Consider the following 115343-nt stretch of genomic DNA (forward strand, 5'->3'; position numbering starts at 1 on the left):
GGCGTGCCGGGTACGCCGGTCCCACTCCTTGATGCGGGCCACGTCGGCGCGCAGGTCGGCGATGCTGCGCGGGTCGGTGTCCAGCTGCGGGTCGTCGCCCTCGACCAGCGCCTGGCGCAGCGCGGGCACGCCCGCCTGGTCCGAGGACGGCCCGGCGAGGCGGCTGTGGTGCGGTTGCTCGGTGAGGTCGGTGATGTTGATGGACAGCGCCCGCGCGACGGCGGCCACGAACGAGTGGCTGGCCGCGCGCTCACCGCGCTCCACCTTGCGCAGCAGCGAATAGGAGACCGCCGCCCGCACCGACAGCGCCCGCTGCGTCACGCCGTGGATCTTGCGGAGTTCGGCGATGCGGGAACCGATCCGAGTCGGATTGTCGGTTTCGACGTCGTCGCCGGGACCCTCCGGTGCGAGGTCGGTTTCCATGCCGTTTCCGTGCGTCATGCTGTCTTCCCCCTTGTACGCCCCGCTCACGAAACCTGATCGGCCGCGGGAGGGCAATCGGAACTCGGCGGGTGTGGCGATTGTGTGGCACTCCGATATCCGATTTCGGTCCACTGTCAGCCTATGCGATCAGCAGCTGAGAATCGGCGCGCATTCCTCGATTCCCGCCCGGACGGCGCGGGAGAGGACACGACGAAGGGGGGTGTGGCGGCGTCCGCGGTGCGGGCCTACCCGGAGCTGGCGGGTCTCAACGACCTGCGAGCGGCGGGGTGGTCCTTCCGCGCCGTCGCGGACGACGAGGGGGAGATCGGCGGTCTGGTCGGCTGGCGGGACACCGCGACCTGCATGGACGTGCTGTGGATCTTCGGTCAGGACGAGTGCCGCGCGGCGCGGATCATGCCCGCCGCCACCGCGGCGCCGGGGGAGTTGGTGTGGAGCCGGACGGGGGATCTGGCGACCTGCGTGGCGGCCCTGCTGGGCCTGCCCGGGGCCTGACCGGAGCATCCGGTTCCCGAACGTTCGTGGACGACCCGGCCGTGGGGGTGGCCGGGTCGTTCGCTTTCCGCGGTGCGCCCGCGCGGCGCTACCTACTAACGACTTCACTCGTTGGTACTAAGACGTCCGCTCCCCGGTTCCTACTTCGGGGGAATGATCGGCGTCACACCGATCAATTGCACGACTCTTCTCGTGGACGTTCTCGCGGCCCCGGATGAATGGTCGCGCGACGTTATCGGCCAGGCCCGCTGTCGAGGGGTCGGATCGTGTTCTGGTCGAGGAGTTGGGGCAATTGTGGAAATGCGAGATACTGTGCCGGAGCGCTCGTGCCGCGGAGCGTTCCGGTCGGTTCGAATCGAATTCCCGCGATGCTCTCCGGAATGGTGCCGCCGGACCCGCCGGAGCGTTCGGCGGAGGGCCGGTCGCCGTGGATCGATCGTCCCGCCGGTGGCGCGCGATGCGTCGGTCGGTGCAGCGGCGCCGCTGCGCCCGCCGAGGTGTGCCGGGCGTCCGGACCGGACGGCTTCGCGGCAGGTCGCGGGTGGGGCGGGTGGAGTGCCGCGCGGGCTGCCGCCCGGGTGCTCGGCGGCGGCCGAATGCCGTCGGGCCCGAGATGTCCGCCGATGCCGGTATCGTGCGGCGTGTCGCTCCGGAATGCCGGGGTGTCGCGCCGCGAACTCACCACGGGTGACCGGTCGGTGACGGTGCGCTGGACCATTCCGCGCGAGGTTTCGGCCCGGCGGGAATCGGGCGGGGAGGGTGCCTTCCGCCGGGGCGTCCTGATCCGGAGCGGGTGGGCCCGCGCCGTTTCGCCGCAAGGGCGCTCTTGTTTTACCCGGGAGTAGTGAATCGTCGCCGGGAAGACGCGCGGAGAACAGCTGCGGAATTCACGTCGACCGGCCCGCCGAGCGCGTCTCGCCCTTGAGTCCTCCGGGTGATCGGCGTAGGAACACCACGCCGAGCTGTATCGTGCGTCACAGGGCGGCCGAGAGGCTCGCGGGCTGGCCCGCGGCCGGAAGGGGAACGGGTGCAGGTGTGAGTACGAACGGGCACCAGCCTCCGCAGCGACCGGAGGCCGGTCCGGCCTCGAACGGCTCGGGGGAACCGCCGCGCAAGCTCAACCGCGTGGTGATCCGCTTCGCGGGCGACTCCGGCGACGGCATGCAGCTCACCGGCGACCGCTTCACCTCGGAAGCGGCGGCCTTCGGCAACGACCTGGCGACGCTGCCGAACTTCCCGGCCGAGATCCGGGCTCCCGCGGGCACGCTGCCCGGGGTCTCCAGCTTCCAGCTGCACTTCGCCGACTACGACATCCTCACCCCCGGCGACCGGCCCGACGTGCTGGTCGCGATGAACCCGGCGGCGCTGAAGTCGAACCTCGGCGACCTGCCGCCCGGCGGCACCCTCATCGTCAACACCGACGAGTTCACCAAGCGGAACCTCACCAAGGTCGGCTACGCGCAGAACCCGCTCGAATCGGGCGAGCTCGAACCGTACGTGGTCCACCTGGTGCCGATGGCGGAGCTGACCCGCGGCGCGGCCGAACCGGCCGGGGTGGGGCGCAAGGACGCCGAACGCGCCAAGAACATGTTCGCGCTCGGCCTGCTCTCCTGGATGTACCACCGGCCCACCGAGGGCACCGAGCGGTTCCTGCGGGAGAAGTTCGCGAAGAAGCCCGACATCGCCGAGGCGAACGTGCTCGCGTTCCGCGCCGGCTGGAACTACGGCGAGACGACCGAGGCGTTCGCGGTCACCTACGAGGTGGCGCCCGCGACGCTGCCGAAGGGCACCTACCGGCAGATCACCGGGAACGCGGCGCTCGCCTACGGGCTGGTCGCGGCCGGGCAGCGCAGCGGGCTGCCGGTGTTCCTCGGCACCTACCCGATCACCCCGGCCTCGGACGTGCTGCACGAGCTGGCCAAGCACAAGAACTTCGGCATCACCACCTTCCAGGCCGAGGACGAGATCGCCGGGGTCGGTGCCGCCCTCGGCGCCTCCTTCGGCGGTTCGCTGGGAGTGACGACGACCTCCGGGCCGGGCCTGGCGCTGAAATCGGAGACCATTGGGCTCGCGGTCACCCTGGAACTGCCGCTGCTCGTCTGCGACATCCAGCGCGGCGGCCCCTCCACCGGGCTGCCCACCAAGACCGAGCAGGCCGACCTGCTGCAGGCGTTGCACGGCCGCAACGGCGAATCGCCGGTGCCGGTGCTGGCCCCGCGCTCCCCGGCGGACTGCTTCGAGGTGGCGCTGGAAGCCGCCCGGATCGCGCTGGTCTACCGCACCCCGGTGCTGCTGCTGTCCGACGGCGCGGTCGCCAACGGCTCCGAACCGTGGCTGATCCCGGACATCACCGCGCTGCCGGACCTGCGGGTGCGGTTCGCGACCGGACCGAACGCGCCGGACGGCTCCGGCGAGTTCTGGCCGTACGTGCGCGACCCGGAGACCCTGGCCCGCGAGTGGGCGGTGCCGGGCACCCCGGGCACCGAGCACCGCATCGGTGGGCTGGAGAAGGCCGACGGCTCCGGCGCGATCTCCTACGACCCGGACAACCACGACCGGATGGTGCGGCTGCGCCAGGCGAAGGTCGACGGCGTCGAGGTGCCGGAGCTGGCGGTGGACGACCCGTCCGGCGAGGCCAGGGTGCTGGTGCTCGGCTGGGGCTCCTCGTACGGGCCGATCGGCGCCGCCTGCCGCCGCGTCCGCGGACTGGGCATGCCGATCGCGCAGGCGCACCTGCGCTACCTGAACCCGATGCCGGCGAACCTCGGCGAGGTGCTGCACCGCTACGACCGGGTGATCGTGCCGGAGATGAACCTCGGCCAGCTCGCGATGCTGCTGCGCGCCCGCTTCCTGGTGGACGTGCACAGCCACACCAAGGTCGCGGGCCTGCCGTTCCAGGCGGAAGAACTCCAGAACGTGCTCACCGATGTGCTGCGAGGGGTGTCTGCGTGACCACCACGGACCTCGGACTGCCGGAGCTGGGCGGCCTGCACGGCGTGCCCACCAGCGACGAGAAGCAGACCGCGAAGGACTACAAGTCCGACCAGGAGGTGCGGTGGTGCCCCGGCTGCGGGGACTACATCGTGCTCAACGCGGTGCAAAGCTTCCTGCCGACGCTGGGGCTCAAGCGGGAGAACATCGTGTTCATCTCGGGCATCGGCTGCTCCAGCCGGTTCCCGTACTACATGAACACCTACGGGATGCACTCCATCCACGGCCGCGCCCCGGCCATCGCCACCGGGCTCGCCACCCAGCGGCCCGACCTGTCGGTGTGGGTGGTGACCGGGGACGGCGACGCGCTGTCCATCGGCGGCAACCACCTGATCCACGCGCTGCGGCGCAACGTGAACCTGAAGATCCTGCTGTTCAACAACCGGATCTACGGGCTGACGAAGGGCCAGTACTCGCCGACCTCCGAGGTCGGGAAGGTCACCAAGTCCACGCCCGCCGGGTCGCTGGACACGCCGTTCAACCCGGTGTCGCTGGCGCTGGGCGCGGAGGCGAGCTTCGTGGCCCGCACCCTCGACTCGGACCGGGCGCACGTCACCGAGGTGCTGCGGGCCGCCGCCGAGCACCGGGGCAGCGCGCTGGTGGAGATCTACCAGAACTGCCCGATCTTCAACGACGGCGCGTTCGACGTGCTCAAGGACGCGGAGGAGAAGCAGCGGCGGCTCATCCCGCTGCGCCACGGCGAGCCGATCGTGTTCGGCCCGGAGGGCGCGCGGCGGGCGGTGGTGCGCGGGCCGGAGGGCGAGCTGCGGATCGCCGAGCACGACGCGGTGGACGCCGGGGACGTCGTGGTGCACGACGCCGAGCGGGCGGACAGCTCGTTCGCCTACGCGCTGTCCCGGCTGGGCGGGGTGGACCTGGACCCGACGGTGACCGGGGTGTTCCGCGCGGTGTCCCGCCCCACCTACGACGACGCGGCCCGGGCGCAGGTCGCGGCCGCCGCGGAGAACGATCCGCCGGACCTCCAGCGGCTGCTCACCGGCAACGACACCTGGACGATCTGACCGCCCGCCGCGGCTTCGGGCCGGACGAGTTCACCGGGGTCGCTTGCGGGCGACCAGGGCGTCGATCAAGCGGGGCAGGTGTTCCCCGGACAGCCACAGGCTCAGCAGCAGCACCGTCCACGACGCCCCCAGCGCCCAGCCCGCCAGCACGTCGGTCGGCGAGTGCACCCCCAGCACCACCCGGCTGAACCCGGTGATCACGACCGCGAGGACCGCTCCGGCGAACACCGCGCCGCGCGCCCAGCGGGAGCGCAGCAGCCGCAGCCCGAACGCGCCCAACATCAGGTACAAAGCCGCCGCGTGCGCCGAATGCCCGGACGGGAAGCCGAAACCGTCCTCGACGACGAGCGCGTCCACCACCTGCGGCCGCGGCCGCGCGATCATGATCTTGAACAGGTACACGGCCAGGCCCGTCCCGGCCGAGGACGCCGCCAGCAGCACCAGCGGCCCCCACCGCTTCCGGGTGACGCCGATCAGCACCCCGATCGCCAGGCTCACCGGCAGCACCACCAGCACGTCCCCGAGCCAGGTCAGCACCGACAGCGCCCCGACCAGCAGCCCGGACCGCAGCCCCAGCGACACCCGCAGCAGGTGCTCGTCCACCCGAAGCACCGGCCCGCCCTGGTAGACCTGCTCGGCGAGCCCGGCGAAGCACCACACGCCGAACGCGCTCAGCAGCAGCCCCACCGGGATCGGCAGCCACGGGTAGGCGGCGATCAGGTCGCGCACCCCCGCGTGCCGCGCCGGGGGCTCGTCCCGCTCGTCCTGGTCCTCGGTGTCGGGGCGGGAGGCCGCGGCCACTGCTCAACTCCTCGCGTGCTGGTCGGTCCGGTGCGCGACCGGCTGGGGGATTCGCCCGATCCTACCGATCAGCGCGCGGCGGACCGGCGATCAGGCACCGCCGGTGGTGCGCCGGACGACGCGGGCGGCGACCTCGCGCAGCTTCACGTTGTGCCGCTGGCTCTGCTCCCGCAGCAGGTCGAACGCCTCGTCCGCGGTGCAGCCGCGCTGCGCCATCAGGATCCCCTTGGCCTGGTCGATCTCGGCGCGCGAGGTCAGCGCCTGGTGCAGCTGGTCGCTCAGCTGCTGCTTGTCGGCGTGCTTGAGCAGGCACCACAGCCCGGTGGCGGCCAGGTCGGCGATGAGCCTGCCCAGCAGGAAGTCCTCGTCGTAGGAGTGCGGCGCCTTCGCGTAGTAGCTGACCACGCCGAGCGGCCGGTCCCCGACGAACATCGGCGCCGCGCAGCAGGACCCGACGCCCTGCTCGGCGGCCGCCGCCGCGAACTCCGGCCAGCGCGGCTCGTCGGCGGTGTCGGCGACCACGACCGCGGACCGGGAGGCCAGGGCTTCCGGCACCGGACCGGTCCCGGCCGCGTACTGCGACTGCTCCAGCGCGTTGTGCTCGGCGAGGTGCGGCACCAGCGACACCGGGTGCCCGTCGCGCAGCACCGTGACCCCGCACGAACCGGTCGGTTCGTGCGCGCGCACCGCCAGCATCGCGGTCTCCCACACGACCTCGTCGACCGCGTCGGTGGAGAGCACGATCGACGGCAGTTCGCTCAGCGAACCCACCAGCGCGGGCACCCCGCTCGTGACGGGTTCGTTCTCGGCTTCCCGCTGCGCCACGGCATCGCTCCCGCTGCTCGGCACCACCTGGACCCGGACCAGTATCCCCGAGACGTCTCGTGCATCCGCGGTACCGGAACTCACCCGCGCGACCGGTCCGCGCCCGCCCGCGCCGTGCGACGGTCCGCCGAGGACCGCGACGAGGAAGGCGGCCGGCGATGACCCGGACAGAGCGCACAGCCACCCGGCAGCGGGTACCGCACTCGTTCCCGTACGTGCTGATGTACCACTCGGTGTCCGAGTACACCGACGACCCGTACCTGGTGACCGTGGACCCGGCGCGCTTCGAGCGGCAGCTGCGCTGGCTGCGGGCCCGCGGCTGCACCGGGGTGTCCATGCGGGAGCTGCTGGCGGCGCGGCGGGCCGGGCGGGCCCGCGGGCTGGTGGGCCTGACCTTCGACGACGGCTACACCGACTTCGCCGAGGTGGTGCACCCGCTGCTGCGGCGCTTCGGCTGGACGGCGACGGTGTTCGTGATCTCCGGGATGCTCGGCGGGCACAACCGGTGGGACCCGGCGGGCCCGCGGAAACCGCTGATGACCGAGGAGCAGGTCGCGGAGGTCGCCGCCGCCGGGATGGAGATCGGTTCGCACAGCGTGCAGCACCGCAGGCTCACCGAGCTCGAACCGGCGGAGCTCGCCGCGGAGGTCGGCAAGAGCCGCCCGGTGCTGCAGGCCATCTCCGGGCAACCGGTGGACGGCTTCTGCTACCCGTACGGCGCGGTGGACGCGGCCGTCGTCGCCGCCGTCCGCGAAGCGGGCTACGGGTACGGCTGCGCCATCTGGCGCTCCGCGTCGTCCGGGACGCACGCGCTGCCCCGGACCTACGTCGGCGACCGGGACGGGACGCTGCGGCTCGACGCGAAGCGCGTCCGGCACGTGCTCGCCGCCGACTCGGGAATCCTGCGGTTTCGGTAGGGGCGCTACCGCCGTTGGGGGAGCGGTCCGGACCCGCTGAGCTGGGAGTCTGAAGCCCGCAGCGAACCGACCGGCGCGGCGGATCGAGGTGGGGGCCGAGACCGCCGCGCCGGACGCGGCGACACCGGGCACCGGCGGGCGGAGCACGCCCCGGGCCCGGCAGGGGGGACACGCGCAACCGGGGGAGGAAACGTGACCCAGCATCACCTCGCGCTGGCGGTCAACGGGCGGGAACGCCAGCTGTCCGATCGGCTGGTGGCCTACCAGGACCGGTCGGAGGAGGACGCGGTCCGCCGCGTCGCCGGGCTCGACGTCCCGCTGCCGGGCACCCGGCAGGAAGCGGTGGTGATCCTCGGCCTCGGCTACGTCGGGCTGCCCACCGCCTGCGGGCTCGCCGCCCGCCGCTCCCGCGTCGTCGGCGTCGACATCAGCGAGCAGCGGCTGCGGGACATCGCCGACGGGGACGTGGACCTGCCGGAGGGGGAGCGGGCCGTGCTGCACGAGGCGCTCGGCGACGGGACGCTGCGGCTCGCCGAGGACCCGTCCGCGCTGGCCGAGGCCGACACCGTCGTGGTGTGCGTGCCGACCCCGGTGGACGACGAGCGGAGCCCGGACCTGGCGGCGCTGCGGTCCGCCTGCGCGACCGCGGTGGCGCACGCCCGCTTGGGGCAGACGATCATCCTCACCTCCACGACGTTCGTCGGCACCACGCGGGAACTGCTGGTGGAACCGCTGCGGCGGCGCGGGCTGGCCGTCGGCAGCCAGGTGCACGTGGCGTTCAGCCCGGAGCGCATCGACCCCGGCAACCACGACCACTCGCAGCGGCACACCCCGCGCATCGTCGGCGGCGTCACCCCCGAGTGCTCGGCGCGGGCGGCGCGGGTCATCGGCGACCTCACCGACTCGGTGTACCTGGTGAGCTCCCCGGAGGCGGCGGAGCTGACCAAGCTGTACGAGAACATCTTCCGCGCCGTGAACCTGGCGCTGGCCAACGAGATGGCCGACATCTGCAGCGCGCTGGAGCTGGACCCGATCGAGGTGACGATCGCGGCGGGCACCAAGCCGTACGGCTTCCTCGGCAGCTTCCCCGGGCCGGGCGTCGGCGGGCACTGCATCCCCTGCGACCCGCACTACCTGCTGTGGCAGCTGCGGGAGCGGGGCGTGGCCGCGCCGATGATCGACCAGGCGATGCGGTCCATCGACCTGCGCCCGGACCAGGTGGTGCGCCGCGCCGAGCAGCTGCTGGCCGCCGCGGGCACCCCGGCGGCCGGGGCTCGGGTGCTGATCGCGGGCGTGAGCTACAAGGCGGGCGTGCGGGACCTGCGGGAGTCCCCGGCGCTGCCGATCATCGCCGGGCTCACCCGGCTCGGCGCGGACGTGCGCTACCACGACCCGCTCATCGGGGAGGTCGTGCTGCCCGACGGGTCCACGCTGACCGGGGAACCGGAACCGCGCGGCGCGGACTGGGACCTCGTCGTCGTGCACACCGTGCACCCCGGGCTGGACTACTCGTGGGCGGGGGACTGCCCGCAGGTCCTCGACGCGACCTACCAGTTCGACCTGGCCCCGCACCGGCAGGTCGTGTGAGGGATGCGCACCCCGGAACCGGCCGGCCTCGACACCGCCACGCCCGCGGTGGTGTTCAAGCTGGACCCGAACGTGCTGCACCACGGCGGGCTCGGGCTGATCCGCAGCCTGGGCCGCGCCGGGGTGCCGGTGTACGCGGTGCACGAGGACCCGATGGCGCCGGCCGCGCACTCCCGCTACCTGCGCGGCCGCTGGTGGTGGCGGCCGGAGCTCGCCGACCCGGAGCGGATCAACCTGGGGCTGGCGGCGCTGGCGGAGAAGCTCGGCAGGCCCGCGGTGCTGTTCCCCACCGACGACGCCGCCGCGATCCACCTGGCCGAGCACGGCGCGGCGCTGCGGCACTGGTTCCGGTTCCCGGACCCGCCGCCGGAGCTGCCGCGGGAGGTCGCGGGCAAGTTCACCCTGCAGGACGTGTGCCGGGACCTGGGGATCCCGACGCCGCGCGCCGAACTCGTGCGCACCAGGGCGGAGGCCGCCGAGTTCGCCGCCGAGACCGGCTACCCGCTGGTGGCGAAGCTCGCCACGCCGTGGACCTCCGGCGGCCGGGCGAAGGTCCGCAGCACCTCCATCCTGCGCACGCCGCGGGACCTGCGGGAGCTCGGCGACGCGTGGGACGAGCAGGAGACCGAGCAGCAGCGGGCGGGACTGCTGATGCTGCAGGAGTACGTGCCCGGCGGCAGCGGCAACGACTGGTTCTTCCACGCCTACCGCGGGTCCGGCGGCTGCCGGCCTGCGTTCACCGGCGTGAAGCTGCGCTCCTACCCGGCGCACGCGGGCCTGACCACGCTGGGCCGCTGCCTGTCCAACACGGTGCTGCGCGCGCAGGCGACGGAATTGTTGCGGCGCCTGGACTTCCGCGGCATCGCCGACCTGGACTTCCGGTTCGACCGGCGGGACGGCAGCTACCGGCTGCTGGACTTCAACCCCCGGCTGGGCGCGCAGTTCCGGTTGTTCCGGGACTCCGCGGGCATCGACGTGGTGCTGGCGGCCTACCTGGACCTGACCGGGCAGCCGGTGCCGGAGGGCCTGCCGCCGGTGGGCCGCCGGTTCCTGGTGGAGAACTACGACCCGCTCGGCGCGGTCGGCTACTGGCGCCGCGGCGACCTGGGGCTGCGGCAGTGGGTCCGGTCGGTGTGGCGGGCGGACGAGCTCGCGTGGTTCGCCCGCGACGACCTGGCGCCGTTCGCGCTGATGTGCGGGTGGATGGGCCGCCGCGCCCTCACCCGCAGGTTCGCGCCCCGCACCGGCGTGCAGGTGGTGGAGCCGCCGCGGTACCGCGAACGGATCGAGCGGGACGCGGGGGCGGCAATCCGGCAGCGGCGACGGTCGCCGTATGCGGTCGAGGAGGGACACAGATGAACGACACCGTCGACGTCGCCATCGTGGGCGCCGGTCCGTACGGGCTGTCGCTGGCCGCGCACCTGCGGTCGGCCGGGGTCAGCTACCGGCAGTTCGGCATCCCGATGGACCTGTGGCGCAGCAGGATGCCGCGGGGCATGTTCTTGAAATCGCAGGGGTTCGCCTCGAACCTGTCCGACCCGGACCGGTCGCACACGTTGCGGAACTTCTGCCAGGAGACCGGGCACGGCTACGCCGACTACGGCGTGCCGGTATCGCTGGAGAACTTCATCTCCTACGCCGACTGGTTCCGCGAGCAGCGCGGCCTGGAGGTGGAGGAGGTGCTGGTGACCGACGTGGACCGGCAGGCGGGCGAGTTCGAGCTGACCCTCGCCGACGGCGGCACCGCGAAGGCCCGCTCGGTGGTGGTCGCCGCGGGGGTGCAGCACTTCCCGCGCACCCCGGAGGTGTTCTCCGACCTGCCCGCCGAGCTGTGCACGCACAGCTCCGAGCACACCGACCTGTCCGGGTTCGACGGCGCCTCGGTGCTGGTGATCGGCGCGGGCCAGTCCGCGCTGGAATCGGCGGCGCTGCTGCACGAGCACGGCGCCGACGTGCGGCTGATCGCGCGCGCCCGGAACGTGGTGTGGAACGGGCGGCCGCTGCTGCCGGACCGGCCGCTGCTGCGCCGGATGCGGGAGCCGGAGGCGGGACTCGGCTCCGGGCTGTCCACCTGGTTCTACTCCGAGCACCCCGACCTGTTCCGGCACCTGCCGGAGAGCCAGCGGGTGCTGCGGGCGCGCACCGCGCTCGGGCCCGCCGGGGGGTGGTGGCTGCGCAGCCGCGTCGAAGGCGTGCTGCCGGTGCACGTGGGGCACACCGTGGACTGGGCGAAGACGGTGGGCGACCAGGTGCGGCTGGGAGTGCGCACCTTCGCGGGCGGGGGCCGCGAGTTCACCGCCGACCACGTGATCTGCGCGACCGGCTACCCGCCGGACCTGGAGCGGCTCGCGTTCGTGAACTCGAGGCTGCGGTCGCGGCTGCGGACGCTGGACCGCACCCCGCGGGTCGGGGCGGACTTCGAGTCCTCGGTGCCGGGCCTGTTCTTCATCGGGGCCGCGGTGACCCCGAGCCACGGCCCGGTGATGCGCTTCGTCTACGGCGCCGACCACGCGGTGCGGCGCGTCGGTGCCCGGCTGGCCTCGACCTCCGGCGCTCGGCGGGTCCGGGCCGGGGTGGCCGGATGAGCATCGCCGACCTGCGGTCCGGCCCCGGCCCCGTGCCGTGCCGGTGGCGCGCCCCGGTGCGGTCCGGGGCGCGCGGGGTGCCGCGGCTGCTGCCGCTGGTGCTGTGGCCGCTGGTCGACGTGGTCGCGCTGACCGCGGTGGTGCTCGTGCTGGGCGTGCCGGTGCTGCCCGCGGCGCTGTACGTGGTGGCGGTGCTGCTGGCGGTGGGCGTGGACGGCGGGCACCGGGCGCGGATCTGCCTGCGCGTCGGCGACCAGGTGCCGCGGCTGGTGCTGGACGCCGCGGTGCCCGCCGCGCTGCTGCTGCCGTGGACCGGCGCCGGGTGGCTGGTGCCCGCGGGGGCGGGCGGGCTGGTGCTGGCGCGCCTCGCCGGGGTCGCCGGGCTGCGGGCCGCGCACCGGCGCGGGCGGCTGGTGGAGGTGGTGCTGGTCGTGGGTGCCGGGGCCACCGGGGTGCGGATCTCCCGCGCGCTGCTGGAGCACCCGGAGTTCGGGCTGCGGCCGTTGCTGCTCGCCGACGAGCCGGTGCCGGCGGCGGTGCCGGTGCCGGGCCGGCCGCGGCAGCTGGCCGAGCTGGTGGCGCGGTACCGCGCCACCCGGGTGGTCCTGTGCGCCGCGGACACCGAAGCGGACCTGGTGGGCATCGTCCGGGCCGCCCGCCCGCTGCCCGCCGCGGTGCACCTGGTGCCCGCGCTGCCGGAGCTGGGGGTGGCGGTGCCGCAGCGGTTGCTCGACGAGGTCTGGGGGATCCCGCTGGTGCCGCTGCGCCGCTGGAACCACACCGCGGCCGCGGCTCTGATCAAGCGCGCGTTCGACGTGGTGCTGGCCGGGGCGCTGCTGGTGGTGCTGGCACCGCTGCTGCTGGTGCTGGCCGCCGTGGTCCGCCTCGGGGGCGGCGGTGCGGCGCTGTTCCGCCAGCGCCGCGTCACCGGTCCCGGCCGGTCGGCGACCGTGGTGAAGCTGCGCACCGTGCCGCGCGGCACCGCGCAGGGCTGGGCGGTGCGCCCGGCCGACACGACTCCGCTGGGCAGCTGGCTGCGCGGCACCCACTTCGACGAGCTGCCGCAGCTGGGCAACGTGCTGCGCGGCGAGATGTCGGTGGTGGGGCCGCGCCCGGAACGGCCCTGCTACGCCGAGCGCTTCGCCCGCGAGGTCCCGCGCTACCGGGACCGGCACCGGGTGCGCGGCGGCATGACGGGCTGGGCCCAGGTGCACGGCCTGCACGGGGACACCTCGATCCCCGAGCGGGCCGAGTTCGACAACCGCTACATCGAGAACTGGACGCCGTGGCTGGACGTGGTGGTCGTGGCCAGGACGGTCGGCATCGTGCTGGCCACCGCGATGGGGGGAGACCAGGAATGAAGGTTCTGCACGTGATCACCGGTCTGGGGGTCGGCGGTGCCGAGCTGCAGCTCAGATCGATCTTGCAGCACACCCGGCACGACGCCGACGTGCTCGCGCTCTACAACCCGGGCGACGTCGCCGACATGATCACCGGGGACGGGGTCCGGGTCCGCGACCTCGGCATGACCAGCAACACGCAGCTGGGCGCCGTGCTCAAGATGCGGTCGCTGATCCGCGAGGGCGGCTACGACGTGGTGCACACCCACCTGTACCGGGCGTGCGTCTACGGCAAGCTCGCCGCCCGGCTCGCCGGGACCCCGGTGGTCGTCGGCACCGAGCACTCGATCGGCGAGACGCACCTGGAGCGCAGGCGGATGACCGCCGGGGTGCGCGGCCTGTACCTCGGCACCGACGTCTTCGCGCAGCGCACCATCGCGGTGTCGGAGACCGTGGCCGACCGGCTCGCGAACTGGGGGATGCGCGCAGAGAAGATCACCGTGATCCCGAACGGCGTCGACTTCGGCCGGGTGTCGTTCGACCCGGACGCGCGGTCGCGGGTGCGCGCCGAGCACGGCATCGACGACCGGGCGCACGTGATCGGCGTGCTGGGCAGGCTGGACGCGAACAAGCGCTTCGACCTCGTCATCGAGGCGGCCTCCCCGCTGCTGGGCGAGGGCGCGAAGCTGCTCGTCGTCGGCGGCGGCGCCGAGCGGGAACGGCTGGAGCAGCAGGCGGCGGCGCTGGGCGTCGCCGACCACGTGGTCTTCGCCGGGGAACGCCACGACGTGTCCGCGATGCTGTCCGCGTTCGACCTGTTCGTGGCCTCCTCCAAGCAGGAGACCTTCGGGCTGTCGGTGCTGGAGGCGCTGGCCAACGGCATGCCGGTGCTGTACACGACCTGCCCTGCGCTGGAGGGCGTGCACACCGATCGGGCCCGCCAGGTGCCCGGCGACGTCGAGGGAATGCGCTCGGAGATCGCCGCCGAGGTCACCGACCGGCGCCCGCGCGGCGACGTGCCGGTGATCCGCGACCTGTACGGCATCGAGGCCGTCACCGGCCGCATCGACGACCTCTACGAGCGGCTGCGCTCCGGGGGCAGGCGCGTCGCCGGCCGGGAGCTGGCCACCGAGCAGGGCGGAGGGGTCCGATGAGGGCGCTGGTCACCGGAGCCGCCGGGTTCATCGGCTCGCACCTCGTGGAGTGGCTGCTGGCCGAGGGGAACACCGTGGTCGGCGTCGACGACCTCAGCACCGGCAGCGAGGCGAACCTGCCCGCGGACGAGCCGGACTTCCGGTTCGTGCGCGGCACCATCCTCGACGGTTCGCTGATCGACGACCTGGTGTCCGAAGTGGACGTGGTGTTCCACCTGGCCGCCGCGGTGGGCGCGTTCGTCATCCAGGAGCGCACGCTGCGCAGCCTGCTCACCAACGTGCACGGCACCGAGAACGTGCTCGACTCGGCGCACCGGCACGGGGCGCGGGTGCTGGTGGCCTCCACCAGCGAGATCTACGGCAAGAACACCAAACCGGGCCTGGCCGAGACCGACGACCGGCTGATCGGCTCGCCGCTGAAGACCCGCTGGACCTACTCCGAGGCGAAGGCCATCGACGAGAGCCTCACCTGCTGCTACGTCCGGGAACTCGGGCTGGACGCGGTGATCGTGCGGCTGTTCAACACCGTCGGGCCCCGGCAGAGCGGCCGCTACGGCATGGTGATCCCGCGGCTGGTGAGCCAGGCGCTGCACGGCAGGCCGCTCACCGTGTTCGGCACCGGGCACCAGGTCCGCTGCTTCTGCCACGTGCACGACGTGGTGCCCGCCCTGGCGCGGCTGGCGGAGCTGCCCGCCGCCAACGGGACCGCCGTCAACCTCGGCAGCACCGAGCAGGTGTCCATCATGGACCTGGCGAGCCGCGTGCTGGAGCTGACCGGCTCCGACGCGGGCGTGGTGAAGATGTCCTACGAGGACGCCTACGGCGCCGGCTACGAGGACCTGCAGCGGCGGGTGCCGGACTGCGCCAAGGCCCGCGAGCTCATCGGGTTCCAGCCCGCGCGCACCCTCGACGACATCATCCGCGCCGTCATCGACGAGCAGACGCGCGCCGCGCAGGTCGTCTCGGCGTAAGCGGGGCGGCGATGAGCGACGACGGGGTTCGGGAAGGAGAACGAGATGGTGTGGCGACCGCGGACGGCGCCGAGCAGGACGGCCTCGGGGCGAAGCTCACCGCGTGGTGGCGGCGGACCTGGGCCGGATCCGGCCCGGACGAACCGGAACCGACCGGACCGCGGTCCTGGCCGCCGGACCAGGGCCCCAGCCCGCGGGCGCGGCGGGTCCGGCACTTCGGCGGCTCCGTCTGGTTCATCGCGCTCATCGCGATCGCCGCGCTGCTGGTGGTCGTGATGGCGGCGCCGCGCATGATGTCGCCGTCGAAACCGGGCACGCTGGTGGTGGCGTCGCTGCCGTTCTGGAACCTCGGCAACGGCACCACCACCGTCGTCGCCAACCGGGACTCGGTGAACGAGGTCTCGCCGTGGATCTACGGCCTCGGCGACGACGGGCGGATCACCCACCAGTTCCCGCCGGAGCGCACCGCAGAGGTCGCCGAGCAGGTCGGGAAGCTCCGCGAGGCCGGGGTGCCGGTGGTGGCCTCGCTGGCCAACATCACCGACGGGCGCTGGGCGTACGAACCGGTCGCGAAGGTGCTGCACGACCCGCGGCTGCGGGACCGGCACGTGCGGGAGATCGTCGCGCTGGTCGAGCGCGAGGACTACGCGGGCATCGACATCGACTACGAGAACCTGCGCGCCGGGGACCGGGACGCGTTCAGCGCCTTCGTTACCGAACTGGGCGCGGCGCTGCGGGCCGAGCGCAAGACCCTGTCGGTGGCGGTGTTCGCGAAGGCCAGCGACGAGGGCTACGACGAGCGCAACGTCGCCCAGGACTTCGCCGTCATCGGCCGGGCCGCCGACCAGGTGCGGCTGATGGGCTACGACTTCCACTGGGGGACCTCGCCGCCCGGGCCGGTCGCACCGATCGGCTGGGTGCGCGACGTCGTGAAGTACGCCAAGTCGAAGATCCCGCAGGAGCGGATCGTGCTCGGCATCCCGCTCTACGGCTACGACTGGGTCGGCGAGCACGGCACCAACGTCACCTGGCTGCAGGCCTTCCAGCTCGCCACCCAGCACCGCGCCGAGACCAACTACGACCCGGTCAGCCAGACCCCGTGGTTCCGCTACACCGACGAGCGCGGCCGCGAGCACGAGGTGTGGTTCGAGAACTCGGTCAGCTCCAAGGCGAAGTTCGAAGTGGCCCGCGGCTCCGGCATCCGCGGCGTCTACCTGTGGATGTACGGCTACGAGGACACCGCCACCTGGAACCGGCTGGCGGAGAGCCTGCCGGTCGGCGAATGAGGGGGCGGTCATGATCCCGTGGTGGGTGCTGGCGATCGCGGTCTTCGGCGCGAACTTCACGTTGTGGGGCCTGATCGGGCTGTTGCGGGTGCTCGACGGCTGGCGCGGCACCGCGCGGGAGCGGATGGTGCCGCGCCGGACGAAGGTCGCCGACCTGCAGGCGCACCGGGAGAAGAAGGCGCAGCCCGGGCGCCACCGGTTGCGCCGCGCCACCGGCCTGAAGCTCACCGACGTGGCCGTGCTCATCGCCGCCCACAACGAGGAGCTCGTCATCGCGGAGAGCCTGCGGGCCATCACCCGGCTGGTGCCGCTGAAGCAGGTGCACGTGGTCTCCGACGGCTCCACCGACCGCACCGTCGAACTCGCCCGGCGCGCCGGGGTCAACGTGATCAGCACCGACGACAACGTGGGCAAGGCGGGCGCGCTGCAGGTCGGCATCCGCCGGTTCCGGCTGGTTCGCCGGTTCCGCCTGGTGATGCTGCTGGACGCCGACACCCGGGTGGAACCGGGTTACTTCCGCGCCGCCCTGCCGCTGTTCGACGATCCGGACGTGGTGGCGGTCGCGGGCTGCGTGCGCACCGAGTGGCGGGACCGCTCGCTGTCGTTCGCCGGGCGCGTGGTGGCGTTCCACCGGCAGCGGATCTACTCGATGACGCAGTACCTGCTGAAGTTCGGCCAGACCTGGCGGCACGTCAACGCCACCCACATCGTGCCGGGATTCGCCAGCGTCTACCGCACCGACGTGCTGCCGAACATCGAGGTGAACCCGCCGGGGCTGGTCATCGAGGACTTCAACATGACCTTCGAGGTCTACCAGAAGCGCCTCGGCAAGGTCGGGTTCACGCCCTCGGCGGTCGCCGCGACCCAGGACCCGGGCACGCTGCGGGACTACGTGCGCCAGTCGAAGCGGTGGTCGCTGGGGCTGTGGCAGACGGTGCGCAGGCACCCGCCGCGGCTGAACCTGTTCACCGCGATGCTGACGCTGCTGCTGGTGGAGCTGCTCACCAGCGGGATCATGCTGGTGCTGCTGCCGCTGGTGCTGCTGGTGCTGCTGGTGCCGGAACTGGTGGGCGGGGTGCTCACCGTGCCGTGGTTCGCCGGCACCTACGAGGCGGTGTCGGGCTACCTCACGGTTCCCGCGCTGCTGCTGGGGATCGTGCTGCCGGACCTGCTGCTGACGGTCGTGGTGGCGATCATCCAGCGGCAGCCGCGGTTCCTGTTCTACGCGTGGCTGTTCCTGCCGATGCGGGTGCTGGACTCGGCGATCGCGCTCGCCGCGCTGCCGCTGGCGTGGTGGTCGCGCTCCACCGGCCGCTGGAGCAGCCCGCGCCGTCACCGGGTCGAGCCGCCCGGCGAGCAGCCCGGACTCGGCGCCGGTGCGCAGGCCGGCTGAGGTGGCGCGGAAGCCGGCCTGTCTCCCGCAGGTGGATGAGGACTTCCGCGCCGCGGCGCGGGACCGTGAGGTGGTGAACGTGCTGCGGCTGCTGATGGTGGACGACCACCTCATGCTCACCGAGGCGTTGAGCGCCCGGCTCTCCGAGGTGGCGGACGTGTGGGTGGTGGGCCGGTGCGCCACCGACGATCCGCAGCTGCCCGCCCTGGTCGACCGGTTGCGCCCGGACGTCGTCACCGTCGACGTGGACCCGGTGCGCTCCACCGGGGACCTGGTGGAGTCGGTGCGCACCCACCGGCCCGCGGTGCACGTCGTCGTCCTCACCGGTGGTCTCGACCCGCAGCGGGCGGTGGACGCGGCGCGCGCCGGGGCGGCCGGGTGGGTGCCGAAGGAGTGCGGGGTGGACGAGCTGACCACCGTGCTGCGCGGCGTGTGCCGCGGCCACGCCTGGTACCCGCCGGAGCTGCTCGGGGAGGTCCTGCGCGGGCTGCGGGCCGACGTGGTGCGCGCCGCCCGCCGGGACGGTCCGCTGGACGTGCTCAGCGACCGGGAGCTGGACGTGCTGCGCGGCATGGTCGAGGGCAAGCGCGGCAGCCGCATCGCCGCGGAGCTGCGGATCTCCGCCGAGACGGTGCGCACCCACACCCGCAGCATCCTCGCGAAGCTGCGGGTGCACTCCCAGCTGGAGGCCGTGAGCGTGGCCGCCGCGGCGGGGCTGCGCGCTCCCGGGCAACCGGGCGACTCCGGGGAGCCGGACGCTCCCGGGCGATCGAACACCTCCGGATCGCTGGACGTTCCCGGGCAGCTCGGCGCTTCCGGGCCACCGAGCACGTCGGGACGACCGGGCGCCGCCGGAGCGTCCGGCGAACCGCGCGCCCCCGGCGAGATCGGCACGATCGGCCGGCCCTCCCCGCCGGACCGGCGATGAACCGCCCGCCGCGCGTCGCCACCGTGATCACCCGGCTCGAAGGCGGGGCGGGGGCGATGGCGCTGCGCGGCGCGCTCGCGCTGGACCGGCGCGAGTTCGACGTCACCGTCATCACCGGCAGCGGCGGCCGGTTGCTGCGGGACGCCGCGGCGGCGGGCGCCGCCTGCGTCCTCGAACCGTCGCTGCGCGCCCCGATCGCCCCCGCCGACGACCTGCGCGCGCTGCTGCGGCTGACGGCGCTGCTGCGGCGCGGTTCCTTCGACGTGGTGCACACCCACTGCGCCAAGGCCGGCGCGCTCGGCCGGGTCGCCGCGGTCCGGGCCGGGGTGCGGCGGATCGTGCACTCCTACCACGGCTTCCCGTTCCACGAGTTCCAGCGCGCCCCGCGGCGGCGGACCTACCTGGCGGTGGAGCGCGCGCTGGGGCGGGTCACCGACGTGGCGCTGTGCGTCGGGACCGGGGTCGCGGTGGAAGCGGTGCGGCGCGGGCTGGTCGCCCCGGACCGGGTCCGCACCACCGGGGTCGCGGTGCCACCGGTGCCCGTCGACCCGAAGCGGGCGCGCCGCGAGCTGGGGCTGCCCGCCGCGGCGGTCGTCGTCGGCGCCGTCGGCAGGCTCGTCTACCAGAAGGCCCCGGAGGACTGGGTGGCCGCGTTGGCGGCGCTGCGGCGCCCGGACGTGACCGGGGTGTGGATCGGCGACGGGGAGCGGGCCGCGCGGGTGCGGGCGGCCGCGGCGCGGCTCGGGGCGCGCGTGGTGCTGGCCGGGGACCGCACGGACGCGCCGGAGCTGGTGCCCGCGTTCGACGTGTTCGTCCAGCCCAGCCACTACGAGGGGCTGCCGCTGGCGGTGGTGGAGGCGATGAGCGCGGGCGTGCCGGTGGTGGCCACCGCGGTGAACGCGATCGGCGACGTCGTGGTGCCCGGGGTGACGGGCCTGCTGGTGCCCCCGGCCCGCCCGGACCTGCTGGCCTCCGCGGTGTCCCGGCTGCTGGCCGACCCGGAGCTGGCCGCCGGGCTCGCCACCGCCGCGCGGCGGCGGGTGCTCGGCGCGCACACCGCGGCGGCCCTGGCCGCCGACCTCGCCGCCGCCTACCGCGGCGAGCCGGTGACCGCCGCCGCGACCGGGTCGGACCGGTTCGGCGGGCCGGTGGAGCCGCCGCGCCACATCCGTGACCTGCGGTGACGGTCATCCCCTGAAGGTATGAGACTGCAACGAGCGGGCAGTGCTGACGCGAAGTCCGGGTAGCGCGGCCCGACGGCCGCGGCGTCTCGGAGCGGAGGGGAGCGGTGGTGCGAACCGGATCCTTGCCCGCGCCTGCACCGCCCGGAGCGGACCGGTGGCTGCGCGGCTTGCTGCACGACCTGGGGCACGGCCTGGCGGCCGCGTCCTACTTGACCGAGGGCATGCGCTCGGAAGCGGAACTGCCCGCGCAGGCCCGCGACCGGTTGGAGCTGGTGCACCAGGAGCTGGTGCGCCTGCTGGAGCTGGTCTCGGCGGGCGGCGCCCCGGGCGAACCGGTGGCGGTGGAACTGCGCGGGCTGCTCGGCGGGCTCGCCGCGTCCCGCGCGGGAGCCGGTGCGCCGACGCTGCTGGTGCACCCGGGCGCCCCGGTGCACGTGCGCGCCGACCCCGCGGCGGTGTGGCGGATGCTGGCGAACCTGCTGGACAACGCGGCGCGCGCGGCGGGCCCGGGTGGCGTGGTGGAACTGGGGGCCACCCGCCACCCGGGCGGCGCGGTGACGGCGGAGGTCGTCGACGACGGCCCCGGTCTCGGCCGCGCACCCGCCGCGGGCAGCGGGCTCGGCCTGGGCATCGTGACCGCGCTGGCGCAGTCCTGCGGTGCGCGGCTGCACCTGGATCCGGCGCCGCGGCGGGGGACGCGGGCTCGGCTGGTGTTCCCGGCGGCGTGAGGCTCGCACGGGGCGACGATGGGGGAGAGCGATGAGGGACGGTTCGACGCGGGTGCTGCTCGGCGACGACCACGCGATCTTCGTGGACGCGCTGGTCTCGGCGCTGTCCGCACGCGGGTTCCCGGTGGTCGGCACCGCGGGTTCGATCGCGGGCACGGTCGCCGCGGTGCGCAGGCTGGCCCCGGACATCTGCTTGCTGGACCGGTTCTTCGGCGACGGGGACGGGGTGGCGCGGCTCGCGGAGGTGCGAGCCGCCGGGCCGGCCACGAAAGTCGTGGTGCTCACCGCCGACGGGGACGCCCGCGGGGTGCGCGGCGCGCTGGCGGCGGGCGCGGCGGGGTACGTGAACAAGATGTGCGGGCTGTCGAACCTGCTGGACGCGCTCACCGCGGTCGCGGCGGGGGAGACCGTCGTGGCGCTGGCCGCGTCCCGCGTTCCCGCCCAGCAGCAGCGCGGCGATGCGCTCGACGCGCGGCGGCTCGCCTCCTACCTGACCGCCCGCGAACGCGAGTGCCTCGGCATGCTCACCGAGGGGGCGCAGACGGCGACGATGGCGAAGTCGCTGGGGGTGTCCCCGGCAACGGTGCGCACCCACGTGCAGGCGGTGCTCACCAAGCTCGGCGTGCACTCCCGCCTCGAAGCCGCCTCCCTCGCGCTCCGCCACGACCTGATCGCCGCACCGCAGCGCTGCGTCAAGTGAGGCCGGTGGACCGGCCCGTTCGACCGGCGGCGCGGGACGAACGGGCCGGGTCGCGGCGGGTCAGGGCAGGACGGCTTCGATGAGGTGCGGTCCGGGTTCGGCGGTGGCGCGGCGCAGGGCGGTGCGGAGCTCCTCGCCGGTGGTGGCGCGCACGGCGGGGACGCCGAAGCCGGTGGCCAGCGCGACCCAGTCGGCGCCGGGATCGGCGAGGCTGGTCATGCCGGTCGCCGCGGGCCCCGGACGGCGCACCCCGGCGCGGCCGAGCTCGGCCTCCAGGATGCGGTACCGGGAGTTCGCGCAGATCACGGTCGTCACGTCGAGCCCTTCCCTGGCCTGCGTCCACAACCCCTGCAACGTGTAGGCGGCGCTGCCGTCGGCCTGCAAGGTGATGACCGGCCGGTCGGGGGCGGCGAGCGCGGCGCCGGTGGCGACCGGGATGCCCATGCCGATCGCCCCTCCGGTCAGCGCGAGCTCGGTGTGCGCGGGCGCGGCGCCGGCGACCGCCGGGTAGGCCGCGGCGGCGGTGACGCCCTCGTTGACGATGATCGCCCCGTCGGGCTGTTCGAGCGCGATGGCGCTGGCGACGGCCTTCGCGTGCAGCTCGCCCTCCGGCGGGCGCAGCACCGGCTGCTCGCGGGCGGGAGGTTCCGCGTCGGCCCCGGCCGCCTCGGCGAGCGCGGCCAGCGCGCCGACGGCGTCCTCGTCGAGGTCGGCGAGGGTGTGCACCTGGACGTGCTCGGGCACCGGAACGCTCGGCTGACCCTGGTAGCCGAAGAACGACACCGGGACGCCGGTGCCGACGAGCACCAGGTGGGTGTGCTCGGCGAGCGCGGCGAGCGTGTCCTCCGGGAAGTACGGCAGCGAGCGGACGGTGGGCACGCCGGGGCCGCGTTCCAGGCGCGCCGGGTTCCGCTCGGCGAACACCCGCCCGCCGGTGGCGGCGGCGATCCGCGCGCCCAGCCGCAGTCCCTCCGCGCCCAGCGCCTCCCCGCCGAGCAACAGCACCGGGCGGCCCGGCCCGGCGAGCAGCTTCGCGATCCCCGCGACCCGCTGCTCGTCCACAGTGGATCGATCCGGTTCTGCCGGGACCGCGGGGACTTCGCCGCCATCGGTCCACATGTGGTCGGCGGCGGCGATCAGCGTCGCGGGCATCCGCTCGCGCAGCGCGGCCTGCCGGACTTCGAGGAATTCGCCCGCGGCCGCCGCGGTGCTCGTCGTGCGGACCACCCGGCACGACACCGGCCGCGCCAGCGAATCGATGTCGGCGGCGAGCGGCGCGTCCGCGGCCTGGTGCCAGGTGGCGTGCTCGCCGATCACGTTGAGCACCGGCGTGCGGGCGCGCCGCGCGTTGTGCAGGTTCGCGATCCCGTTGGCGAAGCCCGGACCCAGGTGCAGCAGCGTCATCGCCGGTAGCCCGGTGATCCGCGCGTAGCCGTCGGCGGCGCCGGTCACCACGCCCTCCGCGAGGCCGAGCACCGTTCGGATGCCGCCGACCGAGTCGAACGCCTCCACCAGCGGAAGTTCCGTCGTGCCCGGGTTCGCGAAGCACGTCGTTACGCCCGCCTCGCGGGCCGCGGTGAGCAGGCTCTCCGCACCGTTCACACCCGTTCCCCTCTCCACTCGGTTCCCAGGTCATGCTGCAACCGCCCAGCCTCGCGGACAACCACTGACTCTGCCGGGTTCGAACTTCTGTTGCGTGATGCTGGGGTGGCGGCACCTCACCGTTCTCCTCGCTGCGGGATCTTTTTCCCGAGTGGCTCCGCCACGAGGGAAAAAGTGTCCTCGCGAGGAGAACGCTGAGAACCCGCGGGTGGTCCGGTTGCTTGCTGGGTCGCTGCTCATCGGCTTCGCCGCTGACAGGACACCGCCACGACCCGCAGGGCCGGTTCGGAGGCGTGGCGGTGGCCGCACTGCGCAACACGAGTCGAGGGACGACCAGTAAAGTGTTCGCGGGACGTTGACGACGTGGTGGCAGGCGAATGCGGAACGTGAGACTGGGGCGGCGGAGCCTGCTGTCCTTGATGGGTGTGACGGCGGTCGGTGCGACCGCGGCGGCGTGCGGGCGCTCCAACCCGGGCGTGGCCACGGCCGAGGCGCCGCTGCGCAGACCGATGCCGCGGACCCCGGCGGCGACCGGGCCGGTGCTCCGGGTCGACACCGAGCGGTCCTACTACCGGGACGGGGACGTGCAGCTCATGTTCGCGTTCCCGAACGGGCTGGAGGCCACCGAGAACCTGCCGATCGTGCTGTACCTGCACGGCAGGGACGGGATGAGCCCCACCCCGATCCCGTACGAGACGCTGAGCAAGCTCGAAACCGAGTACGCCGGCGGCGCCATCCCGCCGTTCGGCCTGCTGGCGGTGGACGGCGGCTTCAACTCGTACTGGAACGACGGCTCCGCCAACGGCGACCTGCTCAGCATGCTGCTGGAAGAGGTCCCGGCCTGGCTGCGGTCCCGCCACCTCGGCGACCGCGACGGGCTGCCGTTCGCGGTCGCCGGAATATCGACCGGCGGCTTCGGCGCGCTGAACTACGCGGCCGAACGCACCCAGGTGGGCCTGCCCGTGGAGGCCGCGGCGCTGCTGGCACCCGCGCTGCCCGTGACCTGGGAGCTGATGAACGAGAAGGGCGTGTTCGCCACCGAGCAGGAGTGGCACGAGCACGACCCGCTGCGCCACACCGACCGGCTCGGCGACGTCCCGCTCGGCATCTGGGTCGGCGACGTCGACGTGTACCGGGAAGGCGCCGAGCAGCTGGCCGCGGAGCACCCGAACACGCCGGTGATGTCGGTGCTGCCCGGCGGGCACGACGGATCGGTGTTCGACGCGGTCGGCTCGGAGATGCTGCGGTTCCTCGCGACCGGGGTGTCCGCGGAGGGCTGACCGGAGAGCGGGGCCGCGGTGGGGAACCCGCCCACCGGACCCCGCTCACGCCTCCTGGTGGGCGATGAGGTGTTCCAGGAGGAACCGGGTCAACTCCTCCGGTGCCTGTTCCGGGACCCAGTGCGAGACGTCCTCGACCATCTCGAACCGGTAGTCGCCGTCGACGTGGTCGCCGGTGGCCAGCGCCGCCGTGGAGCCGAGCGCGGCGTCCTCGGTGCTCCACACGTACAGCGTCGGCACCTGGATCCGCCCGATGGGCCCGGCGAACTTCGCCGCGCGGTACCAGTTCAGCGCGGCGTCCAGCGCGCCCGGTTCGGTGAAGCGCTGCACGTACTCCTCGACGTGCGGCTCCGGGATCTTGTGCTCGTAGATCCGGCGCAACCGCCGCGCGCCGTCCTCCAGCAGCTGCTTGTCGGAGCCGGAGCGGCGGAACACCTGCATGTACTCGGAGCGCCGCTGCTGGTCCTCGTCCTCGCGCAGCGCGCGGGCGAACGCGTCCAGGTGCGGCACGGACACCGCGGTGAGCGTCGTGATCCGCTCCGGGTGGGCCGCGGCGACCGACCAGGCCACCGCCGCACCCCAGTCGTGCCCGACCACGTCGAACCGGTCCCAGCCGAGCTGGTCGGCGATGGCGAGCACGTCGCCGACCAGCGCCTCCATCCGGTACTCGAAGACCTCCGCCGGGCGCACTCCGGGGGAGTAACCGCGCTGATCGGGCGCCACGGCGTGGCAGCCCGCGCCGCCGAGCACGGCGAGCTGCTCCCGCCACTCGATGGCGGCCTGCGGGAACCCGTGCAGCAGCAGGATGGGGCGGTCGCCTTCGGCGCCGGCGCTGAGCGCGTCGAAGGTGCCCGCGGGGGTGGGGATCTGGATGTAGTCGGCCACGACTGCACTGTAGGACTTCGGCCGTCGCCCCGGTCCGCGCGGTGGCGGGCGGTGCCACCGCGCGGGCGGGCGGCGGACTACTCCTCGATGCGGTAGCCCCAGCTGCCGCGGTGCTCCTGCCCGGGACGCAGCACGATCAATCCGTCACCGGTGACGAAAGCGTTGGGGGCGCACGTCATCGGCTCCACGGTGATGCCGGAGCGCGCGGGCCGGTCGGCCTCCGGCGAGTCGTCGGTGTAGACCTGCAGGTAGCCGTGCGTGCGGTCCACCCACAGCGCCACCTCGCTCCCGTCCGACCGTCCGAACCGGACGGTCGCGGTGCCCTCGGCGTCCCGGGCCAGGTCGGTGAACGCGGTGTCCATCACCGTCGACCCGATCGGCCGCGCCGCGCGGAAGTCGAACTCGCCGCCCGCCACCGGGGAGGTGCCGGTGGGCAGCAGCCGGTCGTCCACCTCGTAGTAGGTGTCCGCGGGCAGCTCCAGCACGAGGTCGTCGAGGGTGCCGGTGCCCGCCGCCAGGTAGGTGTGGTTCGCCGTGGCGAACGGGGCGTCGCCGGAGCCGATGTTACGCGCGGACAGCGTGCTGCGGAACCCGCCGCGCTCCAAGGCGAACTCGATGCGGAACGCCAGCTGGAACGGGTAGCCGTAGTGCGGCGGCAGCACGTGCTCCAGCACCACGCGGTCCCGCCGGTGCTCCACCGGGCTCCACTCGGTGAAGCCCATCAGGCCGTGCAGCGCGCAGTCGCGTTCCGGCTCGTTGATCGGCACCTGCAGCCGCTCGCCGCCGAACTCGTAGCTGCCGCCGTCGATGCGGTTCGCCCACGGCAGCAGCGTCTTGCCCTGCCAGCCCTCGCCGAGCTCGTCGGCGCCGTGGGTCAGCAGCATCTCGGTCCCGTCGACCTGCCAGGACAGCATCGTCGCCGCCACGCCCGCGACCACGGCGGTGTGCCGCCCGGAGCGCAGCTCGTAGAGCCTGCCGTGCATCGACCTCCCGGCACCGGCCGGGGGTTCCGCCGCGGCGCGCCCGGCACCGGGCAGCGCCCCGGCCGCGGCGGTCAGCCCGGCCGCGCCGGCCGCGGCGAGCGCGGCACCGCCCAACGATCGCCTGCTCCACCTGGTGGGGGAACCGTGCTCCTGGGACATCGTCGTCCTCCTCGTCGCGGGAATCCGTTGCTGCGGTGGGAAGAACGCCCCGGCCGGTAGTGGGTCCGGCCGGGGCGTCGCTCACGGGGTGGCCGGGTCGGCCACGCCCCGACCGATCACGGGGTGCCCGCGTCGATCACGGCCCGGTTCGCGGCGCGCACCGCCTCCAGGTCCGGCTTCAGGATCTGCCGGTCGTAGGTGAAGAAGCCGTTCACCTCGTTCTCCACGTCGGTGGTCTGCGTGTAGACCGACGCCGACAGCCCCTTCTCACCGATGATGCGCACCAGGTCGTCGTGCACCTCCTGGTATCGGCGGGTCAGGTCCGCGCGGGTGTCGACGATCTCGTAGGACGAGGGCTCACCGGGCCACAGGTGGCCGTCCTCGACGAGGCCCAGCCCGCCGTACTCGCCGTCCACCGAGGCGCGGTCGCCGGTCACGTCCGGCGCGCCGGGGCCGACGTAGGTGTGGTCGTCGTAGATGTGCCCGGCACCGGTGTCCGGCAGCGAGTCGCAGCAGTTCACGCCGCTGGCCGGGTTCACCAGCCGGGTCGGGTCCTGCGCTTCGACCTGCTCGGCGACGCGGGCGGTGTCGAACTCGCCCCAGCCTTCGTTGAACGGCACCCAGGTGACGATGGACGGCGAGTTGTGCAGCTGGTCGACGATGTCGGCGGCCTCGGCCTCGAAGTTCGCCTTCGCCTCGTCGCCGGGGGTCTGCCCGTTGACCAGCGCGGGGATGTCCTGCCACACCAGCAGGCCCAGCTGGTCGGCGTGGTAGTACCAGCGGGCGGGCTCCACCTTGATGTGCTTGCGCACCATGTTGAAGCCGAGTTCCTTGGTCTGCTCCAGGTCGAAGCGCAGCGCCTCGTCGGTCGGCGCGGTGAAGATGCCGTCCGGCCAGTAGCCCTGGTCCAGCGGGCCGTGCTGGAACAGGATCTTCCCGTTCAGCGCGAGCCGCGGCCTGCCCTGCTCGTCGTCGACGAGCCCGATGGAGCGCATCCCGGCGTAGCTGCCGACCTCGTCGACGGGCTGCCCGTCCTCGCCGAGCAGCCGCACCCGCACGTCGTAGAGGTACGGGTCGTCCGGCGACCACAGGTGCGGGTCCGGCACTTCCAGGCGCACGTCCTGGCCGGCCTCACCGGTGGCGGTGGCGACCTCCGCGCCGCCGTCCCGCTCGCTGAGCACGACTTCGACCCGGCCGCCCCGCGAACCGTCCGCGCGCACGGCGAGGCTGCTCGACGCCAGGTCCGGGGTGATCTCGAGGTCGGTGATGTGCGCGTCGGCGACCGGTTCCATCCACACCGTCTGCCAGATGCCGGAGGCGCCGGTGTAGAAGATGCCGCTGGGGTCGTTGCGCTGCTTGCCGACCGGGAACGGGGAATCCTCGTTGCGGTCCTCGACCGCGACGGTCAGCTGCTGCGGGCCCTCGCCGGTGAGCGCGTCGGTGACGTCGGCGCTGAACTCGGTGAAGCCGCCCTGGTGGGTGGCGACCTCCTGGCCGTTGACGCTGACGGTCGCCTGCTGGTCCACGGCGCCGAAGTGCAGCAGCACCCGCTGCCCGGACCAGTCCGCGGGCACCTCGAACTCGCGTTGGTACAGCAGGTGGTCGTCGTGGCGCTGGATGCCGGACAGGCCGGACTCCGGCGGGTAGGGCACCAGGATCTGCTCGTCGGTCTCGGCGGGCGGGGAGTCGGATCCGGCGAAGTCCCACAGCCCGTTGAGGTTCTGCCAGCGTTCGCGCGTGAGCTGCGGGCGCGGGTAGTCGGGCAGGGCGTTGTCCGGGCCGACCTGGTCGGTCCACGGGGTCGCCAGCGGCGGGTCCTTCGGTTCCCATGCGGCGGGTTCGGCCTGAGCGGGCATGCCGGTCACGGTAGCGAGCATGGCGGCGCCGATCAGAGCGCCGACGCGGAATCGGACTAGTGGTCGGCGGGTCAACGCGCGGCGGTGCACGTGGCCTCCTGGTGGATTCGAGCCGGTGGGGGAGGGGACGGGTCGAATCGGCTCGCGCCGATCGGTGCAGCCCCCAGGCGCCGCGGCTCGCGCTCGCGCCCCCCGGAGACGGTGAAAAAGGACGAAAGCGAAGCCACAACAAGCAACAAGAATGACCACGACCACACGTGAAGTCAACGGCACCACCCGAATGCCCGCGCATCGGACCAACGCCATGGATCTGATCGGGCGTGCCGGTTAAGTTGGTCCGGCGCGCCGGCGATCGTCCGAACGGGACGGTCGGCGGCCGCGCGGCACGTGCACCCGGTGGCCGAGGAGGACGCGGACGTGACCGAGCAGACCGATGCGGGCGCGGTGGCGGCAGGACCCGGTGGCGTCGAGTTCCTCGCTGCCCGGGACCTGCTGCTGAACACGCGCGAGGACTACGCCGCCGCCAGGGACGCGTTCCGCTGGCCGCGCCCCGCCGAGTTCAACTGGGCGCTGGACTGGTTCGACACCATCGCCGGACGCCAGGACCGCACCGCGCTGTGGATCGTCGAATCCGACGGCTCCGAGCGGAAGTTCTCCTTCGGCGAGCTGTCCCGCCGCTCGAACCAGGTCGCGAACTGGCTGCGCGGGCTCGGCGTGGCCCGCGGCGACCGGCTGATCCTCATGCTCGGCAACCAGGTCGAGCTGTGGGAGACCATCCTCGCCGCGATGAAGCTCGGCGCGGTGATCATCCCGGCGACGCCGCTGCTGGGGCCCGCGGACCTGCGCGACCGCGTCGACCGCGGCGCCGCGAAGCACGTGGTGACGACCTCCGCGCACGCGCCGAAGTTCGCCGACGTGCCCGGGGACTACACCCGGATCGCGGTCGGCGGAGCCGACGGCTGGCACGCCTACGCCGACAGCGCGGCGGCCGCGGAGACCTTCGAACCGGACGGACCGACCTCGGCGGCGGACCCGCTGCTGCTGTACTTCACCTCCGGCACCACCGCGAAGCCGAAGCTGGTCGAGCACACCCACGTCTCCTACCCGGTCGGGCACCTGTCCACGATGTACTGGATCGGGCTGGAACCGGGCGACGTGCACCTGAACATCTCCTCGCCGGGCTGGGCGAAGCACGCGTGGAGCAACGTGTTCGCGCCGTGGAACGCCGAAGCGACGGTGTTCATCCACAACTACGAGCGCTTCGACGCGACCGCCCTGCTCGGCGAGATGCAGCGCTGCGGCGTGACCAGCTTCTGCGCCCCGCCGACGGTGTGGCGGATGCTCATCCAGGCCGACCTGACCGCGCTGCGCACCCCGCCGCGGAAGGTGCTGGGCGCGGGCGAGCCGCTGAACCCGGAGGTGATCGAGCAGGTCCGCCGCGCCTGGGGCGTGACCATCCGGGACGGCTTCGGCCAGACCGAGACCAGCGTGCAGGTCGCCAACACGCCCGGCCAGGAGCTCAAGCCCGGCTCGATGGGGCGGGCGCTGCCCGGCTTCGAGGTGGCGCTGATCGATCCCGCGACCGGTGCGGAGGCCGAGGAGGGCGAGATCTGCCTGCGGCTGGACCCGCGGCCGGTGGGCCTGATGACCGGCTACGCCGACGACGCCGAGCGCAACGCCGAGGTGCTGCGCGGCGGCTACTACCACACCGGGGACGTGGGTTCGCGGGACGCGGACGGCTACATCACCTACGTGGGCCGCACCGACGACGTGTTCAAGGCCTCCGACTACCGGATCTCGCCGTTCGAGCTGGAGAGCGTGCTGCTGGAGCACGAGGCGGTCGCCGAGGCCGCGGTGGTGCCGTCCCCGGACCCGATCCGGCTGGCGGTGCCGAAGGCGTACGTGGTGCTCGCCGCGGGCTGGGAGCCGGGGGAGGCCACGGCGCTGGCGATCCTGCGCTTCGCCCGCGAACACCTCGCCCCGTACAAGCGGATTCGCCGCCTGGAGTTCACCGAGCTGCCGAAGACGATCTCCGGCAAGATCCGCCGCGTCGAGCTGCGCACCCGCGAGGAGGAGATCCACGCGGAGCCGTCCCCCGCGGGCGAGTACCGCGAGGAGGACTTCCCGGACCTCAAGTCCTGATCGCGTCGGTTCCCGCGCCGGGCGGTGCCGTTCGGCCGTCCGGCGCAACGACGTTCCCGCGCCGTCCACCCGCGCCCGCAGGCGGGTCCGGGCGGCGCGGGGTGCGTTCGGCGGCCGCCCCGGTGCTCCGGGCTCCGGTTCTTCGTGCTGGCCACCACGTGCCCGGACGGTTCGATGGACGTCTCGCCGCGCGGCGACGCCCCCGGCGGGGTGCTGGTGGTCGAGGAGGGCCGGGCGCTGGTGTTCGCCGACCGCAAGGGCAACCGGCGGCTGGACAGCCTGCGCAACGTCCTGCGGCACCCGCAGGTGGGCATGCTGTTCTTCGTCCCCGGCTCGAACGACACGGTGCGGGTCAACGGCACCGCCACCGTCCTGCGCGGCGGGCCGCACCTCGACGAGCTGGCGGTGGACGGCAAGCGCCCGGACCTGGCGATCCGGGTGCGGATCGACGAGCTGTACCTGCACTGCGCGAAGGCGTTCCTGCGGTCCTCGATGTGGGACCCGGCGAGCTGGCCGGAGCCCGGCACGGTGCCGAGCGCGGGGCGCATCGCGAAGAGCCAGGCGGGCAGCCGGATGCCGGAGTCGGTGTTCAACGCCGCGCTCAAGCTCGACGCCCGCTTCCGGAAGTACTGACCCCTCCGCGCGCACGTCCGGCGGAGGTCGGATGGGCGCGGCGCGGGGAGCGGAATTCGGGTGAGACTTGTCTCCGGCCGGGAGCGGCCGCCATTCGCGGGGATCAATTCAGAATTCGCCGAATTCGTGCCGCTCCAGTTCGGCTCCCGGGAGCGCGGGCGGCCGGTGCGGTCCGCCGGCGCGGGGGCGCTCCGCGGTCCTCGGGGCTGGTCGCGCGTGTGCGCTGCGACGATGGTCCGATCGGTGGAGCGGGGCGGCGGCCGGGCCGGGCAGGCGGACTCAGTGGAAAATCCCGGAAAAACCTCGTCGGGGGCTGGCGCATCGGCCGTGGGCATCGTAACATCCCTAGCTCCCCGGACCGATGTCACCGGCGCAAATAGGGAAATCGGTACCCGCCGCGAGCCCCGTCCCCGAAGTTTTGTGGGTATTCGCGGTTGCGCTATTCGCTGTTGTCGTGGTAAGTGCTGCGTACGCGATCGTACACACATCGGCGCTGCGGTGCACTTATGCGATCGTGACATGCCGCAAAATGGGGAAGAAAAAACGCTGGTGGCAGCGCATATTTTTACCCAGGGTGACGACGCGAATCACGCTTATATCCCATTGCTGTGATCAGTGTCACATCTCTGCACGCTTGCTTCGGCAACTCATTCGAATAGTTTGGTCACTCGACGCACGGATTTCGCGTCGAGCGCCGGTCGGCAATGGAGCGGGCCGAGTGCGACGACTGGCGTAGGTGCGCGGCCTGAATTCATCGGCCGCCCACGCCGGCGCGTAGGTGTCGCCTTTATTCGAGCGGCGACCCCGCACGACCGCGAGTTGATCTCGACGAGGCGGATTCGCGCGGACTGAGTGGTGCATGAGGCGCATGACCAACGCGAGTGGTGGGAGTGAAGCATGGCCAAGAGCGTGGACGACCTGGCTCAGCACGGTGAACGCGGTGGAGCGGCCGAGGACCCGGCCGAACTGGTGGCCCGCGAGGAGCAGGTCTTCGGCGACAACCCGTTGGAAGTGCGCGAATCCGACCATTACACGCACGAGTACGTCGGCGGGTTCGTCGACAAGTGGGACGACCTGATCGACTGGAAGAAGCGCTACGAGAGCGAGGGCCGGTTCTTCATCGACCAGCTCAAGGCGCGTGGTGTCGAGTCCGTGCTGGACGTCGCCACCGGCACCGGGTTCCACTCGGTGCGCCTGCTGGAGGAGGGCTTCGAGACGGTCAGCGCCGACGGCAGCCCCCAGATGCTGGCCAAGGCGTTCAGCAACGGCCTGACCTACGGCGGGCACATCCTGCGCGTCGTGCACGCCGACTGGCGCTGGCTGAACCGCGACGTGCACGGCGAGTACGACGCCATCATCTGCCTGGGCAACTCGTTCACGCACCTGTTCTCCGAGCGCGACCGGCGCAAGGCCCTGGCCGAGTTCTACGCCATGCTCAAGCACGACGGCGTGCTGATCATCGACCAGCGCAACTACGACGCCATCCTGGACGACGGGTTCTCCAGCAAGCACACCTACTACTACGCAGGTGACGACGTCTCCGCGGAGCCCGACCACGTCGACGAGGGCCTCGCCCGGTTCAAGTACACCTTCCCGGACAAGAGCGAGTTCTTCCTCAACATGTACCCGCTGCGGAAGAACTACGTGCGGCGGTTGCTGCGCGAAGTCGGATTCCAGCGGATCGACACGTACGGCGATTTCCAGGAAACCTACGCCGATCAGGACCCGGACTTCTTCATCCACGTCGCGGAGAAGAACTACCGAACCGAGGAAGAATTGTCGGACGTGTATTCCACGGCGGTGCACACCGCCCGGGATTACTACAATTCCGAGGACGCCGACAACTTCTACTACCACGTGTGGGGCGGCAACGACATCCACGTCGGTCTCTACAACACCCCGGACGAGGACATCGACGCCGCCTCCCGGCGCACCGTGGAGCGCATGGCGAGCAAGGTCGAGATCACCCCGGAGACCCGGATCCTCGACATCGGCTCCGGCTACGGCGGTGCCGCTCGCTACCTGGCCAAGACCTACGGCTGCAAGGTGGCGTGCCTGAACCTCAGCGAGGTGGAGAACGCCCGCAACGTCCAGTTCAACGAGGCCGCGGGCCTCAGCGAGCTCATCGAGGTCAAGGACGGCTCCTTCGAGGACATCCCGTTCCAGGACAACGCCTTCGACCTGGTGTGGTCCCAGGACGCGATCCTGCACAGCGGTGACCGCGAGCGCGTGCTGGAGGAGGTGACCCGGGTGCTGAGCAAGGGCGGTTCGTTCGTGTTCACCGACCCGATGGCCGCCGACACGGCGCGCAAGCGGGACCTGGGTCCGATCCTGGATCGGCTGAACCTGGACACTATGGGTTCGCCCGGCTTCTACCGGCGCGAACTGGCCCGCTTGGGCCTCCAGACGATCGACTTCGAGGACCTCAGCTCGTACCTGCCCGTGCACTACCAGCGGGTGCTGGACGTGCTGGAGTCCCGGGAGTCCGAACTGTCCGACCGCATCGGTGAGGAATATCGCACGAAGATGAAGCGGGGCCTGCGGGCCTGGGTGGAGTCCGGCAACGCCGGAAGCCTGGCATGGGGCATCATCCACGCCCGTGCATGATCATCGATCGTGCGTGCGGTCGGCTCCGCTGGGCCGGTCGGCGGGGTGCCAGTGAGTGGACACTCATGACATCCGTGTCACGAGTGCGCAAGGATCGAAGCAGCCAAAGAAGCTGAGAGGTGAGGTTGAGCCGTGAGTGAGATCAACCGCAGGTTGTTCACCAGTGAGTCCGTGACCGAGGGGCACCCGGACAAGATCTGCGACGCGATCAGCGACTCCGTGCTGGACGCGATGCTGGCCCAGGACCCGCGTTCCCGGGTGGCGGTGGAGACCCTGGTCACGACCGGCCAGGTGCACGTGGCCGGTGAGGTCACCACCGACGCCTACGTCGACATCCCGTCCATCGTGCGGGAGAAGATCCTCGAGATCGGTTACGACTCGTCGTCGAAGGGCTTCGACGGCAACTCCTGCGGCGTGAACATCGCCATCGGCGCGCAGTCCCCCGACATCGGCCAGGGCGTGGACACCGCCCACGAGAGCCGCGTCGAGGGCGTCATCGACGAGATCGCCAAGCAGGGCGCCGGCGACCAGGGCCTGATGTTCGGCTACGCCTGCAACGACACCGACGAGCTGGCGCCGCTGCCCATCACGCTGGCGCACCGGCTCTCCCGTCGCCTGACCGAGGTGCGCAAGGACGGCACGCTGCCGTACCTGCGGGCCGACGGCAAGACCCAGGTGACCATCGAGTACGCCGGGGACCAGCCGGTGCGGCTGGACACCGTCGTGCTGTCCACCCAGCACGCCGAGGACATCGACCTCGACAAGACGCTGACCAAGGACATCAACGAGAAGGTCATCGCGCCCGAGCTGGAGCGCGTCGGCCTGGACACCTCCGACCTGCGCCTGCTGATCAACCCGACCGGCCGGTTCGTGGTCGGCGGTCCGATGGGCGACGCGGGCCTGACCGGCCGCAAGATCATCGTCGACACCTACGGCGGCATGGCCCGCCACGGCGGCGGTGCCTTCTCCGGCAAGGACCCGTCGAAGGTGGACCGCTCCGCGGCCTACGCGACCCGCTGGGTGGCGAAGAACGCGGTGGCGGCCGGGCTGGCCGGGCGCATCGAGGTGCAGGTCGCCTACGCGATCGGCAAGGCCGCCCCGGTCGGGCTGTTCGTGGAGACCTTCGGCACCGAGAACGTCGACCCGGTCAAGATCCAGGCCGCGATCAACGAGGTGTTCGACCTGCGTCCCGCGGCGATCATCCGGGACCTGGACCTGCTGCGCCCGATCTACGCGCAGACCGCCGCCTACGGCCACTTCGGCCGCAGCGACGTCGAACTGCCCTGGGAGAACACCGACCGGGCCGCCGCGCTCAAGAGCGCCGCGGGCATCTGATCGACTAGTGCGGACGAACGCACGGGCTGCCACGGGGCGCGGTACTGCCGCGCCCCGCGGCCCGGTGCGCCCCAGGTATCGAGAAGTTCTCAAGGCCGGTGGCCGACGATGTCGCCGGCCGGCCGAGAAGGAGTTGTTGCAGTGCGGATTGCGGTGACCGGGTCGATCGCCACCGACCACCTGATGTCCTTCCCGGGCAGGATCGCCGAGCAGCTGATCGCGGACCAGCTGGAGCAGGTGTCCCTGTCCTTCCTCGTCGACGAGCTGGAGGTGCGTCGCGGCGGGGTCGCGGCGAACATCACCTTCGGTCTCGGCAAGCTCGGAGTCACCTCGCTGCTGGTCGGCGCCGTCGGCCAGGACTTCGAAGAGTACCGCGCGTGGCTGGAGCGCCACGGAGTGGACACCGCGTCGGTGCACGTGTCCGAGACCAAGCACACGTCCCGCTTCCTGTGCACCACCGACCAGGACTTCAACCAGATCGCCTCGTTCTACCCGGGCGCCATGTCGGAGGCCGCGCAGATCGAGCTCAAGTCCGTCGCGGACCGCGCGGGCGGGCTGGACCTCGTGGTGATCTCCGCGAACGATCCGGACGCGATGGTCAAGTACACCGCGGAATGCCGGGAGCGCGGCTACGCGTTCCTCGCCGACCCCGGCCAGCAGCTGGCCCGGATGGACGGCGAGTCGGTCCGCGAACTCGTCCGGGGCGCGAAGTACCTGTTCACCAACGAGTACGAGCACAGCCTGCTGCTGCAGAGCACCGGCTGGAGCCACGACGAGGTGCTCGCCGAGGTCGGCGCGTGGGTGACCTCGCTGGGCGCCAAGGGCCTCAAGGTCGAGTCGGCGGACGCCCCGACCTTCGAGATCCAGCCGCCCAAGGAGAAGCAGAAGGGCGACCCGACCGGGGTCGGCGACGCCCTGCGCGCCGGCTTCCTGGCGGGGCTCTCCGGCGAGCTGAGCGTGGAACGGGCCCTGCAGCTGGGCTGCACGCTGGCGACCGTCTCGCTGGAGACGGACGGGCCGCAGGAGTACGACGTCGAGCGCGAGTCGTTCCTCGCGCGCATCGGTGAGGCGTACGGCGACACCGCCGCCGCCGAGATCGGTTCGAAGCTGCGTTGAGTTCCCCGGGGCGGTGCCGGGGCGGCGGTCCCCGGCACCGCCCCGGCGAGCACACTGGGTTCGGGCGTGGCGCAGGTAGCGTGGGAAGAGGCAGTTGGATGAATGGGGTCAACACGAACGGCGGCAACGGCTCGGGGCGTGATCCGAGCGGATTCTTGACCGCGCTCAACGAGCGCGTGCTCGTCGCGGACGGCGGCATGGGTACCGCGTTGCAGGGCTACGACCTGTCGTTGGACGACTTCGCGAACCTCGAAGGCTGCAACGAGATCTTGAACGAGACCCGGCCGGACGTGGTCTCCGGGGTCTACCGGGGCTTCCTGGAGGCCGGTTCGGACGCGATCGAGTCCAACACCTTCGGCACCAACCTCGCCAACCTCGGCGAGTACGGGATCCCGGAGCGCATCCGCGACCTCGCGGAGAAGGGCGCCCGGCTGGCCCGCGAGGCCGCCGACGAGTACGCCACGAAGGACAAGCCGCGCTTCGTGCTCGGTTCGATGGGGCCGGGCACCAAGCTGCCCACCCTCGGTCACGCGCCGTACGCGGACCTGCGCGACGCGTACGTCGAGAACGTGCTCGGCATGATCGACGGCGGCATCGACGTGGTCCTGGTGGAGACCTCCCAGGACCTGCTGCAGACCAAGGCGGCGATCGTGGCCGCCAAGCGCGCGATGGAGCAGACCGGCCGTTGGCTGCCGATCATCGCGCAGGTGACGGTGGAGCAGACCGGCACCATGCTGGTCGGCTCCGAGATCGGCGCCGCGCTCACCGCGCTGGAGCCGCTGGGCATCGACCTGATCGGCATGAACTGCGCCACCGGCCCCGCCGAGATGAGCGAGCACCTGCGGGTGCTGGCCCAGCACGCGCAGATCCCGATCTCGGTGATGCCGAACGCGGGCCTGCCCGAGCTCGGCCCGAACGGCGCGGTGTACCCGCTGCAACCGGACGAGCTGGCGACGGCGTTGGCCGGCTTCGTCACCGACTTCGGCGCGCGGCTGGTCGGCGGCTGCTGCGGCACCACCGGCGAGCACGTGCGCGCCGTCTCCGAGGCCGTCGCCGAACTGGCCCCGCAGGCGCGCACCCCCGAGGTGATCCCCGCGGTGTCCTCGGTGTACCAGTCGGTGCCGTTCGAGCAGGACGCCAGCATCCTCAACGTCGGCGAGCGCACCAACACCAACGGCTCCAAGAAGTTCCGCGAAGCGATGCTCGACGGCCGCTACGAGGACTGCGTGGAGATCGCGAAGGCCCAGACCCGCGAGGGCGCGCACATGCTCGACCTGTGCGTGGACTACGTGGGCCGCGACGGCGCCGAGGACATGCGGGAGCTCGCCAGCAGGCTCGCGACCGCCTCCACGCTGCCGATCATGGTGGACTCCACCGAGGCCGACGTGATCCAGGCGGGGTTGGAGCACCTCGGCGGGCGCTGCGCGGTGAACTCGGTGAACTACGAAGACGGCGACGGGCCGGACTCGCGGTTCCAGAAGGTGATGGCGATGGTGCGCGAGCACGGCGCCACCGTCGTCGCGCTGTGCATCGACGAGGAGGGCCAGGCCCGCACCGCCGAGTGGAAGCTGCGGATCGCCGAGCGGCTCATCGCCGAGATCACCGGCACCTGGGGCCTGGACGAGTCGGCGATCATCATCGACTGCCTGGTCTTCCCGATCACCACCGGTCAGGAGGAGGTGCGCCGGGACGGCATCGAGACCATCGAGGCCATCCGGGAGCTCAAGCGCCGCCACCCGCGGGTGCAGACCACGCTGGGCCTGTCCAACGTGTCGTTCGGCCTGAACCCGGCCGCGCGGCAGGTGCTGAACTCGGTGTTCCTCAACGAGTGCCGCGAGGCCGGCCTGGACTCGGCGATCCTGAACGCCTCCAAGATCCTGCCGATGAGCAAGATCGACGAGGAGCAGCGCCAGGTCGCCCTGGACCTGGTCTACGACCGCCGCACCGAGGACTACGACCCGCTGCAGAAGCTGATGCAGCTGTTCGAGGGCAAGACCGCGTCCTCGGCAGGCGCCTCCCGCGCGGAGGAGCTGGCGAAGCTGCCGCTGTTCGAGCGGCTGGAGAAGCGCATCGTCGACGGCGAGCGCAACGGCCTGGAGGCGGACCTCGACGCCGCCATGCAGGAGAAGGCGCCGCTGCAGATCGTCAACGAGAACCTGCTCGCGGGGATGAAGGTCGTCGGCGACCTGTTCGGCTCCGGGCAGATGCAGCTGCCGTTCGTGCTGCAGTCCGCGGAGACGATGAAGACCGCGGTGGCCTACCTCGAACCGCACATGGAGAAGGACGACTCCGGCGGCAAGGGCAAGCTGCTGCTGGCCACGGTCAAGGGCGACGTGCACGACATCGGCAAGAACCTCGTCGACATCATCGTGTCCAACAACGGCTACGACGTGGTCAACATCGGCATCAAGCAGCCGGTGAACGCGATCCTGGACGCGGCGGACGAGAACAAGGTCGACGTGATCGGCATGTCCGGCCTGCTGGTGAAGTCCACTGTGATCATGAAGGACAACCTGAAGGAGATGAACGAGCGCGGCATCGCCGAGAAGTACCCGGTGATGCTGGGCGGCGCGGCGCTGACCCGCTCGTTCGTGGAGAACGACCTCGACGAGGTCTACCAGGGCGATGTCCGCTACGCGAAGGACGCCTTCGAGGGCCTCAACCTGATGGACCGGCTGATGGCCATCAAGCGCGGCGACTCCCCGGAGATCAGCGAGGCCGAAGAGGCGAAGAAGGCCGAGCGCAAGGAGCGCCACGAGCGCTCCAAGCGCATCGCCGAGAAGCGCAAGGCCGAGCAGGGCCCGCTGCCCGACCTCTACGACGACACCGTCCGGTCCGATGTGGACGGTGACGCTCCGGTGCCGACCCCGCCGTTCTGGGGATCGCGCGTCGTCAAGGGCGTGCCCACCGCCGACTACCTGGCGCTGCTCGACGAGCGCGCCACGTTCTTCGGCCAGTGGGGGCTGCGCGGCGCCCGCAAGGGCGAAGGGCCGTCGTACGAGGAACTCGTCGAATCCGAGGGCAGGCCGCGGCTGCGCTACTGGATGGACGAGCTGGCCACCGCGGGCATCCTGCAGCACGCCGCGGTCGTCTACGGCTACTTCCCGGTCGTCACCGAGGGGAACTCGGTGATCGTGCTGGACAAGGAGGAGCCGGACGCTCCCGAACGCACCCGGTTCACGTTCCCGCGCCAGCAGCGCGACCGCAGGCTCAGCCTCGCCGACTTCTTCCGCACCAGGGAGAAGGCGCTGGAGACCGGGCAGGTCGACGTGCTGCCGATGCAGCTGGTCACGATGGGCCAGCCCATCGCCGACTACGCCAACGAGCTGTTCGCGAAGAACTCCTACCGGGACTACCTGGAGATCCACGGGATGGGCGTGCAGCTGACCGAGGCGCTCGCCGAGTACTGGCACCGCCGGGTCCGGCGGGAACTGCTGTGGTCCAGCGGCCGCGCGGTGTCCGAAGAGGACCCGTCGGACGTGACCGAGTTCTTCAAGCTCGGTTACCGCGGCGCTCGCTACTCGTTCGGCTACGGTGCCTGCCCCGAGATCGAGGACCGGGCGAAGATCGTCGAACTGCTGGAGAGCGAGCGCATCGGCGTGGAGCTGTCCGAGGAATACCAGCTGCACCCGGAGCAGTCCACCGACGCGATCATCGCCCACCACCCCGAGGCGAAGTACTTCAACACATGAGGCTCCGCGCGCGGACCGCAGGGCCGATCACCGGCGCTCCGCGCGCGTGCCGCGGAAACCCGAGCAGGGAAAGCGCCCTGACAGGGATGAAACCCGAGCAGGGAACTCTAGAAAGGAAATCATGAGCGCGAAGCTGCAGAAGGCCAACGGCATCGAGTTCGCCGTCGCCGACCTGAGCCTGGCCGAGGCCGGCAGGCACCAGATCCGGCTGGCCGAGCACGAGATGCCCGGTCTGATGGCTACTCGCCGGGAGTACGCGGACTCCAAGCCGCTCAAGGGCGCGCGGATCGCGGGTTCGCTGCACATGACGGTGCAGACCGCGGTGCTCATCGAGACCCTGGTCGAGCTCGGCGCCGAGGTGCGCTGGGTGTCCTGCAACATCTTCTCCACCCAGGACGAGGCCGCCGCGGCGGTCGTCGTCGGCAAGAACGGCACCCCGGACAAGCCCGCCGGCGTCCCGGTCTTCGCCTGGAAGGGCGAGACCCTCGCCGACTACTGGTGGTGCACCGACCAGCTGTGGGAGTTCGGCGACGGCAAGGTCGCCAACATGATCCTCGACGACGGCGGCGACGCCACCCTGCTCGTGCACAAGGGCGTCGAGTTCGAAGCCGCCGGTGCGGTCCCGCAGGCCACCGACGACGACCCGGACGAGTTCAAGGTCGTCCTGGAGACGCTGCGCAACAGCCTGGCGAAGAGCAAGGACCGCTTCACCAAGCTCGCCGCCGAGATCAAGGGCGTCACCGAGGAGACCACCACCGGCGTGCACAAGCTCTACGAGCTGGTGAAGACCGGTGAGCTGCTGTTCCCGGCGATCAACGTCAACGACTCGGTCACCAAGTCGAAGTTCGACAACAAGTACGGCTGCCGCCACTCGCTCGTCGACGGCATCAACCGCGCCACCGACACCCTGATCGGCGGCAAGGTCGCCGTGATCGCCGGCTTCGGCGACGTCGGCAAGGGCTCCGCCGAGTCGCTGCGCGGCCAGGGCGCTCGCGTGATCGTCACCGAGATCGACCCGATCTGCGCGCTGCAGGCGGCGATGGAGGGCTACGAGGTCAAGACCCTCGACGAGGTCGTCGAGTTCGCCGACATCTTCATCACCACGACCGGCAACTTCAACATCATCACCGCCGACCACATGGCGAAGATGAAGCACCAGGCCATCGTGGGCAACATCGGCCACTTCGACAACGAGATCGACATGGCCGGCCTGGAGAAGACCCCGGGCATCAAGAAGGTCGAGATCAAGCCGCAGGTGCACGAGTTCACCTTCACCGACGGCCACTCAATCCTGGTGCTGTCCGAGGGCCGGCTGCTGAACCTGGGCAACGCCACCGGGCACCCGAGCTTCGTCATGTCCAACTCGTTCACCAACCAGACCCTGGCGCAGATCGAGCTGTGGACGAAGCCCGGCGAGTACGGCAAGGACGTCTTCGTGCTGCCCAAGCACCTGGACGAGAAGGTCGCCCGCCTGCACCTGGACGCCCTCGGCGTCAAGCTCACCAAGCTGACCAAGGCGCAGGCCGAGTACATCGGCGTCGACGTGGACGGCCCGTACAAGCCGGAGCACTACCGGTACTGATCCGCCACCGCGGACCAGCCCCGCGTGGGCGCCACCGCCCGGACCTCGTCCCGGGCGGTGGCGGCCCCCGCCTGCCACGACAAGACCCGTCGAGGGGTCGGCGCCCTCCCGCTCCCGTCCCTCGAACCCGATTTCCGGTCGCGGTCCGCACGCGCCCGGCCCCCACGCGCGCGGCCGGGCGGGTTCGCGAGGACCCGCGAGGAAGGAAGGCCTGAGGCCGACATGGACACGATCGCACTCGAACTGGCACCGCCCGACCTCGACGGTGGACACGAGAAGGCCGTGGCGGAAGGCCGCAAGGTGGCCGAGAACAGCCGCGCCGCCGGGCTCGCCGACCGCATCGGTCACCTGATGATCCCGGGCATCATCGCCGAGGACGACGACCGCCCGATCGAGATGAAGCCGAAGATGGACGTCATCGACTTCTGGAACGCGGTGCGCCCGGAGATCGGCGACGTGAAGGGGCTGTGCACCCAGGTCACCGCCTTCCTCGACGAGCAGCAGCTCGGCGACCGGCTGGTGGACCTGCGCAAGGCGGGCATGGAGGGCATCGCGTTCGTCGGCGTGCCCCGCACCATGTCCGACGGCGAAGGCGGCGGGGTGCCGCCGACCGACGCGCTCGCCAAGTTCCAGGACGTGGTGCCGAACCGCGGTTCCATCCTCATCCCGACCCGCGAGGGCGAGCACGGCCGGTTCAACTTCAAGTGCGAGCGCGGCGCCAACTACGGCATGACGCAGCTGCTGTACTCGGACGCCATCGTCGGCTTCCTGCGGGAGTTCGCCGCGAAGACGCCGCACCGGCCGGAGATCCTGCTGTCGTTCGGCTTCGTGCCGGGCGTGGAGGCCAAGCGCGGGCTCATCGACTGGCTCATCCAGGACCCCGGCAATCCGGCGGTGGAGGCCGAGCAGCGGTTCGTCGCCTCGATCACCGGCCTGTCCTTCGAGGAGCGCAAGCGCAAGCTGCTCGACCTGTACAAGAGCGTCATCGACGGCGTGGCCGGGCTCGGGTTCCCGCTGAGCCTGCACCTGGAAGCCCCGTACGGGTACTCGAAGCCCGCGTTCGAGGTGTTCGCCGAGATGATCGACTACTGGGCGCCGGCCCAGCGGGCGGCCTGAGGGGCCTTTGCTCGGGTCTTCCTCCGCAGTGGTCGGGTGGCGGAACCTCGGCGGCCCCCTCGCTGCGGGATCTTTTTCCCGAGTGGCTCCGCCACGAGGGAAAAAGCTGTCCTCGCGAGGGGGCCGCTGAGAACCCGCGGGTGGTCCGGCTGCTTGCCGGGTCGCTGCTCAGCGGCTCCGCCGCTGACGGGAAGCAGATGAGAACGGTGGCGCGGGCTTGATGCCTGGCCGTGCGCCACTCTGGGACCGGCGTTCGGCGCCGCGCATCGAACGGACCGCTCGGCCACTCCCTTGGGCCGAGCGGTCCGTTCTCGTCAGCGCAGGCGTTCGGCGATCGCGGCGATGTCGGCGGGGGACACCCGGCAGCAGCCGCCGACGAGCGCGGCACCGTCGGCGACCCACCGGTCCACCAGCGCCGGGTCGAACCGCGAGGTGCCGGTCCACTGCTGGTGCACCGCGTCCCAGCCCTCGCCGCTGTTCGGGTACACCACCACGGGTTTGCCGGTGACCTCCCGCGCCACCGGCACCGCGCGGGTCGCGTCCGCGGGCGAGCAGCAGTTCACCCCGACCGCGAGCACGTCGTCCCGCCCGGCCACGAGCGCGAACGCCTCGTCCAAGGGCTGGCCGGCGCGGGTGCGCTCCCCGGAGATCGTGTACGACAGCCAGGCCGGGACGCCGAGCCCGCTCAACGCGTCCAGCAGCGCGGCCGCCTCGTCGACGTCCGGCACCGTCTCCAGCGCGAACAGGTCCGGCGCGGCCTCGGCGAAGACCTCCATCCGGCTGCGGTGGAACGCCACCAGCTCGCGGTGCCCCAACCCGTAGCGGCCGCGGTACTCGGAGCCGTCCGCGAGCACCGCCCCGTACGGCCCCACCGAGGCGGCCACGAACCGGCCGGTGCGGTGCGCCGCGGTCTTGCCCACCCGGTGCGGCACCGGCGCCAGGTGCGCGGCCTCCTGCGCGAGCTCCACGCTGCGCCGCATCAGCTCCGCCGCCTGCTCGCGGCCGATGCCGTGCGCCGCGAACCCCTCGAAGCTCGCCTGGTACCCGGCGGACTTCGCGACCTCCGCGCCCGCGGCGAAGAAGTCCTCGTGCGTCGCCACGACGTCGTCCGGCGCGTCCACCAGGTAGCGCGCCGACCACAACCCGCCGGACAGGTCCGCGCCCCGCGCCTCCAGCGCCGTCGCCAGCCCGCCGTCCAAGATCCGCGGACCGCCCGCGACCAGCTCGTCCACCCCGACACCCATACGGGCAAGGTAATCCTTCCGGCGCGCGTCCTCCCGCCGCCCACGCCGCGCCTCTCACCAGGTGGGCTGCAACCCCTCCGCCACGTCGGACTGCTCGGCGCGCATCAGCTCGTGCAGGTAGAACGCCCGGTCGGCCAGCTCACCGAGCTGCGCGGTGGTCAGCTCGATCGCCGCCTCCCCCTGCCGCAGCGCCACCGAACGCGGTGTCGCGACGCTCAGCACCACCTCCGCGTTCGCCGGGTCCACCCCTGCCGGAATGCGCCATCCCTCGTTCGCCACGTCATCTCCTCATGATCAACCGATTGCGTGAAGCGCACGCTAGAAGGCTTCCGGATGGAACGGCAACCGGTTACAACTCGGGGTGAGTATCGCGGGTGTATCAGCTGTTTCACGAAGTGTGCCAACGGAACGCGCGGAAGCGGAGGTAGGCCGGTGCGGCGGGGGAGCAAGGTGCGTCAGGTGGGGCTGGGCGCGGATCTGCGCAAGGCCCGCGAGGGGTGCCGGATGTCCACCCGATCGGTGGCCGAACGGATCGGCGTCTCGCACACCTCCATCGCCCGCACCGAACTCGGGACGCGGACACCGGAACCGGAAGAGGTCATCGCCTGTGCGCCGTGTACGGCATCACCGGAAGGCGTCGGGACCAGCTGATCGAGCAGGTGGACGGGACCGACTTCAGCACCGCCTGGCTGGCCACCGGGCCCGCCACCGCGCAGCAGATCACCAGCCTGGTGGCGCTGGAGACGCGGGCTTCGGAGATCACCGATGTCTCCCTCGGCCTGGTGCCGGGACTGCTGCAGACACCTGAGTACGCCCGCGCCGTCATCGGAACCGGGAACGATGCCGAATGGCTGCTATCGACGAGGCTGGCCCGGCAGGCGTTGTTGACCCGGCCGGACGGCCCGTCGGTGCGCTTCCTCGTCGACGAGTTCGCGCTGCGCCGAGTGATCGGCGGGAACACGGCCACCCGCCACCAGCTCGAGCACCTGAACCGGGTGCAGGAGAACCCGCGAGTCCGAATTCAGGTCGTGCCGCGCGATGCAGGGGTCCACGCCGGGTTGGACGGTGCTTTCGTCGTGCTCGAGTTCCCGGCGCGCGAACCCCACGTGTACGTCGAAGCGCGTCGAGTCGGGCTCTTCCTGACTCGCCCCCAGGACGTTGAACCCTTCATCAGCGGAGTGGAAGATATCGATTCGAAAGCGCTGTGCGAGCAGAGCTCTGCGAAGCTCATCCGGCGGATCTGCGAGGAACTGGGCGAAGTCTGATGGCTGAGGTGTGGCGCAAGAGCACCCGTAGCGGCTCCAACGGCAACTGCGTCGAAGTGGCCATCGCCCCCGCCGAGACCCGGGTGCGGGACTCCAAGGAACCCGACGGCGCGTGGCTGCGGATTCCGGCTGCGCGGTGGCGCGGATTCCTGAACTCGGTGGTGCGCGGGCGCTTCGGCGGGTGAACGGCCTGGCGGGATGTCGCCAGGAGGGCCCGGGAGCAGCGGTGGTGGCGCGATCATCGCCGCATGACCACCGCCTCGACCACCGCCCGCATCGCCGTCGCGTTCGCGGCGGCGCTCGCCGTGACCCTCGTGCCCGCCGGGACCGCGCAGGCCGCCACGGCCTACTGCGAAACCCTCACCGACGCCTCGCACCCCGACTGGATGGGCGGGCTGCCCGACGACACCAGCCTCGCCGCGCTGTCCATCCCCGGCACCCACGACACGCTCTCGCTGCACGGCGGCGACATCACCCAGACCCAGGAGGACCACGGCGACAGCGCGGAAACGCTCACCGCGCAGCTCGACGCCGGGGTTCGCGCCATCGACATCCGGGTGCGGAAGGTGGACGACCTGTTCACCATCCACCACGGCACCTTCTACCAGAACGCCAACTTCGCCGACGTGCTCGCCAAGGCCGACGGTTTCCTCGCCGCACACCCCGGCGAGACGATCGTGCTGCGGCTCAAAGCCGAGTGCACCGGCGACATCGGGTCCTGCACCGACGAGAACAGCAGCAAGGACACCGCCGAGATCCTCGACTGGTACCGGGACAACGACCCGAACGGTGGGCGGCTGCTCAACCCCGCCGACGACGGCATGCCCGACCTCGGCTCGGTGCGCGGGAAGATCGTGCTCGGCTCGCTGCAGGAAGCGCAGGGCGGGCTCGTCGACGGGTACGGGCTGTCCCAGTTCACCAACGACAACTGGGGCGACTACGTGCAGGACGAGTACCAGGTGCCGACCATCGGCGACATCGAGACCAAGTGGAACCACGTGCGCGACCACTGGGACAAGACCAACGGCGCCGACTCCGGCGAGATGTTCTGGAACTTCAGCAGCGGGTCCAGCCTCGGCGCCAATCCGAAGACCGTGGCCTGCGGAACCGGCGGCATCCGCGGCGTCAACGACCACGCGCTCGAACACCTCGCGGGCAACGACGTGCCGCGCACCGGGGTCGTGCTGATGGACTTCCCCGGCGGGGAACTCATCGACCAGATCATCGCGCGCAACTCCTGACCCGCGGCGGCACCGTTCGCGCTGCCGGTCGGGTCGTCGGTCCGGCGGTTCGAGCGGCCGATGCTCCAGCAGCAGTTCGTGATCTTCACCTTTCGTGATCGGATTGCTGCTGGTAGCGGTCTGGGGTGGTGCCGGACGTGGCCCGGCTGCCGCGGTCGGGGTGTGGGCGAAGCGTTCGATGTCGCCGTTGGTCCGGGATCGGGGCAGCGGACTCGAACCGGTCCAGTGCACGGCGTCGACCGAACAAGTCCTGCTCGCCGGATTTCCGCGCAGTACCGAGGAATGCGGCACTGCGGCCGTGCGGATCACCAAGTTCACCCATGCCTGCGTACGGCTGGAACACGAGGGCAGGTCCTGGTCATCGATCCGGGGACCTAAAGTGAGCCCGGGGGCGCTCATCGGCGCGGACGCCGTGCTCGTGACCCATGAGCACGCGGACCACATCGACGTCCTCCGCTCGGCGGGGCTCCGCGTTCCGGTCTACGCCCCGGCTGGCGCCGCCATCACCGGTGTGGACTTCGTCGGCGTCTCTTCCGGCGAAGCGTTCACCGCAGCGGGTTTCCCGGTGTCGCGTTCGGCAGCCCGCACGCAGCCGTCCACAACGGACAGTCCGGCTGCGCGAACCTGGGCCATCTGGTCGACGGTTCGCTCTGCCACCCCGGCGATTCGCTGCACGTGCCCGGGCAGCCGGTGGGGACGCTGCTCGTCCCGGCCCACGCGTCCTGGCTGAAACTCGCGGAAGCCATCGAGTTCGTCAACGCGGTGCACCCGCGACGCGCGTTCGCGATCCACGATGCCATGCTCAACGAGCGCGGCCTGCGGAGCATCAACAACTGGCTCGCGCAAGCCACCGACAGCGACTACCGCTATCCGGCGCCCGGCGAGTCCCTGTGAACCGTTGGTGCTCCAGCCGGGTTCGGTGATCTGGTTCGTGTCTTCGCCGGTAGTGCCGAAGTCGTGGATGGCCGAACCCAGCCCGGTGCCGCGAGGCAGGCGTACCCGAGGATGTGCAGTGCGCGCGGAGGTCATCGCGGACCCGTCGGCATCCGAGGTCGCGACCTTCGACAGCCGCTGCGTCCCATCCGGGCCGGCATCGCCGGTCACCTCCGGCAGCGTCCACCCGTTCTTGCCAGCCAGTGGCGCCGGCGAACCTCGCGCGTACGCCGCAGCCCGCCGCCGCGGCCCACCCGGTAAGACCGGCCCGACCGCTGCGGCCAGGTGGTGCGCACCGCCGAGGCGTTCGTGCGGTCGCCCGGTTCGTCCGGTCGAGCGTTTCGTGCGGTCGCCGGTTCGTGCGGTCGAGCGTCGCCCGGTCGCCGGTTCGTGCCGCCAGGTGCTGGGGACCGCCGGTCGGTTCGCCCGGCCGAACCGGACAGCGCCGCCGGGCCGGGCGAACGGTGCAGCGCCCGTCTTCGCTCGGCGCACGGTGTTACTGCAGGTGCCCACTGGAACACGCCGCGGCAGCAACGAAGATGGACCTGTCACCCGTCTCCAGCAGAGAGGGCCGGCATGTCCGAGAAATGGCTTCGCAGCAGCCGCAGCGGCTCGGTCGGCAACTGCGTCGAGGTCGCCCGCTGCGCCGATGTCACCCTCATCCGCGACTCCAAGCAACCGCACGGCGCGCGGCTGCGCGTCTCCCCGGAACGCTGGCGGGGCTTCCTGGACCTCGTCGGCTCCGACCACTGGCACCACCCCTGACCCGCCGGTCGCGGCCCCTGCGCGGCCTCAGGTGAGCACCCCGTTCGTCCGACGGCGATGGTCGAACGCACCTGTCGCCGTCGTGCCGGAACCGGGCTCGTAGGACTCGCCGAGAGCGGGCGGTGGGCCGTTCACCTGCGGTGGGGCCGGGTGGCGGCCGCGGGGGAGACCATGATCGCGTTTTCCGGAACGGTGCTGGGTGGTGTCACCGCACCGGGTTAACGTGGGGGGAAAGTCAGGTGGGAACGGAGGCGTGATGGACACGGAGAGCACGCTCGCGGCGCTGCGGGCACGGGTACCGGAACAGCGGTTGGTGACCGACCCGGACTCCGTCGGCCGGTACGCCCACGACGAAGCCGAGTGGGCCCCGCACGGCACCCCCGCCGCCGTCGTGCGCCCGGAGAGCACCGACGACGTGGTGGCGGCCGTGCAGGTCTGCCACGAACTCGGCGTGCCCGTGGTGCCGCGCGGCGCCGGTACCGGCCTCTCCGGCGGTGCCAATGCCCTCGACGGCTGCGTGCTGATCTCCTTCGAGCGGATGAACCGGATCCTCGAGATCAACCCGCGGGAGCAGCTCGCCGTCACCCAGCCCGGCGTGGTCAACGACGACTTCCGGGCCGCCTGCCGGGAACACGGCGCCTGGTACCCGCCGGACCCGGCCAGCTCACCCTGGTCGACGATCGGCGGCAACGTCGCCACCAACGCCGGTGGGGTGTGCTGCGTGAAGTACGGCGTCACCCGGGACTACGTGCTCGGGCTCGAAGCCGTCGTCGGCAGCGGCGAGGTCGTGCGCCTCGGGCGGCGCACCGCGAAGGGCGTCACCGGCTACGACCTGTGCGGGCTGTTCGTCGGCTCCGAAGGGACCCTCGGCATCATCACCGAGATCACCGTCAAGCTGCTGCCGGGCGTGCGCGCCCCGGAACGCACCGTCGTCGGCTACTTCGACTCGCTCGTCGCCGCCGGCGAAGCCGTCGCCGCCGTCGCGGCCTCGGGCGTGGTGCCCTCCGCGCTGGAACTGCTCGACCGGCACTGCCTGCGCGCCGTGGACGAGTGGAAGAACATGGGCCTCAGCGACGAAGCCGAAGTGCTGCTGCTCGGCCGCTCCGACACCCCGGGCGAGGCGGGTGAGCAGGAGGTCGCCACGCTCGTCGAGTGCTTCGAGAAGGGCGGCGCCACCTTCAGCGCCGCCTCCACCGACCAGCACGAGGCCGACGCCCTGTTCGCCGCGCGCAGGTTGGCGTACCCGGCGCTGGAACGGCTCGGCCCGCTGCTCACCGAGGACGTGTGCGTGCCGCGAGCCCTGGTGCCGGACATGCTCGCGAAGGTCGAGGCGGCTGCGCAGCGGCACGACACCCTCATCGCGAACATCGCGCACGCCGGGGACGGCAACCTGCACCCGCTGATCATCACCCCCGCCGGGGACGAGGCGGCGCGGACGCGTGCGCAACGCGCGTTCGACGACATCGTCGCCGACGCCATCGCCCTCGGCGGCACCGTCAGCGGCGAGCACGGCATCGGCCTGCTCAAGCGGGCGGGCCTGCACGACGAGCTCGGGCCCACCGTGGTCGGCATGCACCACGCGGTGAAGAACGGCCTCGACCCGGCGGGGATCTTCAACCCCGGCAAGGTCTTCGGCACGCCGGAGGGGTGATCTCCTCGTTCGCTCAGCCTCGGTCGATCGATCGGGCCGCGCTCGGCTCTGCTGGGGCTCGGGTGCGGGAGCTCATCTCGGTCGCCCGCGGAGGAGGTCTCGGGCGGCGTCCTCCACGGTCTGCTCGTCCAGCAGCACGTGCCCTGCGGCGGCGCCGAGCGGGATGAAGCTGTCCGCGCTGGTCACGCGGGTGATCGGTCCGGTGAAACCGCCGTCGACCAGCGCGGTCACCACCGGTTCGGAGACGCCGCCGCTGCGGCGGGTCTCGTCGACCACCAGCACCCGGCCGGTCGCCCGGGCCGCGGCGAGCAGGTCGGCGGCGGGCAGCGGGCTCAGCCAGCGCAGGTCCAGCACCCGGACACCCGCGCCCTCGCGGCGCAGGCGCCGCGCCACCCGCAGGCACCTGGGCAGGCCGTTGCCGAAGGTCACCAGGGTCAGCTCGCCGCCGTCGCCGTGGGTGCGGGCCCGGCCGATCGGCACGTGCTCCTCGCTCGGCGCGGGGTACCGGGCGCGCCAGCCGTCGTCGCCCGGCTCGTGCAGATCCCGCTCGTGGTAGAGCGCGATCGGTTCGAGGAACACGCATACGCGCCCGTCCTCGCGCGCCGCGGCCACGCAGGTGCGCAGCATCGCCGCGGCGTCCTCCGGCCGGGACGGGGAGGCCACCACCAGGCCGGGGATGTCCCGCAGCGCCGCCACCGAGTTGTCGTTGTGGAAGTGCCCGCCGAACCCCTTCTGGTAGCCGTAGCCCGCGATCCGCACCACCATCGGGTTGCGGAACCGGCCGTCGGAGAAGAACCCCAGCGTCGCCGCCTCGCCGCGCAGCTGGTCCGCCGCGTTGTGCAGGTAGGCGAGGTACTGGATCTCCGGGATCGGCAGCATCCCGGCCAGCCCGCTGCCGAGGGCGGTGCCGAGGATGCTCTGCTCGTCGAGCAGGGTGTCGAACACGCGCAGCCCGCCGAAGCTCCGGCGCAGGCCGCGCGTCACCCCGTACACCCCGCCCTTGGTCCCCACGTCCTCGCCGAACACGAGCACCCCGGGATCGGTGGCCAACGCGTCCGCCAACCCGCGGTTGATCGACTCGGCGAGGGTGAGCGGTCCTTCCGATTCCGGTGGCGCGGTGCCGAAGTGCGCCGCGCGCCCCGGTTCGACGCGGGTCGCCCGGTCGCGCACCGCCGCGGGATGCGCCGGGGCGATCGCGGCCATCACCTCGGCGCGGTCGGCGAGCTTCGGCCGGGACAACACTTGCTCTGCGGTGCGGGCGACCGCAGCGCGCGCGGCTTCGTAGCGCTCCAGCACCGCGTCGGGGGAGCGGACGCCGCGGTGCACCAGCGCGGTCGCGGTGGCCAGCAGCGGGTCCCGCGCGTGGTCGGCGAGGATCTCGGACCTCGTGCGGTAGCCCGATTCGACGTCGGAACCGGCGTGCCCCATCAGCCGGACCGTGCGCAGGTGCAGCAGCGCGGGCCGCCGGTGCACCCGCACCCAGTCCGCCAGCTCGGCCGCGATCTCCAGGCAGCGCACCGGATCGGCACCGTCCGAAGTGGAGTACCGGAGCGCCGGGTGCCGTGCCGCGGCGATCCAGTCCGGTGGGGTGCGCACGCTGATGCCGATCCCGTTGTCCTCGCACACCAGCAGCAGCGGCACCGGCAGACCCTGGTGCGCGGTGTGCGCCGCGGCGTTGATCGCGCCGAGCGCGGTGGAGTGGTTCGCGGAGGCGTCGCCGAAGCTGGTCACCACCACCGAGTCCGGCGGCCACTCGCAGCGCAGCCCGAGCCGCTCGGCGCGGCCCAGCGCGAACGCCAGCCCGGTGGCCCGCGGCAGGTGCGAGGCGATGGTGGAGGTCTGCGGGACGATGCCGAGCTCGCCGTGTCCGAAGACCTTGTGCCTGCCCGCCGAGATCGGTTCCTCCGCGGAGGCGACGACGCCGAGCAGCACGTCCCGCAGCGCGTCGTGCTCCGGAACCTGCGCGGCCCGGCGCAGGTAGAACGCCCCGGAGCGGTAGTGCAGCAGCGCCGGATCGGTGGGCCGCAGCGCGGCCGCGACCGCGGCGTTCGACTCGTGCCCGCTGGAACCGATGCTGTAGAAGCCGAGCTTGCGGCGGCCCAGCGACCGCGCGGCGAAGTCCAGGTGCCTGCTCCCGGCCTGCGCGTCGAACAGGTCCAGCAGTGCGGCGCCGGAGACGGGACCGTCGGCGGGGCCGGGCTCGTCGCCCGGCGCGAGTTCCGCCACCGCGGTGCGGAAGTGCTCGTCGATCTGCTCGACCTGCTCACCGACGTGGTTCATGATCACTCCGTTCCGCTCGCGCACCGACCACGGGACCCGCGCCCGCTTCCGGTTTGGTGTCGTGCCACCGCAGGTCGACCGGTCCTTCCGGCGGGGCGGCGGGTTCTCGGCCGGGTTCGGCGCCGTCGGGCCACACGGGGAACTCGCCCTCGCCCGCCCAGCGCTCGGCGAGGTCCGCGCCCGCTCGGTGCAGGCAGTCCAGCGCTATCGGCAGCAGCGGGTTGGTGTTCTCCTTGCGGTACAGCACTCGCACCCGCCGCTGCGGTTGCCGCCCGGCGAGCCGGATGATGCGCACCGAGGCCGCGCCGAGCGCGAGACCCGGCAGCAGCGCGACGCCCATGCCGCGGGCCACCAGGTCCCGGATCACCGAGTAGTCGTTGCTGCGGAAGGTGATCCGCGGGACGAACCCGCTCGCGGCGGCCAGCCGCACCAGGGATCGCGCCCCCGAGGTGTCCCGGCGGGTGCAGATCCACGGTTCGTCGGCCAGTTCGTGCAGCGGGATCTCCGCCGCGCCGGTCAGCCGGTGTCCGGCGGGCAGCACCAGCCGCATCGGTTCGGAGACCACTTCGTCCACCCGCAGCTCCGCGGGCCACTGGCGCGGGTCCAGGTCGTACTCGAACACCACCGCGGCGTCGAGCACGCCGTCGAGCACGCTGTCCACCACCTCGTCCGGTTCGCCTTCGTCCAGCTGCAGTTCCGCGTGCGGGCGCCGCTCGAGCACCGAGGCGAGCACGCCGGGCAGGATGCGGGCGTTGGCGGTGGCGAAACCAGCCAGCCGCAGGCTGCCCTCCTCGCCGCTGACCATCGCGCGCACCTCGCGTTCGAGGGATTCCAGCGCCCCCAGCGCGTCCCGGCTGCGTTCGGTGAGCCGGACGGCGAGCGCGGTGCAGCGGGCGCTGCGCGCCGAGCGCTCGAACAGCGGAGCCCCGACGGCGCGTTCGAGCAGCGCCATCTGCTGGGACACCGCCGAGGCGGTGTAGCCCAGTGCCCGGCCCGCCTCCGCGAAGGAGCCGGTGCGCACGCATTCCTGCAGGGTCCGCAGGTGGATCGGGTTGAGCACGCTGATCAGCCACCCGCGCCGATCGGTTCCGCCTCGGCCCGCGCCGACCGGCCGCGCAGTTCCATCGCCGCCCGCACCCGGTCCTGCGCCAGGTCCAGCGCGGCGGTGCGCGGATCGAGGCCGCGGTCCCGCGCGGAGCGCAGCACCAGGGAGGTGTTGTCGCGGCAGCGCTCGGCGACCTCGTCGAGGATCCGGTCCGCGGCGGGGCGGAACGCGGACCGGCGCGCGTCCATCGCGAATCCGGCGGCGATGGCACCCCCGGCGTTGGCGATGAAGTCCGGCACGACGGTGATCCCGCGGTCGGCCAGCACCGCGCGGGCTCCCGGCGTGGTCGGCAGGTTGGCGCCTTCGACCACGAGGTCGGCGCGGACCTCGGCGGCGAGCTCTGCGCCGAGCACGTCCTGCCCGGCCGCGGGCAGCAGCACGTCGCAGTCGACGAGCAGTTCGGCGCCGCGGTCGAGCCGCTTGACCGCCGGGGCGTCGCGCACGCAGGCGTCGCCGTGCTCGGTGCGGCGCGCCAGCCACCACGGCACGTCCAGCCCGTCCGGGTCGTGCACCGCTCCGTCCACTGTGGATAGCGCGACGACCTGCGCACCGAGCTCGTGCAGGCGGCGGACGGCGGCCGCGCCGACCGCGCCGAACCCCTGGACCGACACCCGCGCCCCGGCGATCGGCCGGCCGCGCAGCCGGAGCGCCGCGTCCAACGCGGCCACGACGCCGTGCCCGGTGACGCCGAGCTCGTCGTAGGGCACGCCGCCCAGCACCTCGGGCACCCCGACGGCGGCGCCCCGGTCGCCGAGCTCGTCCTGGATGATCGCGGCGTCCCGCTCGGTCATGCCCATGTCCAGGCCCGCGACGTAGCTGGCGGGGATCTGGTCGGCGAGCTTGCGCGCGAACGCGCGCACCACGCGCTCCTTGTCCGGCGCGGCCGGGTCGGCGACGATGCCCGCCTTCGCACCGCCGTGGAACAGATCGGCGGCGGCCCACTTCCACGTCATCACCCGGGCCAGCCGGGCGATCTCGGTGACCGTCACCGCGGGGCTCATCCGGATGCCGCCCTTGCCGGTGCCCCGGGCGGTGTTGTCCACCACCAGCACGCCGCGCATCCCGGTCCGGGAGTCGGAGACGCAGACGATCTTCTCGGGTCCCCATTCGTCGATCGACTGCAACGGGTCGTTCACGGCTGCCTCCAGCGTGATGTCGTCGTGCTGCGATGGCGGAACCGCGCGGGTTCCGGGGCGTGCTCGGCGGTCCGGTCGGTCGGCCACCGGCGAGGTGAGGTTCGAGCGGTTCCGCGCGCGAGCGGAGGTCGAAGGGCCGCCGACGGGGTGCTCAGACGAGATTGCGTTCCGGGCGGTGCTCGTCGCGGGCGAAGCGGTCCACGCCGAGCCCGCTGACGTCGACCGGTGGTGGCCGGTCCAGCACCAGGTCGCGGACCACTTCGCCCACCGCCGGGCTCTGCAGGAAGCCGTGCCCGGAAAAACCGGTCGCGTACAGGAACCCGCGCACCTCCGCGGCCGAGCCGATCAGCGCGTTGTGGTCGGGGCTCAGTTCGTAGAGCCCGGCCCAGCGGTGCGCCGCGCCCAGCGCGGCCAGCGCCGGTGCCCGCCGTTCAACGGTGTCCGCGAGCAGTTCGAGCCAGCCGTCGTCGAGGTGCGGCTCGGCGCTGTCCACCGGGTCCGGCATGCCCATCAGCAGCCCGAGCCCCTCCTCGTGGAAGTAGAAGCCGGTCCCGAAGTCGATGGTGAACGGCAACCGGTCGGGCAACCCGGGTGCCGGTTCGGTGACCAGGATCTGCCGCCGCAGCGGCCGGACCGGCAGCTCGACCCCGGCCATCGCCCCGACGGCCGCCGACCAGGCGCCGGCCGCGCACACCACCGCGGAGGTGGCGACCGGGCCCGCGTCGGTGCGCACCCCGGTGACCGCACCGCCGGTGACCTCGATGCCGGTCACGGCGCAGTGCCGCTGGATCCGCGCGCCGCAGCGGCGCGCTCCGGCGGCGTAGCCCTGCACCACGCCGTCCGGGGTGCAGTGCCCGTCGGTGGGGGAGAAGGCGCCGGCGAGCACGCCGTCCACGGACACGGGTGGCGAGAGCTCGCCGGCCTCCCGGGCGGTGAGCATCCGGCTGGGGACGCCGCAGGCGTTCTGCAGCCGCACGGACTCCTCGAACGCCGCCACGTCCGCCGGATCGGTGAGCAGGAATAGGTAGCCGTTCCGGCGCAGGTCGATGCAGCCGCCGGGCCGTTCGTCGAAGCGGGCGAACGCGTGCAGGCTGCGCGCACCGAGCTCGATGTTGACCGGGTCGGAGAACTGCGCCCGCACCCCGCCTGCCGCCTTGCCGGTGCTGCCGGAGCCGAGTTCGCCGCGTTCCAGCAGGAGCACGTCCGCTCCCGCCTCGGCGAGGTGGAAGGCGATGGAGGTGCCCATCGCCCCGCCACCGATCACGACGACCTCGGCCCGGCCCGGCGGGGTCACTCGGTGCCGCCCAGTTCGGGCGGCAACCGGTAGCCGCGGTCCGGCTCGACGGTGGCCACGTCCATCTGGGCCTTCTGCAGCTTGCCGGAGAAGTCCCAGTTCAACGACTGCCAGCGGGTGAACTGGTCGAGCACCCAGATGCCCGACTGCCTGCTGCCGTTCCCGGACCGCCCGTTGCCGCCGAACGGCAGGTGCGCCTCCGCGCCGGAGGTCGAGTTGTTCACGCTGACCATGCCTGCCCGGGTGCCCTGGCGGAACCGGAAGGCCGTGGCCGGGTCGGTGGTGTAGACGGCGGCGGAGAGGCCGTATCCGGGCGCGTCGCCTAGCTCGATCGCCTCGTCCAGGCTGTCGAAGGTGCTGACCCCGACGATCGGGCCGAAGGTCTCCTGGGCGAACACGTGGTCCTCGGGGCGCAAGCCGTCCAGCAGCACGGGGTGGTAGAACAGCCCGGCCTCCGGGTCGCCCAGGAACCCGGCGCGCGGCGCGTCACCGCGGATCCGCCCGACGAACTCGGACCCCAGGACCCGGTGGTGGTCGGCGATGGTGTCCAGCACCGCTTCGAAGCCGTCGGCGAACTTCTGGTCGAGCAGCGGCCCGTAGAGCACCTCCTGCGCCGGGTCGCCGATCACCGCGTCGCGCAGCGCGCGGTCGAGTCTGCTCACGAACTCGTCGTGCACGTCCCGGTGCACGATCAGGTTGCCGAGCGAGGTGCAGCGCTGCCCCGCCGTTCCCCAGCCGGAGAACAGCGCGCCCTCCACGGCCAGGTCGAGGTCGGCGTCCGCGGCCACCACCATCGGGTTCTTCCCGCCGAGCTCCAGGCAGGGGCTCTGGGCGTAGCGGCCGCACAGCTCGCCGATGCGCGAGCCGACGGCGCTGGAGCCGGTGAAACCCACCTTGTCGACCAGGCCGTCGCGCAGCGCGGTCTCCAGCCCGGCGTAGGTGGCGTCGCCGTCGGCGTACACCAGGTTCAGCACGCCGCGCGGCACCCCGGCCCGCCAGGCCAGCTCGGCGACGGCGCGCGCGGCCGCGGCGGCGTACTCGGCCGGTTTCCACACCACCGCGTTGCCGCAGAGCAAGGCCGGCACCAGGTACCAGGACGGCACCGCGACCGGGAAGTTCCCCGCGGTGATCACCGCGGCCACACCCACGGGCACCCGGAAGGTGAACAGCTGCTTGTCCGGCATCTCGGAGGGCACCGTCTGCCCGTAGAGCCGCCTGCCCTCGCCGAGGAAGAAGTCGCAGGTGTCGACGATCTCCTGGACCTCGCCGAGCGCTTCGGCGTAGGGCTTGCCGATCTCCCTGGTCACGAGCCGGGCGAGCGACTCCTTGTTCGCCTCGACCAGCCTGCCGAGCTCGGCGACGACCCGGCCGCGCACCGGGGCGGGCACCTGCGCCCACTCGCGCTGCGCGGTGCGGGCGGCCTTCGCGGCGGCGTGCAGCGCGTCCGCTCCGCCGAGCTCGACCCGCGCCACCACGTCGTCCAGCCGCGCGGGGTTGCGGGAGAGGTACTCGCCGGTGCCGGACCCGGTCGCCGCCTCGTGCGCGCCTGTTCCGATCACCGAACTCACCGTCGTCGACACCGTGGTCCACCTCTTCCTCGTGCGTGCTTGCGGGTGCGTGCTCGCGCTCGTGCCGTCGGCGGCCGGGGCCGGTCGGCGGGTCGCTCGTCGGGAACCGGGGGCGTCGGGAACCGGGAAATCGGGTACCGGGGCGTCGGGGCAGGGCGGAGCGGGGAGCCGCCGGAGCGGCGGACTGCCGGCTGCGGTGTGCGACCGGGCGTGGAACTCACGGTAACCGCGCAGGCGTTCGAACATCGAGCATCAGAAGAGTGATTTCCTGACGTTCTGAGCGACAGCGAAGCTATTGCTCAGCAAGATCGTCCGCCGGGCGTCCTGAGGCTCCGCATCCCGAGACTCCGCGTCCCGGGAGCCCGGTGCCCGAACCCCGTTCCCAGCACCCCGCCCCGCGTGCCAGGTTGCGGGGGAACCGCGAACCGGAGGAACCGATGACCGACCTGATGTGGACCGACGCGGACGTGACCGCGGCCCTGGACCTCGACACGGCGATCCGCTCGCAGCGGACCGCGTTCGAAGCGCTCGCCGACGGCCGGGCGCGGCTCGCCCCGAAGGTCTCGGTGCCCAGCGGCACCGGCACCGCGCTGAGCTACCTCGGCACCATCTCGCCGGAGCACGGCGCCGTCGCCAAGCTCGTCTCGGTGCACCCGGGCAACGCCGAGCTGGACCTGCCGGTGATCTCGGGGACCCTGCTGGTGCTCGACGCCCGCACCGGCGGACCGCGCGCGGTCCTGGCGGGCACCGCGCTCACCGAGCTGCGCACCGCGGCGGGCAGCGCGGTCGCCGTCGACGCCCTCGCCCCCGGAGCGGCGGCCGACCTCGCGGTGCTCGGATCCGGCGTGCAGGCCCGCGCGCACGTGCGCGCCATCGCCCGCGTGCGGGAGCTGCGGAGCGTCCGCGTGCACGCCCGGAACCGGCAGCGGCGGGAGGCGCTCGCCGCCGAGCTCGCCGCCGAACTCGGGCTCGACGTGCGTCCCGCGGACACCGCCGAGCAGGCCGTCCGCGGCGCCTCGATCATCGCCACCTGCACGCTGAGCGCCGAGCCGGTCGTCGCGACCGACCTGCTGGAACCCGGTGCCACGGTGGTGTCGGTGGGCTCCTTCGAACGGCACCGCCACGAGGTCGACGCGGAGCTCGTGCGGCGCGCGGGGGCGGTCGTGGTCGACGATGCGGACACCGCCGCCGGCCACGCCGGGCCGATCGTGCGCGCGCTGCGCGACGGCGACCTGGACCGGGACCGGCTGCGCTCGCTCGGCGAGGTGCTGACCGGGCGCGCTCCGGGCCGCACCGCGCCGGAGGACCTGGTGTTCTACAACAGCGTCGGCGTGGGGGTGCAGGACGCCGCCGCGGCGCACGCGGTGCTCGGCACGCTCTAGGAGGGCTCGGATGGGTTTCGCGCGGCGGTTGGCGGACTCGCTTGCCGGGGTGCGCCCGGACTTCCCGGGCCGCCTCGGGTTCGCCGCGTGGGACCTGCGCGAGCGGGTGCCGGTGCTCAGCGGTGCCGACCGCGAGGTGCACCCGGCGAGCACCATCAAGGTGCTCGTCATGATCAGCGCGCTGCGGTCCGTCCACGACGGACTGTTCACCCTGGACGACCAGGTGCCGATTCCCGCGGAACGAGCCGGAGGTTCCGGTGTGCTGCACGAACTGTCCGGAGTGGACCGGCTCGGCCTCGGCGACCTGATCACGCTCATGATCGTGATCAGCGACAACGCCGCGACGAACGCGGTGATCGACGCCGTGGGCTTCCCGGCGATCGCCCGCTGCGCCACCGACCTGGGGTGCACGGCCACCCGGGTGGAGCGGCGGCTGATGGACGTGCGGGCCCCGGGCCGGAACACGACCACCGCCCACGACCAGGCGCGGATCCTGGACCGGCTCGCCACCGCGCGGGCGCTGCCACCGGACCTGACGGCGCACGCGCTGCGCGTGCTCTCCCGCCAGCAGGTGCGCGATCGGCTGCCCGCGCTGCTGCCGGCGGGCGTCCGCTGCTGGAACAAGACCGGCGAGATCGCGCACTCCCGGCACGACGTGGCGCTGATCGGCGACCACCGGCCGCGCGCGGTGGTGGCCGTGCTGGTGGACGAGCTCGCCGACGAGCGGGCCGCGCACCGCCTCGCCTGCGACCGCATCGCGGACCTCGGGCTGCGCGTGTTCCACGCGCTGGGGTGACGTCCTCGGCAGGCCGTCAGCGCCGGTGGACGGGTTCTCCGTCCACGAAGGTCAGATCCACCCGGGCGCGGCCGATCTCCTCCGGTGGCAGGGCGAACGGGTCGCGGTCGAGCACCACGAGGTCGGCCGCCTTGCCCGGCTCCAACGACCCGGTCTCGGCGGCGAACCCGTTCGCCCGCGCCGCGCCCGCGGTGTGCGCGGTCAGCGCCGTCTCCAGCCGCAGCGCCTGCTCCGGCAGGAACGCCGAGGCCCCGCCCGGTTCCCGGCGGTTCACCGCGGCGTGCACCGCGGCGAGCGGATCGGGATCGGAGACCGGCCAGTCGCTGCCCGCGGCGAGCGGGGCGCCCGCTTCGTGCAGCGACCGGAACGGGTACTGGCGCGCGGCGCGCTCGGCACCGAGGCGCGGGATGGTCAGCTCCGTCATCGCCGCGTCGGGGACCGCCCAGGCCGGCTGGACGTTCGCGGTCACGCCGAGCTCCCGGAACCGCGGCACGTCGTTCGGGTGCACCACCTGCACGTGCGCGATCTGGTGGCGCAGCCCCGAACCCGGCGCGTCGGCGACCGCGTCCAGCGCCGCGCGCACCGCCCGGTCACCGACGGCGTGGAAGTGCACCGCGAAGTCCGCGGCGGCGAGCGCGGTGACGACCTCCCGCAGCTCGGCGTCCGGGAGGTGGGCCAGCCCGCGGCCCTGCTCGCCGAGGTAGGGAGCTTCCATGGCGGCGGTGCGGTTCTCGCACACCCCGTCCAGCATGACCTTCACGTGCTCGGCCCGGAACCGCGCGCCGCGCGCCCGACGCCGCCGCTCGACCAGCTCCGGGATCTGCTCCGCGCCGCGGCGGCGGTCCCACCACAGCGCGCCCTGCACCCGGGCGCGCAGCAACCCCGCGCGATCGAGTTCCCGGTAGGTGTCCAAGACGTCCGCGTGCCCCAGGTAGGCGCCGACGATCGCGTCCTGCCACCCGGTGACGCCGTGCGCGTGCAGCACCCGCTGGCCCTCCAGCAGCGCCGCGCGGTGCTCGCCGGGATCCGGGGCGGGCAGCGCGCGGGCCACCAGGTCGGCGGCGCCCTCGTGCAACGTCCCGGTGGGCCGGCCGCGCCCGTCCCGCTCGATCCAGCCGTCCGGGGGATCGGGGGTGTCCGCGCGCACTCCGGCGAGGCGCAGCGCGGCGGTGTTCGCCCAGGCGCTGTGCAGGTCGCGGTTGAGCAGGTACGCGGGCCGGTCCCCGGTCACCGCGTCCAGCTCGCCCGCGGTCGGCGCGCCACCGGGGAACAGCGGCGAGTCCCAGCCGCCGCCGAGCACCCAGCCAGCACCGCCGTGCGCGGCCACCGTCCGCAGGCACTCCGCTGCGCTCGTCGCCGCCGTGAGGTCGCAGCGCAGCCGCCGCAGCCCGCCGAACACCGGGTGCGCGTGCGCGTCCTGGAACCCGGGCAGCAGCAGCCGCCCGGACAACCGCACCACCTCGGTGCGGCTCGTGATCAGCGGCCGCACCGCCGGTTCGCCCAGCGCGAGGACGCGGCCCGCCCGCACGGCGAGCGCGTCGGTGCGCGAACCGCCAGCGTCCGAGGTGACGACCGGGCCGTCCACGAACGCCAGGTCGGCGCCCGTCAGCGATGCTCCTCGCCGGTGATCACCGAGACCGCGAGCTCCCGGTCGTGCTCGTCCACCTCCGGGACCTGGAACCCGGTGCCGCGGATGTGGTCGACCAGCGCCGCGTCCGGCGGGACCCCGTGCTTGCGCAGGTAGTAGCCGACCGCGCCGGGCCAGATCCACCGGCCGTCGGTGTGGAAGGTCAGCGGCACGTCGGCGGGAGCGGCGGGGTCGAGCTGGTCGGTGTCGTAGCTGCGCGCGGCCAGCACCACCGGCGCCCGGTCGAGGTAGTCGACGAGCCCGCGCAGCTCCGCGTCGTCGATCCCGGGCCGGTTTACCTGCGGGCGCCCGTCCTCGTCGACCGAGTCGAAGACCTCCGCGGTGCGCAGCGCGGGCGTGCGGGTGGCGCTGCCGGTCGCGTCCGGGATTCCCGCGCCCCGCGCGAGCCAGGCGGGGATGTTCGCGCCCGCGCGCGGGTAGGTGCGCAGCTCCGCGGCGAACTCCTCGGGCCGCGGCGTGCGGTTCCAGCCCGGCTCGTGGTCGCCGTTGAAGTCGACGCTGTAGCTGCTGGGCCGCTGCAGGCGGTAGAGGGCGCTGATCCAGGTCCCGCGGTCGGCCTCGTGCATGCCGTGGCGGAGGCGGGCGAACAGCCCCGCGACCGCGTCCGGGACCGCGAGCGGGATCAGGGTGCCGTTGGGGGCCAGCAGTTGCGCGGCGAGCTCGGCGTGCCCGCCCACGGCGCGGTACTCGACGGTGACCTCGCTCCACGCGGGGGGCATGGAGCGCAGCAGCACCCGGCCCACCTCCTGGATGAGGTTCTGCTGCGCCGCCTGGTCCAGCGCACCCGGCGGGTCCTGCGGATCCGGTCGGTGGGGCCCCTGCTCGGGGAGTCCCGGTTGGCTCATGCCTGCATCCTCCCAGCCCGTGCGCGGGCGGCGGAGCCGATTCCCCGAACTCGTGCGCGCCCGACGTCCTGCGTTCACCCGCGCGAAGCCGCGGGCGGACAACTGCCGCGCCCAGAGCTTAAGACCCCGGACGAGTGAGTGTCGGCGGCCAGCTGTCCCCTTCCCGGCGATCTCCGATTAGCCTGGTCAGCGGCTTGCCGACACATCACGGGCGGGTTTCGCCGTGAACTTCGGATGACGGCGCGAATGTCGGATACGACGATTGTTGACAATAAATCCAGCTCGGGTTTAGCTTCGATCCATCGCCGGCGAGACGTGGAGGTGACCATGCGGGCCCATGAGCACGGCCTTCCCCGTCCCCTCCGCTGGCTGGCTTCTTCATCGCTCTGGCTGCGACATTGAGGCTGATCACCGCTTGAGGCGGTGATCACGACGCGCAGCGCGTGCGGCCGGCCGAGCCGGGCCCCGCGGGACCAGTCCCTGAGCGGTGCTCGAACTCCCTCGCCGGAACACGCCCCTTCTGTAGGTAACTCTGGTGGGCGCCATCGAGGCGCCCATGCCATGCACTGCACTTGGGAGGAGGTTCGGCCGGTGGCACTCGTCGACTGCGACCCGCTGATGAGGGTGACCTGGACAGATCCGGTGACGGGGAAGAACGGGTTCCTCGTCGTGCACAGCCTGGTGTCAGGCCTGGCGACCGGCGGAACCCGGATGCGCGCCGGATGCACGATGTCGGAGGTGGAGGACCTGGCGCGGGGGATGGCCCGCAAGACCGCCGTGTTCGACCTGCCGGTCGGTGGCGCCAAGGGCGGCATCGACTGCGATCCCAAGGACCCGGAGGCGCACGGCGTGCTGCGCCGCTTCGTCGAGGCCATGCGCCCGTGGATCGACGCGCACTGGGTGACCGCCGAGGACCTGGGCGTGCCGCAGCACCTGATCGACGACGTGTTCGTCGAGGCCGGGCTGCAGCAGTCCTACCACGCGGCGATCCGCAGGGCGCCCGACGTGGAGCACACGCTGCGCCGGGTGCGGGCCGGGCTGAATGCGCCCGTTCCCGGCGGGCTGCTGCTCGGGGACGTGGTCGGCGGCTACGGCGTGGCGCAGTGCTGCCTCGGCGTGGTGCACGCCCGCGCCTGGGACCACGCGAGCACCACCGTCGCGGTGCAGGGCGTGGGGACCATGGGTGGCGGTGCCGCCTGGTACCTGCACGAGGCCGGGCTGAAGGTGGTCGCGGTGGCCGACGCCGCCGGATCGCTCTACCACCCGGACGGACTTGACGTGCCCGCGCTGCTGGAGGCCCGGGACCGGTTCGGCGAGATCGACCGCGACCAGGTGCCCGCGGACGTGCAGCGGCTGCCGCGGGACGCGGTGCTCTCGATCGACGTGGACGTGCTGATCCCGGCCGCGGTGTCCTACGCGATCACCCCGGAGCGGGTGGCCCAGGTCAACGCCAAGGTGATCATCGAGGCGGCCAACACGCCGATCACCGCCGAAGCGGAGCGGCAGCTGGCGGACCGCGGAGTGCCGGTGATCCCGGACTTCGTGGCGAACTCCGGCGCGGTCGCCTGGGCGTGGTGGCTGCTGCTGGGCCGGGTGGACGCCGACCCGGTGCTGTCGTTCAGCGTGCTCCGGGAGGAGATGCTGGCGAAGATCCCGCCGCTGCTGGCGGCCTGGGACGCCGACGGCACCACGCCGCGCACGGCCGCGCTGCGGCTCGCGGATTGGCAGACCGAGCAGAACAAGGTGGCGGAGGCCGAGGGGAGGCTGCTGGTCAGCATTCCGTAGGCTCACCGCATCGGACTGGAACGTGCGCGCCATCCCGGCTCCCGGGGTGGCGCGCACGCCCATTTCGGGGAAATCGTCGGAATGCGGATGGGCGTTACACCGGACTTCGGTCGCCACAACTTCGGGTGACAAGTGTGTGACAACCCGCTGTCGGGGTGCTAGCGTTGACCGCGGTTGCAGTTTTGGTTCCCAGAAGTACTAAAAAGTGCCTGCGAGACAAGTGTGGCGCAGGCGCTTTGTTGTGCCGGAGGCCGTTCGGCCCGGGTGATCATCTCGGCGACTTGGGGTTGACGCAGTGTCGGCCCTGGCCATCTGAAGTAGGAGTAAAGAGAATGGCTACCGGTACCGTTAAGTGGTTCAACGCTGAAAAGGGCTTCGGCTTCATCACCCCCGACGGGGGTGGATCCGATGTGTTCGCCCACTACAGTGCGATTGACGCCTCCGGTTTCCGCACGCTGGACGAGAACCAGCGCGTGGAGTTCGAGATCGCCCAGGGCCCGAAGGGTCCGCAAGCTTCGCAGATTCGCGGCATCGCCTGAGTCAAGCCGATAGCGAGAGGCCCACGCCTGCCAGGCGTGGGCCTCTCGCATGTTCGTCGTGGGCGCCGGCCGCGACGCGGTAGGCTGCCCACCCCGCTGAAGTCGATCTTTGCGAGGTTCCGGGTGTCCCTTCGTGTGTTCGTCGCCGGAGCCACCGGCGTGGTCGGTACGACGCTGCTGCCGAAGCTGCGGGAACGCGGGCACCACGTGACCGCGCTGCTGCGCACCGCCGGCCGCGCGCAGGGCGTGACCGGTGCCGACGAGGTCGTGGTGGCCGACGTGCTGGACCTGCCGCGGCTGCGCCAGGTGCTGCAGCGCGCGGAGCCGGACGTGGTGGTGGCGCAGGTGTCCGGCTTCCGCGGACCGGACTTCGACGACGCGCTGGCCCGCACCTCGCGGCTGTGGGAGCAGGGCACCGGGAACCTGGTCGAGGCGGCGGCCGATGCCGGGGTGCGCCGCGTGGTGGCGCAGAGCATGGTCGCCGCGTACTGCCCGAACGGCCACGACGTGCTGGACGAGGACTCGCCGCTGTGGATCGACGCCCCGGGGCGCTGGGGCGAGGTGGTGCGGGCGGTGGCCGACATGGAGCGCGCGGTCGTGGAGCGCACCGACCTGGAGGGCGTGGTGCTGCGCTACGGCTCCCTGTACGGGCCGGACACCTGGTACGCGCCGGGCGGACTGGTGCACGAGCAGGTCCGGGGCAGCGCGCTGCCGCTGGTCGTGGACGGGGTCGGGCTCACCTCGTTCACCCATGTGGAGGACGCGGCCAGCGCCGTCGTGGAAGTGCTGGAGGCGGGGGAGACCGGCACCTACAACGTGGTGGACAACGAACCCGCGGAATACGCCGAGTGGTTACCGGCGTACGCCCGGATGATCGGGGGCCCGGCGCCGTTGTCGCTGACGTTGGACCAGGCCAGGGCACAGCTGGATTGGCTCACCGTGCACCGGCTGACCGAACAGCGGGGGGCGACGAATTTCCGGCTCCGGGAGACGTTGGGCTGGCGTCCGGGATGGCCCAGTTGGCGTGAGGGATTCGCGACGATGTTCGGCCTCTGGCCGGGCTGAGCGCCGGGGCGAGTTCGCACTGGAAATGGCGAGTTGCTTTCGCGCGTCCGGTGGCGCGGAAAGGGCGGGTCGCTCGTTCCAGGCGGTGCAGGTGATCGTGGTTAAGCTACCGGGTGCCGGAATGGTGCGGGGCAAGTTCTAGGAACTTTCCGAAAAGAACTTGACCTCCGTATCGGGTGCGACTAATGGGTCCGCAACGCGCCGCGCCCCGGAATCCGGCATTCGTCGTGATCGGCGCGCGGCGCGCAGGGATCCCGTCAGTCGCGTTCGTAGTCCTCCTCATCGGGGACCACCAGCTGCTGGTCCGCGAGATCGGCCGGATCGGCCTCCGCGGACGATTCGGCGGGGACGGTGAGGTCCTCGCCCGCGGTGTCCTCGGCGGGACGGTTCTGATCGGCTGCGTCGGCTTCCGGAGTCTCGGAGTTCACGGCGCTCCTTCCGCGGATCGGGCTTCTCGACGCCACCGTATCGGTCCCGGCCGCGTTCAGCCCCCGAGCGGCGGGAAGTCCGGCCGGCGCCGCTCGTGGAAGCTGCGCACCCCCTCGCGCACGTCGGGGCGGCCGAAGGCGGTGACCATCCGGTTGCTCGCGTCGGCCCGGGCCGTCTCCAGTCCGCTGTCCAGGCCGGAGTAGATCTGCTCCTTGATGTCGGCCAGCGACGCGGGGGAGCACTCGGTGGCCAGCACGTGCGCGTACTCCAGCGCCGCCGCCAGCACCTCCGAGGCGGGCAGCACCCGGTCCACCAGTCCCATCCGGTGCGCCTCGGTGCCCGGCAGGGTCCGGGCCGAGAGCATCAGGTCCAGCGCGGCACCCGCGCCGACCAGCTTCGGCAGCAACCAGGAGATGCCGTGCTCGGCGACCAGCCCGCGCCTGCTGAACGCGGTGGTGAACTTGGCGTCCTCAGCCGCGAAGCGCACGTCCGCGAACAGGGCCGCGACCAGGCCGATCCCGGCGACCGGCCCGTTGATCGCGGCGATGATGGGTTTGCGGATCCGGATCGACAGCGAGATCGCCCGCTCGTCGACGTCCGGCTCGGGGGTGTCACCCAGCGCGGAGAGGTCCGTGCCCGCGCAGAACCCGCGCCCGGCACCGGTGACGACCACCGCGCGCACGGACGGGTCGGCGTCGGCTTCCTCCAGCAGGTCGAAGTAGCGCCGCCGCATGCTCGGCGTCCACGCGTTGAGCCGGTCCGGCCGGTTGAAGGTCAGCAGCAGCACCGCATCCCGGTGCTCGACCAGGATCTCGTCGTCCTCCGGCACCTGATCACCTCCGTGGCGAGTGCTTTCGGAAACTACCGAGCCGCACCAGGGGGTTCAACCGGCGATCGAGCGACCCGGACGGGCGAGCAGAGATCACCACCCGTGATCGCCCCGGCGCGGATGAGATGCTCGGTCTCCGCGGTCGCCGACCACGTCGCGCCTGATGAAGTCGTGCAGGACCTGCCGCATCCGCGGGACCGAACGTTCCGGGCGGCCGGTGAGGACTCCGATGCCGAGTCCGTCGATCAGGGCGGTCAAGCGCACCGCGAGCTCCTCGGCGTCACCGCCGGTGAACACGCCCTGCCGCTGGCCCTGCCGGATGGTTCGCGCGATCGTGTCGTGCCACCGGGTGTAGGAATCGCCGTGCAACCCGCGCAGCTCGGGGCGCAGCGCGCTCTCGTTCCACACCTGCAACCAGATCGACCACTCGCGGCGCAGCTCCGGGGAGCCGGGCAGCTGGAGCTCCACCAGGCGCAGCAGCCGCCGGTGCGCGTCGTCGATGCTGTGCAGCTCGGCGACCTGCCGGTCGAAGGCCTGGCGCACCGAGTGCCGCAGCGCCTCGGTCAGCAGGTCGTCGCGACCCGGGAAGTGGTAGTGGATCGCGGCCGCGCTCACCCCGCACGCCTCGGCGATGTCGGCGACCCGCACCGAGTGGTAACCGCGCTCGGCGATGAGCTCCCAGGCCGCGTCGAGGATCTGCTGGTAGCGGTCGCCGCCGGACCGTTCCGGTGGGCGTGCCGCCCGCCGCGGTGCCGCGGCCACCGTCTCCGCGTCGTCCTGGCCGTTGATCAGCCAGTTCACCGTCACCTGGCCGAGCTCGGCGATGCGGGTGAGCTCGACCGGCGTGAACCGCCGGACCCCGCTCAGCGACTTGGACAGCTTGCTGGCGTCCAGCCCGATCCGGTCGGCGAACTCCCGGTGGCTGCCCTGGTGCGCGGCCACCACCTCGCGAACCCTGGCGCGCAAGGCGGCGGGTCCGGCGTCTTCGGGCGGTTCGGAGGTCATCGTCTCGTGCGGTCGTGGGTCGGGGGAGCAGGCGCGGCGCGCGGGCAGGACGCTACCAGCGCCGCGGAAACCCTCGAACTGCGTGCGCGGCGGTTCCGGACGGTGACCGGGGACCGTTCCTTAGCACCTCACGGTCCGCGTGATCGGCCCCCCTCAGCCGAGACGAGCCGTCGGTGCACCGTCAGGATGTGGGAATGACGGGAACTACCGCCTCGACGACGACGCAGCGGTGGCAGGCGCTGGGGGTGTGCCTGCTGGCGGGATTCATGACCCTCCTCGACGTCAGCATCGTCAACGTCGCGCTGCCGTCCATGCAGCAGGGGCTGGACGCCCCGCCGGTGGCGCTGGGCTGGGTGGTGTCCGGCTACGCGTTGACCTTCGGGCTGGTGCTGGTGCCCGCCGGGCGGCTCGGCGACGACCGCGGGCGCAGCCGGATGTTCGTGCTCTCGCTGCTGCTGTTCACCGCGGCCAGCGCGGCCGCCGGCTTCGCGCCGTCGGCCCTCTGGCTGGTGGCCGCCCGGCTGGTGCAGGGCGTCGCGGGCGGCATGCTCAACCCGCAGGTGCTGGGCCTGATCCAGCAGCTGTTCCAGGGCCCCGAACGGGCGAAGGCCTTCGGCATGTTCGGCGCGGTCATCGGCGTGTCCACCGCGATCGGCCCGCTGCTGGGCGGGCTCATCATCGAGTTCGCGGGGAGCGAGCAGGGCTGGCGCTGGGTGTTCTTCGTGAACGTGCCGATCGGGCTGTTCGCGCTGGCGTTCGCCGCGAAGGTGCTGCCGAAGGACGAGGTGGAGGAAGGGCCGCGCAGCCTCGACCTGGTCGGGGTGCTGCTGCTGGCCGGGGCGTTGCTGGCGGTGCTGCTGCCGCTCATCCAGCAGGAGAGCGGGGCGGGCACGCCGTGGTACTTGCTGGGCGCGGCGCCGGTGCTGCTGGTGCTGTTCGTGCTGTGGGAGCGGTACTACCGCGGCCGCGGCCGGGAACCGCTGGTGGATCTGGGGCTGTTCAGCATCCGCAGCTACAGCTTCGGCACCGCGCTGGGGATGCTGTACTTCGCCGGGTTCACCAGCATCTTCTTCGTGCTGGCCCTGTACTTCCAGCGCGGGCTGGGGTATTCGCCGCTGCAGGCGGGGCTGGCGATGACGCCGTTCGCGATCGGTTCCGCCACGTCCTCGGCGTTGAGCGGGCGGCTGGTGAACAGGTTCGGCCGGTCGCTGGTGGTGCTGGGGCTGGTGGGGGCGCTGGCGGGGCTGGTGGTGACCGATCTGCTGCTGTCGACGGGGCCGGGGGCGGCCGCGGGCCTGGTGGTGGCGGCACCGCTGCTGCTGGCCGGGGTCGGCAGCGGGCTGGTCATCTCGCCGAACCAGACCGTCACGCTCTCCAAGGTGGACGCGGCCCGGGGCGGGACCGCGGCGGGCGTGCAGCAGACGGGGCAGCGGCTCGGCACGGCCATCGGTACCGCCACCGCGTCCGGGTTGTTCTTCGGCGCGATCGCCACCGGCGGCTACGACGCGGCGATCTCGATCGGGCTGCTCGTCGCGGTCGGGTTCGTGACGCTGGCGCTGCTGCTGGCGGTGGCCGAGCAGCTCATCCTGACTCGGCGTCGCTGACCGGTTCGGCGGTGGCCAGCCGGGACTTGCGGTAGCCGTAGAGCAGGTAGATCGCCAGGCCGACCACGAGCCACACGGCGAACCGCAGCCAGGTCAGCACGCTCAGGTTCGACATCAGGTACAGGCAGGCGACGGCGGTCAGCACGGGCAGCACCGGGGACCACGGCATCCGGAACGGGCGCGGCAGGTCCGGTTCGCGGCGGCGCAGCACCGGGATCGCGATGGCCACGATGACGAAACCGGACAGCGCGCCGATGCTGACCATGTCGGCGAGCTCGGAGATCGGGATGAACCCGCCGAGCAGCATCACCAGCACCGCGCCGCCGATCGTCACCCGGTGCGGGGTCCCCCACTTCCGGTGCACCTGGGAGAGCTTCGGCGGCAGCAGCCCGTCCCGGCTCATCGCGAACCCGATCCGGCCGATGGTCACCAGCTCCACCATCATCACCGAGGTCAGGCCGGTGACGGCGCCGAGCGCGATGAGCGCGGCGACCCAGTGCGCGCCGACCGAGTGGAAGGCGGCGGCCAGCGGTGCGGCCTCGTCGATCTGCCGGTAGTCGACCATCGCGCTGAGCACGAGCGCCACCAGCACGTACAGCACGGTGCACACGATCAGGCTGCCGAGCAGGCCCACCGGCAGGTCCCGCTTGGGCCGCTTGGTCTCCTCGCCGAGGTTGGCCAGCGCTTCGAAACCGGTGTAGGCGAAGAAGACGATCGCGGCCGCGGTGAGCACCCCGCCGAACCCGTACATCGACTGCTCCATGCCGAGCGCCGCGGACACCAGCGGCTGCTCCAGCACGCTCGCGCCCTGCTCGGCGGGCTGCGCGGGCGGCACGAACGGGGTGAGGTTCGCGCCGGTGAAGAAGAACAACCCGGCGATGACGACCAGCACGCAGACCGACACCTTGACCACGACCAGCACGTTGGTCAGCCAGGACGACTCGCGGATGCCGAGCACGGCGACGATGGTGAGCACGCCGATGATGAGGACGGCGCCGACGTTGACCGTCGCCTCCTCGCCGAACCACTCCGGTGGCAGCCCGAGCAGGCTGGAGACGTAGCCCGACCAGCTGCGGGACACCACCGCGGCGCCGAGCGCGAACTCCAGCAGCAGGTCCCAGCCGATGATCCAGGCGAAGATCTCGCCGAGCGTCGCGTACCCGTAGGTGTAGGCGCTGCCCGCCGTCGGCACCGCCGCGGCCAGCTCGGCGTAGCAGAGCGCGGCCTGCGCGGCGACCACGCCGCCGATCAGGAACGCCACCACCACCGCGGGCCCGGCGTGCTCCTTGGCCTCGACGCCCGCCAGCGTGAAGACACCGGTCCCGATGATGATGCCGATGCCGAAGCCGACGAGGTCGACACCGGACAGCCGCCGCGCGAGGCCGCTGCGTTCGGTGCGGTCCAGCACGTGCTGGACGGGAAGAGTTCGCAGAACACCCACGGGCAGCACGGTAGAAGCTCGCCGAGGGGAAAGCGAAACATCCGGCGCGGCGTGATGGACCTGGTACCGGAGTGGGACCGATCGGCGCAGCGCGGCGACCCGTGCGGGCCAGCGGCTGCGCCGATCGGGGGGGCTCAGGCCACGACCTGGGTGGTGTCCCGGTCCCACACCCGGTGCCCGGCGAGCACCGCGGCGAACTCCTCGACGAACTCGGCGGGCAGCCCCGCGCCGCCGGGCACCGCGGTCACCACGCCCTGGTCGCTGACCACGTTGTCGCCCTCGCCGGCGTGCCGCACGAAGTCCAGCCCGGCGCGTTGCAGCAGGGCGAGCCCCTCGTCGCTGGCGCCGACCGGCTTGGCGTGCTTGAACGCCTCCGCCACGAAGTGCGCCGCGTAGCCGTCCTTGGACAGCGCCTGCACGCTGTCGGTGCCCCCGGGCACGATCACCGCGTCGTAGAGCGCGGAGGACACCGTGGGGATCGCGCGGTCCACCTCGACCTGGCTCTCGTCGGCGCCGCGCACGCTGCCGTCGCGGGTGCCGAGCACCTCCGCGATCGCGCCGCGCTCGGCGAAGCCGTCGCGCAGCTGCGCCACCTCCGCCTGGTCCACCCCGTCGGAGACGAGCAGCGCGATGGTGCGGGTGGCGATGGTGTCCTGCACCGAGTTCGCCTGGCTCAGCGCGGGGGAGCGGTCGTCGTGGCCCGGACCGGCCGCGGCCTCGGGCGGGGTCACACCGATCCCCTCGGCGACGGCGACGGCGAGGTCGTGGTCGATGCGGTTGATCTGCGCGACCGCGCCCTCCCGCACGTGCACGTGCTCGACCTTGCCGAGCTCGAAGCGGAACGCGGCGATGATGTGCTCCCGCTCCCACCAGGCCATGCTGTTCCAGAACAGCCGCGCCTGGGTGTAGTGGTCCTGGAAGCTGTCGCTGCGCTTGCGGATCTTCGCGCCTTCCACCTTCTCCTGGTAGTGCTGGAAGGCGCCCTCGTCGGCCCCGGCGAGCACCGGGCAGCCGCCGCCGAGGCTGTTGTTCGAGTAGCTGGCCTGCCCGCGGTGGATCCGCTGCTGCTGGAAGCCGTCGCGCTGGTTCGTGGAGACCTCCGCGACCGGCCGGTTCACCGGGATGTGCGCGAAGTTCGGCCCGCCGAGCCGGATCAGCTGGGTGTCCAGGTAGGAGAAGTTCCGCGCCTGCAGCAGCGGGTCGTTCGTGAAGTCGATGCCGGGCACCACGTTCGCGGTGTGGAAGGCGACCTGCTCGGTCTCGGCGAAGAAGTTGTCCGGGTTGCGGTCCAGCACCATCCGGCCGACCGGGCGCACCGGCACCTGCTCCTCCGGGATGATCTTCGTGGCGTCGAGCAGGTCGAAGTCGAAGTCGTGCTCCCGGGACTCCTCGACCAGCTGCACGCCCAGCTCCCACTCGGGGAAGTTGCCTGCCTCGATGGCGTCCCACAGGTCGCGGCGGTTGAAGTCGGGATCCTTGCCCTGCACCTGCTGGCACTCCTCCCACACCAGCGAGTGGGTGCCCAGCTTCGGCTTCCAGTGGAACTTCACGAACGTGCCGGTGCCCGCGGCGTTGACGAACCGGAACGTGTGCACGCCGAAGCCCTGCATCATGCGGTAGCTGCGCGGCAGCGCCCGGTCCGACATCAGCCACATGATCATGTGCAGCGTCTCGGGCTGCAGCTGCACGAAGTCCCACAGCGTGTCGTGCGCGGACTGCGCCTGCGGGATCTCGTTGTGCGGCTCCGGTTTCACCGCGTGCACGAAGTCGGGGAACTTGATGCCGTCCTGGATGAAGAACACCGGCATGTTGTTGCCGACCAGGTCGTAGTTCCCCTCCGCGGTGTAGAACTTCGTGGCGAAGCCGCGCACGTCGCGAACCGTGTCCGCCGAGCCGCGCGAACCCGCGACCGTGGAGAAGCGGACGAACACCGGGGTGCGCCGCTGCGGATCGGTGAGGAATTTCGCCGCCGTGTGGTCGGCGAGCGAGGAGTCGTAGGCCTCGAAGTAGCCGTAGGCGCCCGCGCCGCGCGCGTGCACCACCCGTTCCGGGATGCGTTCGTGGTCGAAGTGGGTGATCTTCTCCCGCGCGTGGAAGTCCTCCAGCAAGGTGGGTCCGCGCGCGCCCGCGGTCAGCGAGTCGTCGGTGTGGCCGACGCGGACGCCCTGCTGGGTGGTCAGGTAGGTGTCCTGCGGGTCGTGCCGCACTTCGTCGAGCTGGTCCTGCTTGTCGCGGTGAGAAGTCATGCCAGGCCTCCGGGAACGGTTGGTCCGTGCCCGATGGGTGCCCGCCCGGGCGGACCGGCATGCATCCGTCGCGGCGTCAGCCGAAGAACGGCAGCTGGTGGATGATCTCCGGGGCCGCCGCCAGCACCAGGAAGTGGATGGCGCGGCCGGCCAGGCTCACGCCGAGGAAGCCCAGCAGCGGCAACCCCGCCGCGCCGGAGAGGAAGCACAGCACGGTGAACGGCGGGAAGCTCGCCACCGCGCTCACGAACAGCACGCCCAGCCCCCACCACGGGTGCTGCTCGGTGCGGGCGTGGAACTTCTCCAGCCACGCCGCCCAGCGGCCGCCCTTGCGCGCCTCGGCCATCCGGCCGAGCCGGGTGCCGAGGCTGAACCCGCCCCGGCCCGCCAGGTAGAACAGCGTCTTGCCGGTCATCTGCCCGACCGCGGCGGCCAGCGCCAGCGCCCACCAGTTCAGCCCGTCCACGGTGGTGAGCACGCCGACGAGGTACAGCTCGATGTTGGCCAGCGGGAACACGCTGCCCAGCAGCGCGGTGCCCGCCGTGGCCAGCAGCCACCCGATCATCGCGGGAGCCCCGAGGTGGGTGCGCGCCTGCTGCCGAGGCGGGGGCGAGCGGGCATCGGGACGTACTCCACGGAATTCGGGCGGGGGACGGAACTCGGGCGGGGGCCGGACCTCGGGCGGGGACGGACCTCGAACGGGGGAACGGGCCGACCTTACCGGGCGGCGGATCGGCGCCGGTCAGCCCGGTTCGTCGGCGTCCGGGTTCCAGGACAACAACCGGACCCGGCTGACCGTGCGCAGGTGCCTGCGCATCGCGGCGGCCGCGGCCCGCGGCTGCCCGGCGCGGATGGCCTCGGCGATGCGCTCGTGCTGGGCCAGCGACTTCGGCGGGCGGTGCGGCTGGCGCAGCGATTCCTGGCGGCTTTCGGCGATCTCGGTGGCGATGGTGCGCATGAACTCGGCGAGCATCGAGCTGTGCGCGGCGGCGGTGACGGCCGCGTGGAACCGGCGGTCGCCTTCCCCGCCGAGTTCGCCGCGCTCCACCTGGGCGCGCATGTCGGCCAGCGCCGCGTCGATCTCGGCGAGGTCGGCGGTGGTGCGGCGTTCGGCGGCGAGCTCCGCGAGCTTGGTCTCCAGCCCTTCGCGGGCGTCGAGCACGTCCGGCAGCCGGTCGCGGCGGGCCACCAGCTCGTCCACCGGTTCGCCGTCCAGCTCGCGGCGCGCCAGGTAGGTCCCGCCCCCGTGGCGGACTTCGACGAGGCCCTGCACCTCCAGCACCACGATGGCCTGGCGCACGGAGGCGCGGCTGACCCCGAGACGTTCGGCGAGTTCGCGCTCCGGCGGCAACCGGTCGCCCACGTCCAGGCCGGAGGCGGCGACGTGCTCGCGCAGGCGCAGCACGACCTGCTCGTAGAGCCTCGGCCTGGTCAGCGGCCGCAGCGCGTCGGACACCGGCGCCTCCCTCCCGCTTCGGCGCGGAACGGCCAGGTTAGCACCGGGAAAGCGGTCCAGTGGTCCGCGCACCGGACCACTTCGGGTCTTGACGCTCCGGGGGTGCCGGCGCACAGTGGTCCAGCCAGTGAACCACTGTGTCCGGGCTCACCCGAGGCGCATGGACGGTGAGGAGACAACGGTGTCGCCCGAGCTGATATCCATCTACGCGCTCGTGGCCTGCTTCGTGCTGGCCACGACAATGTCGGTGAACATGGGGGTGCTGTCGTTCGCCGCGGCCTTCGCCGTCGGCAAGCTCGTCGGCGGCCTGTCCGACGACGACATCTTCGCCGGGTTCCCCGGCGACATCTTCGTGGTGCTCGTCGGCGTCACCTACCTGTTCGCGATCGCCCGCGCCAACGGCACCACCGACTGGCTGGTGCACTGGGCGGTGCGGCTGGTCGGCGGCAGGCTCGTGGTGATCCCGTGGGTCATGTTCGGCATCGCGGCGCTGCTCACCGCCATCGGTGCGGTCAGCCCCGCGGCCTGCGCGATCATCGCGCCGATCGCGCTGAACCTCGCCGCCCGGCACGGCATCAACCCGCTGCTGATGGGGGCGATGGTCGTGCACGGCGCGCAGGCCGGCGGCTTCTCGCCGATCAGCGTCTACGGCGTCATCGTCAACGGGGTCGTCGCCGACAACGCGCTGCCCGGTAGCCCGCTGGTGCTGTTCCTGGGCAGCTTCGCGCTGAACCTGGTGATCGCGGGCGTGGTGTTCGTCGTGTTCGGCGGGCTGCGCACCGCGCGGGCCGGTTCGCAGCCGGACGACGCCGCCGACGAACCGGAGGTGCTGCGCCTGGACCGGGACCGGGTGCTGACGCTGCTCGGACTCGCCTCGCTGGTGGTGTGCACGCTGGTGTTCGAGCTCGACGCGGGCCTGGTCGCGATGACGGTCGCGGTGGTGCTGACCGTGCTGTCGCCGAAGGTCGCCGCGAACGCGCCCGCCGAGGTCACCTGGCCGACGGTGCTGCTGATCTGCGGCGTGCTCACCTACGTCGGGGTGCTGCAGGAGATGGGCACGATCGACTACGTGGGCCACGCCGTCGCCGGGGTCGGGCTGCCGCTGCTGGCGGCGCTGCTGCTGTGCTACATCGGCGGCGTCGTGTCGGCGTTCGCCTCCTCGGTCGGGCTGATGGGCGCGCTGATCCCGCTGGCGGTGCCGTTCCTGGCGACCGGCACGATCGGGCCGATCGGCGTGGTGACGGCGCTGGCGGTGTCGGCGACGCTGGTGGACGTCAGCCCGTTCTCCACCAACGGCGCGATCGTGCTGGCCAACGCCAAGGGCGTGGACCGCGAGGTGTTCTTCCGCCGCCTGATGGTCTACGGCGGGGTGGTGGTCGCGGTGGGCCCGCTGCTGGCGTGGCTCGTGTTCGTCGTCCCCGGACTGGGGTGACATGGAACCGGAGGTAGGCATGGAACTGTTCCCGACGCTGCGCAGGCCGGAGGAGAAGGAGGCGGTGCGCTTCGGCGACCGCGCCCTCACCTACCCGGAGCTGGCCGCCGCCGCGGCGGGCGTCGCCGAGCGCGTCGGCGGTGCCCGGCGGGTGGCGGTGTGGGCCACCTCGGAGCTGGAGACCGCGGTGGCGGTGCTCGGCGCGCTCGCCGCCGGTGCCGCGGTGGTGCCGGTGAACCCGAAGGTGGGGGAGCGGGAGCTCGCGCACATCGCCGGGGACAGCGAACCGGAACTTCTGCTCGCCGCGCCCGGGTTCGAGGTCCCGGCGGCGCTGGCCGAGGTTCCGCTGCACGAGGTGGACCTCGCACCCGGCGGCGAGCTGCCCGCCGAACCGGACGAGGAGCAGCCGGCGCTGATCGTCTACACCTCCGGCACCACCGGCCCGCCGAAGGGCGTGGTGCTGCCGCGGCGGGCCATCCGGGCGAACCTCGACGCGCTCGCCGACGCGTGGGAGTGGACCGCGCAGGACGTGCTGGTGCACGCGCTGCCGCTGTTCCACGTGCACGGGCTGATCCTCGGCACCCTCGGGCCGGTGCGGCTCGGCGGGACCGTGCACCACCTCGGCCGGTTCTCCTCGGCGGCGGTGGCCGCGGAGCTGGCCGGCCCGGCGACGATGCTGTTCGGGGTGCCGACGATGTACCACCGCCTCGCCGACGACGCCGAACGCGATCCGGAGCTGGCGGCGGCGGTCGGCCGTGCCCGGCTGCTGGTGTCCGGTTCGGCCGCGCTGCCCGCGGTGGAGCACGAGCGGATCTCCCGGCTGACCGGGCAGCGCGTCGTGGAGCGCTACGGCATGAGCGAGACGATCATGAATTCGGGCGTGCGCGCCTCCGGGGACCGCAGGCCCGGCTACGTCGGCCTGCCCTTCGACGGGGTGGAGATCAAGCTCGTCGACGACGCGGGCGCCGACATCGAGGTCAGCGACGACGAGACCGTCGGTGAGATCCTGGTCCGCGGCCGGAACCTGTTCACCGGCTACCTGAACCGGCCGGACGCCACCGCCGCCGCGTTCGCCGACGGCTGGTTCCGCACCGGCGACGTCGCCACCCGCGCGCCCGACGGCTACCTGCGGATCGTGGGGCGCAAGGCGACCGACATCATCAAGAGCGGCGGCTACAAGATCGGTGCGGGCGAGATCGAGAACGCGCTGCTGGAGCACCCGGCCGTCGCCGAGGTCGCCGTCACCGGGCAGGCCGATCCGGACCTGGGCGAGCGGATCCTGGCCTGGGTGGTGCCGACCGCGGAGCCTGCGGACGCGGACGAGACCGGCCGCGAGCTCGCCGAGCACGTGGCCCGGCTGCTCACCCCGCACAAGCGCCCGCGCGAGGTGCGGTTCGTGGAGTCCTTGCCGCGCAACGAGATGGGCAAGGTCATGAAGAAGGCGCTGGGGTGATCCGGTGGGCGCGCGCGAGCTGATCACCGCCGTGTGCGCGGACTTCACCGAGTTCGCGCCGCGCCGCACCGGAACCCGCCCGGTGGACGGCCCGCTGGACTGGGACGGCTACGGCGAGCAGCGGCGGCGGGCCGCCGAGCGCACCGGAGCGGCCGAATCCGTGCTGTGCGGGCACGGCGCGGTCGGTTCCGGCCGCGCCGTGCTGATCGCGTTCGAGTTCGGCTTCCTCGGCGGTTCGGTCGGGGAGGAGACCGGGGCGCGGGTGGTGGACGCCTTCGACCGGGCCCGGGAGCTGCGGCTGCCGGTGGTCTCGCTGGTGGCCTCCGGCGGAAGCCGGATGCAGGAGGGGATCCGCGCGCTCGCCCAGCTGCAGACCATCGCGCGGGCCTGCGCGCGGACCAAGCGGGCGGGCCTCCCGCACGTGGCGGTGCTGCGAGATCCGACGACCGGCGGCATGTGGGCGGCGCTGGGCGCGGGCGCCGACGTGGTGCTCGCGGTGCCCGGCGCGGAGGTCGCGTTCGGCGGCAGCCGGGTGCGCCCCGCCGCGGAGTCCGGAGCGGCGTTCACCGCGGCCGGGAAGTTCGCCGCCGGCCAGGTCGACCGGCTGGTGGCGGAGGACGAGCTGCCCGCGGTGCTCCCCGGCCTGGTGGACCTGCTGCAACCGCGCCGCGCCGTCCCGGAACCCGTCGCGCCGCCCGTCCCGCCGCGGCCGGGCCCCGCCCCGGGCAGCGGGTGGGCGGCGGTGCGGCGCGCCCGCGCGGCGGAGCGCCCGCGCGCGACCGACTACCTGGACCGGTTCTTCACCAGCCGGTTCGCGCTCAGCGGCGACCGGGCGGGTGGTGCGGATCCGGGGATGCTGTGCGGGATCGGCGAGCACGAGGGCCGTCCGGTCGCCTACGCCGCGCAGACCGGTACCGCCAACACCCCGGCCGGTTTCCGCACGGCGGCCCGGCTGGTGCGGCTGGCGGACCGGCTGCGGCTGCCGGTGCTGACGCTGGTGGACACCCCGGGCGCGGCGAACGGCGCGGCCGCCGAACTCGCCGGGGCCGGGCCCGCGATCGGCGAGCTGTTCACCGCGGTCGCCGAGGCGCGGGTGCCGATCACCACGCTCGTGATCGGCGAGGGCGGTTCCGGGGGAGCGCTGGCGCTGGCGGCGCCGGGGTCGACGTGGATCACCGCGGACGCCTACTTCGCCGTCATCGCCCCGGAATCGGCCGCGTCGATCCTCAAGCGCCCGCCGGAGCAGGTGCCGGAGCTGGCCGAGTCGTTGCGGCTGCGCCCCCAGGACGTCGTGGACCTCGGTTTCGCCCGGGGCGTCCTCGGCGAGCCGCCGCGGTGACCGACGGCGGTCGCGCGCCCGCAAGAGGGCAAGGCGGTGCGAGGTGTGATGGTCATCCCCTACCGAACCTCGCTGTGGTCAGGTTAGCCTAACCATACAGGGCTGAGCCGGTCTCGGTACAGGAGAGCGCGCCCGGTCGTGGCAGCAGGCGAGGGGAAAGACGAGATGGACCGCAGTGGCATCAGCGGCCGGGTCGCCGTGGTGACCGGCGCCGCCCACGGTATCGGTACCGCTGTGGTGCACGCGCTCGGGGAGCTGGGGGCGACCGTCGTCGCGATCGACCTCGACGCCGACGAACTCGCCGAGGTCGCCTCGACCGCGACCGGGAAGGGCCGCCGGGTGCTGGCCTGCCCCGCCGACGTCGCGGACTCCGCCGCCGTCGAATCCGTGGTGGAGCACGCCGAGCGCGAGGCGGGTCCGGTGGACCTGCTCGTCAACGTCGCCGGGATCCTGCACCCCGGCACCGTGCAGGAGATCGACGAGGCCGACTGGCACCGCACCTTCGCGGTGAACACCACCGGCGTGTTCCACCTGTGCCGCTCGGTGTCGAAGCGGATGATCCCGCGCGGCCGCGGCTCCATCGTCACCGTCGGCTCCAACGCCGCCGGCGTCCCGCGCCAGGGCATGGCCGCCTACGGCGCGTCCAAGGCGGCGGCGACGCTGTTCACCAAGTCGCTCGGCCTGGAGCTCGCCGAGCACGGCATCCGCTGCAACGTGGTCTCGCCGGGTTCCACCGACACGCCGATGCAGCACCGGCTGTGGGACGAACGCGGACCCGCCCCGGTGATCGCCGGATCGCTGGAGACCTACAAGACCGGCATCCCGCTGGGCAAGCTGGCCACGGCCGAGGACGTCGCGGAGGCGGTCGTCTTCCTGCTCTCCGACCAGGCCGGGCACATCACGATGCACGATCTGTACGTCGACGGCGGCGCGACGCTGCGCGCCTGAGCCGCCCCTCGACCACCGCCCACGGAAGGCACACATGACCACGGACAGCGATACCACCATGCGCGGAGAATCCGACGATCTCGGCGAGCGCCTCACCCCGGGCGCCCTGCTCGACCGGTATTCGGCGGGTTCCTCGTTCTTCTTCGCCTCGCCGCGCGGTTCGATGCTGGCGCGCGGCGTCGACGCCGTGGTGCCGAAGGCGACCTGCTCCGGGGGGCGCGACCGGCTCCCCGGACAGGTCGCCGAATTCCTGCGCCACGCCGAGGAATTCGGCCGGGTGAACCCCGTCGTGGTCGGTGCCGTGCCGTTCGGCGACAACCTGCCCGCGCACCTGGTGCTGCCCGCCGCGGTGGACCGCGCCGAGCCGCTGTCCGAACCGGTGGCCGCGCCGGACGCGCCCCGGGTGGACTACGAGGTGAAGCACGTCCCGGCGCCCGCCGAGTACGAGCGCGCGGTGGAGCGGGTGCTCAAGCGGCTGCGCGACGAGGAGATGAGCAAGGTCGTGCTGGCCCGCTCCCTCGAACTGTCCACATCGGACCCGGTGGATCCGGGGCGGATGCTGCGCAACCTCGCGGGCACCGATCCGGGCGGGTTCACCTACGCCGTGGACCTCCCGCGGCGCGGCCAGGACGGCACCCGCGACTCCTTCGGCGAACGGGCCGAGACGGGCCGCACCCTGCTCGGCGCCAGCCCGGAGCTGCTGGTGTCGCTGGACGGCACCCGGGTGCGCTCCAACCCGCTTGCCGGTTCCCGGCCGCGCAGCGCGGACCCGGACGAGGACCGCCGCCGCGCCGAGGAGCTGCAGCACTCCGAGAAGGACCTGCGCGAGCACGCCGCCGTCGTCGACGCCGTGGTCGCCGCGCTGCGCCCGCTGTGCCGCGACCTCGTCGTCCCCGACGGGCCCTCGGTGGTGCACACCGCCGCCATGTGGCACCTGTCCACCGAGATCACCGGCGAACTCCTCGACCCCGGGACCACCTCGCTGCAGCTGGCCGTCGCCATGCACCCGACGCCCGCCGTGTGCGGCACGCCGCCGGAGGACGCCCGGGTAGCCATCGCCGAAGCGGAACCGTTCGAGCGCGGCTACTACACCGGGATGGTCGGTTGGTGCGACGCCACAGGCGACGGAGAATGGGTCGTCACGATCAGGTGCGCCGAGATCGAGGACTCCGCGATCCGCTTCTACGCCGGCGCGGGGATCGTCGAAGGTTCCGACCCGGCCGACGAGCTCGCCGAGACCTCCGCGAAGTTCCGCACCGCGCTCTCGGCGATGGGCTGGACGGACGCGCTGTAGCCACCGGCCGCCCCTGCCGACCCCCGAACGAACAGGAACGACGATGCTGCCCGGATGCCCTACCTGGCCCGAACAGGACGCCGCCCGGTACCGCGAAGCCGGGTACTGGCGCGGGGAGACCTTCGGCGAGATCCTCCGCGCCCGCGCCGCCGAGCACGGCGACCGGGTCGCGGTCGTGGACGCCGACCGCTCGCTGACCTACCGCGAGCTCGACACCCGCGCCGACCGGCTCGCGGCCGGGCTGCGCGAGCTCGGCATCGGCGCGCAGGACCGGGTCGTGGTGCAGCTGCCGAACATCGCCGAGTTCTTCGAGGTGTGCTTCGCGCTGTTCCGCCTCGGCGCGGTGCCGGTGTTCGCGCTGCCCTCGCACCGGCTGACCGAAGTGGCCTACTTCTGCGAGTTCGCCGAGGCCGCCGCCTACATCACCTGCGACGTGGAGGCCGGGTTCGACCACCGCGCGCTCGCCGCCGAGGTGCGGGCGAAGGTGCCGGGGCTGCGCCACGTGCTCATCGCGGGCGACCCGGGGGAGTCCGGTTTCCCCGCGCTGTCCGGGATCGACGCCGAACCATCCGATGTGGACGGTCCAGGTCCGGGGGACATCGCGTTCCTCCAGCTCTCCGGCGGCAGCACCGGGGTGCCGAAGCTCATCCCGCGCACCCACGACGACTACGCCTACTCGTTCCGCGCCAGCAACGAGATCTGCGGCGTCACCGCGGACACCGTCTACCTGGTGGCGCTGCCCGCCGCGCACAACTTCCCGATGAGCTCGCCCGGCACCTTCGGCGTCCTGCAGGCCGGCGGCAAGGTGGTGCTCTCCCGCCGCCCCAGCCCCGACGAGGTCTTCCCGCTGGTGGAGCGGGAACGGGTCACGCTGCTGGCCGCGGTCCCGCCGCTGGCGCTGGTGTGGCTGGACGCGGCCGCCAACACCGCGCACGACCTCTCCAGCCTGGAGGTGCTGCAGGTCGGCGGCGCCAAGTGCAGCGAGGAGGTCGCGCGCCGGGTCCGCCCGGTGCTCGGTGCCACCCTGCAGCAGGTGTTCGGCATGGCCGAAGGGCTCGTCAACTACACCCGGCTCGACGACCCCGAGGACGTCATCGTCACCACCCAGGGCAGGCCGATCTCCCCGGACGACGAGGTCCTCGTCGTCGACGACGAGGACCGGCCCGTCGCCCCCGGCGGCACCGGCCACCTGCTCACCCGCGGGCCCTACACGATCCGCGGCTACTACCGGGCCGAGGAGCACAACGCCAAGGCGTTCACCCCCGAGGGCTTCTACCGCACCGGCGACGTCGTGCGGTTCACCGCCGAGGGCAACATCGTCGTCGAAGGCCGCGCCAAGGACCAGATCAACCGCGGTGGCGAGAAGGTCGCGGCCGAAGAGGTGGAGAACCACCTGCTGGCCCACCCCGCCGTGCACGACGCCGCCGTGGTGTCCATGCCCGACCCGTACCTCGGCGAGCGCACCTGCGCCTTCGTGGTGGCGCGCGGCGAGGCGCCGAAGGCCCGCGAGCTGATCAAGTTCGTCCGGCAGCGCGGCCTCGCCGGCTACAAGGTGCCGGACCGCGTCGAGTTCGTCGACGCGTTCCCGCAGACCGGCGTCGGCAAGGTCAGCAAGCGCGACCTGCGCGAAGCGATCCAGCGCGACCTGGTGCCGGAACTCGAACGTCGTTGACCGGCCGAGCGGCCCCGCGCGAACGGGGCCGGCCCGGCGATTCCCGGCCGGGGCGGCCCCGGACCGGACGTGGAGCAGGACAGGAGGACGCACAGGTGGGGTTGCCGACGATCGCGCCGTACCCGGTTCCGCGGCAGGACGAACTGCCCGCCAACCGGGTGGACTGGCGACCGGACGCGGACCGGGCCGTGCTGCTCGTGCACGACATGGAGCGGCACTTCGTGGGCGTCTTCGAGCCCGACGCCGAACCGCTCACCGAGGTGGTGCCGAACATCCGCAGGCTCGCCGCGGGCGCCCGCGCCGCCGGGGTTCCCGTCGTGTACTGCGCCCAGCCCAGCGGGCAGACCCCGCAGCAGCGCGGTCTCCAGCTGGAGTGGTGGGGCCCCGGCGTCGCCGACGCCGAGCAGGAGGCGATCATCGACGAGCTCGCGCCGGAACCCGGCGACGTGCGCCTGACCAAGTGGCGCTACAGCGCCTTCCAGCGCACCGAGCTGCGCGAGATGCTGCGCGGCTGGGGCCGCGACCAGCTGATCATCACCGGCATCTACGCGCACATCGGATGCCTGATGACCGCGGCCGAAGCGTTCCAGCAGGAGGTGCAGGCCTTCCTGGCCGCCGACGCCGTCGCCGACTTCTCCGCCGAGGACCACCGGATGGCGGTGCAGTACGCGGCCAAGCGGTGCGCCGTGGTGGAGTCGACGCAGCGGCTCGTCGACGCGCTGGCGCCGCAGCCTTCCGCGGTGGCATGAGCGCCGCGGAGAACGGACCGGGCTTCGCCGAAGCCGGTGGAGAACGGGTGCAGGAGGAGAACATGAGCGGGAAGCTGACCCTCGACGACGTGCGGGCCGACGTGGCCGAGCTGCTCTACGAGGACCCGGCCGAGATCAGCGACGAGGAGAACCTGCTGGACTGGGGCCTCGACTCGGTGCGGATCATGAGCCTGGTGGAGCGGTGGCGCACCAAGGGCGTCGAGGTCACCTTCGCCGACCTGGCGGAGCGCCCCAGCCTCGCCGAGTGGTGGTCGGTGCTGGAGCCGAAGGCGGGCTGACCTCCGCCGCCCCGCGGCCGCGCCACCCGCCGCGCGACCCCGGTCAGGCCGGGTCGTGCAGCAGCCGGTGCAGGCGGGCCGCGACCGTGGGGCGGCGCCAGTCCTGCGCGGGCAGCACCACCAGCAGCGCCTCGTGCACCTCGATGTCGTCGCGGCCCGCGGCCCCGTCGGCCAGCCGCCACAGCAGTTCCGGGTCGCGCGCCGAGAGCACCGCGCCGCGCAACCCCGCCAGCAGGTCCTCCCGCTCCTCGCGGACCGCCGGTGCCTCCGAGCTCGGCAGCAGCGCGCCTCGGTGCAGCTCCAGCGCCGGGTCCAGCCGGCCCGCCCGCAGCGCGGCGCGCAGCTGCAGGAAGTCCGCGTCCACCTCGGCGGCGATCCGGTACGGCTTCGTCTGCACCACGTCGTGGCCCAGCTGGGTGCGCAGCCGGTGGATCTCGGCGCGCACCGTCACCGGGTTGCCCTGCTCGCCGTGCAGGGCCAGCGCCAGCTGCTCGGCGTTGAGGCCGTCGGGGGAGAGCGCGAGCACCGCCAGCAGCTCGGCGCGGCGCGGGCTCAGCGACACCTCGCGACCGCGCAGTTCCGCGGTCGGCCGGGAGGTGAGGAAGCGCAGCCGCAGCGTCGGTGGGCGTGCCCCGTCCGGAGCGGCCGACTCCGCCGCGGAACCGGCCCCGGCACGCACCGAACGCACCGAACCCGCCTCGGCGGCACCGGTCGCACCCGTCCCGCCGGAGCCCGAGCCGGTCCGGGCACCGGAGGAACCCGCCCCGCCTCGACCCGCGACGGCCCGAGGCGCCCGCAGCAGGTACCCCTCGGCCAACGGCTCGATCCGCGCCTCCCGGCCACCCAGCCGCAGCGCGCCTTCCGGGCGGTCCAGCTCGACCCGCTCCGGCAGCGCCAGATCACCCGGCTCGGCCGCGATCACCCGCCCGGTGGCGCTCAGCAGCGCCCCCGGTTCGCCGCGCAGCGCCCGCAGCGCGTCCGAGTTCCGCTCCCGCAGCCGCTCGTCGCGGCGTGCCATCCAGTCGCGCAGCGTGCTCTCCACCAGCGTCGTCGCCGCCGCGACCAGCGCGGGCAACGCGGGGTGCATGGTGTGCAGCGGCCCGCTGATGTCGATCGAGCCGAGGATGCGGCCGGTCTCCGGGTCGTGCACCGGGGAGGCCGCGCAGGTCCACGAGTGGTAGCGGCGCACCAGGTGCTCCGCCGAGTGGATCTGCACCGGGCGGCCGGTGGCCAGCGTGGTGCCCATCGCGTTGGTGCCCATCGAGGTCTCCGACCAGGTGGTGCCCTCGGCCAGCTGCACCCGGTCCGCGGCCCGGCACACGTTCGGGTGCCCCTCGCGCCAGAGGATGTTCCCCTCCGCGTCGGTGATCACCATGATGTGCGTGGTGCCGTCCGCCGCGTCCAGCAGGGTGCGGCGCAGCAGCGGCACGCAGGCCGCGAGCGGGTGCGCCGCGCGCATCTCCGCGAGCCGGTCGACGCCGACGACCACCGGCGGTTCGACCCGGTCCGGGTCGACGCTGGCCGCCAGCGAACGGCGCCACGACTCGAACACCACCGGGCGCGGTGCGTGCGGCGCGCGTTCCCCGGAGAGCACGGCGCTGTGCACCCGACGCAGCAGGCGGGCGCGTTCCATCGGGTCGGCGGGAATCTCGTCGGTGCGCTTCATTCCTCCGTGCTCACAACCGGGACGGGGCGAACCCGTCCGCGCTGAAGATCCAGAGCCGGTACGGTACCCAACCGCTCGCGCGCGGTCACGCTCGGAAGCTGCTCCACCGGTGCGGCGGAGCGCGCCCGATCGGCCCATCCTGGACCGTGACGCGCGCAACAGGCAAGAACGCTCACCCCATTGCCGCCGCCGGCCCGGCGCGCGTGGGCAACGTCACTGCAACGTCGCCGCCCGTAACTTCGCGCCCAACACCGCACAACGTCGTACGGGAGGCACCAGATGACGCTCTACGCAGCTCCGGGAACCGCCGGCTCGGTGGTCGAGTACCGCTCGCGCTACGACCACTTCATCGGCGGCGAGTACGTGGCCCCCGCGAAGGGCGGCTACTTCGAGAACCCCACGCCGATCACCGGCAAGGTCTTCACCGAGATCGCCCGCGGCACCGCGGACGACGTGGAGCGGGCCATCGACGCCGCCGAAGGCGCCGCACCAGCCTGGGGCCGCACCGCCCCCGCCGAGCGCGCCGGGGTGCTGCTGGCCATCGCCGACCGCATGGAGCAGAACCTGGAGAAGCTCGCGGTCGCCGAGAGCTGGGAGAACGGCAAGCCCGTCCGGGAGACGCTGGCCGCCGACATCCCGCTGGCGATCGACCACTTCCGCTACTTCGCGGGCGCGCTGCGCGCCCAGGAGGGCACCCTCTCGCAGGTCGACGAGGACACCGTCGCCTACCACTTCCACGAGCCGCTGGGCGTCGTCGGCCAGATCATCCCGTGGAACTTCCCGATCCTGATGGCGGTCTGGAAGATCGCCCCGGCGCTGGCCGGTGGCAACGCCATCGTGCTCAAGCCCGCCGAGCAGACCCCGGCGTCGATCCACGTGCTGCTGGAGGTCATCTCCGACCTGCTGCCGCCGGGCGTGCTCAACGTCGTCAACGGTTTCGGCGTCGAGGCGGGCAAGCCGCTGGCGTCGAGCTCGCGGATCCGCAAAGTCGCCTTCACCGGTGAGACCACCACCGGGCGGCTCATCCTGCAGTACGCCAGCGAGAACATCATCCCGGTGACGGTGGAGCTCGGCGGCAAGAGCCCGAACATCTTCTTCGACGACATCGGCGCCCAGCGCGACGCCTTCTACGACAAGGCGCTGGAGGGCTTCGCCATGTTCGCCCTCAACCAGGGCGAGGTGTGCACCTGCCCGTCGCGGGCACTGGTGCAGCAGGGCATCTACCGGGACTTCCTGGCCGACGCGGTCGCCCGCACCGAGAAGATCAAGACCGGGCACCCGCTGGACACCGACACCCAGATCGGCGCGCAGGCCAGCAACGACCAGCTGGAGAAGATCCTCTCCTACATCGACATCGGCAAGCAGGAGGGCGCCAAGATCCTCACCGGTGGCGAGCGCATCGAGCACGGCGGCGAACTCGCCGGCGGCTACTACGTGCAGCCCACCATCTTCGAGGGGCACAACAAGCAGCGGATCTTCCAGGAGGAGATCTTCGGGCCGGTGCTGTCGGTGGCGTCGTTCACCGACTACGACGAGGCGATCAAAACCGCCAACGACACCCTCTACGGCCTCGGCGCCGGCGTGTGGTCCCGGGACGGCTCCACCGCCTACCGGGCGGGCCGCGACATCCAGGCGGGCCGGGTGTGGGTGAACAACTACCACGCCTACCCGGCGCATGCGGCCTTCGGCGGCTACAAGCAGTCCGGCATCGGCCGCGAGACCCACAAGATGATGCTGGACCACTACCAGCAGACGAAGAACCTCCTCATCAGCTACTCCCAGAGCGGTCCGGGGTTGTTCTGATGGGGGACGAGGACACGGGCACTCCCGCACGGGTGGCCGTGACGCCGGAGGCGGCGGATCTGATCCGCCGCCTCCGGGCGCAGCACGGCCCGGTGATGTTCCACCAGTCCGGCGGGTGCTGCGACGGCAGCGCCCCCATGTGCTACCCGCAGGGCGAGTTCCGCACCGGGGCGTCCGACGTGCACCTGGGCGACCTCGCGGTGGCCGACGAGAACGGCGATCCCGACCCGGTGCCGATGTGGATGTCCGGCGCCCAGTTCGAGTACTGGAAGCACACCCACCTGACCGTCGACGTGGTTCCGGGGCGGGGGAGCGGATTCTCCTTGGAGGCGCCCGAAGGCGTGCGCTTCCTGATCCGATCCCGGTTGCTCACCGACGAGGAGTGGGCCGGGCTCGGCGAGCGCTGACCGCGGTGCGGCCGGGCGGGGGGCCCGGCCGCACCGGAGGCCTCACGGCCAGTCGATCTGCGGGGAGCGGGTGAACCCGATGCCCGCCGCCTCCCAGCGCGGTCCCTGCTGCGCCAGCCGCGCCCGGAACGACTCCCAGTCGTGGGTGTCAGCGGGCGACCAGCCCAGCTCGGCGATCGCGGGCAGCCGCGGGAACGCCATCAGCTCGACGTGCTCGGAGGTCTCCAGCGTCTCCGTCCACATCGGAGCCTCCACGCCGTGCACCGCCTCGGCGGGCACGCCCGGCAGGTGCGTCGCCGGGTCCCAGCCGTAGGCGTCGGCCACCTCGACGTACCCGGCCCAGCTCAGTCCCAGCTCGGTGGACTCGTCGTACTTCATGTCCAGGTACGACCGGTCCGCGGGCGACAGCAGGATCCGGTTGCCGCGCTCGGCGGCCGCGGCCATCAGCTCCGCGTCGGCGCCCTCGGTGCCCCAGTACTGCACGACCGACCCGGCGGCCGGTTCGGCCTTGGCGTACTCGTGCCAGCCCACCGCGGTCTTGCCGTACTTGGCCACGATCGGCAGCGCGCGGTCCATGAACGCGCGGTACTGCTCGTCGGTGGTGGCGTCCGCCTCGTCCCCGCCGATGTGCAGGTACGGGCCGGGGGTGAGGGCGGCGATCTCGCGGATCACGTCGTCCAGGAACTCGTAGGTCACGTCCTTGTCCACGCACAGCGAGCTGAACCCGACCTCGATGCCGGTGTACAGCGGCGGCGCCACCCCGTCGCAGTTGAGCTCCGCGTAGGAGGACAGCGCCGCGTTGGTGTGCCCCGGGGTGTCGATCTCCGGGATGAGGGTGATGTGCCGGGACTCGGCGTGCGCCACGATCTCCGAGTAGTCCTGCTGCGTGTAGAAGCCGCCGGGACCACCGCCGACCTCGGTGCTGCCGCCGTGCTCGGTCAGCCGCGGCCAATCGGTGATCTGGATCCGCCAGCCCTGGTCGTCGCTCAGGTGCAGGCGCAGGAAGTTCACCTTGTACCGCGCGAGCTGGTCGATGTAGCGCTTCACCGAGTCGACGTCGAAGAAGTGCCGGGCCACGTCGAGCCCGGCGGCGCGGTGCTCGTAGCGCGGCCGGTCGGTGATCTCCCCGCCGGGCACGGTCCACGGCACGTCCTGCACCTGCGGGCTCTCGATCTCGGCAGGCAGCAGCTGGCGCAGCGTCTGCACGCCGTGGAACAGGCCGGTGTCGGTGGCGGCGTGCAGCGTCACCGCGTCCGCGGTGACCTCCAGCCGGTAGCCCTCCGGCCCGGTCTCCGGCTCGTCCAGGCGCAGCGCGAGGTCGCCGCCGTCGCCGACCGGCAGCGGGAACCCGGTGGCGGGCCGCAGCACCTCGGCGAGGCGGTCGGCCACCTCGGTCGCGCCGGGGTCGGCGGTGATCGAGCTGTCGGCGGTCAGCTCGAACGCGACGCCGGGGGCTTCCCGCACCGTTTCGGGAGCCGGGACGACCTGGTGCAGCCGCGCCTGCGGATCCGCGGCGGCGGCGGGGGTGAGGGTGCTCAGGACTCCGGCGGTGAGCACGCCGGTCAGCAGGGCCGCCGTCGCGGCACGCACGGGGGTGAGGGGCATCGGCAACTCCCGATCGGAAACGAGGTCCTAAAAGGTATAGACCACCCATCCGGCGCGGACAGCACCCGAACGGACCCAAAACGCCGCCTGCCGCCCCCGATCAACGCCGGATGAACGGCCTGCCCGCCCGGGCGAACGGGCCGATCAACTCGGTCGCTGCCCGCGCAGCGCGCTCCGGAGGGCGTCGAGCACCGACGGGTCCTCGATGGTCGAGGGCACCTTCGCCTCGCCGGTGTCGGCGATCTCCCGCATCGACTTGCGCAGCACCTTCCCCGACCGCGTCTTCGGCAGCCCGTCCACCACGTCCACGTCCCGGAACGCCGCGACCGGCCCGATCTGGTCCCGCACCGCGGCCACCAGCTCCGCCCGCAGCTCCGCCGGGTCGACCTCGACGCCGGACTTGAGCACCACGAAACCGCGCGGCACCTGGCCCTTGAGCGCGTCGTGCACGCCGATCACCGCGCACTCCGCCACCGCCGGGTGCGCGGCGAGCACCGCCTCCATCGATCCGGTGGACAACCGGTGCCCCGCCACGTTGATCACGTCATCGGTGCGGCCCATCACGAACACGTAGCCGTCCTCGTCCACGTGCCCGCTGTCGCCGGTCAGGTAGTAGCCGGGGTACCGGGACAGGTAGGACTCGCGGAACCGCTCGTCGTCGCCCCACAGCGTCGGCAGCATCCCCGGCGGCAGCGGCTGCTTGATGCAGATCGCGCCGTCCACTCCCGGCGGCACCTCCGCGCCCGCCTGGTCGAGCACCCGCACGTCGAACCCGGGCACCGGCACCGTCGGCGACCCCGGCTTGATCGGCATCGGTTCCAGGCCGCGCAGGTTCGCGCAGATCGGCCAGCCCGTCTCGGTCTGCCACCAGTGGTCCACCACCGGCACGCCGAGGGTGCGCACCGCCCACTGGTAGGTCTCCGGGTCCAGCCGCTCCCCGGCGAGGAACAGCGTGCGCAGCGAGGACAGGTCGTGGTGGGCGAGCTCGGCCGCCTCCGGATCGACCCGCTTGATCGCCCGGAAGGCGGTCGGCGCGGTGAACAGCGCCTTCACCCCGTGCTCGGCGATGACCCGCCAGAACGCCCCCGCGTCCGGGGTGCCCACCGGCTTGCCCTCGTAGACCACGGTGGTCGCCCCGGCCAGCAGCGGGCCGTAGACGATGTAGGAGTGCCCGACGACCCAGCCCACGTCGGAGGCGGTCCAGAACACCTCCCCGGGCCCGATGTCGTAGATGGCGCCCATCGACCAGCGCAGCGCCACCGCGTGCCCGCCGTGGTCGCGCACGACGCCCTTGGGGCGGCCGGTGGTGCCGGAGGTGTAGAGCACGTACAGCGGGTCGGTGGCCGCCACCGGCACGCAGTCGGCGGGCTCGGCGGCCGCCAGTGCTTCGGCGGCGTCGGCGTCGTCCGGGCCGAGCTCGGCGCGCGCCCGGTCGCGCTGGAACACCAGCACGCCGCCGGCCGGGCGGTGATCGGCCAGCCGCAGCGCCTCGTCGACGATCGGCTTGTACTCCACGACCCGGTTCGGCTCCAGCCCGCAGGAGGCGGCCACCACGATCGCCGGGCGGGCGTCGTCGATGCGGGCGGCGAGCTCCTTCGGCGCGAAGCCGCCGAAGACCACCGAGTGCACCGCGCCGATCCGCGCGCAGGCCAGCATCACCACCAGGGCTTCCGGGATCATCGGCAGGTAGACGATCACCCGGTCGCCCTTGCCGACGCCGCGCGCCCGCAGCGCCCCGGCGAAGCGGGCGGTGCGGTCCAGCAGCTCGCGGTAGGTCCAGCGGGACACCTCGCCGGTCATCGCCGAGTCCCAGATGACCGCGGCCTGCTCGCCCCGCCCGTCGCGCACGTGCCGGTCCAGCGCGTTGAAGCAGGTGTTGAGCACCCCGTCCGGGAACCAGCGCCCGGACTCGTCCAGCGCCCTGCTCGGCGCCCGGTCCCAGTCGATGCCGGTTGCGGCCTCCAGCCAGAACCCCTCGGGGTCGGCGAGGCTGCGCCGGTGCGCGTCGGCGTGGGCACCCATGGTCGAGACCTCCCGCGGTATGTGTGGGACGGATGCCGGTGGTCTACCCGAAGGGGGCCGTTCGCGCCAGCACCCACGCGGCGCCGGCGAGCGGTGGCGGCGACGCGCCGGGTCCGCGGACGTGGCGCCCGCGTGCCCGACAGTCCACAATGGTCGATCGACGGGAGGGGTGGTTTCCGGTGCGGCGACCGAACATCGCGGGTTCCTGCGACGAGCGGTCGGTCGCGTTTCGGCCGCGCCGAACCCGTGCACTTTCAAGATCATCCATTCGGCGTCGGGTCGCTCCCGCTGGGCGCAGGCCAGGCGGATTCGGCGGAACTCCCGGTCGCCAGTCGAACACAATGCGTGGGTGGGGAGGCGGTCGGTCGACGAAGGGGTCGGTCTGGCCGACGACCGTGATGGAGGTGTCAAGCTTTGACCAGCGTGGAGACGACTCACCGGGACGGCATCACCGACGGTGACGACGACGCGGCGGAACTGCCCACCACCCCGTGCAGCGTGGTGTGGAGCGGTGGGCACTCGTTCGTCCTCGAAGGCGTGGGCGGCCGCGCCCGCTGGGCCGGCGTGGACGACCGCGGCCGGGCCCGCTTCCTGACCGACGCCGAGATGCGGCGCCGCGGCTGGAGCCACGACCGCCGCTGACCGGCCGCGCACCCCTGGCCGCCCCGGCCACCGCGAGGGGGGTGTGGCACCCTGATCGGTGCGGGCGCCCCCGGGTGCCCCGGAGCCGCAGGCGCAGGTGAGCGCTTCGCGGCGGAACGCACAACCGCGTCAGGGGAGGGCTGTGGTGCAGGACGCCGACGGCACCACGGCCGGATCCGAAGGCCGAGGTGGAGCGGGCGATCCCGCGTCCCCGGAGCCGGACGGCCCGCGGATCGGCACCGGCGGGCAGCCCGGGACCGAACCCGCTGCGGAGCCCGCCGCGGGCCGGGGCGAGGACCCCGCCCAGCCGCCCGACCCGGGCATCGCCCGGATCAAGGAAGTCGCCGCGAGCGTCTGGGACGACCCGTGGCTCACCTGGCCCAACCTGCTGAGCGTCGTACGGCTCGCCGGGGTCCCGCTGTTCCTCTGGCTGCTGCTCGGCCCGCAGTCCGACCTGCTGGCGCTGCTGGTGCTGGTGGTCAGCGGCGCGACCGACTGGCTCGACGGCAAGCTCGCCCGCTGGCTCGACCAGTACAGCCGCGTCGGCGAGCTGCTGGACCCGGCGGCCGACCGGCTCTACATCGTCGCCACGCTCGTCGCGTTCGTGCTCCGCGACGTGATCCCGTGGTGGGCCGCGGCCGCGCTCATCGGCCGCGACGTGGTCCTCACCCTGTGCCTGCCGGTGCTGCGCTGGCACGGGTTCGAGCCGCCGGAAGTGCACTACCTCGGCAAGGCCGCCACGTTCTGCCTGATGTACGCGTTCCCGCTGCTGCTGCTCGTGCAGGAGGACTTCGCGTTCGCGGGCGTGGCGCGGCCGATCGCCTACGCGTTCACCTGCTGGGGCGGCGCGCTGTACGTCTGGGCGGGGGCGCTGTACCTGGTGCAGGTGATCGCCGCGGTGCGCGCGGCCCGCACGCTGAAGACCTGATCGTTCCAGTTCCGGGCGGTGCCGACCCGATCACGCTCGGCCGCCTTGCGGCCGGGAGCGGCCCCGACCTAGGCTCGCCTGGCCCGTGGCGATCATCGCGCGGGTGCGGCGGCACCTCGCCCCGCCCACGGCACGACGAGGAAGGCGGGACCCCAGTGGCCCCGGACGGGATCAAGTACACCCAGGAGCACGAGTGGGTGCGGCGCACCGGCGACGACACCGCGCGCATCGGGATCACCGACTACGCCCAGCAGCAGCTCGGTGACGTGGTGTTCGTGCAGCTGCCCGAGGTGGGCGAGACCGTCGAGGCCGGTGGCGGCATCGGCGAGGTGGAGTCGACCAAGAGCGTCTCCGACATCTACGCCCCGCTGGCGGGGGAGATCGTCGCCCGCAACGACAAGCTCGACCAGGAGCCGGAGCTGGTCAACTCCGACCCGTTCGGCGACGGCTGGATGATCGAGATCAAGCTCTCGGACCCGGCCGCGATCGACGGACTGCTCAGCGAGAGCGACTACCAAGGCATCATCGACCAGGGATGATCGTTGATCTCGGGTTCGCGAACGGCGTGAGGTGGGAGTCCCGCGTCTGCGGCCTGCGACGGCACGGTACGTTTGAACGCACTTGCACGACCCATCCGCGCAGAGGAGAGCTCAGGTGAGCCAGAACGACGGGCCCGGCGGCGTTCCGCCGGAGCAGTCACCGGAGACCACCTCGGTCTTCAGGCCGTTCCTCTCGGAGCCGGAGAGCACCGAGAGTGCGACCCCGGAGCCAGCGGCCTCCGGGGTCGATGCGCTGCCCGCCGGGGCTGCCCTGCTGGTGGTCAAGCGCGGCCCGAACGCCGGGTCGCGGTTCCTGCTCGACAGGGAGACCACCAGCGCCGGACGCCACCCGGACAGCGACATCTTCCTCGACGACGTGACGGTGTCCCGTCGGCACGCCGAGTTCCGGCGAGAGGGCAACGACTTCGTCGTCGTCGACGTCGGCAGCCTCAACGGCACCTACGTCAACCGGGAACCGGTGGACACCTCGGTGCTGGCCAACGGCGACGAGGTGCAGATCGGGAAGTTCCGGTTGGTGTTCCTGACCGGTCCCATCGACGATCAGGGCCGCTGAGCCGGACGTTCCGCGGACAGAACGCATCGGGGCGACGCCATCCGGCGCCGCCCCGATCGTTCTCGGCGGTGATCGTTGCGAGCGATCTTCGAGCCGGTGGTTCCCGCACTCCGGAACGGGTTCTGCGGGATGCCCTGCGGTGTATCGTGGCGGAGGACATCGTTCGCGTCGCGAGCGGTCGGCGCCCCCGGGTGCCGGGCGCCCGGATCCGGGGCGGTCCGCGGCGGAAGCGTCGCGGGAGCCGCGTCCGGTGAGCACCCGCGGGTGCCGCGGAACCGGTGCGCAACGGCGTCAACGACCGCCCCGGTCCGGGGCGGACAACGGAAAGGCCCGGTACCGGCGACACCGTCGGTGCGAGGCCGGGAACGAGCCGGAAAAGCCGTCCACCGAGCGGAAAATCCGGGCGGGGACGACGGCCGGAGGTCGGCGTGTCCGCCGTATCGCGGGTAGCGTCAGAGGCGTCGGTGCGCGATCCTCGACCAAGGATGTCACGCTTCGGCGCGCTGGAGGAGGCGATGTGTCGATGAGCAGCGAAATGCGCGTCGTCGGCGTGCGAGTGGAACTACCAGCCAACCAGCCGATCCTGCTGCTGCGCGAGACCGAGGGCGAGCGGTACCTGCCGATCTGGATCGGATCGGTGGAGGCCACCGCGATCGCGCTGGAGCAGCAGGGCGTGCGACCCGCCAGACCCCTCACCCACGACCTGCTCAAGGACGTCATCGGCGCCCTCGGGCGGGACCTGGAGCAGGTGCGGATCACCGACCTGCAGGAGGGCACGTTCTTCGCCGAGCTCATCTTCGACGGGGACGTGCGGGTCTCGGCGCGGCCGAGCGACTCGGTGGCGCTGGCGTTGCGGATCGGGGTGCCGATCCACGCCGACGAATCGGTGCTGGACGAAGCCGGGTTGATCATCCCGGACGAGCAGGAGGACGAGGTCGAGAAGTTCCGGGAGTTCCTGGACTCGGTCTCGCCGGAGGACTTCCGCGGCGCGGACACCTGATCGCGGCGGGCGGGCGCACGACCCGCCCCGCCGCCCGCGTCGTCGTGAGGGGCTCCTGGTGCAGCTCGCACCGGGAGCCCCTTTCGCATGCCGGGGCCCGCGCGGGTGCGGCTTCGGGTGCGGTGCGTGCGCGAAGGCGGGGCGTGCGTCACACCCGGGGTGGGCGGGCGTCCCCGCGCGTCGCGTTGACCCGCCCACCGGGCGGGCTTACCTTCGGAGTGCGCGAATCGCCCCGATGTGATTTTCCAGGTCGGGGAAGGTCAAACCCCCGGTTCCATGATCGTCCTCGCGCTCGGGTGATGATCATGCGACGAGCCGGGTTCGGTGGTTCGCCGGCTTCGGCCGGGCGGAGGGAGGCAGGCGTGGTGGAGCGAGCACCTGGCGAGGATGCCGCCGCGGAGGGGTCGAAGCCGTTCCCGGAGACCGCGCTGCCGGACGAGCTCGTCGGCTACCGCGGCCCCGCGGCGTGCCAGATCGCCGGGATCACCTACCGGCAGCTGGACTACTGGGCGCGCACCAAGCTGGTCGGGCCGTCGATCCGCGGCGCCGCCGGTTCCGGGTCGCAGCGGCTGTACTCGTTCAAGGACATCCTGGTGCTCAAGGTCGTCAAGCGGCTGCTGGACACCGGGGTCTCGTTGCACAACATCCGGGTCGCGGTCGAGCACCTGCGCCACCGCGGGGTGGAGGACCTGGCCCGCATCACGCTGTTCAGCGACGGCACGACGGTCTACGAGTGCACCTCCGCCGAAGAGGTCGTGGACCTGCTGCAGGGCGGCCAGGGCGTGTTCGGCATCGCGGTCAGCGGCGCGATGCGCGAGATCACCGGCACCATCCACGAGTTCCCCGCCGAGCGCGCCGACGGTGCCGAGCCGGACGAGCCGGTCGCCGACGAGCTGTCGCGGCGCCGGGACCGCCGCATCGGCTGATCGCCGAGGCGCGCTAGGCCCGCCGTGGCCGCCGTGCCGTCCGGCGCGGGTCCGGCGGTCTTGCCGCCACCAGGTGCGCGGGCCACCTATCGACCCGATCGGCCGCTCTCGCCGTGCGCGGGCCACCGTTCGGCCTGTTCTGGTCCCGCCCGTCGGGCGCAGGCGCCGATCGGCCCGTTCGGCCCTTCGTGCGCAGGCGCCGATCGGTCTGTCCGGTCCCGCTCGCCGTGCGCGGGCTGTCGGCGGATCCGGCCAGGCCGTCCTGGCGCCCGTGGCCGTCGCGTCACCGCCCGTCGATGTCACGCCCCGTGCCGCTGGGATGATCGGGCGGGATGAAGATCGCACCGTTCGGCCGTCACCGGATCGGGTAAGCTGCTGTGCATCGCCGACCCCGCGCGGGAGAGTTCGCCGTTGACCTGGTCAGCGGCGGCGCCGAAGGAGCAAACCCTCCCCGACAACCTCTCAGGCCTGCTGGACCGCACGGGCGAGATACCTCTGGAAAGCGGGACCACCGACGTGGTTCCCCGCCGACGGTGCAAGTCCGGTCCGCGGACCGGGTGAAGCTCTCAGGCGTTCGCGTCGCGGACAGTGACAGAGGGGGAGAGCAGCACACGTGCTGCCGCCCTGTCCGTCGCGATGAATGAGGTGTGGCGATGACGACCGAAGACCGCATCCCGCTGGCCGCCCTGGAACACGGCACTCCGTTCGCCGACCGCCATGTCGGGCCGCTGCCCGCTGAGCTGGCCCGGATGCTCGACGTGATCGGCGTCGGCTCGCTGGAGGAGCTGGGGCAGTCGGCGGTGCCCGACGGCATCCGCGAGCGGGACCTGCAGCTGGCGCTGCCGGAACCGGCCACCGAAGCCGAGGCGCTCCAGCAGCTGCGCGACCTGGCCAGGCTGAACAGCCCGCACACCGAGATGATCGGCCTGGGCTACTACCCGACGATCACGCCGCCGGTGATCCGGCGCAACGTGCTGGAGAGCCCCGCCTGGTACACGGCGTACACGCCGTACCAGCCGGAGATCTCGCAGGGCAGGCTCGAAGCGCTGCTGAACTTCCAGACCATGGTGGCCGACTTGACCGGCGTGCCGGTCGCGAACTCGTCGATGCTCGACGAGGCCACCGCGGCGGCCGAGGGCATGACGCTGGTGCGCCGTGCGGGCCGGGCCAAGTCGCCGCGGTTCGTGGTGGACGCCGACGTGCTGCCGCAGACCCTCGCGGTGCTGCGCACGCGGGCGGAACCGCTGGGCATCGAGGTCGTGGTGGCGGACCTGTCCGCGGGCGCGTCGGCGCTGCCGGACGGCGAGTTCTTCGGGGCGCTGCTGGCCTACCCGGGTGCCTCCGGGGTGGTCCGCGACCACCAGGCGGTCATCGACGAGGTGCACGAGCGCGGCGGCATGGTGGTGGTCAGCGCCGACCTGCTCGCGCTGACGGTGCTGCGCGCCCCCGGTGAGCTGGGCGCGGACGTGGTGGTGGGCACGACGCAGCGCTTCGGCGTCCCGATGGGCTTCGGCGGCCCGCACGCCGGCTACATGGCGGTGCGCAAGGGCATCGAGCGGCAGTTGCCCGGCCGGCTGGTCGGGGTGAGCGTCGACGCGGACGGGAACCAGGCCTACCGGCTGGCGCTGCAGACCCGCGAGCAGCACATCCGCCGGGAGAAGGCCACCAGCAACATCTGCACCGCCCAGGTGCTGCTCGCCGTGGTGGCGGGCATGTACGGCGTGTACCACGGTCCCGCCGGGCTGCGGGCCATCGCGAAGCGGGCGCACCGGATGGCGGCGGTGCTGGCCGAGCGGCTGCGCCGCGGCGGGGTGCGCATCGTGCACGCCGAGTTCTTCGACACCCTCGTCGCCGAGGTCCCCGGCCGGGCCGCCGAGGTGGTCCGCGCCGCGCGGGACGGCGGCATCAACCTGCGCCACATCGACGACGACCACGTCGGCGTCAGCTGCGACGAGACCACCACCCGGGAAGCGCTGGTGCGGGTCGCGGAGGCGTTCGGCATCGCCGGGGGCTCGCTGGCCGGCATCGACGAGCTGGACGCCGAGACCGACGACGCGCTGCCGACCGCGCTGCTGCGCACCTCCGAGTACATGACGCACCCGGTTTTCCACGCGCACCGCTCGGAGACCTCGCTGCTGCGCTACCTGCGCCGCCTGTCCGACTCGGACGTGGCGCTGGACCGCAGCATGATCCCGCTGGGCTCCTGCACGATGAAGCTCAACGCGACCGCGGAGATGGAGCCGATCACCTGGCCGGAGTTCGCCGAGCTCCACCCGTTCGCGCCCGCCCAGGACGCCACCGGCCTGCTGGAGATCGTGCACGACCTGGAGCGCTGGCTGGCCGAGATCACCGGGTACCACTCGGTGAGCCTGCAGCCGAACGCGGGCAGCCAGGGCGAGTTCGCCGGGCTGCTGGCCATCCGCGCCTACCACCACAGCCGTGGTGCGGCGGCGCGGGACGTGTGCCTGATCCCGGCGAGCGCGCACGGCACCAACGCGGCCAGCGCCGTGATGGCCGGGCTGCGCGTGGTCGTGGTGCGCTGCGACGACCAGGGCAACATCGAGCTCGACCACCTGCGCGAAGTCGTCGACCAGCACCGCGACGACCTCGCCGCCATCATGATCACCTACCCGTCCACGCACGGCGTGTACGAGGACACCGTGGAACAGGTGTGCGGGCTGGTGCACGAGGCGGGCGGCCAGGTCTACGTGGACGGCGCGAACCTGAACGCGCTCATCGGCCTGGCGCGGATGGGCGAGTTCGGCTCCGACGTCTCGCACCTGAACCTGCACAAGACGTTCTGCATCCCGCACGGCGGCGGCGGTCCCGGCGTCGGCCCGATCGGGGTGCGCGAGCACCTGGCGCCGTTCCTGCCGAACCACCCGCTGCAGCCCGCCGCGGGACCGGAGACCGGGGTGGGGCCGATCAGCGCCGCGCCGTGGGGCAGCGCCTCGATCCTGCCGATCTCCTGGGCCTACGTGCGGATGATGGGCTCCGACGGGCTGCGGCGGGCGACGCTGACGGCCGTCGCCGCGGCGAACTACGTGGCGCGGCGGCTCGACGAGCACTTCCCGGTGCTCTACACCGGCTCCGGCGGGTTCGTCGCCCACGAGTGCATCCTGGACCTGCGGCCGCTCACCAAGGCCTCCGGCGTCACCGTGGACGACGTGGCCAAGCGGCTCGCCGACTACGGGCTGCACGCGCCGACGATGTCGTTCCCGGTGGCGGGCACGCTGATGGTGGAGCCGACCGAGAGCGAGAACCTCGCCGAGCTGGACCGGTTCTGCGACGCGATGATCGCCATCAAGGGCGAGATCGACAAGGTCGCCGGCGGCCACTGGCCCGCCGACGACAACCCGCTCGTGCACGCTCCGCACACGGCGGCCTCGCTGGCCGGGCCGTGGGAGCACGCCTACAGCCGGGCGGAGGCGGCCTACCCGATGGGCACCGGGGCGCCGAAGGTGTGGCCCGCGGTGCGCCGGATCGACGGGGCGCGCGGGGACCGGAACCTGGTGTGCTCGTGCCCTCCGCTTTCGGCCTACGAGGGCTGACCGCGGCGCGGGGGTGAGCGGGAGCCGCCGCTGATGCACTACGGTGGGCGGCTCCATCCGATCGCCTCCGAGAGGAGTGCAGCAATGCTCACGATCAGCGAGAGCGCAGCCGAGGTCATCAAGGTCGTGCTGGCCGGCGGTGACTCGCCCGAAGGATCGGGGCTGCGCATCGCCCCGGTCGCGGACGAGGCCGGGCAGGCCGAGTTGCAGGCGTCGATCGCCAGCGAGCCGCAGGGAGACGACCAGGTGTTGGAGGAATCCGGTGCCCGGGTCTTCCTCGAACCGCAGGCGGCGTCGCTGCTGGGCGACAAGGTGCTCGACGCCGAGCGCGACGACAACGGCGAGCTGAACCTGGCCGTCCGGGACTGAGCCGCAGCGACCCGCCGCGCGCGGGTCACCGAGCCGACGACAGCGCCGGCCGGGACCGGGGGAGCGACCTTCCCCGGCCCGGTCGGCGCTGTCGCGTTCCGGGACTCAGGCGACCGGTTGCGGGACGGCCAGCAGCCGTTCGCAGTGCTCCACCAGCCGGTCCCGCAGCGGTGCGGCCCGCTCGGCGAACTCGCGCTGCGCGCGCACGTAGGCGGCGCGCCCTTCGGGTGTCTCCACCGCGACCGGCGGGTAGCCGAGGGCGGCGAGGTCGTAGGGGCTGGCGCGCATGTCCAGCTCGCGGATGTCCGCCGCCAGTTCGAAGCAGTCGGCGACGAGTTCGGCGGGCACCAGCGGATTCAGCTTGTAGGCCCACTTGAACAGGTCCATGTTGCCGTGCAGGCATCCCGGCTGCTCCAGGGCGACCTGGTCCTCGCGGGCCGGTTGCAGCGCGTTCAGCGGCCGCGCGGGCGGGGTGAAGAACCGGAACGCGTCGTGGTGGGTGCACTTGATGGGCATCGACTCGACGACCGCGTCGGTGCCCGCGTGCCCGAGCCGCAGCGGCCAGGACTCGTGCCGCACGTCGCCGGGGGAGGTGCGGTAGACCATCGCCCACTCGTGCAGCCCGAAGCAGCCCAGCTGCGGGCTGCGGGAGCGCACCGCGGTGAGCAGCCCGTGCACGAAGCGCACCGAGTCGCGGCGTTTCGCGGTGAGCACCGCCGGGTCCAGCGCCACGCCCTCGGGGACGCGCCGGTAGCCGCGGCGCTCCAGGAACTCGGCGCCGCCTTCGAGCGCGACGCCGAAACCGGGCTGCCAGCGCTCCAGCAGCGACGGGCGGTGCGAGTAGTAGGTGAACAGGAAGTCCATCACCGGGTGCTTCTCCCCGGCGCGCTGCCTGCGCCGGTGCGGTCCCGTCCAGCGCTCCACCCGCTCCCGGTGCGCGTTCGCGCGGTCCCGCCATTCCTGTTCGCCCAGCACTCGCATAGTGCCGCCAGGATAGGTCAGCCCTCGTCGGGGCCGGTCCGGCCGGGGCGCAGCTGCGCGATCAGCTCCCGCAGCCGCGGCGGGACCGGTGCCTTGGCGCCTTCCGGGTCGCGGCAGGCGAAGGTCATCCGGCCGTGGACGACGAGCTCGCCGTCCCGGGTGAACTCGAAGCCGAGGGTGTAGGAGGTGGTGCCTACCCGGTCCTGCACCACCTCGCAGGCCAGTTCGTCGAACACCCGCACCGGCGCCAGGTAGGTGGCCGCCGAGCGCACCCCGACCGTCCCGGTGCCCAGCTGCGCGGCCAGCTCCGCCGAGCGCAGCCCGCGGGCGTGCAGCCAGCTGCTGTAGGCCCGCTCCATCCACGGGTAGTAGATCGCGAAGTACGCGATGCCGAGCGCGTCGCAGTCCCCGTAGGACAGCCGGAAGCGCTGCACCTGGTCCACCGCCATCACCCTCCGATGTGGACGGACGCGGTGCCGGAGAGCACCGGATCGCCGCCGAGCACGTCGAGTCCGACCGCGCAGGACGCCACCAGGACACCGTCCTGTTCGGACACGCCGGTCACCGTGCCGTGCGCGCGCAACCGGTCCCCGGCGAACACCGCGCCGAGGTGGCGCAACCGCAGCTCCCGGATCCGGTGCGCCCCGCCCGCCCAGCGCGCCAGCATCGACACCACGTACGCCTGGTTCAGCGGCCCCTGGTTCACCACCCGGTCGCCGAGCCCGAGGGCGCGCACCGCGGCCGGGTCGAAGTGGATCGGGTTCGCGTCCCGCATCAGGGCGGCCATCGTCTTCATCTTCTCCGCGCTGACCGGGCCGACCTGGTGGTCGGGCAGCACGTCCCCTGGCCGCACGCCGCTCATCGGGGCCGCCGCGGGAACAGGATCGAGCTGGTGCAGGACGCGGCCGCCGACCCGTCCGGTTCGTGCAGGTCCAGCCGGTACTCGACCAGGTCGAACACGCCGGTGCGAGCGCCGCGCTTGCGCCGCGCCGACTCGATCCGGCCCCGCACCGCGTAGGTGGCGCCGACCCGCAGCGGGCGGTGCAGCACGGTGTGCACCTCCCCGGCCATCGGGCCGTCCGACTCGCGGGCGCCGAACCAGCCCCAGAACCGCTCCCAGCTCACCCCCATCGCCGAGGTCGCGGCGAGGAACGCGAACACCGGGCTGCCGGCCCCGTCCTCCGGATCGGCGAGCGCGCAGTCGTTGACCAGCCGCACCCACCACGGCTCCACGGTGAACTCCCCGCCGGGCAACTCGGTGCCGACGAGCTCGGCCAGCGCCGCCTCGTCGGGTACGGCTGAGGTCATGTCCGCTCCTGATCCGCCCAGTAGGGGGCGCGCAGCTCGCGCTTGATCACTTTTCCGGTCGGGGCCTTGGGCAGGCTCGCGACGAAGTCCACCGACTTCGGCTTCTGGTAGGACGGCAGCCGCTGCCGGGCGGTGGCGATGATCTCGGCTCCGGTGGCGGTGGTGCCGGGTTTGAGCACCACGACGGCCTTCACGTTCTCGCCCCACTCCGGATCAGGCAGCGTCCCCGTCGAGGAGGCCGTCGCGGCCCACCCCGCGGTGCTGGAGTGCGCGGTCATCGGCGTCCTGGATCAGCGAGCAGGGGAACGACTCCAGCGCGGCCCGCACCACCGAGGTGGGCATCGGCCCGCCGCCGTACTGGATGTTGCGCAGGCTGCGCAGGTCGTAGCGGTCGAACCCCGGCACCGCGAGCATCCAGTTCAGCATCGTGGTGATGCCGAGGAACGCCGAGACCCGCTCCTGCTCGATGACCCGCAGCGCCTGCTCGGCCGCGAAGTCCACCAGCACCAGCGGACAGCCGTGCCGCAGGTAGTTCATCGCCAGCACGATCGGGATGTGGAACATCTGCCCGGTCATCAGGTACACGTCACCGGGCACGATGCGCTCGGCGACGGTCTGGTGCACGCCGCCCGCCTCGGCGCTGCGGTGGGTGTGCAGCGCGCCCTTGCTGCGGCCGGTGGTGCCGCCGGTGTGGAGGATGAAGAACGGGTCGTGGTCGCCGACGTGCTCGCTACCGGGCGGTTCGGCGGCGGAGGCGGCGGCCAGCAGCTCCTCGTAGCCGCCGTCACCGCCGAACTCCAGCCAGTGGGCCAGGTCGCAGGTCCGCCGCAGCTCCGCGGCCTGCGCGGACCACTCGGCGGCGGTGATCAGCGCCCGCGGCGTCGCGTCCCGCAGCAGCCGGGCCAGCTCCGCGGTGTCGAGCCGCCAGTTCAGCGGTTGCAGCACCAGCCCGGCCCGGCCGCAGGCGAAGTACAGCTCCAGCAGCTCCACCCGGTTCCGGGACAGCGCCGCCACCCGGTCGCCGCGGCGCAACCCGAGCCCGAGCAGTCCGTTGGCGAGCCGCCGCACCCGCTCGTCCAGCTCGGCCCAGCGCACCCGCCGTCCGGTCGGCACGTCGTGCACGGCGAGCGCGCGCGGCGCCAGCGCCGCCCACTTCGCCGGGATGAGGCCCAGGTTGAGCGTCACGAGAACGGCAGGTCCAGCTCGACCCGCAGGTCGCTGATCCGCCAGCCCCCGGATCCGTCCGGCGCTCCGCGCAGCTCGGCGAGGTAGCGGCCGGTGGTGACCGCGCGCAGCGCGCCGTCCGCCACCGCGAACAGGGTCAGGTAGCTGCGCGCCCGGGCCCGGTCACCGGCGTGCTCCAGCACCAGGTTGCTCAGCACGTGCCTGCGCCGGTCCCGCTGCGAACCCGCCGTTCCCCGGACCAGCTCGACGATGGCGTCGCGGCCGCGGACCGGGCCCGTCACCGCGCCGTCCGCCACGTGCACCGACAGCTCGGCGTCGGCGGTGAAGCAGTCCGCGAGCAGCTCCAGATCGCCCTCGTCGTAGCCGAGCGCGTAGCGCGCCAGCACGTCCTCGACGGCGGAGCGGACCGCCGCGCTCACCGGACGCCGACCCCGGCGTCGACGGGGAACGCCGCGCCGGTCACGAACCGCGCCTCGTCGCCCGCGAGGAACGCGACCGCGTCGCTGACGTCGGACTCGCGCACCCACGGCGTCGGCAGCACGTGCATCGCCCGCATCGCCGGTTCCGCGTTCTCCAGCGTCGGTTCCGCGCCGGGCGGGCTGAACATCCCGTAGAAGGTCGGGTGCTGGATCATCGGCGTGCTCACGTTCGTCGGGTGGATCGTGTTGACCCGGATGCCGTGCTCGCCGAGCTCACCGGCGAGGCTCTGCATCAACCCGACCACGCCCTGCTTGGCGGCCGAGTAGTGCGCCAGCCCGCCGCGGCCCTTCAACCCGGCGACCGAGGAGATGAGCAGCAGGCAGCCGCCGTCGCCCTGCTCGATCATCGTCGGGATCGCGGCCTTCGCGGTGTGGAAGACCCCGGTGAGGTTCACGTCGATCATGTCCTGCCACTGCTCGGCGGTCAGCTCCCAGCTGCGGCCGAAGGAGACGATGCCCGCGTTGGCGATGACGACGTCGACCCTGCCGAGCTCGGCCACGCCCGAGTCGAACGCGGCCTGCAGCCCGTCGAAGTCGCGCACGTCGGCGATCCGGGCCACCGCGCGCCTGCCCAGCTCCTCGACGCGGCGGGCGGTCTCGGCCAGGTCGTGCTCGGTGGGCATCGAGTAGACCGGCGCGACCGAGTCGATCTCGGCGCACCGGTCGACGGCGATGACGTCGGCGCCCTCGGCGGCCAGCCGCAGCGCGTGGGAACGTCCCTGCCCCCGCGCCGCCCCGGTGATGAACGCGACCTTGCCGGCCATCCGATCGGCCATCCGTCCGCCCTTCTTCGCGCGCCCCGCGGCGCGCGGTGCGCGTGCTGCCGGGAGCCCGCGGCCCCGGTCCGGAGCCCCGGCTCCGTAGCGGAGTATGGCCGTGCCGATCTTGCTGTCAAGGCACCGGAAACCGCTCCTGAGCAGCCCCCGCGGCCCGCGCCGGACCGGTTGCCGGGGCCGTTCGCTGCGCAGTTGGGGCGATCGCGCACGGTGTTGCGGGCATCACCGCGCGTGCCCGGAAGTCGCGAATTCACGCGTTCGGCGCAGGATGGCACCGCCGCGCTCGTCACCCGTTCGGCGGAGACCGGGCGGGAGGACGGCGACGCGGGCCGCCCCCGAGGGGACGACCCGCGTCGATCGAGCTCCGCGCCGGTCAGGCGGTGACGTGCGTGCCGTCCCGGACGGTGCCCACGTACTCCTCCACCAGGTCCTCCAACGCGACCACGCCGTGCGAGGCGCCGTCCGAATCGACCGCGACCGCCAGGTGGCTGCGCGCCCGCCGCAGCGAGGTCAGCGCCTGGTCCAGCCGGGCCGTCACCGGAACCGACGGCAACCTGCGGATGCGGGTGGACGCGATCGGGGTGGACGGTTCGCCGCCGGCCTGGTCCAGCACGTCCTTCACGTGCAGGTAGCCGAGCAGCTCGCCGGAGTCCGCGCGCACCGGGAAGCGGGAGAACCCGGTGCTGGAGACCGCGTGCTCCACGTCGCCCAGCGTCGGCGCACCGGGCAGGCTGGTCACCTGGTCCAGCGGCACCAGCACGTCGGCGACGGTGTGCTCCACCGAGGACAGCGTCTGCGCGAGCCTGCGGTGCTCGGACTGCTCCAGCAGCCCCTCCCGCCGCGACTCCACCAGCAGCTCGGCCAGCTCGGAGGACGTGTACGCCGTGTCCAGCTCGTCCTTCGGCTCCACCTTCAGCGCCTTGAGCACGCCGTTCGCCATCATGTTGAACAGCGCGATCAGCGGCCGCGCCAGCTTCACGAACGCCACCAGCGCGGGCACCAGCCACAGCGCGAGCCGCTCCGGGTCCGCCAGCGCCAGGTTCTTCGGCACCATCTCGCCGACCAGCACGTGCAGCACCACCACGATCGCCAGCGCGATCGTGAAGCCCAGCGCGTGCACCACGGGCGCGGGCACCGAGAACGGCTGGATGAGCAGCTCCAGCCGGTGCGCCACGGCCGGTTCGCCGAGCCGGCCCAGGCCCAGCGAGCACAGCGTGATGCCCAGCTGGGCGCTGGTGAGCATCAGCGAACCCTCCTGGCTCGCCTTGATCACGGTGCGGGCCCGGCTCACGCCCTGGTCAAGCAGCGCCTCCAGCCGGTCCCGGCGGGAGGACAGCAGCGAGAACTCCGCGCCCACGAAGAACGCGTTGAGCAGCAGCAGCAGGACGCCGAGCAGGATCGCCACGGTGTCGCTCATCGGGTCCCCCCAGAGGTGCCGGTGGAGTCGGCCGGGCGGTGCGCCCGGGTCAGGCGCAGCTCGGCGATGCGGTGGCGGTCCATGCTCGCGACGGTGAGCCGCCACGGGCCCACCTCGACCTGGTCGCCGTAGGCCGGGATGCGGCCCAGCCGCGCCAGCACCAGACCGGCGACGGTCTCGTACTCGCCCTCGGGCATCTCGAAGCCGGTGGCCTCCTCGATCTCGTCGGCGCGCAGCAGCCCGGAGACGATCCAGGTGCCTTCGGTCAGCGGGCGCACCGCGGCGGTCTCCCGCCGGTCGTGCTCGTCGCGGACGTCACCGATGATCTCCTCGACCACGTCCTCCAAGCTCACCAGGCCCGCGGTGCCGCCGTACTCGTCGACGACCAGGGCCAGCTGCAGCCCGGAACCGCGCAGCCGGTTCAGCAGCGAATCGCCATCCAGCGTCTCCGGCACCGTCGGCACCGGGCGGGCCAGCGACCCGACCCGGGTGCTGTCGCGCTGGTCGGCGGGCACGCCGAACGCCTGCTTCACGTGCACGACGCCCTGCACGCCGTCCAGGTCGTGGTCGTGCACCGGGAACCGGGAGAACCCGGTGCGCCGGGCCAGCGTCAGCAGGTCCAGCACCGACGCGTCCGAGGACAGCGACTCGACCTTGACCCGCGGCGTCATCAGCTCGTCCGCGGAGCGGTCGCCGAAGCGCAGCGAGCGGTCCATCAGGACCGCGGTGGACTCGTCGAGCGTGCCGTGCTCGGCGCTGGAGCGGACGATCGAGCCGAGCTCGTCGGGGGAGCGCGCCGAACGCAGCTCCTCCTGCGGCTCGATGCCGAAGCGGCGCACCGCCCAGTTCGCGCTGTTGTTCATGCTGTCGATCAACCAGCGGAACACCTGCGAGAAGCGGGAGTGGTAGCCGGAGACGGCGCGGGCGGTCGGCAGCGGGCGCGCGATGGCCAGGTTCTTCGGCACCATCTCGCCGAACACCATCGACAGCGTGGTGGCCAGCAGGATCGCCACCACCAGCGAGATCGGTGCCGCCACCGCGTTCGGCAGGCCGACGGCCAGGAACGCCGGGCGCAGCAGCTCACCGATCAGCGGTTCGGCCACGTAACCCGTGATCAGGGTGGTCAGGGTGATGGCGACCTGCGCGCCGGAGAGCTGGAACGAGAGGGTGCGGTGCGCGCGCTGCACCGCTTTCGCCCGCCGGTCGCCGACCTGGCTGACGTGGGCGTCGACGGTGCTGCGTTCCAGCGAGGTCAGGGAGAATTCCGCGGCCACGGCGAGCGCGGTGCCCAAGGTGAGCACGGCGACGAACAGGAGTCCGAGGACGGAGAGCACGATGGCCATCAGCGATCACCTCGCCGCAGGCCGGTAGTGAGCGGAAAGCCGGGACCACGTCCCGGCTCGGTACTTCCTTCAGGGGACTGTGCCGTGGGCACCGAACGTGTCACTCCTCGGGAGGAAATCGGAAATAAGCGACCCGAGTATATCCCGATCGGAGCACCGGAACCGCGCATCGTGACTCCGGCGACGCGCGGAGGGGTGGCGGAGCCGCGCGGTGCGACGGTGCCGCCACCCGCGGTCACGCCGCCGCGTCCCTCCGGCAGGACGCGGCGGGAAGGGCCGCGGGGAGCGGTGGATGCGGTGGGTTGCGTCCGATCGGCGGTAGCGCGACCGCGCCGAGTGCTCGCGCAACAGCGCTGCGTACGCCGCTGCGGATGATCACCCCACCGATTTTCACCGTATTTCCAGGTTGCGGTTCACACCATTTGGGCAAGGCGTAACCTCTGCGCAGTTCCGCACGCGGCCACCCGCCGCATCCAGCACCAGAGAGGTCGTGATCGTGAGTACCCCCACGGTTGCGGACGCGCCGCAGCAGGGCTTCTTCGGCCAGCCACGGGCACTGTCCACGCTGTTCTTCACCGAGATGTGGGAGCGGTTCTCCTACTACGGGATGCGCGGGATCCTCGCGCTCTACCTGTACACGGCCGTGCAGGACGGTGGTCTCGGGCTCCCGGAGACCACCGCCACCTCGCTCGTCTCCGCCTACGGCGCCTCGGTGTACCTGACCGGTGTCGCGGGTGGCTGGATCGCCGACCGGATCTTCGGTGCTCGCCGCGCCGTGTTCTGGGGCGGCGTCCTGATCATGTTCGGGCACATCGCGATGGCGGTGCCCGGCGGGCTGGCCACCACCGGCATCGGCATCGTGCTGATCATCGCCGGTACCGGCTTGCTCAAGCCGAACGTCTCGAAGATGGTCGGCGACCTCTACGCGCAGCAGGACAAGCGCCGCGACGCCGGTTTCTCGATCTTCTACATGGGGATCAACCTCGGCGGGTTCGCCGGGCCGCTGATCGCCGGGTTCCTCCAGTCCGAGATCGGCTTCCACTGGGGCTTCGGCGCCGCCGCGGTCGGCATGGCGCTGGGCCTGGTGCAGTACGTGCTGGGCAGGCGCAACCTCTCCAGCGTCAGCGAGGTGCCCGGCAACCCGCTGCCCGCCGAGCACAAGGGCGCCGTGCTGGGCCGGGCCGGCGGCATCGCCGCGGTGTTCGTGATCGGGCTGGTGGCGCTGGTCGGCACCGGGGTCATCGGCCTCGCCGGCCTGGTCAACGTGGTCACGGTGATCTCGGCCGTGCTGCCGATCGCCTACTTCGCGGTGATGCTCAGCAGCAAGCAGATCAACAAGGTGGAGCGGGAGCGGCTCGTCGCCTACATCCCGCTGTTCCTGGCGACCGCGCTGTTCTTCATGCTCTTCGAGCAGCAGGCCAGCACCCTGGTGATCGTCACCGACATGCAGACCACCCACGAGGTGTTCGGCTGGGAGTTCCCGGTCAGCTGGTTCCAGTCGATCAACTCGCTGGCGATCATCGTCCTGGCGCCGGTGTTCGCCGCGCTGTGGCTGAAGCTGGGCGACCGGCAGCCGAGCACGCCGATCAAGTTCGTCGGCGGTCTCGTGTTCGTCGGGCTGGGCTTCCTGTGGGTCGTGGTGTCCGGGTTCATCACCGACTCCAGCGGCAAGCAGCTGGCGCTGGTGGTGGCGCTGGTGTTCGTCATCCTCACCATCGGTGAGCTGATGATCTCGCCGGTGGGTCTGTCGGTGACCACGAAGCTGGCGCCGCCGGTGTTCTCCTCGCAGACGATGGGCCTGTACTTCCTGGCCCCGGCGCTCGGGCAGGGCATCGGTGCGCAGGTGGTGAAGCTCTACGACCCGGCGAACCAGACGCTGTACTTCGGCGTGATCGGGTTGGCGACCATCGCCTGCGGCGGGCTGCTCGCGCTGGGCGCGCCGAAGATCAAGAAGTTGATGCACGGGGTTCCGTGATCGAGCTCCTCGGCGGCGGGCGGTCCGGTTCGGGCCGCCCGCCGCGTCATGCCGGGGCCCGTTCCGGAGTGCTGCCGAGCCCGGTCTCCTCGGCGAGGTCGTCCAGCAGCCCCCGCAGCCGGTCCAGGGTGGCGAGCGTGCGGTGCAGCGACGTCGGGTCCTGCGGCAGCGACTCGGCCAGGTCGCGCAGGTCGTCGGCCCAGGACTGCGCGGACTCGCGGGCCTCCCGGAGGCCCTGGGTGGCCTCCGCGGTCATCGACGCCGCCGTCTCGGCCATCGCCCACAGCAGCTCGGCCAGCCGGTCCCGGGTGTCCTCGTCGAGCATGTCCACGGTCGGCGGCAGCACCGCCGCCAGGTTGCGGGTGGCGTAGGCGCAGCCGGTGAGCACCGTGAGGGACCGGTCCAGCGCGCTGCGCCGCGACGGCATCCGGTAGGCCACCAGCGGCCGGGCGCTGGAGAGCGCGCTGTGCAGCGCGTCGTCGACCTCGCGGACACCTTCGCGCAGGCCGTCGCCGCAGTCGCCCGCGCCGACCGCGGTGCCGGTGGAGCGCAGCAGGTCCCGCAGCCGCAGCAGGAAGTCCTCGGTGTTGTCCCGCAGCAGCCGCCGGGTGCGGGTGGGCAGCACCACGGTCGCCGCCAGCACGCCCGCGCTCGCACCGATCGCGGTCTCGGCCAGGCGCACGCCCAGCACGTTCACGTCGAACGTGCCCAGCACGCCGTAGAGCGCCCCGAGCATCGTGGTGATGAAGAACGTCATCCCGGCGTAGGACACCCCCGCCAGGTAGAACGCGGCGAACACGCAGCACAGGATCATCAGCAGCTCCGCCGTGGCGTCACCGGTGATGCGGGACGCGACCAGCACCCCGGCCACCACCCCGAGCATCGTGCCCGCGGTGCGCTGCCAGGCGCGCACCAGCAGCTCGCCGCGGCTGTTGGCGCTGATGAACACCACGAACGCCGTGATCACCGCCCAGTACCAGCGGTTCGGCGAGACCAGCTGGCCGAGCACGATCGCCATCGCCGCGGCGCAGGTGACCTGCACGGCGGCGCGCAGCTCGGGACGGCGCAGCCCGGTCTCCTCGCGGTCGGTCCGGTCCTCGTCGGGTTCGCGCTCGTCGCCGGAGCGCTGCCCGGTGCCCTCGTCATCGGTGTCGTCGGTGCGCGGCCCGACGCGGCCGAGGTCTCCGTACGCGGTGGTGAGCTCGGCGAGCGCGGCGCCGAGCCTGCGGATCGCCATCGCCAGCTCCACCGAACCGTCCCGCCGCCGCGGCCGGGACGCGCCGTCGTCCGGCTGCCCGGCGGCGCGCACCCCGTCGCGTTCGATGCGGTCGGCGAGCGAACGCGCGGCGGCCCGCACCTCGGAGGCGTCGCTGCGCACCACGGCCAGCAGGCCGGCCACCGCCTGCGGCACCGCCGTCCCGCCGCTGGGGTGGTCGAGCACCCGCATCAGCGGGTTCAGCAGGTTCTCCGCGGTCAGCTCGACGCTGAGGATGCGCCGCCGCAGCAGTTCCCGGCCCGCCTCGTCCAGCCCGTCGAGCTCGGCGACGGTGCCCTCCAGCATCCGGGCGGTCTCGTTGAGCCGCACCGAGCGGTGCCGCAGCCGCTTGCGGTGCCGCTCGGCCTCCGGCTGCTGGGCCAGCGCGCGCACCTCGTGCAGCAGGCCCTGCACCTGGGCGCGCAGCGTGCGCCGCCCCCGCTCCAGCACGCCGCGCGGGTCGTCGCGCAGCACCACGAACCGCAGGAGGAACGCGCTGCCCGCCCCGCACACCGCGGCCCACAGCAGGTCCGGCAGCTGCGGCAGCTGCGGGCGCAGGAACATCGCGAAGAAGTACCCCATGAACGCGACCATCCCGAACGCGAAGTACCGCGGGCCGAACCGCCGGATGTAGGTCGCCGCGAACACCACGGGCAGGAACAGCGCCACGTGCAGCACCGGCGCGCTCGCCGTGGCGGTGGCCAGGGTCAGCGAGAGCACGGCGGGCACCGGCATCAGCAGCGTGGTGCGGCGGCGCTCCCGGTCGGTGGGGTCGTTCACCGCGGTGATCGAGTTGATCGCCACCACCGCGGCGACCATCCCGCTGGTCACCGGGCGGTGCAGCAGCACCAGCACGCCCATCGCGGCGCCGATCGCGCAGGCCGTGGCCAGCGTGACGCGGGTGGCGTTGCGCAGCCGGCGCAGCGCCGGGTCGGACGCGAGGAAGCGGTTCCACCACTCGCTGACCACGTGCGCTCGCTCCTTCCCGCCGCTCGCCGCGGCCGCCGCCGCGACCCTACGCCGCGCGTCCCCCGGACGGGCGGGGCGCGCCGGGCCGGCGGGGGAGCGGTCAGGCGCCGCGGTGGCGGCGCACGCTCTCCTCGACGACGTCGAGCACGGGGCCCAGATCATCGGCGGGCAGCCCCATCGCCAGGTGCGAGACGAGTCCTTCGAGGACCAGTTCGAGGTAGGCGGTGAGCACGTCCACGTCCACGTCGTCGCGCAGGTTCCCACCGTCGCGCTGCCACTGCAGGCGGGCCTTGGTGGCGGCGGTGAGCTGTTCGGAGCGCTGCGCCCAGCGGGCCCGGAACTCGGCGTCGGTGCGCAGCCGCCGCGAGACCTCCAGCCGGGTGCCCAGCCACTCGGCCTCCGGTTCGCTGCCGCCGCCGGGGGTGCGGTCGGCGAGCAGGTCGCGCATCACCTGCACCAGGCCCTGCTCGGCGACGACGTCGGCCATCCGGGCGGCGTCGTCCTCGGCGAGCGCCAGGAACAGGGATTCCTTGTCCTTGAAGTGGTGGAAGATCGCGCCGCGGGACAGCCCGGTGGCCTCTTCCAGCCTGCGGACGGTGGCGCCTTCGTAGCCGTTGCGGGCGAAGCAGCTGCGGGCACCGTCGAGGATCTGGCGGCGCCTGGCCTGGAGGTGATCCTGACTGACCCTGGGCATGGGTTGATCGTCCCAGCTCCGTCGCGCCGCATGCAATCCGTACGTACGTATTGTTGGCAACCGTCCACCTGTTGGGGAATTATCGCGCAGAGGCACTGGACTTTTCCGCACACCTGCGCACCGAATTCGACCCGCCCGCGCACTTCGCCCGATTCCGGGCGTTCCCGCCGGCTCCGGTCGGGCAGGCACCGCGCCCGGACGGTCCCGGCAGCCCCCCGACGGGCCCCGGTGACGCCGGTGCCCCATCCAGGTGGTGATGACCCGCATGACCGCTTCGATCGATTCCCCCTCGGCGGCGCACCCGCCCGCCGAGGTCCCCAGCTCCCGCATCCGCACCCGCGCCGAGGCGGAGGCCTACGTGGCCTCGGTCTGCTTCAAGCACGGCCCTCCCCGGCTGCTCGGCGTCGAACTCGAATGGACCGTCCACCACGCGGCCGACCCGCGACGACCGCTCGACGCCGAGGCGCTGATCGCCGCGCTCGGCCCGCACGCCCCGCGCTCCCTGGTCCCGGACAGCCCGCAGCGCCCGCTGCCGAACGGCTCCGCGCTCACCGTCGAACCCGGTGGCCAGGTCGAGGTCTCCAGCCTGCCGTCCCCTTCGCTGCGCACCCTGCTCGACACCACCGCCGCCGACGCCGCGCACGTCCGGAGCCGGCTCGCCGACGGCGGACTGCTGCTCGGCGAGCGCGGCACCGACCCGTGGCGCATCCCGCACCGGCTGCTCGACGTCCCGCGCTACGCGGCGATGGAGTGCGCGTTCGACCGCATCGGCATCGGCGGCCGCCTCATGATGTGCAGCACCGCCGGGGTGCAGGTGTGCCTGGACGCCGGTGAACCGCACCGGATCGCGGCGCGCTGGGCGGCGCTGCACGCGCTCGGACCGGTGTTCATCGCCGCGTTCGCGAACTCCCCGCAGCTGTTCGGCGACCCCACCGGCTGGGCGTCGGTGCGCACCCGCTCGCTGCTGCGCACCGACATCCCGCGGATGCGGCCCGGACCGGCGACGGCCGACCCTGCCGCGGACTGGGCGCGCCGGGTGCTGGACACCGCGCTGCTGTGCCTGCGCCGGGACGGCACCGACTGGCGGGCGCCCGGCGGGGTGACCTTCGCCGAGTGGATCTGCGGCGCGCTGCCGTGGCCACCGACCTTCGACGACCTCGACTACCACCTGAGCACCCTGTTCCCCCCGGTGCGCCCGCGCGGGTACTTCGAGGTCCGCTACCTGGACGCGCAGCACGGCGACGACTGGATGCTGCCCACCGCCGCGCTCGTCGCCCTGTTCGCCGACGAGTCCACCGTGGACCGGGTGCTGGAACTCGCCGTCCCCGCCGGCGGCCGCTGGGTCGACGCCGCTCGGCACGGCCTCGCCGACCCGGCGCTGGCCCGCACCGCGGCGGCCGTGCTGGAGCTGGCCTGCCGCGAGCTCGACCGGCTGGACGAGACCCCGGAACTGGTGGAGCCGCTCGCCGACGTGGTGCCCCGGCGGCTCGCCGAAGCCCGCTGATCGGCGCGCAGTCGTCCCGCGCGCCGCGGCGGCGGCCCGGCGCGCCCGTTCCCGCGATCATGGAGGTGACCCGGTGACCACCAGGTCCCAGGCAGGTACCGAATCCCAGGACGCCCCGCGGCCCGGCCGCGGCGACCTCGCCGAACTCGGCGTCGAAGGGCTGCGCTCGCGCGTGGCCGAAGAACTCGTCCGCACCCGCGAGCGCAGCGAGGTGCTCACCGGCAGCGTCGACGACGACGACCTGACCCGGCAGCACTCGCCGCTGATGTCGCCGCTGGTCTGGGACCTCGCGCACATCGGCAGCCAGGAGGAGCTGTGGCTGGTGCGCGACGTCGGCGGGGCCGAGGCGATCCGCCCCGACATCGACGACCTCTACGACGCGTTCCAGCACCCGCGCCGCGACCGGCCGCAGCTGCCGCTGCTCGGCCCGGCCGAGGCCCGCTCCTACGTGGGGGAGGTGCGCACCAAGGTGCTCGACCTGCTCGACCGCACCCCGCTGGAGGGCAGGCGGCTGGTGGAGCAGGCGTTCGCCTTCGGCATGATCGTGCAGCACGAGCAGCAGCACGACGAGACGATGCTGGCCACCCACCAGCTGCGGAAGGGCCCGCCGGTGCTCACCGCCGACGACCCGCCCGCGGCCGGGGCGGAGGCGCTCCCGGCGGAGGTCCTGGTGCCGGGCGGGCCGTTCACGATGGGCACCTCCACCGAACCGTGGGCGCTGGACAACGAGCGCCCCGCCCACCCGGTGCACGTGCCGGACTTCCTCATCGACACCACCCCGGTCACCAACGCCGCCTACCGCCGCTTCGTCGAGGGCGGCGGCTACGACCAGCCCCGCTGGTGGAGTGAGGAGGGCTGGGCGTACCGGCAGCACGCGGAGCTCACCGCGCCCCGGTTCTGGCGCCGCGACGGCGACGGCTGGCTGCGCCGCCGCTTCGGGCACGTGGAACCGCTGCCGCCGGACGAACCGGTGCTGCACGTCAGCTTCCACGAGGCCGAGGCCTACGCGCGGTGGGCCGGCAAGCGGCTGCCCACCGAGCAGGAGTGGGAGAAGGCCGCCCGCCACGACCCGCGCACCGGCCGCTCGCTGCGCTACCCGTGGGGCGACGGGGACCCGGGGCCCGAGCACGCGAACCTCGGGCAGCGGCACCTGCGGCCCGCGGCGGCGGGCGCCTATCCGCGCGGTGCCGCGCCGTGCGGAGCGCGCCAGCTCATCGGGGACGTGTGGGAGTGGACCTCCTCGGACTTCCTGCCGTACCCGGGTTTCGGCGCCTTCCCGTACCGGGAGTACTCGGAGGTGTTCTTCGGGCCGGGGCACAAGGTGCTGCGCGGCGGCTCGTTCGGCACCGACGCGGCGGCCTGCCGCGGCACCTTCCGCAACTGGGACCTGCCGATCCGGCGGCAGATCTTCAGCGGTTTCCGCTGCGCGCGCACCCCGCGCCCGGGCGAGCTCGGCTGAGCGCGGCATGTGCAGGCACCTGGGATACCTCGGGCCACCGCTGCCGCTGGCGGAACTGCTGCTGGACCCGCCGCACTCGCTGCTGCAGCAGACGTGGGCGCCGCGGGACATGCGCGGCGGCGGCACCGTCAACGTCGACGGGTTCGGCGCCGGCTGGTACGAGGACGGCGAACCCGCCCGGCACCGGCGCGCCGTTCCGATGTGGACGGACCGCTCGTTCGCCGAGCTCGCCCGCAGGCAGCGCTCCGGCGCGGTGCTGGCGGCGGTGCGCTCGGCCACGGTCGGCATGCCGGTGAGCGAGGCGGCGTGCGCCCCGTTCACCGACGGGCGGTGGCTGTTCAGCCACAACGGCGTCGTCGCGGGCTGGCCCGAGTCGCTGGCGAAGGCCGCGGCCGACCTGGACGTCGTGGACCTGATGACCTTGGAGGCGCCGACGGACTCCGCGGTGCTGTGGGCGCTGCTGCGGCACCGGCTGCACCGCGGCGAGGACCCGGCGCGGGCGGTGCGCGCCGTGGTCGGGCAGGTGGTGCGCACCCGGCCCGAATCGCGGCTGAACCTGCTGCTCACCGACGGTTCCGCGCTGGTCGCCAGCACCTGGGGTCACGCGCTGTCGGTGCGCCGCACCGCCGACTCGGTGCTGCTGTCCTCCGAACCGTTCGGCGACGACGCGCGGTGGGAGCCGGTCCCGGACCGGCACCTGGTCGTCGCCCGGCCCGGATCCGTGCACGTCGCACCACTACTCGACGAGGGGGAAACGCCGTGACCGAACCCGAACTGGTCGTGCACTTCACCGAGCAGGACGCGGCCCGCGAACTGCGCGCCGACGTCCGCGCCGGTCTGACCGACCGGCCGAAGTGGCTGCCGCCGAAGTGGCTCTACGACGCCCGGGGCA

The 115343-nt window shown here is 72.7% G+C and carries 98 protein-coding genes, 1 pseudogene and 1 riboswitch (2 of these 100 only partly in view); of the genes and pseudogenes, 60 read left to right on the plus strand and 39 right to left on the minus strand.

Features of this window, described 5'->3' with window-relative positions; all coding sequences use genetic code 11:
• Positions 1-441 carry the start of a helix-turn-helix domain-containing protein gene (locus H1226_RS12565; protein WP_258349161.1) on the minus strand. 810 nt of this gene lie to the left of the window's left edge, so only the first 441 of its 1251 coding nucleotides appear in the window; the start codon lies at positions 439-441; its stop codon lies beyond the left edge, outside the window.
• Positions 442-645: 204 nt separating this feature from the next.
• On the opposite strand from H1226_RS12565, the gene H1226_RS12570 reads away from it, so the two are divergent.
• From H1226_RS12570 to H1226_RS12580, 3 genes are all read left to right on the plus strand, one after another.
• On the plus strand, positions 646-936 hold the full coding sequence (locus H1226_RS12570) for a hypothetical protein (RefSeq protein ID WP_224978393.1): 291 nt from the start codon (positions 646-648) through the stop codon (positions 934-936).
• A gap of 1125 nt (positions 937-2061) precedes the next feature.
• A complete protein-coding gene (locus H1226_RS12575) occupies positions 2062-3888 on the plus strand; it encodes a 2-oxoacid:acceptor oxidoreductase subunit alpha (RefSeq protein WP_258349162.1) in 1827 nt (608 codons plus the stop codon).
• Complete coding sequence (locus H1226_RS12580) at positions 3885-4949, plus strand: 2-oxoacid:ferredoxin oxidoreductase subunit beta (protein WP_258349163.1); 1065 nt, start codon at positions 3885-3887, stop codon at positions 4947-4949. Before H1226_RS12575 ends, H1226_RS12580 begins: the two co-directional genes overlap by 4 nt.
• Before the next feature lie 30 nt (positions 4950-4979).
• Here H1226_RS12580 and H1226_RS12585 read toward each other — a convergent pair whose 3' ends face one another.
• Together H1226_RS12585 and H1226_RS12590 are read right to left on the minus strand one after the other, a co-directional pair.
• Complete coding sequence (locus H1226_RS12585) at positions 4980-5750, minus strand: phosphatase PAP2 family protein (protein ID WP_258349164.1); 771 nt, start codon at positions 5748-5750, stop codon at positions 4980-4982.
• 90 nt (positions 5751-5840) lie between these two features.
• Positions 5841-6575, minus strand: a complete 735-nt coding sequence (locus H1226_RS12590) for a GAF and ANTAR domain-containing protein (RefSeq protein ID WP_258349165.1) — start codon at positions 6573-6575, stop codon at positions 5841-5843.
• A gap of 158 nt (positions 6576-6733) precedes the next feature.
• Here H1226_RS12590 and H1226_RS12595 point away from each other — a divergent pair, with 158 nt between their 5' ends.
• The 13 genes from H1226_RS12595 to H1226_RS12655 all read left to right on the plus strand — a co-directional run bounded on the left by H1226_RS12595 (position 6734) and on the right by H1226_RS12655 (position 21348).
• Positions 6734-7492 carry a polysaccharide deacetylase family protein gene (locus tag H1226_RS12595; RefSeq protein WP_224962204.1) on the plus strand — a complete coding sequence of 253 codons (759 nt, stop codon included), beginning with the start codon at positions 6734-6736 and terminating at the stop codon, positions 7490-7492.
• A gap of 192 nt (positions 7493-7684) precedes the next feature.
• Positions 7685-9079: a nucleotide sugar dehydrogenase gene (locus H1226_RS12600; protein WP_258349166.1), complete on the plus strand. Its 1395-nt coding sequence runs from the start codon at positions 7685-7687 to the stop codon at positions 9077-9079.
• Between the two features lie 3 nt (positions 9080-9082).
• Positions 9083-10438: a carboxylate--amine ligase gene (locus H1226_RS12605; RefSeq protein WP_258349167.1), complete on the plus strand. Its 1356-nt coding sequence runs from the start codon at positions 9083-9085 to the stop codon at positions 10436-10438.
• Complete coding sequence (locus H1226_RS12610) at positions 10435-11664, plus strand: NAD(P)-binding domain-containing protein (protein ID WP_258349168.1); 1230 nt, start codon at positions 10435-10437, stop codon at positions 11662-11664. The genes H1226_RS12605 and H1226_RS12610 overlap by 4 nt, the downstream gene beginning before the upstream one ends.
• Positions 11661-13025: a sugar transferase gene (locus H1226_RS12615; RefSeq protein ID WP_258349169.1), complete on the plus strand. Its 1365-nt coding sequence runs from the start codon at positions 11661-11663 to the stop codon at positions 13023-13025. The genes H1226_RS12610 and H1226_RS12615 overlap by 4 nt, the downstream gene beginning before the upstream one ends.
• Positions 13022-14158, plus strand: coding sequence for a glycosyltransferase (locus H1226_RS12620; protein ID WP_224963007.1), 1137 nt, complete (start codon positions 13022-13024; stop codon positions 14156-14158). The genes H1226_RS12615 and H1226_RS12620 overlap by 4 nt, the downstream gene beginning before the upstream one ends.
• Positions 14155-15129, plus strand: a complete 975-nt coding sequence (locus tag H1226_RS12625) for an NAD-dependent epimerase/dehydratase family protein (protein WP_224967036.1) — start codon at positions 14155-14157, stop codon at positions 15127-15129. The genes H1226_RS12620 and H1226_RS12625 overlap by 4 nt, the downstream gene beginning before the upstream one ends.
• A gap of 50 nt (positions 15130-15179) precedes the next feature.
• Positions 15180-16415, plus strand: coding sequence for a glycosyl hydrolase family 18 protein (locus tag H1226_RS12630; RefSeq protein WP_224967035.1), 1236 nt, complete (start codon positions 15180-15182; stop codon positions 16413-16415).
• Between the two features lie 10 nt (positions 16416-16425).
• Positions 16426-17808 (plus strand): glycosyltransferase family 2 protein, encoded by a 1383-nt coding sequence (locus tag H1226_RS12635; protein ID WP_258349170.1) that lies wholly within the window; start codon positions 16426-16428, stop codon positions 17806-17808.
• 31 nt (positions 17809-17839) lie between these two features.
• Positions 17840-18736 carry a LuxR C-terminal-related transcriptional regulator gene (locus tag H1226_RS12640; RefSeq protein ID WP_258349171.1) on the plus strand — a complete coding sequence of 299 codons (897 nt, stop codon included), beginning with the start codon at positions 17840-17842 and terminating at the stop codon, positions 18734-18736.
• Positions 18733-19920: a glycosyltransferase gene (locus H1226_RS12645; RefSeq protein ID WP_258349172.1), complete on the plus strand. Its 1188-nt coding sequence runs from the start codon at positions 18733-18735 to the stop codon at positions 19918-19920. Before H1226_RS12640 ends, H1226_RS12645 begins: the two co-directional genes overlap by 4 nt.
• A gap of 107 nt (positions 19921-20027) precedes the next feature.
• Positions 20028-20648 carry a sensor histidine kinase gene (locus H1226_RS12650; protein WP_224966189.1) on the plus strand — a complete coding sequence of 207 codons (621 nt, stop codon included), beginning with the start codon at positions 20028-20030 and terminating at the stop codon, positions 20646-20648.
• A gap of 31 nt (positions 20649-20679) precedes the next feature.
• Entirely contained in the window at positions 20680-21348 is a 669-nt protein-coding gene (locus H1226_RS12655; protein ID WP_258349173.1) for a response regulator, read from the plus strand.
• Between the two features lie 60 nt (positions 21349-21408).
• Here the strand turns inward: H1226_RS12655 and H1226_RS12660 are convergent, their stop codons facing one another.
• The gene (locus H1226_RS12660; RefSeq protein ID WP_258349174.1) at positions 21409-22950 is read right to left on the minus strand and encodes an acetolactate synthase large subunit; all 1542 of its coding nucleotides are present in this window, start codon (positions 22948-22950) and stop codon (positions 21409-21411) included.
• Positions 22951-23327: 377 nt separating this feature from the next.
• Between H1226_RS12660 and H1226_RS12665 the strand changes: the two genes are divergently transcribed.
• Positions 23328-24230 (plus strand): esterase family protein, encoded by a 903-nt coding sequence (locus H1226_RS12665; RefSeq protein ID WP_258349175.1) that lies wholly within the window; start codon positions 23328-23330, stop codon positions 24228-24230.
• Positions 24231-24275: 45 nt separating this feature from the next.
• On the opposite strand, the gene H1226_RS12670 is transcribed toward H1226_RS12665, so the two are convergent.
• The 3 genes from H1226_RS12670 to H1226_RS12680 form a co-directional block, all read right to left on the minus strand.
• Entirely contained in the window at positions 24276-25115 is an 840-nt protein-coding gene (locus tag H1226_RS12670) for an alpha/beta fold hydrolase (protein WP_258349176.1), read from the minus strand.
• A gap of 77 nt (positions 25116-25192) precedes the next feature.
• Entirely contained in the window at positions 25193-26257 is a 1065-nt protein-coding gene (locus tag H1226_RS12675) for an aldose 1-epimerase family protein (protein ID WP_258349177.1), read from the minus strand.
• Between the two features lie 116 nt (positions 26258-26373).
• Positions 26374-28113: a glycoside hydrolase family 2 protein gene (locus H1226_RS12680; RefSeq protein WP_258349178.1), complete on the minus strand. Its 1740-nt coding sequence runs from the start codon at positions 28111-28113 to the stop codon at positions 26374-26376.
• Positions 28114-28530: 417 nt separating this feature from the next.
• Here H1226_RS12680 and H1226_RS12685 point away from each other — a divergent pair, with 417 nt between their 5' ends.
• From H1226_RS12685 to H1226_RS12720, 8 genes are all read left to right on the plus strand, one after another.
• A complete protein-coding gene (locus H1226_RS12685; RefSeq protein WP_373690048.1) occupies positions 28531-30255 on the plus strand; it encodes an AMP-binding protein in 1725 nt (574 codons plus the stop codon).
• 144 nt (positions 30256-30399) lie between these two features.
• A complete protein-coding gene (locus H1226_RS12690; protein ID WP_258349179.1) occupies positions 30400-30888 on the plus strand; it encodes an MSMEG_1061 family FMN-dependent PPOX-type flavoprotein in 489 nt (162 codons plus the stop codon).
• Positions 30889-31785: 897 nt separating this feature from the next.
• Positions 31786-33495, plus strand: coding sequence for a glycine/sarcosine N-methyltransferase (locus H1226_RS12695; protein WP_258349180.1), 1710 nt, complete (start codon positions 31786-31788; stop codon positions 33493-33495).
• Positions 33496-33627: 132 nt separating this feature from the next.
• Entirely contained in the window at positions 33628-34830 is a 1203-nt protein-coding gene (gene metK, locus H1226_RS12700) for a methionine adenosyltransferase (RefSeq protein ID WP_308011273.1), read from the plus strand.
• Positions 34831-34971: 141 nt separating this feature from the next.
• Entirely contained in the window at positions 34972-35946 is a 975-nt protein-coding gene (locus H1226_RS12705) for a carbohydrate kinase family protein (protein ID WP_258349181.1), read from the plus strand.
• Between the two features lie 98 nt (positions 35947-36044).
• A complete protein-coding gene (gene metH, locus H1226_RS12710) occupies positions 36045-39638 on the plus strand; it encodes a methionine synthase (protein WP_258349182.1) in 3594 nt (1197 codons plus the stop codon).
• A gap of 121 nt (positions 39639-39759) precedes the next feature.
• On the plus strand, positions 39760-41220 hold the full coding sequence (gene ahcY, locus H1226_RS12715) for an adenosylhomocysteinase (protein ID WP_224958132.1): 1461 nt from the start codon (positions 39760-39762) through the stop codon (positions 41218-41220).
• A 222-nt stretch (positions 41221-41442) separates the two neighbouring features.
• Complete coding sequence (locus tag H1226_RS12720; RefSeq protein ID WP_224958129.1) at positions 41443-42336, plus strand: mycobacterial-type methylenetetrahydrofolate reductase; 894 nt, start codon at positions 41443-41445, stop codon at positions 42334-42336.
• A gap of 314 nt (positions 42337-42650) precedes the next feature.
• Here H1226_RS12720 and mmuM read toward each other — a convergent pair whose 3' ends face one another.
• Together mmuM and H1226_RS12730 are read right to left on the minus strand one after the other, a co-directional pair.
• Positions 42651-43580, minus strand: a complete 930-nt coding sequence (mmuM, locus tag H1226_RS12725; protein WP_258349183.1) for a homocysteine S-methyltransferase — start codon at positions 43578-43580, stop codon at positions 42651-42653.
• A 54-nt stretch (positions 43581-43634) separates the two neighbouring features.
• Positions 43635-43859 (minus strand): hypothetical protein, encoded by a 225-nt coding sequence (locus tag H1226_RS12730; RefSeq protein WP_258349184.1) that lies wholly within the window; start codon positions 43857-43859, stop codon positions 43635-43637.
• 180 nt (positions 43860-44039) lie between these two features.
• On the opposite strand from H1226_RS12730, the gene H1226_RS12735 reads away from it, so the two are divergent.
• The 4 genes from H1226_RS12735 to H1226_RS12750 all read left to right on the plus strand — a co-directional run bounded on the left by H1226_RS12735 (position 44040) and on the right by H1226_RS12750 (position 46086).
• A complete protein-coding gene (locus H1226_RS12735; RefSeq protein WP_258349185.1) occupies positions 44040-44231 on the plus strand; it encodes a helix-turn-helix domain-containing protein in 192 nt (63 codons plus the stop codon).
• Between the two features lie 80 nt (positions 44232-44311).
• Positions 44312-44845, plus strand: coding sequence for a DUF5753 domain-containing protein (locus H1226_RS12740; RefSeq protein ID WP_258349186.1), 534 nt, complete (start codon positions 44312-44314; stop codon positions 44843-44845).
• Complete coding sequence (locus H1226_RS12745; RefSeq protein ID WP_224966182.1) at positions 44845-45030, plus strand: DUF397 domain-containing protein; 186 nt, start codon at positions 44845-44847, stop codon at positions 45028-45030. Before H1226_RS12740 ends, H1226_RS12745 begins: the two co-directional genes overlap by 1 nt.
• A 63-nt stretch (positions 45031-45093) precedes the next feature.
• On the plus strand, positions 45094-46086 hold the full coding sequence (locus H1226_RS12750) for a phosphatidylinositol-specific phospholipase C (RefSeq protein ID WP_258349187.1): 993 nt from the start codon (positions 45094-45096) through the stop codon (positions 46084-46086).
• A gap of 1035 nt (positions 46087-47121) precedes the next feature.
• Here H1226_RS12750 and H1226_RS28440 read toward each other — a convergent pair.
• Positions 47122-47268: pseudogene (locus H1226_RS28440) on the minus strand (IS701 family transposase); the annotation flags it as partial.
• 327 nt (positions 47269-47595) lie between these two features.
• On the opposite strand from H1226_RS28440, the gene H1226_RS12760 reads away from it, so the two are divergent.
• Complete coding sequence (locus tag H1226_RS12760; protein WP_224958118.1) at positions 47596-47784, plus strand: DUF397 domain-containing protein; 189 nt, start codon at positions 47596-47598, stop codon at positions 47782-47784.
• Positions 47785-48040: 256 nt separating this feature from the next.
• Positions 48041-49435: an FAD-binding oxidoreductase gene (locus tag H1226_RS12765; protein WP_258349188.1), complete on the plus strand. Its 1395-nt coding sequence runs from the start codon at positions 48041-48043 to the stop codon at positions 49433-49435.
• A 72-nt stretch (positions 49436-49507) separates the two neighbouring features.
• Here the strand turns inward: H1226_RS12765 and H1226_RS12770 are convergent, their stop codons facing one another.
• The 5 genes from H1226_RS12770 to H1226_RS12790 form a co-directional block, all read right to left on the minus strand.
• Positions 49508-51715, minus strand: coding sequence for a thiamine pyrophosphate-dependent enzyme (locus H1226_RS12770; protein ID WP_258349189.1), 2208 nt, complete (start codon positions 51713-51715; stop codon positions 49508-49510).
• Positions 51699-52775: a LysR family transcriptional regulator gene (locus H1226_RS12775; protein WP_258349190.1), complete on the minus strand. Its 1077-nt coding sequence runs from the start codon at positions 52773-52775 to the stop codon at positions 51699-51701. Before H1226_RS12775 ends, H1226_RS12770 begins: the two co-directional genes overlap by 17 nt.
• Positions 52776-52780: 5 nt before the next feature.
• Entirely contained in the window at positions 52781-53956 is a 1176-nt protein-coding gene (locus tag H1226_RS12780) for a Glu/Leu/Phe/Val family dehydrogenase (RefSeq protein WP_224958109.1), read from the minus strand.
• Positions 53957-54107: 151 nt separating this feature from the next.
• Entirely contained in the window at positions 54108-55250 is a 1143-nt protein-coding gene (locus tag H1226_RS12785) for an NAD(P)/FAD-dependent oxidoreductase (RefSeq protein WP_258349191.1), read from the minus strand.
• Positions 55247-56809: an aldehyde dehydrogenase family protein gene (locus H1226_RS12790; protein ID WP_258349192.1), complete on the minus strand. Its 1563-nt coding sequence runs from the start codon at positions 56807-56809 to the stop codon at positions 55247-55249. Before H1226_RS12790 ends, H1226_RS12785 begins: the two co-directional genes overlap by 4 nt.
• 446 nt (positions 56810-57255) lie before the next feature.
• On the opposite strand from H1226_RS12790, the gene H1226_RS12795 reads away from it, so the two are divergent.
• Positions 57256-58200 carry an ornithine cyclodeaminase family protein gene (locus H1226_RS12795; RefSeq protein ID WP_258349193.1) on the plus strand — a complete coding sequence of 315 codons (945 nt, stop codon included), beginning with the start codon at positions 57256-57258 and terminating at the stop codon, positions 58198-58200.
• A gap of 10 nt (positions 58201-58210) precedes the next feature.
• The gene (locus H1226_RS12800) at positions 58211-58996 is read left to right on the plus strand and encodes a serine hydrolase (protein WP_258349194.1); all 786 of its coding nucleotides are present in this window, start codon (positions 58211-58213) and stop codon (positions 58994-58996) included.
• Between the two features lie 16 nt (positions 58997-59012).
• On the opposite strand, the gene H1226_RS12805 is transcribed toward H1226_RS12800, so the two are convergent.
• Entirely contained in the window at positions 59013-60581 is a 1569-nt protein-coding gene (locus tag H1226_RS12805) for an amidohydrolase (RefSeq protein ID WP_258349195.1), read from the minus strand.
• 20 nt (positions 60582-60601) lie between these two features.
• Complete coding sequence (locus H1226_RS12810; protein WP_258349196.1) at positions 60602-61489, minus strand: hypothetical protein; 888 nt, start codon at positions 61487-61489, stop codon at positions 60602-60604.
• A 561-nt stretch (positions 61490-62050) separates the two neighbouring features.
• On the opposite strand from H1226_RS12810, the gene H1226_RS12815 reads away from it, so the two are divergent.
• The 3 genes from H1226_RS12815 (at position 62051) to H1226_RS12825 (ending at position 64878) form a co-directional block, all read left to right on the plus strand.
• Positions 62051-63274, plus strand: a complete 1224-nt coding sequence (locus H1226_RS12815; protein ID WP_258349197.1) for a Glu/Leu/Phe/Val dehydrogenase dimerization domain-containing protein — start codon at positions 62051-62053, stop codon at positions 63272-63274.
• Positions 63275-63606: 332 nt separating this feature from the next.
• Complete coding sequence (locus tag H1226_RS12820; protein WP_224958093.1) at positions 63607-63813, plus strand: cold-shock protein; 207 nt, start codon at positions 63607-63609, stop codon at positions 63811-63813.
• A gap of 123 nt (positions 63814-63936) precedes the next feature.
• Complete coding sequence (locus tag H1226_RS12825; protein ID WP_224958091.1) at positions 63937-64878, plus strand: NAD-dependent epimerase/dehydratase family protein; 942 nt, start codon at positions 63937-63939, stop codon at positions 64876-64878.
• Positions 64879-65135: 257 nt separating this feature from the next.
• Here the strand turns inward: H1226_RS12825 and H1226_RS12830 are convergent, their stop codons facing one another.
• The 3 genes from H1226_RS12830 to H1226_RS12840 all read right to left on the minus strand — a co-directional run bounded on the left by H1226_RS12830 (position 65136) and on the right by H1226_RS12840 (position 67141).
• On the minus strand, positions 65136-65306 hold the full coding sequence (locus H1226_RS12830) for a hypothetical protein (RefSeq protein ID WP_258349198.1): 171 nt from the start codon (positions 65304-65306) through the stop codon (positions 65136-65138).
• 56 nt (positions 65307-65362) lie between these two features.
• The gene (locus tag H1226_RS12835; protein WP_224966166.1) at positions 65363-66136 is read right to left on the minus strand and encodes an enoyl-CoA hydratase-related protein; all 774 of its coding nucleotides are present in this window, start codon (positions 66134-66136) and stop codon (positions 65363-65365) included.
• 93 nt (positions 66137-66229) lie between these two features.
• Positions 66230-67141, minus strand: coding sequence for a TetR family transcriptional regulator C-terminal domain-containing protein (locus H1226_RS12840; protein ID WP_258349199.1), 912 nt, complete (start codon positions 67139-67141; stop codon positions 66230-66232).
• A gap of 194 nt (positions 67142-67335) precedes the next feature.
• Between H1226_RS12840 and H1226_RS12845 the strand changes: the two genes are divergently transcribed.
• On the plus strand, positions 67336-68745 hold the full coding sequence (locus tag H1226_RS12845; RefSeq protein WP_258349200.1) for an MFS transporter: 1410 nt from the start codon (positions 67336-67338) through the stop codon (positions 68743-68745).
• Here the strand turns inward: H1226_RS12845 and H1226_RS12850 are convergent.
• The 4 genes from H1226_RS12850 to H1226_RS12865 form a co-directional block, all read right to left on the minus strand.
• Entirely contained in the window at positions 68723-70186 is a 1464-nt protein-coding gene (locus H1226_RS12850; protein WP_258349201.1) for an amino acid permease, read from the minus strand. The two genes, H1226_RS12845 and H1226_RS12850, sit on opposite strands and share 23 nt — an antisense overlap.
• A gap of 134 nt (positions 70187-70320) precedes the next feature.
• Complete coding sequence (locus tag H1226_RS12855) at positions 70321-72432, minus strand: catalase (RefSeq protein ID WP_258349202.1); 2112 nt, start codon at positions 72430-72432, stop codon at positions 70321-70323.
• A gap of 76 nt (positions 72433-72508) precedes the next feature.
• Entirely contained in the window at positions 72509-72997 is a 489-nt protein-coding gene (locus H1226_RS12860; protein ID WP_224958077.1) for a VTT domain-containing protein, read from the minus strand.
• A gap of 177 nt (positions 72998-73174) precedes the next feature.
• Positions 73175-73888, minus strand: a complete 714-nt coding sequence (locus H1226_RS12865) for a FadR/GntR family transcriptional regulator (protein WP_224958075.1) — start codon at positions 73886-73888, stop codon at positions 73175-73177.
• 181 nt (positions 73889-74069) lie between these two features.
• On the opposite strand from H1226_RS12865, the gene H1226_RS12870 reads away from it, so the two are divergent.
• From H1226_RS12870 to H1226_RS12905, 8 genes are all read left to right on the plus strand, one after another.
• Positions 74070-75320 (plus strand): SLC13 family permease, encoded by a 1251-nt coding sequence (locus tag H1226_RS12870; protein ID WP_258349203.1) that lies wholly within the window; start codon positions 74070-74072, stop codon positions 75318-75320.
• A 19-nt stretch (positions 75321-75339) separates the two neighbouring features.
• Positions 75340-76773, plus strand: coding sequence for an acyl-CoA synthetase (locus H1226_RS12875; RefSeq protein WP_258349204.1), 1434 nt, complete (start codon positions 75340-75342; stop codon positions 76771-76773).
• A 4-nt stretch (positions 76774-76777) separates the two neighbouring features.
• A complete protein-coding gene (locus tag H1226_RS12880) occupies positions 76778-78112 on the plus strand; it encodes a carboxyl transferase domain-containing protein (protein WP_373690050.1) in 1335 nt (444 codons plus the stop codon).
• A gap of 165 nt (positions 78113-78277) precedes the next feature.
• Entirely contained in the window at positions 78278-79060 is a 783-nt protein-coding gene (locus H1226_RS12885; protein ID WP_258349205.1) for a 2,3-dihydro-2,3-dihydroxybenzoate dehydrogenase, read from the plus strand.
• A gap of 34 nt (positions 79061-79094) precedes the next feature.
• Positions 79095-80354 carry an isochorismate synthase DhbC gene (gene dhbC, locus H1226_RS12890; protein ID WP_258349206.1) on the plus strand — a complete coding sequence of 420 codons (1260 nt, stop codon included), beginning with the start codon at positions 79095-79097 and terminating at the stop codon, positions 80352-80354.
• Positions 80355-80397: 43 nt separating this feature from the next.
• Positions 80398-82026, plus strand: coding sequence for a (2,3-dihydroxybenzoyl)adenylate synthase (locus H1226_RS12895; protein ID WP_258349207.1), 1629 nt, complete (start codon positions 80398-80400; stop codon positions 82024-82026).
• A 95-nt stretch (positions 82027-82121) separates the two neighbouring features.
• Positions 82122-82775, plus strand: coding sequence for an isochorismatase family protein (locus H1226_RS12900; RefSeq protein WP_224958070.1), 654 nt, complete (start codon positions 82122-82124; stop codon positions 82773-82775).
• On the plus strand, positions 82772-83074 hold the full coding sequence (locus H1226_RS12905; RefSeq protein WP_373690051.1) for a phosphopantetheine-binding protein: 303 nt from the start codon (positions 82772-82774) through the stop codon (positions 83072-83074). Before H1226_RS12900 ends, H1226_RS12905 begins: the two co-directional genes overlap by 4 nt.
• Before the next feature lie 43 nt (positions 83075-83117).
• Here the strand turns inward: H1226_RS12905 and H1226_RS12910 are convergent, their stop codons facing one another.
• A complete protein-coding gene (locus H1226_RS12910) occupies positions 83118-84740 on the minus strand; it encodes a GAF domain-containing protein (RefSeq protein ID WP_258349208.1) in 1623 nt (540 codons plus the stop codon).
• A 279-nt stretch (positions 84741-85019) separates the two neighbouring features.
• On the opposite strand from H1226_RS12910, the gene exaC reads away from it, so the two are divergent.
• The gene (exaC, locus tag H1226_RS12915; protein ID WP_258349209.1) at positions 85020-86543 is read left to right on the plus strand and encodes an acetaldehyde dehydrogenase ExaC; all 1524 of its coding nucleotides are present in this window, start codon (positions 85020-85022) and stop codon (positions 86541-86543) included.
• A complete protein-coding gene (locus H1226_RS12920) occupies positions 86543-86950 on the plus strand; it encodes a DUF779 domain-containing protein (protein WP_224957380.1) in 408 nt (135 codons plus the stop codon). Before exaC ends, H1226_RS12920 begins: the two co-directional genes overlap by 1 nt.
• Positions 86951-86992: 42 nt before the next feature.
• On the opposite strand, the gene H1226_RS12925 is transcribed toward H1226_RS12920, so the two are convergent.
• Positions 86993-88555: a beta-N-acetylhexosaminidase gene (locus tag H1226_RS12925; protein WP_258349210.1), complete on the minus strand. Its 1563-nt coding sequence runs from the start codon at positions 88553-88555 to the stop codon at positions 86993-86995.
• A gap of 144 nt (positions 88556-88699) precedes the next feature.
• Entirely contained in the window at positions 88700-90577 is a 1878-nt protein-coding gene (locus H1226_RS12930; protein WP_258349211.1) for a propionyl-CoA synthetase, read from the minus strand.
• Positions 90578-91000: 423 nt separating this feature from the next.
• Here H1226_RS12930 and H1226_RS12935 point away from each other — a divergent pair, with 423 nt between their 5' ends.
• From H1226_RS12935 to H1226_RS12970, 8 genes are all read left to right on the plus strand, one after another.
• Positions 91001-91219: a hypothetical protein gene (locus H1226_RS12935; protein WP_224957459.1), complete on the plus strand. Its 219-nt coding sequence runs from the start codon at positions 91001-91003 to the stop codon at positions 91217-91219.
• Positions 91220-91541: 322 nt separating this feature from the next.
• Positions 91542-92147 (plus strand): CDP-alcohol phosphatidyltransferase family protein, encoded by a 606-nt coding sequence (locus tag H1226_RS12940; protein ID WP_224957460.1) that lies wholly within the window; start codon positions 91542-91544, stop codon positions 92145-92147.
• A gap of 155 nt (positions 92148-92302) precedes the next feature.
• Complete coding sequence (gcvH, locus tag H1226_RS12945; RefSeq protein ID WP_224977923.1) at positions 92303-92686, plus strand: glycine cleavage system protein GcvH; 384 nt, start codon at positions 92303-92305, stop codon at positions 92684-92686.
• A gap of 115 nt (positions 92687-92801) precedes the next feature.
• Complete coding sequence (gene garA, locus H1226_RS12950; protein WP_224977922.1) at positions 92802-93260, plus strand: glycogen accumulation regulator GarA; 459 nt, start codon at positions 92802-92804, stop codon at positions 93258-93260.
• A gap of 523 nt (positions 93261-93783) precedes the next feature.
• Positions 93784-94260 carry a bifunctional nuclease family protein gene (locus tag H1226_RS12955; RefSeq protein WP_224957385.1) on the plus strand — a complete coding sequence of 159 codons (477 nt, stop codon included), beginning with the start codon at positions 93784-93786 and terminating at the stop codon, positions 94258-94260.
• A 305-nt stretch (positions 94261-94565) separates the two neighbouring features.
• A complete protein-coding gene (locus H1226_RS12960; RefSeq protein ID WP_255614343.1) occupies positions 94566-95186 on the plus strand; it encodes a MerR family transcriptional regulator in 621 nt (206 codons plus the stop codon).
• A 386-nt stretch (positions 95187-95572) separates the two neighbouring features.
• Positions 95573-95675, plus strand: a riboswitch (glycine riboswitch).
• A 164-nt stretch (positions 95676-95839) separates the two neighbouring features.
• Positions 95840-98737 carry an aminomethyl-transferring glycine dehydrogenase gene (gcvP, locus tag H1226_RS12965; protein WP_258349212.1) on the plus strand — a complete coding sequence of 966 codons (2898 nt, stop codon included), beginning with the start codon at positions 95840-95842 and terminating at the stop codon, positions 98735-98737.
• Between the two features lie 84 nt (positions 98738-98821).
• The gene (locus tag H1226_RS12970; RefSeq protein WP_224957388.1) at positions 98822-99106 is read left to right on the plus strand and encodes a HesB/YadR/YfhF-family protein; all 285 of its coding nucleotides are present in this window, start codon (positions 98822-98824) and stop codon (positions 99104-99106) included.
• Positions 99107-99211: 105 nt separating this feature from the next.
• Here H1226_RS12970 and H1226_RS12975 read toward each other — a convergent pair whose 3' ends face one another.
• The 10 genes from H1226_RS12975 to H1226_RS13020 all read right to left on the minus strand — a co-directional run bounded on the left by H1226_RS12975 (position 99212) and on the right by H1226_RS13020 (position 106595).
• On the minus strand, positions 99212-100087 hold the full coding sequence (locus tag H1226_RS12975) for a 3-methyladenine DNA glycosylase (RefSeq protein WP_258349213.1): 876 nt from the start codon (positions 100085-100087) through the stop codon (positions 99212-99214).
• Positions 100088-100104: 17 nt separating this feature from the next.
• Positions 100105-100530 carry an acyl-CoA thioesterase gene (locus H1226_RS12980; protein WP_258349214.1) on the minus strand — a complete coding sequence of 142 codons (426 nt, stop codon included), beginning with the start codon at positions 100528-100530 and terminating at the stop codon, positions 100105-100107.
• 5 nt (positions 100531-100535) lie between these two features.
• A complete protein-coding gene (locus tag H1226_RS12985; protein ID WP_224957391.1) occupies positions 100536-100949 on the minus strand; it encodes a MaoC family dehydratase in 414 nt (137 codons plus the stop codon).
• Positions 100946-101395 carry a hypothetical protein gene (locus H1226_RS12990; protein WP_258349215.1) on the minus strand — a complete coding sequence of 150 codons (450 nt, stop codon included), beginning with the start codon at positions 101393-101395 and terminating at the stop codon, positions 100946-100948. The genes H1226_RS12985 and H1226_RS12990 overlap by 4 nt, the downstream gene beginning before the upstream one ends.
• Positions 101392-101673, minus strand: coding sequence for an AMP-binding enzyme (locus H1226_RS12995; protein WP_258349216.1), 282 nt, complete (start codon positions 101671-101673; stop codon positions 101392-101394). Before H1226_RS12995 ends, H1226_RS12990 begins: the two co-directional genes overlap by 4 nt.
• Positions 101609-102580 (minus strand): class I adenylate-forming enzyme family protein, encoded by a 972-nt coding sequence (locus tag H1226_RS13000; protein WP_258349217.1) that lies wholly within the window; start codon positions 102578-102580, stop codon positions 101609-101611. Before H1226_RS13000 ends, H1226_RS12995 begins: the two co-directional genes overlap by 65 nt.
• Positions 102577-102999, minus strand: coding sequence for a nuclear transport factor 2 family protein (locus H1226_RS13005; protein ID WP_258349218.1), 423 nt, complete (start codon positions 102997-102999; stop codon positions 102577-102579). The genes H1226_RS13000 and H1226_RS13005 overlap by 4 nt, the downstream gene beginning before the upstream one ends.
• Complete coding sequence (locus H1226_RS13010; RefSeq protein WP_224957399.1) at positions 102996-103835, minus strand: mycofactocin-coupled SDR family oxidoreductase; 840 nt, start codon at positions 103833-103835, stop codon at positions 102996-102998. Before H1226_RS13010 ends, H1226_RS13005 begins: the two co-directional genes overlap by 4 nt.
• Before the next feature lie 373 nt (positions 103836-104208).
• A complete protein-coding gene (locus H1226_RS13015; protein WP_258349219.1) occupies positions 104209-105252 on the minus strand; it encodes a hemolysin family protein in 1044 nt (347 codons plus the stop codon).
• Positions 105249-106595 (minus strand): hemolysin family protein, encoded by a 1347-nt coding sequence (locus H1226_RS13020; RefSeq protein ID WP_224957403.1) that lies wholly within the window; start codon positions 106593-106595, stop codon positions 105249-105251. Before H1226_RS13020 ends, H1226_RS13015 begins: the two co-directional genes overlap by 4 nt.
• Positions 106596-107091: 496 nt before the next feature.
• Between H1226_RS13020 and H1226_RS13025 the strand changes: the two genes are divergently transcribed.
• Positions 107092-108570 (plus strand): peptide MFS transporter, encoded by a 1479-nt coding sequence (locus H1226_RS13025; RefSeq protein WP_308011277.1) that lies wholly within the window; start codon positions 107092-107094, stop codon positions 108568-108570.
• A gap of 46 nt (positions 108571-108616) precedes the next feature.
• On the opposite strand, the gene H1226_RS13030 is transcribed toward H1226_RS13025, so the two are convergent.
• Positions 108617-110794: an FUSC family protein gene (locus H1226_RS13030; protein WP_258349220.1), complete on the minus strand. Its 2178-nt coding sequence runs from the start codon at positions 110792-110794 to the stop codon at positions 108617-108619.
• A gap of 100 nt (positions 110795-110894) precedes the next feature.
• Positions 110895-111488, minus strand: a complete 594-nt coding sequence (locus H1226_RS13035) for a TetR/AcrR family transcriptional regulator (RefSeq protein WP_224966146.1) — start codon at positions 111486-111488, stop codon at positions 110895-110897.
• A gap of 256 nt (positions 111489-111744) precedes the next feature.
• On the opposite strand from H1226_RS13035, the gene egtA reads away from it, so the two are divergent.
• The 4 genes from egtA to egtD form a co-directional block, all read left to right on the plus strand.
• Positions 111745-112992 (plus strand): ergothioneine biosynthesis glutamate--cysteine ligase EgtA, encoded by a 1248-nt coding sequence (gene egtA / locus H1226_RS13040; protein ID WP_373690052.1) that lies wholly within the window; start codon positions 111745-111747, stop codon positions 112990-112992.
• Between the two features lie 160 nt (positions 112993-113152).
• Complete coding sequence (gene egtB, locus H1226_RS13045; protein WP_258349405.1) at positions 113153-114451, plus strand: ergothioneine biosynthesis protein EgtB; 1299 nt, start codon at positions 113153-113155, stop codon at positions 114449-114451.
• 7 nt (positions 114452-114458) lie between these two features.
• Positions 114459-115214: an ergothioneine biosynthesis protein EgtC gene (gene egtC / locus H1226_RS13050; protein WP_258349222.1), complete on the plus strand. Its 756-nt coding sequence runs from the start codon at positions 114459-114461 to the stop codon at positions 115212-115214.
• Positions 115211-115343 carry the 5' portion of an L-histidine N(alpha)-methyltransferase gene (gene egtD, locus H1226_RS13055; RefSeq protein ID WP_258349223.1) on the plus strand. It continues 839 nt past the right edge of the window, so only the first 133 of its 972 coding nucleotides appear in the window; it begins with the start codon at positions 115211-115213; its stop codon lies off the right edge, out of view. Before egtC ends, egtD begins: the two co-directional genes overlap by 4 nt.

The organism is Saccharopolyspora gregorii, from assembly GCF_024734405.1.
Classification (GTDB): Bacteria; Actinomycetota; Actinomycetes; order Mycobacteriales; family Pseudonocardiaceae; genus Saccharopolyspora_C; species Saccharopolyspora_C gregorii.

Bases quoted from the DNA above. Each gene is read 5' to 3' on its own strand.
- H1226_RS12815 (WP_258349197.1), top strand. From the start codon at position 62,051: ATGCACTGCACTTGGGAGGAGGTTCGGCCGGTGGCACTCGTCGACTGC.
- H1226_RS12860 (WP_224958077.1), bottom strand. From the start codon at position 72,997: ATGATCGGGTGGCTGCTGGCCACGGCGGGCACCGCGCTGCTGGGCAGC.
- H1226_RS12990 (WP_258349215.1), bottom strand. From the start codon at position 101,395: ATGACCTCAGCCGTACCCGACGAGGCGGCGCTGGCCGAGCTCGTCGGC.
- H1226_RS13035 (WP_224966146.1), bottom strand. From the start codon at position 111,488: ATGCCCAGGGTCAGTCAGGATCACCTCCAGGCCAGGCGCCGCCAGATC.
- H1226_RS12925 (WP_258349210.1), bottom strand. From the start codon at position 88,555: ATGCCCCTCACCCCCGTGCGTGCCGCGACGGCGGCCCTGCTGACCGGC.
- H1226_RS12905 (WP_373690051.1), top strand. From the start codon at position 82,772: ATGAGCGCCGCGGAGAACGGACCGGGCTTCGCCGAAGCCGGTGGAGAA.
- exaC (WP_258349209.1), top strand. From the start codon at position 85,020: ATGACGCTCTACGCAGCTCCGGGAACCGCCGGCTCGGTGGTCGAGTAC.
- H1226_RS13020 (WP_224957403.1), bottom strand. From the start codon at position 106,595: ATGGCCATCGTGCTCTCCGTCCTCGGACTCCTGTTCGTCGCCGTGCTC.
- H1226_RS12820 (WP_224958093.1), top strand. From the start codon at position 63,607: ATGGCTACCGGTACCGTTAAGTGGTTCAACGCTGAAAAGGGCTTCGGC.
- H1226_RS12810 (WP_258349196.1), bottom strand. From the start codon at position 61,489: ATGAGCCAACCGGGACTCCCCGAGCAGGGGCCCCACCGACCGGATCCG.
- H1226_RS12985 (WP_224957391.1), bottom strand. From the start codon at position 100,949: ATGAGCGGCGTGCGGCCAGGGGACGTGCTGCCCGACCACCAGGTCGGC.
- H1226_RS12955 (WP_224957385.1), top strand. From the start codon at position 93,784: ATGAGCAGCGAAATGCGCGTCGTCGGCGTGCGAGTGGAACTACCAGCC.
- H1226_RS12635 (WP_258349170.1), top strand. From the start codon at position 16,426: ATGATCCCGTGGTGGGTGCTGGCGATCGCGGTCTTCGGCGCGAACTTC.
- H1226_RS12770 (WP_258349189.1), bottom strand. From the start codon at position 51,715: ATGAACCACGTCGGTGAGCAGGTCGAGCAGATCGACGAGCACTTCCGC.
- H1226_RS12750 (WP_258349187.1), top strand. From the start codon at position 45,094: ATGACCACCGCCTCGACCACCGCCCGCATCGCCGTCGCGTTCGCGGCG.
- H1226_RS12795 (WP_258349193.1), top strand. From the start codon at position 57,256: ATGACCGACCTGATGTGGACCGACGCGGACGTGACCGCGGCCCTGGAC.
- H1226_RS12920 (WP_224957380.1), top strand. From the start codon at position 86,543: ATGGGGGACGAGGACACGGGCACTCCCGCACGGGTGGCCGTGACGCCG.
- H1226_RS12625 (WP_224967036.1), top strand. From the start codon at position 14,155: ATGAGGGCGCTGGTCACCGGAGCCGCCGGGTTCATCGGCTCGCACCTC.
- H1226_RS12855 (WP_258349202.1), bottom strand. From the start codon at position 72,432: ATGACTTCTCACCGCGACAAGCAGGACCAGCTCGACGAAGTGCGGCAC.
- H1226_RS12595 (WP_224962204.1), top strand. From the start codon at position 6,734: ATGACCCGGACAGAGCGCACAGCCACCCGGCAGCGGGTACCGCACTCG.
- H1226_RS12800 (WP_258349194.1), top strand. From the start codon at position 58,211: ATGGGTTTCGCGCGGCGGTTGGCGGACTCGCTTGCCGGGGTGCGCCCG.
- H1226_RS12665 (WP_258349175.1), top strand. From the start codon at position 23,328: ATGCGGAACGTGAGACTGGGGCGGCGGAGCCTGCTGTCCTTGATGGGT.
- gcvP (WP_258349212.1), top strand. From the start codon at position 95,840: ATGACGACCGAAGACCGCATCCCGCTGGCCGCCCTGGAACACGGCACT.
- H1226_RS12845 (WP_258349200.1), top strand. From the start codon at position 67,336: ATGACGGGAACTACCGCCTCGACGACGACGCAGCGGTGGCAGGCGCTG.
- H1226_RS12610 (WP_258349168.1), top strand. From the start codon at position 10,435: ATGAACGACACCGTCGACGTCGCCATCGTGGGCGCCGGTCCGTACGGG.
- H1226_RS12620 (WP_224963007.1), top strand. From the start codon at position 13,022: ATGAAGGTTCTGCACGTGATCACCGGTCTGGGGGTCGGCGGTGCCGAG.
- H1226_RS12970 (WP_224957388.1), top strand. From the start codon at position 98,822: ATGCTCACGATCAGCGAGAGCGCAGCCGAGGTCATCAAGGTCGTGCTG.
- dhbC (WP_258349206.1), top strand. From the start codon at position 79,095: ATGACCACGGACAGCGATACCACCATGCGCGGAGAATCCGACGATCTC.
- H1226_RS12910 (WP_258349208.1), bottom strand. From the start codon at position 84,740: ATGAAGCGCACCGACGAGATTCCCGCCGACCCGATGGAACGCGCCCGC.
- mmuM (WP_258349183.1), bottom strand. From the start codon at position 43,580: ATGGGTGTCGGGGTGGACGAGCTGGTCGCGGGCGGTCCGCGGATCTTG.
- H1226_RS12875 (WP_258349204.1), top strand. From the start codon at position 75,340: ATGGAACTGTTCCCGACGCTGCGCAGGCCGGAGGAGAAGGAGGCGGTG.
- H1226_RS12930 (WP_258349211.1), bottom strand. From the start codon at position 90,577: ATGGGTGCCCACGCCGACGCGCACCGGCGCAGCCTCGCCGACCCCGAG.
- egtC (WP_258349222.1), top strand. From the start codon at position 114,459: ATGTGCAGGCACCTGGGATACCTCGGGCCACCGCTGCCGCTGGCGGAA.
- H1226_RS12695 (WP_258349180.1), top strand. From the start codon at position 31,786: ATGGCCAAGAGCGTGGACGACCTGGCTCAGCACGGTGAACGCGGTGGA.
- H1226_RS12645 (WP_258349172.1), top strand. From the start codon at position 18,733: ATGAACCGCCCGCCGCGCGTCGCCACCGTGATCACCCGGCTCGAAGGC.
- H1226_RS13010 (WP_224957399.1), bottom strand. From the start codon at position 103,835: ATGGCCGATCGGATGGCCGGCAAGGTCGCGTTCATCACCGGGGCGGCG.
- H1226_RS12765 (WP_258349188.1), top strand. From the start codon at position 48,041: ATGGACACGGAGAGCACGCTCGCGGCGCTGCGGGCACGGGTACCGGAA.
- H1226_RS13015 (WP_258349219.1), bottom strand. From the start codon at position 105,252: ATGAGCGACACCGTGGCGATCCTGCTCGGCGTCCTGCTGCTGCTGCTC.
- H1226_RS12680 (WP_258349178.1), bottom strand. From the start codon at position 28,113: ATGCCCGCTCAGGCCGAACCCGCCGCATGGGAACCGAAGGACCCGCCG.
- H1226_RS12895 (WP_258349207.1), top strand. From the start codon at position 80,398: ATGCTGCCCGGATGCCCTACCTGGCCCGAACAGGACGCCGCCCGGTAC.
- H1226_RS12995 (WP_258349216.1), bottom strand. From the start codon at position 101,673: ATGACCGCGCACTCCAGCACCGCGGGGTGGGCCGCGACGGCCTCCTCG.
- metH (WP_258349182.1), top strand. From the start codon at position 36,045: ATGAATGGGGTCAACACGAACGGCGGCAACGGCTCGGGGCGTGATCCG.
- H1226_RS12615 (WP_258349169.1), top strand. From the start codon at position 11,661: ATGAGCATCGCCGACCTGCGGTCCGGCCCCGGCCCCGTGCCGTGCCGG.
- H1226_RS12975 (WP_258349213.1), bottom strand. From the start codon at position 100,087: ATGCGAGTGCTGGGCGAACAGGAATGGCGGGACCGCGCGAACGCGCAC.
- H1226_RS12675 (WP_258349177.1), bottom strand. From the start codon at position 26,257: ATGTCCCAGGAGCACGGTTCCCCCACCAGGTGGAGCAGGCGATCGTTG.
- H1226_RS12885 (WP_258349205.1), top strand. From the start codon at position 78,278: ATGGACCGCAGTGGCATCAGCGGCCGGGTCGCCGTGGTGACCGGCGCC.
- egtA (WP_373690052.1), top strand. From the start codon at position 111,745: ATGACCCGCATGACCGCTTCGATCGATTCCCCCTCGGCGGCGCACCCG.
- H1226_RS12960 (WP_255614343.1), top strand. From the start codon at position 94,566: ATGCGACGAGCCGGGTTCGGTGGTTCGCCGGCTTCGGCCGGGCGGAGG.
- H1226_RS12655 (WP_258349173.1), top strand. From the start codon at position 20,680: ATGAGGGACGGTTCGACGCGGGTGCTGCTCGGCGACGACCACGCGATC.
- H1226_RS12840 (WP_258349199.1), bottom strand. From the start codon at position 67,141: ATGACCTCCGAACCGCCCGAAGACGCCGGACCCGCCGCCTTGCGCGCC.
- H1226_RS12760 (WP_224958118.1), top strand. From the start codon at position 47,596: ATGTCCGAGAAATGGCTTCGCAGCAGCCGCAGCGGCTCGGTCGGCAAC.
- H1226_RS12720 (WP_224958129.1), top strand. From the start codon at position 41,443: ATGGACACGATCGCACTCGAACTGGCACCGCCCGACCTCGACGGTGGA.
- H1226_RS12745 (WP_224966182.1), top strand. From the start codon at position 44,845: ATGGCTGAGGTGTGGCGCAAGAGCACCCGTAGCGGCTCCAACGGCAAC.
- H1226_RS12605 (WP_258349167.1), top strand. From the start codon at position 9,083: ATGCGCACCCCGGAACCGGCCGGCCTCGACACCGCCACGCCCGCGGTG.
- ahcY (WP_224958132.1), top strand. From the start codon at position 39,760: ATGAGCGCGAAGCTGCAGAAGGCCAACGGCATCGAGTTCGCCGTCGCC.